This window comes from Bacillus sp. LH1, from assembly GCF_057924895.1.
In genome coordinates, this window is sequence record NZ_CM175007.1 from 595,172 (window position 1) to 710,514 (window position 115,343).

Here is a 115,343-nt window from a genome sequence, read left to right on the forward strand (position 1 = left end):
GGAAGAAGAATTAATTCAAGAAGCTGCGAAACATAGTATCAAAATATATCCTGTGTCTACGTACTATAAAGACGGTACGGCGCCTGAGAATGTAGTTTTACTTGGGTTTGCGATATTATCAGAGGAAGAAATTGCGAAAGCGATTCAATTATTACACACGGCATGGTTTACAAGAAAGTAAAAAACATCCTCCAAACATGAGGATGTTTTTTATTATTTATTTTCATCTAAGAATAAGACCATATGCTCTTCGTCCCAATATTGTCCGTTATATTTTAATGAACGTTCTTGTACACCGAATGTTTTAAAACCTAATGATTCATAAAGTTTTTTCGCTCCATCGTTGCCAACAACAACATCAAGCATAACTTGTTCTACTTCTAAAGATTTAGCAAGCTCAAGACATTCTTTAATAAGTGCTTTTCCTGCTCCAAGTCCGCGCGCTTTTGGAGATACATATACAGAACCGATTTTAGCTTTATGTTCTTGTTTTACATATGGTTTCGTTTCCAGTGTTGCAACCCCGATTAATTTTCCATCTTTAAATGCACCTAGCGTATAGTTTTCATCTTGTGCTAATTTTTGTGCTTTATATTCAATCGCACACTCTTTATTAATAATATCTTCATAAGAAGAGCTGAATGCTTCAGGGTTTTGCTTTAATCCTTCTACGCGAAGTTCTAAGTAAATTTCTGCTTCGTCTTTTGTTAATACATGGATATCCAATTATATCACCCTCCAAATCTTTGCAAATGTACCTTTATTTTATATTGAAATAAGAATAATTTCAAAAGCTTAGCTTATATGAGCTGTTTTTATGAACAAAATAACACCAGTAGTGTTTACTGCTACTGGTGTTTTCACACGCATATTATTCAAAAGGTAGCTCGATTATAAAGTTTGTTCCCGCTCCTAATTGGCTTGTTACTAGAATAGAACCGTTATGCAATTCTACAATTTCCTTTGCAACAGCTAGCCCGATACCTTTTCCGCCTGTAGCTCGTGTTCTAGATTTATCGACACGATAAAAACGGTCAAATATATGCGGGATATCTTCTTCAGGAATACCTTCACCTTCATCTTGTACACTTATTGTAAAAGAATCTGTTTCCATGAGTACACGTATCGTAATGGCTGTGTTTTCTGGCGAATGTTGATAAGCGTTGTGTAATAAATTTAACATAACTTGTTCCATACGTCTTTCGTCTATACAAACTTCTAAATCATCTTTGCAATATACATGAAGTTGCATTTGCTTATTTGTTAATGTTGTTTTTGTTTTTTCTACCATTCGTTCTAAAAATGGCTGAAGAAGCACTTTTTGTTTTTTTATAACAAATTGGTGTTGTTCTAATTGTACAAGCATAAATAAATCTTGGACGAGATCGGTTACACTATCCGTTTCATCCTCAATAATTTGTAAGTATTCTTCTCGCTCCTCTTTTGTTAAAGAGTCTCTCTTTGCTACCTTCGCATAACCTTTCATATAGGTCAATGGAGTTAATAGTTCATGAGCGACACTAGCGAGAAATTCATTGCGCTCTTTTTTCATATACGTAAGTTCACTCGATAAATCTTCAATTGTTTTTGCTAAACTTCCGAGTTCATCATTTCGTTTAATACCTAATTGAATTGGCTTGTTTAATTTTGACATTTTTTCTGTAGCTCTCTTCATTTTTACAAGTGGTTCTGTAATAACGCGTGAAAAAACAAAGACAGAAATTGTTGTTAAAATAATTGTTAAAACGCTAATGATAAGAAATTGGTTCATGAGTTTAAGTAACATATTTTCTAGGAAAGATGTTTTTAATAACATATATAGCTTTCCTTGAAACTTTGTTGTGTTAAGTGGGCTTACTGTTGTGATGAACTTTGATTTTTTCCAGTTCCTTTCAACGACCAATCCGCCGTCTGGGACAGTTTCTGTTTTACAAGTAAGTTGTTTTTGCATATCTTTTGTTACGGGTTCTGAGGTGGAAATAATTTTGCCGTTATGGTCAGTAATAATGATAGCTATATCGGAGTTAGAAATTGATTCCGATTCAACTAAGTGTGCAGCCTCATTCGTAATATCGAACTCAGGGTACACAGGACGTTTAGGATTTTTATTATGTTCAGCGTGTTTCATTTCTTTATAATATTCATCCCGTCTCTCGCGGCTTTTAATTTTTTTACTATAGCGATTACCTTTCTCTAAAAGAGCATCTGTTTCCTCTACAATACGCATTTTTGAAAGGCTTTTATAAAAAGATACGAAAGCAATTGTTTCAATACATAAAGCTAATATTAAAAAGTATGTCCCAATTTTAAGGGAAAGTTTACTCATTTTTTCACCATACCTTATTCATAATAAAGAGTCAGTGGTATACGATTTCCCACTGACCGAAGTAATTATTCACTTTTCCATTTATATCCGACTTTATAGACCGTTTCTAGGTAATCTTCAATAGGAAATCCTTTTTTGCGTAGTTTATCACGGATATTACGAATGTGTGAATCAATTGTTCTATATTCGATATCTGTTTCATAGCCCCAAATTTTTTCGATTAAATCATCTCGGCTATAAGCACGGTTTGTATTTTGTAAAAATAGTCCGAGTAACGAAAATTCGATAGGAGTTAATGAGATTTTTTCATCATAAACTGTGACAGTATGTTTCGTTTTATCCCACTCAATACCATTGAAACTAACAAAGCCATCTTTTTTTGTACGGCGTAATATAGCCTCGATTCGTGCGACTAATACATGCTCATCAAATGGTTTTGTAATATAATCATCTGCGCCCATCGTGAGGCCTTTCACCATATCGTAGTTTTGGTTGCGAGCTGTTAACATAATGATAGGAACGTTGGAAATTTGACGAATTTGATAGCAAGTATCCCATCCATCCATACTTGGCATCATAACATCTAATAAAATAATATCGAATTCTTTTTGTTCGATTAATTTTAGTGCTTCAAGGCCAGAGGTAGCTTTCATACAAAAATAGCCGCGAGGGCTTAAGAACAGATCTAATAATCGTAACATACGTTCTTCATCGTCTACTAATAAAATTTTTACCATAATCTTGTGCACCCCAAACTGTTCATTCTACTTGTATAGTTTACATGAAAATAATAAAAAACTCTTTTTATGTGATTGAATGGAGGGCTGATTTTTTCGCTCAGAGTAATTGACATAAAAAATGCACTAGTTTTGCACAACTATTTTTTATAATAGAAAACGTAGCGACACAAAATACCCTATGTTGCGACATAACGTCATGTCATTTTATTTATAAAATGACAATTCCATTCTATTGTGTATGTGAGATAGAGAGGGTTTTCGTATTCACCTCGCATCGGATAAGAAAAATTTCCTATCTCACACTTTTTTTAAAAGGAGATCATACACATGAATTCAAAAGAAGAAATTTCAAAAAAAGAAAAGCAAGATCGTAATACGGTTGTCATGTGCGTTGCCGTATCTATGGTTATTATTATAAGTTGCGTAAATAAAATTTTGGGGATTTTATAATATAAAAAAAGCTGATTGCTTCTTAAGAAGCAATCAGCTTTTTTCATTGTTAGGGGGAGTGTTCATATAATAAACCAAGGTAAAATTGCTAATCCAGAAGTTACAATTGCTGTAGTAAATATTAAAAGCATAGCTCGTTTGTTTTGTTTCATGTCACATTCTCCTCTACATATCAAGTACATGCGATCAGCGTGGGATGTAGTTCCCCACTGAGTAAAGTTTCACTTTATATTTTTAGTATAATGAATGGAAAGGTTTGGTACGATCGATAAAGGTGACATGAAGATTACATTGTTGTAATGAAAAAAGCATCTTTCTTAATAAAAAGATGCTTTTGGAAAACTATATTGAAGTATTAATCATTTAAGAACAGAACCATATGTTCCTCGTCCCAATATTGACCGTTATGTTTTAATGAACGCTCTTGTACGCCGTAAGTTTGGAAACCTAATGATTCATATAATTTTTTGGCACCAGCGTTACCAACTACAACATCGAGCATAAGTTGTTCTACATGTAATTTATCGGCATTTTCAATAATTGCTTTAATAAGAGCTCGTCCTGCTCCAAGGCCACGCGCTTTTGGGGAAACGAAAACGGAACCGATTTTTGCTTTATGTTCTTGTTTAATAAAAGGCTTTGTTTCTAAAGTAGCAATGCCGATTAAATCATCATCTTTGAAGACCCCTAGAGTATACTTATCCGGATTGCTTAATCGTTTTGCCATAGCAGCTACAGGATCCTCATGTTTCAAAACATCTTCATAGGAAGAGCTAAAAGCTTCCGGGTTCTTCGTTAAACCTTCCATACAAACTTTTAAATATATTTCTGCGTCCTCTGTCGTTAATAAGCGAATTTCCATAGTTGTAACCTCCTTGGTCGATTTCAAATAAAATAAATCCATTACTTTTATAAGAGTGTGTATGTGTTTTGTTAGCAGTCTCTTTTAATTTGTAAAAGAATGAAAAGATATATGCTACAATGTTTTGTTTTTTAATATGTAATGAAATTATATATTAACTTTATTAACTATTCAAGTCTTTAATATATTACATTTTCATAACTAAAATAACTCCTCAATTGAGGAGTTATTTTAGTTATTCGATTGATAACCATCAATTCGATGTGGATGTGTGTAAATATTGCAGGATTCATTTCTGATAAATCCTACGACTGTAATGCCTAAATCGTGAGCGAGTTGCAATGCTAGTTTTGTTGGGGCAGATTTAGATAGAACAATTTCACATCCGATTTTTGAAACTTTGAGTAAAATTTCAGATGAAATACGTCCGCTAAATGCGATAATTTTTCCTTTAACAGATATATCGTTGCGTAAACAATGACCATATATTTTATCTAATGCATTATGTCTGCCAATATCCATTCTTGATAGGAGGATTTTGTTTCGATCACAGAGCGCGGTATTGTGAACACCGCCGGTTTGGCGAAAGGTAGTGGAAGATTGTTGTAACGTATTCATTAAGTAAAAACATTCTTCAGGAGTAATTTTTACATGTATATCATGTAAGTCTTTTGCTTTTGCTGCATCGTTTACGAAAATAAAACCTTGTCTACCTTTTCCGCAGCAAGAAGTGACGTATCGTTTATTATATAAAGTTTGATAGAGCGGATTCACTTTTGATGATTTTACATGGACAATTCCGTTATCTTTTTGAACCCATAGTTCTTCAACATCGTTATAGGAAGAAATAATCCCCTCAGAAATTAAAAAACCAATTACCATATCTTCAATATAATTTGGTGTGCATACGACTGTTACATATTCTTCACCATTCAATTTAATAGTAATAGGAGATTCTGTAACAATCTCATCCAGTTGTTTTGAAAATGTACCAGATTGATAACGTACAATTGTATAAGTCTCTTGCGTAGGCCCCATATTTAATTCCCCTTTTATATGTATTTCTCTCCCACATTTATCATAAAACAATGGGAAAAATAAAAACACCTATTAACAAGAAGATCACAGATTATTTTGGTTATTATTGTATATGTACGATATAATAGAACTGTAGAATAGTGATATTTTCAAGCTTTCGTAGTTATACCTTATAACATCTAGAATCGACTTCATAAGAAAGTATTTGGGTAGAGCGTTTCAAAAATATGTACAGTAATGCGATTTTGAAAACGGATTCATGATTGTGTTGTACAGTTGGTTGTAAGGAGAGGGGAAACTATGGCAGAACAGACAGTCCGTGTAACCGTCGATGGTAAAGAATTTTCTGCATCAGGTGAAAAGACGATACTACAATTATTTAACGAGAGTAATTTGGAACATCCTCAAATTTGTCATGTACCAGAAGTAGATCCAATTCAAACTTGTGATACGTGTATTGTAGAAGTAAATGGAAAGTTATTGCGTGCTTGTTCAACGAAATTAGAGAACGGTATGCATATCGAAAGACAGTCCCAGCGTGCAAAAGAGGCACAGACTGAGGCAATGGATCGAATATTAGAGAATCATCTACTGTATTGTACCGTTTGTGATAACAATAATGGTAACTGTAAAGTCCACAATACAGTACATATGATGGGAATTGAGGAACAGAAATATCCGTATGAGCCAAAAGTAAGTGCGTGTGAAGTGGATATGTCACATCCGTTTTATCGATATGATCCAAATCAATGTATTGCTTGTGGACAGTGTGTAGAAGTATGTCAAAACTTACAAGTGAATGAAACTATATCGATAGACTGGAGCTTAGACCGTCCACGTGTTATATGGGACAATGGTGTAAGTATAAATGACTCATCTTGTGTAAGTTGCGGGCAATGTGTAACAGTATGTCCATGTAATGCGTTGATGGAGAAATCAATGTTAGGTGAAGCTGGATTCATGACAGGATTGAAACCGGATGTGTTAGATCCGATGATTGATTTTGTAAAGGATGTAGAGCCGGGATATAGTAGTATTTTAGCAGTTTCAGAAGTAGAGGCTGCGATGCGTAAGACGAAAGTGAATAAAACAAAAACAGTTTGTACATTTTGTGGTGTAGGTTGTTCATTTGAAGTATGGACGAAAGACCGCCACATTTTGAAAGTGCAGCCTGTTTCAGATGCGCCGGTTAACGGTATTTCAACATGTGTAAAAGGCAAATTTGGATGGGATTTTGTAAACAGTGAAGATCGTATTACAAAGCCATTAATTCGCCAAGGGGATATGTTTGTTGAAGCTTCATGGGAAGAGGCTCTTGAAGTTGTTGCATCCAATATGCAGCATATTAAATCAGAATATGGAAGTGATGCATTTGGGTTTATTTCTTCTTCGAAAGTAACGAATGAAGAAAATTATCTTATGCAAAAACTAGCCCGTCAAATATATGGAACGAATAATGTAGACAACTGTTCCCGTTATTGTCAATCTCCAGCAACAGACGGTTTATTTAAAACTGTCGGTATGGGCGGGGACGCTGGAACAGTGAAAGATATTGCGGAAGCAGGCCTTGTCATTATCGTTGGAGCAAATCCGACAGAAGGACATCCTGTACTTGCAACGCGTGTAAAACGTGCTCATAAATTACATGACCAAAAATTAATTGTGGCGGACCTTCGTAAACATGAAATGGCAGAGCGTGCGGATTTATTCATTCATCCGCGCCAAGGAACTGATTATGTATGGCTCGCTGGTATTACGAAATATATTATTGATCAAGATTGGCACGATAAAAAGTTCATAGCTGAAAATGTGAAGAATTTTGATGAATATAGCAAAATGGTAGAAAAGTATACGCTTGATTATACAGAAGAAATTACGGGGATTTCGAAAGGAAATCTGAAAGAAATGGCTCGTATGGTATATGAAGCAGATGGTACTTGTGTACTTTGGGGAATGGGTGTAACGCAAAATACTGGAGGAAGTACAACTTCAGCAGCAATTTCAAATCTATTGCTTGTTACAGGTAACTATCGTCGTCCTGGTGCAGGAGCATACCCATTACGCGGACATAATAACGTACAAGGCGCTTGTGATATGGCAACATTACCAAACTGGCTTCCAGGTTACCAAGCGGTTTCAGATGATGCGCTCCGTGCGAAATTTGAAAAAGCATACGGTACTACAATTCCGAAAGCACCAGGCTTAAATAATATTGCAATGTTACTTGCGGCAGATGAAGGAAAACTGCGTGGTATGTATGTTATGGGTGAAGAAATGGCTTTAGTAGATTCGAATGCCAACCATGTACAACATATTTTAGCAAATTTAGATTTCCTTGTTGTTCAAGATATGTTCTTATCGAAAACAGCTCGTTTTGCTGATGTTATTTTACCGGCAGCACCAAGCTTAGAAAAAGAGGGAACATTTACGAATACAGAGCGCCGTATTCAAAGATTATATGAAGTATTGAAGCCGCTTGGTGATTCAAAGCCAGACTGGTGGATTTTACAAAAAGTAGCTCGTGCGCTTGGCGGGGACTGGAATTATGAAAGTCCAAGTGAAATCATGGATGAAATTGCATCGCTTGCACCTTTATATTCTCAGGCAACATACGATCGTTTAGAAGGATGGAATAGTTTATGTTGGGGTAGCCATGATGGTAGCGATACACCGCTATTATATGTGGACGGATTTAACTTCCCGGATAAACTAGCTCGTCTATCATTAGATGAATGGGTACCACCAGTTGTAGCGCCAGATGAGTATGATTTACTTTTAAATAATGGTCGTATGTTAGAACATTTCCACGAAGGGAATATGACGAATAAATCGGCTGGTATTTTATCTAAAGTATCTGAAGTGTTCGTTGAAATCTCGCCTGAACTTGCCCTAGAGCGCAATGTGAAAGATGGTGGTCTTGTAGAATTAGCATCACCATTTGGGAAAATTAAAGTACAGGCACTTGTTACAGATCGTGTAACGGGGAAAGAGCTATATTTACCGATGCATGCAACGGTAAATGAAGAGGCAATCAATATTTTAACTGGAACGGCGACAGATCTTTATACGTGTACACCAGCGTACAAACAAACGATGGTAAAGATGCGTGTACTACGTGAAAAAGGGAATCGTCCGTTACCATCTTCAAACCCGAGAGATAAAAAGCGTAATCCGCAAAACGGTGTTGAAATCCAGCAAAAATGGCAAAGAAAACAATACGTATCACTTGTGGACTAGGGGGCGGAGATAGTGGCGAAAGAAATTACTGTAATTAAAAAGAAAGTTGTAACAGAGGAAGAACAGAAACAGCAAGTAGCAGATGAACTTCTAAATGAGCTATCTAATAATCGTGAAGCAGTAGAAGAAACGATGCAGCTTTTAGCACAGTTGCAGAAGGCTGGTATATTAGATGCGGCAATTAGTTTACTTGCTGCGAAGGAAGATGTTTCAAAAATCGCTGTGGAGCAATTAAATCGTGAACCCGTTAAAAATGCGTTAAACAATATGATGGGGGCAGGAGAAGCGTTATCTTCAGTTGACCCAGAAATAACGAAGCAAATTACGTCAAGTTTAGTTACAGGATTGCAATTTGCAACAGATGAATTAAATAGTGGTAAAAAAACAAAAGTGATGGATTTCTTTAAAGTATTAAAAGATCCAGATATCAATAGAGCTATTACATTCGGTTTTAGCTTCTTGAAAGCATTTGGACAAGGGCTAGAGAAAAAATAGAATAAATGAAAAAGTGATGGGAAGTAGCCATCACTTTTTTCATTATATGTATAAGTGTGTTCATGTTAAGCGGAATATATTATTATTAAAAAGATGGATTAGAACTGGAAATATGGAATCCATCTCAAATACCGTTTTAGAATTTGGAGGAATATATGCAACACCGTAAAAAACTATCTATACCAGGAGTAATGAGACATTCCTTTCAAACAGTTAAATTTGCCTTTTGGAATGTATTAACTTTTCAACTTGCTTATAAATTATTAGCAGCGATTGTGTTTGTTCCACTATTTGGGATTATTTTTAATAAGTTATTGTATTTTGGTGGTTATGCAAATGCGACAAATGATGAATTATTAGCATTTTTAAAGACGCCTTATGGCATCTTAGCAATCGTAATTTTATCATTGTTAGCACTGTTTCTTATCTTTACAGAATTTGCGGTGCTTATTATTATTTCGTATTTCGCTCATAAAAGACAGAAGGTGAAATTACGTCCGATTTTATATAAAACGGTAACGTATTTACCTACTCTTTTCACATATTGCTTACCAGGATTTATTTTATATGCTGTCGTATTGTTGCCTCTTTTAAATATGGGATATGAAACGGCATTAATCCCGCAAATTCAAATTCCTAACTTTATTACAGGAGAACTGTTTAAGACAACGATGGGACAAGTTGGTTATTACACGTTCTTTGCTGTAGTCGCGTATTTGAATCTTCGATGGATTTTCGTTCTACCTATTGTTGTTTTAGAGCAAAAACCATTTCGCGTGGCAGCACGTAAAAGTGCAACTTTAGTAAAGGAAAGCTTTTTTAAAGTACTATTCTTTTTAGTAGGATTTTTTATCTCAATTGGAATTGTATATGTCGTGTTTTTAGGAATGTATTTATTGTGCCTATGGGGTGTTTATGAATTTACAAACCCGAAAGGAACATTTGCATTATTAGCTGAATCAACGATTTCTGTATTTTTAACGAGTACATTGTATTTATTCAGCTTTATCGTGACGCCATTTTATATTATGGCGATTACGCGATTATACTTACAAAAGGTTCCAGTTGAGGATGTTTTATTAGAAGAAGGATTAGATTATTCGAAAACGAAAGCAGATAAATGTTTCTTCCAAAAACATCGTTGGAAATTCATTGGCGTATACATTGTAGGAATTATTACTGCGGGAATGGTCGTTGCCTTCATTGTAACGTTTATTTCAAATTCGTATAAAGAACCGATTATTATGGCGCACCGCGGGTATATATCAAAAGGCGTAGAAAATACGAAAGAAGCTGTGCAAGGTGCTATTGATGCAAAAGCAGACTACGCTGAAATAGATGTATTACAAACGAAAGACGGTGAGCTAGCGGTTATACATGATTTGAAGCTGAAACGTCTCGCAAATGCCAATGTACATGTGTCAGATTTAACGATGGCTGAGTTAAGGCAGCTTACCCTTAGTCAAGATGGACTTTCAGGACAAATAAGTACACTTGATGAAATCATTAAGCTAGCAAATGGCAAAATCAAACTTAATATAGAAGTGAAGCTTCATGGGGGCGAAAAAGATTTTGTAAACAAAGTCTTAAAAACGATTAAAGATAATGAATTTGAGAAGCAATGTGTAATTCAAACGTTACACTATCCACTTATTAAAGAGTTTAAGCGTGCAAATCCAGATATAAAAGTAGGGTATATACTGTATGCAAGTAGAGCTAACTTAAAGAATGTGAAGGCTGACTTTTACGTAGCAGAAGAATATATGTTAAATAAGAAATTAGTAAAAGAAGCAAGGAAGTTAAACAAACCAATTTACGTATGGACAGTAAATGATATGGAAAATTTAAAGGCATATTATAAGTTAAACGTAGATGGTATCATAACCGATTACCCTGAAGATGCACGTGAAACAATTAAGATGTTAAAAGAGCAAGAAGCGGAAGAAAGTGATCTGTTTGATAAAATTACTGAAACGACAGATGATTTATTTTCTAAGTTATTTATAAGTTACCCAGCTGCTAGCTAAATGCTAGCAGCTGTTTTTGTGTGAAAAGAATATATCTCTAAAGTATTGAGTAAAGTAATAACTGTATATGTATACGTTATCGCTTAGGTTTCTTACATTGTTAAATTATTGTCAAATAATAAATGATTGCTGTTTATTTTGAAGCAGTATAATAAAAATAGAGTGAAAGATAATGGAATGACACGAAATCCCTAATAGAATCAATGTTTTTTATATTTACACTATTCTAAATATAAAAACTTTAGGAAAATGATATGTTAGCGTTTTCATAACTTTTAAGTTATGCTAGAATAAGGACATAAGTTATTAATTATTACAAAAAGAAAAAAGAATCTCTTTTTTCTGTTAATTATAAGGGGGCATTTCATTATGCGTATTGGGGTACCAGCACATGCCCATCAACTTAAGAACGAAAACAAAATGAACTTTCGTTCAAACAAACTAAAAAACACGTAATGTACTTTTGGTATTGAAAAGTACACACACCAAATAAACTCTAACGAGTTTCATTTTAAAAATTATGCAGCTTTCTTTTGTTTTCCAAACCCATTATACTCATAGACAACACCCATAATATCAAAGATAGTTTTCTTCTCATATCGATGAGATTTCCGTCCATTCTTCTGTAGGAGGTCGAACAAACGGATTAAAATCTTTGTTAGATTTTGGGTGTTTCTCTGTATCGCTTGATATAACAGCGATACATGATCTTGAATCATCCCAATGGCTTTATATTCACTTAATTCTCTTTTGTTCTTTTGCAAAAGAAGTTTACGCATCTTAAACATCGTAGAAGAACAGATAAAGATGGCAATAAGTCTTCCATACACATGACATTCTAATCGCTCTTTTTTGATAGTTTGCCAATGATGAATTTGAAATAAGGATTTCCACGTTTTAAAAATAATTTCTATTTGCCAGCGAAGGGAGTAAAAGTCATGTATTTGTTCCATCGGAACAACTCCTTCAGGCGTATTTGAGACATATATGTTGATACCCGTTAATCGTTTACTCTTTTCTGAAAATGTAATACCCTTTTTACTTTCAGTGTAACTTTGTTTTTTTCTACGTTCCTGTATCTGTTTGTCTGTTAAACGATAGATAATTACACGTGTGAATAGTTTTTGATTCTTTCCAATGTAAGCTTCTTTTATTTCGTATGTTTGACCGGGTTTTAAATTGTTCATAATATGTTCTAAATCAACTTGGATATACTGTGATTGCTTTTTTACGGTTCCGTTTCGAAAGTATTCTGGAAACGGATTTTTTACATACACGGTATGGTTTAATTTTAATCTGGATATATAATAAGCACCTCGTTGATCCATTTGATCTAAGTCTTCTAATGAAAAATAACCTAAATCACGGATACATAAATCGCTTGGACGTAATGTGTCTAAGCATTCTGTTCCAAAGGTCTTATCATTATTTTTTCCTGGACCTATCTGAAAGTTTAGAAACTGTCCGCTATGTAAGTCATATTCTAATTGAATCTTGATACCCGCTGTTTGTGCACAACCACCTGATCCAGGATATACATGGGCTAAATGTTTTGGTACTTGGAAAATCGTCGCATCTAAAATACGAATTCGTTGAAAATACGTGAGCGCCGCGCTTGAAATGGCCGATGTTTCACAGATTTTACTTTTCCATAATGCCGAAAAAATATATTTCAAAAATTCAACCGCTTTTTTATCAAAGCGTTTATTGAGTCCTTCTGGACTCATAAGAGTGCCTGTGGCCGCATGTAATTGACTGCATAGTCGAACAAGCGAGTCACTCGCTGTACGTTGACTTACCCAAATACATATGGTAGCTAATTCATTTCCAGAAAACTTTCGTTTTCTTTTTACAAAACCTAATTCTTTTGCGAGTTCTTCCAAAAGAGAAGGGGTTAAATGACGATACAGTTCTTCAGAAAATAGTTGTAATTCATCTTGAATCGAAAGATTCATAAAAAATGTCACCCTTTCTAGCTAGCTTTTTAGAAAGAATAACGTTTTTTGTCACTTGGGGGTAGTGAAAATTCTTAAGTTGATGGGCATGGGGTACCAGCAGAAATTAAAAACAACGAAAACCGTGTGGCAATGACACCAGCAGGTGTTGTACATTTAATTCGTAACAATCACGAAGTATTCATTCAAAAGGGTGCAGGTTTAGGGTCTGGTTTCACAGATGCTCAGTATGTTGAAGCGGGAGCAAAAATTGTTGATACAGCTGAAGAAGCTTGGAATATGGAAATGGTTATGAAAGTTAAGGAACCAATTGAAAGCGAATACAAACACTTCAGTGAAGGCTTAATCTTGTTCACATACTTACACTTAGCTCCGGAGCCAGAATTAACAAAAGCTTTAATCGAGAAAAAAGTTGTTTCTATCGCATATGAAACAGTACAATTAGAAAACCGTTCATTACCATTACTTGCACCTATGAGTGAAGTAGCTGGTCGTATGGCTGCACAAATTGGTGCACAATTCCTTGAGAAAAACAAAGGCGGTAAAGGTATCTTACTTGCAGGTGTTCCAGGGGTTAAACGTGGTAAAGTAACAATCATCGGTGGTGGACAAGCTGGTACAAATGCTGCTAAAATTGCAGTTGGACTAGGTGCGGATGTAACAATCATCGACTTAAGTGCAGAACGTCTTCGTCAATTAGATGACATTTTCGGAAACCAAGTAAAAACTTTAATGTCTAATCCTTACAATATTGCAGAAGCTGTTAAAGAGTCTGATCTTGTAATCGGTGCAGTATTAATCCCAGGTGCAAAAGCTCCAAAACTTGTAACAGAAGAAATGATTAAATCAATGGAACCAGGTTCTGTTGTTGTAGATATCGCGATTGACCAAGGTGGTATTTTCGAAACAACTGACCGTATTACAACTCATGATAACCCAACTTACGAAAAACACGGCGTTGTTCATTATGCAGTTGCAAACATGCCAGGTGCGGTTCCACGTACATCAACTCTTGCATTAACAAACGTAACAGTACCATATGCAGTACAAATTGCTAACAAAGGCTACAAAGAAGCTTGCCTAGGCAACTCTGCATTACTAAAAGGTATTAACACATTAGATGGCTATGTAACATTCGAAGCAGTTGCAGAAGCTCACGGTGTAGAGTACAAAGGTGCTAAAGAATTATTAGAAGCAGAAACAGTATCTTGCTAATAGAAGCATTATACAAAACAAAATCGAACAATATATAAAACAACATGATAAGAGCTAAGAGTGAAGATCTCTTAGCTCTTCTTGGCAAAAGGGGGCATACATCGTGGCCAACCTATTTAAAAAGAAATCCGTTACGCAATTGTTAGGGGAAAGTAAAAGTAAAACTTTGACGAAAACGCTAGGGGCATTTGACCTAACAATGCTAGGGATTGGTGCGATAATTGGTACAGGAGTTCTAGTATTAACTGGATTAGTAGCAGCAAGAGATGCTGGTCCAGCAGTTATTTTTTCATTCATGATTGCAGCCATCGTTTGTGGATTTGCAGCATTATGTTACGCAGAGGTGGCTTCTACACTTCCTGTTTCAGGTAGTGTGTACACATACTCATATGCAACAATTGGTGAGTTTGTAGCTCATTTAATGGGATGGACATTACTATCCGTATATGTTGTAACGACTGCCGCAGTAGCTGGCGGATGGACTGGTTACTTCCATAACTTAGTGAGTGGATTAGGGCTTGAAATTCCAAAAGCACTGCTAACGATTCCGTCTCAAGGTGGTATGGTGAATTTACCAGCAGTTATCGTTACATTAGTTATAACTTGGTTATTATCAAGAGGTACGAAAGAAAGTAAACGCGTGAATAACATAATGGTATTAATTAAAATTGGTATCGTTGTTTTATTCATTGCAGTTGGTGTATTCTACGTGAAACCAGAAAACTGGATACCATTTGCACCGTACGGTTTAAGTGGAGTTTTCGCGGGGGGAGCAGCAGTATTCTTTGCTTTCTTAGGATTTGATGCATTAGCAACTTCTGCTGAAGAGGTAAAAAATCCGCAACGTGATCTACCGATTGGTATTATCGCTTCGTTAGTCATTTGTACAATCATTTATGTTGTAGTTTGTCTCGTTATGACGGGTATGGTTTCTTATAAAGAATTAGATGTACCAGAAGCTATGGCATATGTGTTAGAAGTTGTAGGACAAGATAAAGTAGCAGGTGTAATCGCAATTGGAGCTGTAATTGGTATTATGGCAGTAATTTTTGCTTACATTTATGCAACGACACGTGTATTCTTTGCGATGAGCCGTGACGGTTTATTGCCAGAATCTTTCGCGAAAATTAATAAAAAGACAGAAGCGCCAACATTTACAGTTTGGTTAACAGGAATTGGTAGTGCTTTAATTGCTGGATTTATCGATTTAAAAGAATTGTCGAATTTAGCGAATATTGGAGCGTTGTTAACATTTGCGATGGTTGGTGTGTCAGTTATTATTCTTCGTAAAACACATCCAAAATTACAACGTGGATTTATGGTACCACTTGTACCGATCTTGCCGATTATTTCGATTGCATGTTGTCTATTCTTAATGGTAAATCTACCATTAAAAACATGGATGTACTTCGGTGCTTGGTTAGCAATTGGAGTAGTTGTATACTTTGTTTATTCGAAAAAACATAGTCATTTAAAAGACGATGGAAGTTCGCAGGATAATTTAGAACAAGCTAATTAAAAGCTTAATTAAAAGGGATATAAGTATAGTAAGCCTTGTGCGTCTAGGGAGCGCGCAAGGCTTTTTCTTTTCTTGAAATAAAGGGAATGTATATTACTTTGTTGAATTTTTATGTCGGAATATGAAAAAGGGTGTGCGAATTGTGCATCCTTTTTTGTATGAGAATATAGAGGGTGCGGAAAATATGTATACGACTTATTAAAATGTGAACGGAATGTTCATAAAAAAAATTCAGATTTCATTGACACATATGAGTAGGCGCTCATATAATAAGAGTATAAGATATATGAATGATTGTTCATATGTTCAATTAAAGAGGTGAGCTATAATGGCTGGAAATAAAGTAGAAACACCACAAGAGACATGTTCTCAAACGATAATTCATGAAGAAGTTGTAGAGCAAGTAAAACAAACAATTCCAACTGATGAAAGTTTAAGTAAAGTAGCAGAACTATTTAAAGTATTAGGTGACCGTACACGTACGAGAATATTACATGCGCTATTTGAAGCTGAAATGTGCGTTTGTGATTTAGCTTATTTATTAGGAATGACACAATCATCTATTTCGCATCAGCTTCGTGTGTTAAAGCAAGCGAAACTTGTGAAGAATCGTAAAGAAGGAAAGGTTGTTTATTATTCGTTAGCTGACCAGCACGTAATTCATATCTTCGAGCAAGCGTTTGAACACGTAAACGAAGAAGAATAAAAAGAACGCGAGGAGGGAGAACGATGGCTGAAGCGTTAGTGAAAAAGAAACTGATGTTAGAAGGTTTAGATTGTGCAAACTGTGCAATGAAAATTGAAAAAGGTGTTGGGAGTATAGAAGGAGTAAATTCTTGCTCTGTAAACTTTGCAACAAAGACAATGATTTTAGAAACGGCACAAAATAAAGAAAACGAAGTTGTTACGGAAGCAAAACAACTCGTTACAAAATTAGAACCGCATATTAAAGTGCAAGAAGAACAAAAAAATAAAATTGCTAAAGAAGTATTTATATTAGAAGGTTTAGATTGCGCGAACTGTGCAATGAAAATTGAAAATAAAGTTAAGGAAATGCCAGCTGTCTCAGAAGCAACTGTTGATTTCGTATCGAAGAAACTACGAGTAGAAGTTGCGAATAAAAGAGAACTAGAAGCGACTGTAGCAAATATAACAAATGTCGTTCAAAAGTTAGAGCCAGACGTGAAAGTTGTTCGTGAAGAGAAGAACGGTCATGACCACGGGCATAGTCATGATCATGGTGAAGCAAATGTGAAAAAGATGGTAGGGAGATTAGTGGTCGGCGGAATTTTGACAGCAATTGCTGCATTAGCGGGCTTACCACAAATGGTAACAATTCCGTTATTCGTCCTTGCTTATTTATTAATAGGTGGAGATATCGTTTGGAGAGCGGTAAGAAACATAACTCGTGGCCAAGTATTTGATGAAAACTTCTTAATGGCAATTGCAACTGTAGGAGCTTTTGCAATTCAACAATACTCAGAAGCTGTAGCAGTAATGCTATTTTATCAAGTAGGAGAACTATTCCAAAGCATTGCGGTAAACCGCTCTCGAAAATCAATTACTTCATTAATGGATATTCGTCCTGATTATGCGAATGTAAAGGTTGGAAATGAAACGAAACAAGTATCACCAGAAGATGTACAAATTGGCGATTATATTATCGTTAAGCCAGGTGAGAAAGTGCCGTTAGACGGAAAAGTAATTGAAGGAACATCGATGGTAGATACTTCAGCATTAACAGGTGAATCTGTACCACGTGAAGTTGAAGTTGGAAATGATGTATTAAGTGGCTTTGTGAACCAAAACGGTGTGTTGACAATTGAAGTTACAAAAGAATTCGGTGAATCAACTGTATCGAAAATTTTAGATTTAGTTCAAAATGCAAGCAGTAAAAAAGCACCAACGGAAAACTTTATTACGAAGTTTGCACGTTACTACACTCCAGTTGTAGTTATTACAGCGGCAATCATGGCGTTTATTCCACCACTTATTTTAGAAGGAGCTACATTCTCTGAGTGGATTTATAGAGCTTTAGTGTTCTTAGTAATCTCTTGTCCATGTGCGTTAGTTGTATCCATTCCTCTTGGATTCTTTGGAGGTATTGGTGGTGCATCTAAAAGTGGTGTGTTAGTAAAAGGTAGTAACTATTTAGAAGCTTTAAATGATGTGAAATATATTGTTTTTGACAAAACAGGAACATTAACAAAAGGTGTTTTCAAAGTTACAAAAATGGAACCGAGCGAAGGCACTACAAGTGAAGAGTTATTAGAGTATGCGGCATTTGCTGAAGTATATTCTAACCATCCAATTGCCCAATCTATTCGAAAGGCATATGGAAAATCAATTGATGAAAAAATAATCGATGATTATAACGAAATTTCTGGTCACGGTACAGTCGTAAAAGTACAAGGAAAAGAAATTTTTGCAGGTAATGCAAAATTAATGAGAAAAGAAAATATTGAATTTAAGCAACCAGAAACAGTAGGTACATTAGTTCACGTTGCTGTAGATGGAAGGTATGCAGGTTATATTGTTATCTCTGATGAGGTAAAAGAGGATTCGAAACAAGCGATTCAAAAGTTAAAAGAACTAGGTATTAAAAAGACAGTAATGTTAACTGGTGATGCAAAACCAGTTGGTGAAGCTGTTGGTAAAGAATTAGGCTTAGATGAAGTTCATGCGGAATTACTACCGCAACAAAAAGTAGAAGAGATTGAAAAAATTGATGCAGCGAAGCACGGAAAAGAAAAAATTGCCTTCGTTGGTGACGGTATTAACGATACACCAGTATTAGCCCGTGCAGACGTTGGTATTGCGATGGGTGGTTTAGGGTCAGATGCAGCAATTGAAGCGGCAGACATCGTTATTATGACTGATGAGCCTTCAAAAATTGCGACAGCTGTAAAAATTGCAAAACGCACAAGAAGTATAGTGTGGCAAAATATCATCTTTGCTCTAGGTGTAAAAGGGATCGTTTTATTACTTGGTGCCTTTGGTATTGCAACAATGTGGGAAGCTGTTTTCTCAGATGTTGGTGTGACACTACTTGCAGTGTTAAATGCAATGCGTGTATTACGAGTGAAAGATTTATAAAAAAGAGGACGCGAACCGCGTCCTCTTTTTTATTGGTGATTTTGTTGAAATTGACTCAATAAAATAATATCAAATATTATTTGACTTTAAAATAGTATAATATTAAAATTTACAAATAAAACACATTCGTCTTATTATTTTAATATATTTTTTACAAATATCCATATAGTATTGAAAAAACAGAGAAGGGGAAACTTCTCTGTTTACTTTTGTATGTTTTTTTCAACTTGTTCTCGAACTGTTTGAATGTAATTCATTTTATGATCCCAGCACTCTTGGCTTAAATCGACAGGGTATTCTTCAGGGTTTAAAGTTCGCATATATTCTTCCCAAAATAGAGAGAGGCTCTGTTCATTATATTTTTGAATATCTAATATACTTGGTAGTTCATATGTTCTTTCACCGTTAACGAAAATGTCTTTATGCAGTTCACGGGCTTCAAAGTTTGTTACGAATTTACTTATATATGTGTGAACTGGATGGAACATTTTTAAGCGCTCTTCTTTTCCTGGTTCTTCAGAATCTAACGCAATATAATCGCCTTCTGCATGATCGTTAACCCGATTGATAATACGATAAATTCGTTTCAGTCCTGGAGTGGTAATTTTTTCAGGGTTAGATGAAATTTTAATTGTATCATTTAATTTTCCGTCAGTATCTTCAATCGCAACGAGTTTGTAAACAGCCCCCAATGCAGGTTGCTCAAAGGACGTAATTAATTTCGTTCCAACGCCCCATACGTCAATTTTTGCTCCTTGAGATTTAAGGTGCATAATTGTGTATTCATCTAAATCGCTAGAAGCGATAATTTTTGTATTTGTAAACCCTGCTTCATCTAGTAGTTTTCGTGCCTTTTTCGATAAATAAGCCATATCACCACTATCAAGACGTATGCCATAGAAATCAATACGATCCCCAAATTCTTTTGCAACACGAATCGCATTTGGAACACCAGATTTCAATGTGTCATATGTATCAACGAGAAAGACGCACTTTTTATGAGTTTCAGCGTATTTTTTAAACGCGACGTATTCATCGCGATATGCTTGAACGAAAGAGTGAGCGTGTGTGCCAGCTACAGGAATCCCAAAGCGTTTCCCAGCACGAACGTTGCTTGTAGAGGAGAAACCACCAATAAAGGCAGCACGCGTCCCCCAAAGGGCAGCATCGAACTCATGGGCACGTCTTGTGCCGAACTCTAAAAGCTCATCATTACTTGCAGCATGTTTCATACGTGCTGCTTTTGTGGCAATTAATGTTTGGTAATTCACAATATTTAAGAGGGCAGTCTCAATAATTTGTGCTTCACCAAGTGGTGCATCAACACGTAATAAAGGCTCGTTATTAAATACAACTTCACCTTCTTGCATACTGCGAATCGTCCCAGTGAATTTCATATTTTGTAAATAATGAAGGAATTCTTCTTCGAATTGTAATTCTGCTAAGTAAGCGATATCGCTTTCAGTAAAACTGAAATTTTCTATGTACTCTACAATTTTCTCAAGGCCAGCAAAAACAGCGTAGCCGTTCTCAAATGGAAGCTTTCGAAAATATAAATCAAAAACAGAACGGCGATTATGAATACCATCTTTCCAATATGTATAAGCCATGTTGATTTGATATAGGTCTGTATGTAAGGCATAACTATCGTCTTTATAATGAGTCATCGCAAGAACACCTCCATAATTTGGTTATAGTATACCAATTTTTCACCATTCGTAGCAAAGAAGAGATATTGATGTGAAGTCAAGAGAGAAAAAAATGAAATTATGCATATTTTTTAGAAAATTTATATTTATCAATTTATATTTCTCCAAATTTTATGTATTATTAGAGTAATGGGGGTAATGAGAATGGAGGAGGACAATGCAACAAACATTAGAAAAAATAGGCAAACAAGTCTTTTATAAACGGCTCCAGCAAAAAATGACACAAGAAGAATTATGTCAGGGCATTTGTTCTGTCTCATACTTAAGTAAGATCGAAAATGGAAAGATCGAAGCATCAGAAGAAATTCTACAATTGCTCTGCACAAGACTAGAAATTGCTGTGACGGATTTGAGAGATGTAGAAGAAGATGTGAAGGGGAAGCTAGATGAATGGTTAAATGCACTAGTTCATTTAGACAAGCAACAAGTAGAACGTATATATGAAGAGTTGCAAGGTGAAATGAAGCATGTGTTGGATTTTGAAATTATAAATTATTATAAGTTACTTTATACGCGGTATTTAATGATGAAGCGAGATTTACCTGCTGTAGAGGAAGAATTGGATAAGTTGAAAAAGGTATATAAGAAATACTCACCTTTTCAGAAGATGTTATATACGTATAATAAGGCGTTGTTATATTCTGTGCAGTACAAATATACACAAGCATTAGAATACTTGTTAAAGACAGAAGCGATGGCGAAAGAGTTAGGTTATTATGAAACAGGAATATATTATAATTTAGCGCTAACTTATAGTCAGATGGAAATAGACCACATGACATTATACTTTGCTAACGTGGCATTAGAAGGCTTTAAAAGTGAATATAAATTTAGAAATATAATTAATTGCAAGTTTTTAATTGCTTTTAGTTACACTAGAAAAAAACAATATAACGAAGCTATGGAAATTTATAATCATATCATAAGGGAAGCGACTTCTTTTGCTGATAAAGATAATATTCTATCTATTGCTTTGAATAATATTGGTTACCTGTATTATCGTCAAAAAAATTATACCAAGGCAAAAGAGTATTATATAGAATGTTTAAAGTATAAAAAAGAAGAGGATATGAACTATATTGATGCTATGTATGAGCTTTCGTTACAGTGTATTCAATTAGGAGAAATCGAGGAAGCGGCTAAATGGATTGAAAAAGGCATCATTGCCGCAAGGAAAGATGATAGATATAAAGGGATGCTATATTTATTATTAAGTTTACGATATAAGTATTTTGAAGAAAGAGATGTTTATAAAAAATTTCTAGAAATAGAAGTAGTTCCTTTCTTTAAAGCAGAGGAAAATATAAAAGATTTAAAGAAAATATACTTAGAACTAGCTGAATACTTAGAAGAATGTTCAGATTTTAAAGAAAGTAATCGCTACTATAAGTTAGCGATAAACTTATTAGAAGAATAAGGAGGAGAAATAGTATGAAAAAGTTAATTGCAGGAACATTTGTAGTTATGGCGATTGCGGCGGTGGTATTGGATATTCAGTATGCGTGGAAGCCAGATACTCTTGGCCAAGAAGCTAAAACAGTTCAACAAATTAATTCATAATTGAAACCCCTTTCCAACCGGAAAGGGGTTTTTCAATATTTGTTCCTCAAAATTCTACAAAACTTGAGAAAATAATTATTTGAATTTTTAGTATATTAATAGTGGAAACATAATGCTAATATAAAACTACTCTTTTTCAAAAAAATTTTTTATTAGGGGGAAGGTTCATGAAAAAGAAAAGTTTAGCGTTAGTGTTAGCGACAGGAATGGCAGTTACAACATTTGGAGGGACAGGCTCTGCATTTGCGGATTCTAAAAATGTACTCTCTACGAAGAAGTACAATGAGACAGTACAGTCACCTGAGTTTATTTCTGGTGATCTAACTGGAGCGACTGGTAAGAAAGCGGAATCTGTTGTGTTTGATTACTTAAATGCAGCAAAAGGTGATTACAAGCTAGGGGAAAAGAGTGCGCAAGATTCTTTCAAAGTGAAACAAGTGAAGAAAGATGCTGTAACTGATTCAACAGTAGTACGTATGCAACAAGTTTACGAAGGAGTACCTGTATGGGGTTCTACTCAAGTAGCTCACGTAAGTAAAGACGGTTCTTTAAAAGTATTGTCTGGAACAGTTGCACCTGATTTAGACAAGAAGGAAAAGTTGAAAAATAAAAATAAGATTGAAGGCGCAAAAGCGATTGAAATCGCGCAGCAAGATTTAGGGGTAACACCGAAATATGAGGTAGAACCAAAAGCGGACTTATATGTATATCAAAATGGTGAAGAAACAACATATGCATACGTTGTAAATCTAAACTTCTTAGATCCAAGTCCAGGAAACTACTACTATTTCATTGAAGCAGACAGCGGTAAAGTATTAAATAAATATAATAAATTGGATCATGTAACAAATGAAGATAAATCACCAGTTAAGCAAGAGGCTCCTAAACAGGATGCGAAAGCAGTAGTAAAACCTGTAACAGGAACAAATAAAGTAGGAACTGGTAAAGGTGTATTAGGAGATACAAAATCACTTAATACAACGTTATCTGGTTCATCTTACTACTTGCAAGATAATACGCGCGGGGCAACAATTTTCACATATGATGCGAAAAATCGTACTACATTGCCAGGAACTTTATGGGTAGATGCAGATAATGTTTTCAATGCAGCGTATGATGCAGCAGCAGTAGATGCTCATTACTATGCAGGTAGAACATATGATTATTATAAAGCTACATTTAACAGAAACTCTATTAATGATGCAGGAGCTCCGTTAAAATCGACAGTTCATTACGGAAGTAAGTATAATAATGCATTCTGGAATGGCTCACAAATGGTATACGGAGATGGTGATGGTGTAACATTCACTTCATTATCTGGTGGAATTGATGTAATTGGTCACGAATTAACGCATGCTGTTACTGAAAATAGCTCGGACTTAATTTATCAAAATGAATCAGGAGCGCTAAATGAAGCAATTTCTGATATTTTTGGTACTTTAGTAGAATTCTATGATAACCGTAACCCGGATTGGGAGATTGGTGAAGATATTTATACGCCTGGTAAAGCAGGAGATGCGCTTCGCTCTATGAGTGATCCAGCGAAATACGGTGATCCAGACCATTATTCTAAGCGTTACACTGGTACTAGTGATAACGGTGGGGTTCATACAAACAGTGGTATCATTAACAAACAAGCTTATTTATTAGCAAATGGTGGTACGCATTCGGGTGTAACTGTAACGGGCATTGGTAAAGATAAGTTAGGTGCAATTTATTACCGTGCAAATACACAATATTTCACGCAATCTACTACATTTAGCCAAGCTCGTGCTGGTGCAGTACAAGCTGCAGCTGATTTATATGGTGCGACTTCTGCGGAAGTAGCAGCAGTTAAGCAATCATTTAGTGCTGTTGGTATTAACTAAGGATTTAAAGGATAGCTATTAATAAAATACCTCAAAAATAAAGAAGGAGCCTATGCTCCTTCTTTATTTTTTTCTCCATTTTTTCCACAAATAATATAATCCGATACAACCTGCAATTGTCACAATCCACTTTGCTTCATTTGTTCCGTTCATGACATGATAGGCAGAATATACTTCGATTAACAATGCCGGTATTTTCCCTATTGTGCTGGCAATACTGAAGGAGAGTAATGACATCTTACCTAGAGCCGCAAATAAAGTCACGATACTTGATGGGATGAAAGGTATCAAGCGAAACGATAGAACGAGTAGAAAGGCCTCTCTACCTTCTACATAAAGAAGACGCTCTACCTTTGGATATTTATTTACTTTATCGTGAGTGAACTTTTGAAGGCCCATGCGGTAAATATAAAACGAGATAATAGCCCCTAATGCTTCGCCTACGATCGAAATAACAGTACCATTTGTTACGCCAAAGAGCTGTATATTAATGGCGGTTAAAAAAATACTAGGGATAAAACCTAAAAGACTAATGATGATGTTAATTAAGATACTAAGTGGAATTGCGATTGAATAGTATTCTGTTAAGAAATTTTGAATCGTTTCAGCCATTGTTTAAAATCCTTTATCTTTTTTTGCATTACACCACATTTCGTTTGTATAGGCAAGGGTAAATTTACATAATGTAGAAAAACGTTGATAAGAAGGGTGTTTTATACCTTATATGGGTATTGGGTATATAAAAATAGGGGTATTTTAAAATATTTTTAAAAATACTATAAAAACCTTTGTATAAAAGAGTTTTATAGTTACGTTATCGGTGATTTTATCTGGGAAATAACCGAAAAATAGAGGGGGTATATATTATAAAAGGCGAAAAATAGAGGGCTGATGAAATTGCTGGAGTAAATATGGAAAAATAGATAAAAAAATGAAAACTGATAGATTTTTTCGTTGTGAAATTGACTTTTAGTGAAGTTGCGATAATAATCATGGAAGAGGTGATATGATGAAACGAATAAGTAGTCTTTTCTTCAGTAGTTTATTGGCATTAATGCTGATCTTAAGCGGATGTGCAGGAAAAGAACAAAAAACAGAGAAACAGACAGGGAATCAAGCTACATCGGTAGAAAAAATTAGTGATAATATTTTAGATGAAATGGAAGGACCACCTAAAAATGGTCATACGATTGAAAGACATGTAGGCAAGTCAGAAGAGGATTTGAAGAATCGCTTGAAGACAGATAAAGTGTCAGCCGCAAGTACATACTATGATAAAGAAACAGCGACGAAAGCTGTAAAAGATAGCTTGAAGCAACATGACAAGGAAATTCAAGATTGGTTAAAAAATTCTAAAGAGGCTCGTCTCGTATTAAATACAACTCATTCATTTCCTGTTGGAAAAACGGTAATAAAGAAAAATATGAGTGTAAAAGACAAGTTAGTAAAAACTGTTACTGTTTTAGCAAGAGATAAGTCAGGAGAATTAGGGTTTAAGATTATTACTTCTTATCCATCTGATAAATAAGAAGGGGGAGTACATTATGTATACGACATTACAATACTTTCTTAAATCGTACTGTACGTTAAGTATTCATGAGGATGAAATAGTAAGCGTGATGGAAGAGTTTATTGAACAAGAAGACGAAGAAATTGTTTTGAAATTACGTGATGAATTAATAAATATGAAGAAAAAGAACGCGTGGGAAGAGGCGTGTGTATTAGCTGCGAAGCAAGGAAATCGTATGTGGTCTTTAGAAGAAACGAAAGACCATCTTGAAACTTTTTTACTATTACTGCAAAAGAAAAAGGCGTGATTAAATCACGCCTTTTTCTTTATGCTATTCGGTTGATATTATCTATTCTTTTGGAGCGCTTTTATATACGCTTTTTGAAATTTGTCCATTTGATATTACTTCCCCGTTTTGTGTTACTTTTTTATACGTAACCGCGGTGATTTTATCACTAGTTCTACTAATTACTTGAGAAGAAACTTCAACATTTTTACCAGTATTTGTACCGAAAATGCGTGTAGTAATACTACCTCCATTTGAAAATGCTTGAATATAAATATGATTGCCTGTATTATTTTTAAATTTTAAATCTGGACCATAATCTGCTACTGCTGCATCTTGTCCAAGTGGTAAATAATTTACTGGCATAGAATGATTGCTTCGAGAAACAATGCCTAAATCTGCCCTTAAAGCTGCACTGTATAATGTACTACTGACTTGGCAAACTCCTCCGCCTGCACTTTGTATTACTTTACCTTGTGAATATACTGCTGCAGATTTATAACCATGTGCAGCATCAGTTACGCCAACGCGACCGTTAAAACTAAATGTTTCATCAGGTGCGACAATAACCCCACTTAAAGTATTAGCTGACTTATTTACGTTAAATGATTGATTTCCGTTACGGCCAGCCATTGGAGTAGAATATTCAGCAATGACTTCTTTAATACCCATTTTCTGTATGTCTTCTGTAGAACGTTCTGGTTTTATGAATGTAACTGGTAATGTAACATCTGATTTACCAGTAGTAATAGCTTCATTTGTTAAACCGCTTAGTTTCCCTTTATCAATTTTTTCTCCGTTTTGGCTTTGACTAATATTTACTGTTGAGCCTTCAATACTTAATTCTGCGTTAACAGGATTTTTTAATGTTTCATTATATTTATCTTTTATAAAGGTTTCATAAGCTGTTGCATTTAATTGTGGTGTTAATTTATAGTCACGTTTTAATTCACCGTTTTCAGCTTGCTTACGCATTTTGTAACGATTCATTACGTTTCCTTCTTGTTCTTTGAAGATTTTGTCAATAATATCTTTCTCTTTATAATTTATCCCTAAATCTTTCCATGTGTAAGTTTGTTTATCGTTTTGGAATATGTAGGTAAGGGATTTTTGATCTAACTCAGTTACCTTTTGATTAATAATTGCTTGAATATCCTTCTTATTTTTTCCGTCGAGAGAAATACCTTCAAATGTAGTATTTGGTAATGCAGTAGTATCTAATTGATTATTTAATTTGGATACATATTGATATCCCCCAACACCGCCTACACAAAGTAATATGCCCCCAGCAATTGCAGAACCAATCAGTATTTTACTTAGCTTCATTTATTTCCCCCCAGAAATTTATGTATAAATATATGTATTACATTTTTTGTATAAAAATGATGAAAATAACATTATGTACGTACTAGTATACTATTATTTTCACTGTGTGTGTAATGTTTTCATAAAAAATGTTACACCGCTGTAATAATTGTCACTTCTTGTCACAATGTGTATGAAAAATATGTTGAAAAATATAATAAAAAGGCTGTCTAGAAAGATCTAGCAGCCTTTTTATTATAATTTTTTATGTTCATTTTTATTCGTAACACCGAGATGTTTTTGAAGGGTAGTTGAAATAGTATCGACGCTTTTTTCATTTGGAACGTAATAATAAATACCACCTATATATTTATCTGTACCCTCTACTTGCATTTTTTCCATTTTTAAATTTGAATCCATTGAATTTTTTGTAATTGTCATCATATCATCAAAAGTTAAATTAGTTTTTAAATCTTTATCGACAGCGTCTAGTAGGCCACCGATTTTATTAATGGAATTAAGAGATAGTGCCTTTTCAGCAATGGCCTCTAATACAAGCTGTTGACGTTGACCACGCATATAATCACTATCGATATGACGAGTTCTAGCTAGTGCCAGTGCCTCTTCTCCATTTAAATGTTGACGTCCTTTTTTTAGATGAATGGCATCTGCTTCATCTTTACTATTTTGCTCTGTGAACTCAACTGGAACGTCTACAGTAATACCACCAAGAGAATCAACAATTTTAATAAAGGATTTAAAATTGAATTTTACATAGTAGTCAACTGGAACATCTAAAAAGTTCTCTACCGTATCAATTGTGCTGTCTACACCACCGAATACGTGCGCATGTGTGATTTTATCGTATTTATCACGTGATTTAATGTAGACGCGTGAGTCACGTGGAATGCTTACAAGTTTAACGGATTTATCGTTTTTATTAATTGTTGCAAGTAATAACGCATCTGTTCGAGTTGCTTTTCCATAACCTTTTTCCCTAATATCACTTTCATCAACACCCATAATTAGTACGGAAATATTGTCGGTCATAGGTTTAACAGCTTTTTCACGTTTACTGGACTTATCTCCTCGACCTAGTTCAGCATAAGCGTTATTTAAGACGGACTTTGCTTTACTGTATATATGGAAGGAGTAGCCTCCTGCTCCAAGTGCTACAATTAGTAATGGAATAAGAAGGAACCAAAGTAGGCGTTTTTTCTTTGAGCGTCCTTTTTTGGCTCGCGTATTGTTGTTCGTGTCGGATTTCATCATTTTTTCTCCTTTAAAACTATCAAAGTGTATACATTTAGAAGTGTATTCAAACACATAAAAAATATTTTACGCTAAATAAAAGCGATTGTACATGTATAAAAAATAGATGTCTTGATTATTTATAAGACACCTATTCGTTATTGTATACAAAAGATAGGGATAAGAAAATGATAAAATTTTACCTAATTACAACATAATGCTTACGATAATTGCAGATAAAATACTAACGAGAGTAGCTCCATATAGTAATTTAAGGCCAAACCTCGCAACAACGTTTCCTTGTTCTTCGTTTAGTCCTTTTACCGCACCTGAAATAATACCAATGGAAGAAAAATTGGCAAAAGATACAAGGAAAACAGAAATAATACCAACTGTACGGGGAGAAAGGCTATTAGAAATTTTACTAAGGTCCATCATTGCGACAAATTCATTCGTTACAAGCTTCGTTGCCATAATGCTGCCAGCCGCGACAATTTCAGAACTGGGTACACCGATAAGGAATGCGATAGGTGCAAATACATAGCCGATTAATTGTTGGAACGTAATACCGAATATAATGAGGAACAGGTCATTAATACAACTAATTAATGCGACGAATCCGATGAGCATAGCGCCGACAACAATGGCTACACGAAAACCATCAAGAATGTATTCTCCAAGCATTTCAAAAAAGCTTTGTTTTTCACCTTTGATTTCTAAAATATCTTCGTCATCTTTAACGTCGTAAGGGTTAATGATGAGTATGATAATAAAACCGCTAAATAAATTGAGAACGAGTGCAGTTACTACATATTTAGGTTCAATCATTGTCATATAGGCACCTACGATAGACATAGATACGGTTGACATAGCAGAGGCACAAAGTGTATAAAGACGGTGTTTTGGAATTTGAGCTAATTGTTTTTTCACTGTAATAAAAACTTCTGATTGGCCGACAATGGCAGAGGCGATAGCGTTGTAAGATTCTAATTTACCAAGACCATTTATTTTACTAAGAAAGTACCCGATCCAACGAATAAAAAATGGTAATATTTTGAAATGTTGTAATATACCAATTAAAACAGAAATAAAGACGATTGGTAATAATACAGTAAGGAAAAATGGCATTTCACCTTTATTTGCAAGACCACCAAATACGAAATTTATTCCATCAGCAGCATACTCGAGTAGCTTGGTAAACAAACTGGAAATGATTCTAATAAGTATGAGGCCGATTTCTGTATTTAATAGTAAATAGGTTAAAATTAACTGTATAATAAGCATGATAAAAATTGGTTTAAATTTAATATGCTTCTTATTATTGCTAGCAATATAAGCGAGCAAGAAAACAACAATTAGTCCGACGAAAAAAGTAATGAATTTCATGGTAAGCCCCCCTAAAAGAGATATTCTGCTATATATGTTTTTCATTTCAAGGGAGAATATGCATCTTTGGTAAAGAAAGGAATAGAGAGAGCATGAATATATGTAGAGTGCATCACGTTGCAATTATTTGTTCGAATTATGAGACGTCAAAGGATTTTTATACTAGGATATTAGGGTTTAAAGAGATAAATGAAGTATATAGAAAGGAACGAGATTCTTATAAATTAGATTTATGTGTAGGAGAAGAGTATCAAATCGAATTATTTTCATTTCCAAATCCGCCTGAGCGTAAAAGTTTTCCAGAAGCAGCCGGTCTTAGACATTTAGCATTTGCTGTTACAAATATAGAAGAAGCTGTGAAGCATTTAAACCAATGTGGTGTTGAGACGGAACCGATCCGTATTGATGAAATAACGGGGAAGAAATTCGTCTTTTTCCAAGATCCTGATGGTTTACCTTTAGAATTGTATGAGGTTTGAAAATTGGTGGATTTTATATAGAGTTGCTTTCCAATAATTGAAGAAACTAAAGTGAAACTTCTTTTTAAAAGGAGGTGTAACTTTAGCTAAGAAAGCTAAAGAGCATATGTGGATATTTTAAAATTATTGATGGTAGTCATTCTTATTGGGTTAACAGCATTTTTTGTGGCTGTTGAATTTGCAATTATTAAGGTACGTAGCAGTCGTATTGATCAACTCGTTAGCGAAAAAAGACGAGGTGCACTGGCAGCTAAAAAGGTAACTTCAAATTTAGATGAATATTTATCGGCCTGTCAGCTAGGTATTACAATTACTGCTTTAGGGCTTGGGTGGTTAGGGGAACCAACCATTAAACATTTACTCGAGCCGTTGTTTTTAAAATTAAAATTCTCACCTGCAATTTCCAGTACAGTTTCATTTATTATTGCCTTTGCAGTAATTACATTTTTACATGTTGTCATTGGGGAACTTGCTCCAAAGACATTTGCTATACAAAAAGCAGAACAAGTTAGCTTATTGTTATCGAAACCACTTATTTATTTTTACCGAGTTATGTATCCGTTTATTTGGGCTTTGAATGGTTCAGCGAGGGTTGTAACTGGTTTATTCGGATTACATCCAGCTTCTGAACATGAAGTAGCTCATTCAGAAGAAGAATTAAGGTTAATCTTATCTGAGAGCTATGAGAGCGGAGAGATTAACCAAAGGGAATTTAAATATGTAAATAATATTTTTGAATTTGATAATAGAGTAGCAAAAGAAATTATGGTACCTCGTACGGAAGTTGTAGGCTTATATGAGGACGAACCATTTGAAACACATATTAAAGTAATCGCGCAAGAAAAGTATACGAGATATCCTGTATTTGGTGAAGATAAAGATGAAATTATTGGGATGGTTAATGTAAAAGATTTATTTATTCGTTATATGGATGGTAATCGGGATGAAGAGTGCTCAATTATGCCATATACAAGGCCAGTTATTGAAGTGCTAGAAAATATTCCAATTCATGATTTACTATTACAAATGCAAAGAAAACACATTCCATTAGCTGTATTGTATGATGAATATGGTGGTACAGCTGGGATTGTTACACTAGAAGATATTTTAGAAGAAATTGTTGGAGAAATTCGAGATGAATACGATGAAGATGAGAATCCTCCTATAGAGCATATAAGTGAAGGTTATAAAATCGTAGAGGGAAAAGTGCTTATTAGTGAAGTAAATGATTTGCTTGGCATACATTTAATTGCTGATGATGTAGATACAATTGGTGGCTGGATTATGGTACAAAAACAAATCGTTGCTGAAGGAGATATTATTGAGAAACACGGTTTTTATTTTAAAGTCCTTGAAAAGGATATGCATCAAATTAAACGAGTGGAAATAAGGAAAGTAGAAGAATGATTTTCTATAAACTTTAATAAAAAGGATATACAGAAAAATAAATGTTTGCGCTTTCAAAAAAGGTGCTATATAGTGAAGGTGGATACTGAAAAATTCTTCTGAATGATACTCGTGTTTTTAGAGGGCGGATTTTTTGGATAAGGATTTAGAATGAAAAAGTATAGGTGATAAAAATGATAGCAACGAAGGATATACGTATAGAAAAAGATTTTTTAGGTGAAAAAGAAGTACCAAGTGTAGCTTATTATGGTGTACAAACATTACGTGCCGTAGAAAACTTCCCAATTACAGGATATCGCATTCATCCATCACTCATTACAGCAATGGCAATTGTGAAAAAAGCGGCGGCGCTTGCGAATATAGATACTGGTTACTTAGCTAAAGACATTGGACATGAAATTGCAGAAGCAGCGCAAGAAATTGTTGATGGAAAGTTTCATGATCAATTTATCGTGGACCCTATTCAAGGTGGAGCCGGAACTTCTATTAATATGAATACAAATGAAGTAATTGCGAATAGAGCGTTAGAACGTATGGGATATGAAAAAGGGGCGTATGCGAAAATTAGCCCAAACACTCATGTGAACATGGCCCAATCAACGAACGATGCGTTTCCAACAGGGATTCATATTGCAACTCTTATGATGTTAGAAAAGCTTCTTATTACAATGGAAGAACTTCATTCTGCTTTTCGTAAAAAAGCAAAAGAGTTTGATCATGTTATTAAAATGGGACGCACACATTTACAAGATGCAGTTCCAATTCGCCTTGGACAAGAATTTGAAGCGTATAGCCGAGTGCTTGCGCGTGATATAAAAAGAATTAAACAGTCTCGTCAACATTTATATGAAGTGAATATGGGCGCGACAGCTGTTGGTACAGGATTAAATGCAAATCCTATGTATATTGAACAAGTGGTAAAACATTTAAGAACGTTTAGTGGATTCCCACTTGTTGGTGCAGAGCATTTAGTTGATGCAACGCAAAATACAGATGCATACACAGAGGTATCTGCAGCACTTAAAGTATGTATGATGAACATGTCTAAAATTGCAAACGATCTTCGTATTATGGCGTCTGGTCCACGTGTTGGGTTAGCTGAAATTCAATTGCCAGCACGTCAGCCAGGTTCATCGATTATGCCAGGAAAAGTAAATCCAGTTATGGCAGAAGTGATTAACCAAGTCGCATTCCAAGTAATCGGAAACGATCATACAATTTGCTTAGCATCAGAAGCAGGACAATTAGAGTTAAACGTAATGGAGCCTGTGCTTGTATTTAATTTAATTCAATCTATTAGTATTATGAATAATGGATTCCGTGTATTCCGTGAATATTGTATTGAAGGAATTACGGCAAATGAAGAATTGCTGAAGCAATATGTTGAGAAAAGTGTTGGAATTATTACAGCAGTTAATCCTCATATTGGTTATGAAGTAGCATCTCGTATTGCACGTGAAGCAATTGAAACAGGGAAATCTGTTAGGGAGTTATGTTTAGAACATGGTGTACTGACAGAAGAGGAATTGGATATTATTTTAGATCCATTCGAAATGACTCACCCTGAAATTGCTGGAGCTTCTTTATTAAAAAATAAAAAAATGTAATGTGAAAAACACCGATCCACTTGGATCGGTGTTTTATTTTTAAAAGATATTAAATACAGCGTTTAATTGAAGTAAGCTAATAACAGCTAAGAAGATTAAACTGTATTTCATTGCTGTCTTAAATAGAGCAGATTCTTTACCAACTAGTCCAACTGCGGCACAAGCAACTGCTACAGATTGTGGTGAAACCATTTTTGCCATTGTACCACCTACTACGTTTAAGGCAACGAGTGTAGAAGGAACGATGTTTAACTGGTCTGCTGTTACTGCTTGAAGTGGTGCGAATAAAGAACCACTTGAAACTACTGAACCTGTAATGAATACGCCAATCCATCCTAAGATTGGAGAAAGAACTGGGAATGCATTACCAGTAGAAGAGAATGCAAGTCCAAGTGTAGATGACATACCAGAGTAGTTTTCTACGTAAGCTAAAGCGATAACGCTACAAATTGTATATACTGGAGCTTTTAATTCTTTCATTGTTTCAATCATTAATTCTTTAACCATTTTACCTTTTACGCGGTAAACGATAAGTGAAACGATAATTGCTAGTACAATCGCAGTAGTTGTAGAAGAGAATACATCAAATTTGAAAACAGCTGCGAAAGGTGTATCAGCTTTTGTAATTGGTGTAGTTTTCATAACAGCATTATGAAGACCAGGGAACTGAATGTTAAATACTAAGTTTGCTAACGCACCATCTGGAGCAAATAAAGCTTTAATCGGTTTTAAGTTAAAGATTGTTACAAATGCAGTTAAGAATACGAATGGAGACCAAGCGTATAAAATTTGATTGAATGTATGTGATGCTTTAGTTTCTTGTTTTTCTTCTTTAGTAGAAGATTTTGGTTGCCAAACACGTAAGAATAATGCAAGAGCAATCATACTTACAACTGCTGCGAAAATATTAGTAAGTTCTGCACCTAAGAAGTAAGTCACAGCGAATTGAGTAATAGCGAAAGAAACACCACTTACAAGAATACCTTGCCAAGTTTCTTTAATACCTTTAATTCCATCGACCATTGAAACAAGTAAGAAAGGTAAAATAATACTAATGAAAGGTAAAATAAGAACAGTTTGACGACCAATAGTTAATGCGTCAAGTTGAGTTAATTGTGCTGGCACTGTAACTGGAATACCCATAGCACCCATAGCACCACCAGCAATATTAGCTACTAAACAAATACCTGCTGCTTTTAATGGATTAAAGCCCATACCTACAAGTAGTGCGGCTGTAATAGCAACTGGAACCCCTAGACCAGCTGCACCTTCTAAGAAAGCACCGAAAGAATAAGCGATTAATAATACTTGTAAACGTTGATCATTTGTAATGCTTGAAATACTATCGCGAATAATATTGAATTGCTCTGTTTTAACAGTTAATTTGTAAAGGAAAATTGCGGCGATAACGATAGTACAAATTGGATAAAATCCAGATAAAACACCGAATCCAGCAGATGCTACAGCTACTGTTGCTGGCATTTTATAAACAAATATTGCAAGGATAATAGCGACAATCACACTATAAAGACCAGCCATGTAACTTTTCATTTTGAATCCCATTAAACAAATGATGAAACAAAAGATTGGAAGTGCTGCGATTAGTGCAGATAACCAAATATTGTTTAATGGGTCATAAATTTGTGTCCAAGTACTCATAATAATGACAACTCCTATCTATTATATGTGAAGAAATTCACATTATTTGTGAAACTATTCACAATCAACTTACATGCTTAGTATATTCTCCTTCAACACTATTGTCAACGTAAAAAAGTATAATTATTCCATAATAGTGTTAAAAGAAAAGCTTTGTTCATAAAGTAGACAAAAAACACACTCAAATGAATTTAAGTGTGCTGTATAAACTATTTGCATATTATTTTGCTTATTCAGATGGCGTGTTTCCTATAAGTGTATATTAGATGCCGTCTTTTATATCGAGTATAAATTTTAATATATGCACCTATCTGTCCTATTTGATCTAGTGTGAGGGAGGATTGGTGAGTGGATTTAAATAGGAAGTTTTGCACAACAGTCCAACCGCTTGCAATACGAATAAAAAATTAGAAACAAACTTTTAATATCACATCATCTCTTTTTACTGAAAATTCCTTTTAGCGTAACAAAGAGGTTAATTATAGTTCAACTACATTACGATAGGTTATCAATTATAGACGATATTTTACAATACCGTTACTGTACGTTTCAATGAGGTGAAAATATAACAAAAAGCTTGATAAAACAACGTTTGCAAGCAAAGTATTCGTAGGCCATTATTTTGCTTTTTCGTTATATCATATAGTATAATATTCAAAATCAGCAAGGATTTTTTCCTGAATTTTTGCTGATAAAGATGGAAAAATTTTTCGGCTTTATAGGTTGATAAAGTTATGTCGTAACAGGAAATATAAGAACAGATATATAAATAAATAAAAAGAACATAAAAACGCAAATAAAAACGAAAATGAGGGGAACTTTATGAGCCAAAATCAATTCGAATGTCGTATTTCAGAAGAAGATGTACAAATGTTAAGAGCGTTAGCTCACCCACTTCGTCTACGTCTAGTAATGGAACTTATGCAAAGAGGAACATGTAATGTAACACAACTACAGGAAGTATTAGAAATTCCGCAATCAACGGTTTCACAACATTTAACGAAGTTAAAGCAAAATAAAGTAGTGCGCTTTGAAAGACGAGGATTAGAAGTGTATTATCAAATCCATAATGATAAAGTAAGTGCGGTAGTAAAAACATTATTTTCTTAAAATTTGAATATTATGGAAAAAGACGTATGGAATATACGTCTTTTTTTATTTGTCAGAAAGGTAGTGAGAGAGTAAATATTAGCATGTGAGGAAGAAATGACTATCAATCAACATGCTGCCTTACGGAATATATTCTAAAAGGAAAAGAAAAAATAGAAAGGAGTGTAGTAAGCAAAAGGAGGGATAGTAGTATGGATGTGAAACGTGTGAAACAAATTTTATCTTCTTCAAGTAGAATTGACGTTACATATGAGGGCGTACCAGTATGGATTGAGAGCTGTGATGAGCAGAAGGGGAGTGCTCAAGTGTATGATGTATCTAATCCTGGTGAGAGCGTTCATGTGGACGTGACAGCTTTAGAGGAGAAATAATAAAAAAGACGCTTCTCAATTGAGAAGCGTCTTTTTGTTATTCCATCATATGTGCAATTTTCTTAGAGAACATAAGAAGTACTAATCCCAGTACAATTACGATAATACCGATACTTGCGAATACTTCTAAATATCCTAAAGATTGAGTGAAAGCAGCTAATTGTCCTGCTAATAAGTTTGCGAAGCCAGTACCAGCTAACCATACACCCATTAATAATGATGCTAATTTAACAGGAGCAATTGCACTTACCATAGATAATCCGATTGGTGATAAGAATAACTCACCGATTGTGTGGAACATGTAAGTGAATACAATGAATAGTAAGTTTGCTTTCATTGTAATGTTACCTTCATCGCTACCAGTTTTTAAAACAGCTAAAGTTAGAACTAAATATCCAATCCCTAGTAAAATCATGCCTAATGCCATTTTTGTTGGGATTTTCAAATCGCCATTTTTTGTTTTTGAAAGCTTAATCCATAACGCAGAAACAGGTAATGCTAGTAAGATAATGAATAGTGGGTTTACAGATTGGAACCAAGGTGTTGGAATTGTAAATCCACCAATTGTACGATCGACGAACTTATCTGTGTAAAGTGTTAAAGAACTACCAGCTTGCTCAAATCCTGCCCAGAAGAATACTACGAAACAAGTTAAAATTAAAATTGCAGCAGTACGTTTTTTCTCTTGTGTTGTTAAAGGTTTTTTCTCAATTGCTTTTGCATTTTTTTCTTTAGATTGTTTACCTACAACAGTTGTTCCGATAGACCCTAAGTAACGAGGTGCTAAGAAATTAAAGGCAAGCTGCCCAATAATCATACCGATACAAGCTGTTAAGAAACCGTATCTATAATCTGCAAAGTAACCGCAAATGAATGGAGCGATAAGAGCTCCTAAGTTAATCCCCATGTAGAAGATAGTGAAGGCACTATCACGACGAGAATCATTTTCGCTATATAATTGACCTAATAAAGTCGAAATATTTGGTTTGAAGAATCCGTTACCAATAACCAATAATCCTAATCCTAAGAAAAGTCCAGTTTTTGTGTTCATTGAGAATAATACAAAGTTACCAATTGCCATGATGATACCACCAATAGTAATGGCATGTCGCTTCGTAATGAAATGGTCAGTTAACCAACCACCAATAATAGGTGTGAAGTATACTAACATTGTGAAAATACCGTAAATTTGAACTGCAACTGCTTTATCAAATCCTAAACCGCCGCTTACTAAGCTCGTTGTTAAATAAAGAACTAATAAGCCACGCATTCCGTAATAACTAAATCTTTCCCATGCCTCTGTAAAGAACAACAAGTATAACCCTGGTGGATGTTTTTTTGGTGATTGTTGCTCTCCAGCTTTGTCTAATTTTAAAGCTGCATCCATTTTTGTTTCCCCCTAATCCTGTATAACGGATATTTATGTAATCATTTTAGTTTACAAAATATTTAGAAGTCAATAGAATTATATGGAAATAGAAAGAAAATTTCTAAAAAAGTTCTATTTTTCTTCGACCGTTACTGTATTTTGCCCTGAAAACGAGATGATAAGCGTTTTCAAATGTAATAATTGAATTCTAAAAGAAAATAAAATAGTGATTAATCAGAAAATTTAGATTAAAATATTTATTCTGATATAGAGAAAATATATTCTATTTACTTTTATAATATAACATATTGGGAATAAAAATACAAAATGAAATAATGTGACACTTCAGTGAAATAGAAAATAGTCAGCACCATAGGAGGGTGCTGACTAGAGGTGTATTATTTAACAAAGCGCTTTTCGATGTCATCTAGTAATAGGTTAGCAGCAATTACACCGCCAGCTGTATTCCAAATAACATCGTCGACTTTGTATGCTTTACCATTCTTTACGGCATTTAAATTTTTAAATAGAGGATCGTTTATATATTCTTTTTCTAGTTCAGATCCTTTTTTCTCATTTCCTTTATCGAATGTGAAGTAGAATAATACGTCACCATCCATAGCAGAAATACGCTCTTTAGATACGTTACGCTCTGCAAAATCATCTTTGTTTTGATCTCCAGGACGTTTAAATCCAAGTTCTTTTAAAATAACACCAGAGAATGTATCGCCATGATAAATACGAACATCACCAGGCATGAAACGAACCATAGAGATTTCTTGATTTACTTTATCGCCAAGTTTGCCTTTTAAATCTTTCATACGTGATTCGTAATCAGCTACAACTTTTTGACCTTCTTTTTCTTTATTTAATGCTTTTGCATAAAATTTGAAGTTATCTTTCCATTCACCACGTAATGTTTCTGAGAACACAGTAGGTGCAATTGCTTTTAATTGTTCGTACACTTTTTCGTGGCGCATTTTGTTACCGATAATTAAGTCTGGTTTTAAAGAAGCGATTGTTTCAACGTTAACTTGTCCTTCATCACCAACAACTTTTACATCTTTCATTTTATCCTTAATATGTGGATACCATGGGTCACCAGTCCAAGACTTTACAGCACCAACTGGTTTCACACCTAATTCAAGTAAAGCTTCAGTTCCTTCATTTGTTAAGATAACTACACGTTTTGGATTAGCAGGAACTTCTGTTTTACCCATTGCATGTTCTACAGTAACCACTTCTTTTTTATTATCTTCTTTTGTAGATTCTTCTTTGTTATTTGATTTTCCACAAGCGCTTAAAAGCATTGAAAATGCTAGTAAAAATACAAATACTGTAAACGATTTCTTCCGCATGAAATTCATTATGTACCCCCTATATGTTGAGAATATTTTTCAATAGCAAGCATGATATTAAGCCTTTATCTTTTGATTGTCAATACATATGGGTGAAAATAATTCTCATTTCCGTTGACAATGAGAATTAAGTTGAAATACACTAACAACGTATCATTATACATTGAAGGGGAAACGCTGCATGTTATTAAAAACAAATCGAGCAAAATGGATTGGATTATTTGTTGGAATCATTGCAGTCGTTATTTGTATTTGGGGAAGTATTATTTTCGGATATACAAATACGAGTTGGAAACTAGCATTGGATGCTTTTTTCCATTTTAACGGTTCCAATGAACATATTATTATTCAAAATGTACGTCTGCCTAGGGCGTTAATTGCAGCTAGTGTTGGTGCTAGTTTAGCCATTGCTGGTTGTCTTATGCAAACTTTAACTAAGAATCCACTTGCTTCTCCAGATTTTATTGGATTAAATTCAGGTGCTGCGTTCTTTATAGTTGTAGCAATTGTAATCTTTTCAGTAACATCATTATCAGCTTTCACATGGATTGCCTTTTTAGGAGCGGCGGTTGCAGCTGTACTTGTATTTGCTTCTAGTTCTTTAGGAAAAGAAGGGACTACTCCTCTTAAGTTAACGTTAGCAGGGGTCGCAATTAGTGCATTATTTTCATCATTAACACAAGGATTACTTGTGTTAAATGAAAAAGCACTTGAAGAGGTATTATTTTGGCTTGCTGGATCTGTGCAAGGGAGAAAGTTAGAAATTTTACAATCTGTATTCCCATATTTATTAATAGGATGGATTGCATCTCTTATGATGGCAGGGAAAGTAAATACATTGATGATGGGAGAAGACGTCGCGAAAGGACTTGGACAACGAACAATTTTAATGAAATCATTCGTGTTACTTATTATTGTACTGTTGTCTGGTGGTTCAGTTGCGGTTGCTGGCCCAATTGGATTTATTGGAATTATTACTCCGCATTTTGCGAGATTTCTTGTTGGAGTTGACCACAGATGGAGAGTGCCTTATAGCGGATTGTTAGGTGCAATACTACTAATATTGGCTGATATAGCAGCAAGATATGTCATTATGCCACAAGAAGTACCAGTAGGAGTTATGACAGCATTTATTGGAGCTCCATTCTTTATTTATATTGCACGTAAGAGAGGGCTTAGCAAATGAAGAAATATATTCCGTTTCGTATAGGAAAAGGTGAGCTCTCGTTTTTAATGTATAAACGAGCTTGTCTCGTCTTGTTAAGTTTACTAGTTGTTTTAGTAGGATTATTCTTTGCGAGCGCAGGTATGGGGGACATGAAAATTGCTCCTTATGACGTATGGCAAGCAATTACTGGAAATGGCGATGCGATGTCAAATATGGTTGTAAATAAGTTTCGTATGCCACGTATTTTAATTGCTATCCTCGTAGGAATTGCGCTTGCAGTAGCGGGCTGTATTTTACAAGGGCTCGTTCGAAATCCACTTGCTTCTCCTGATATCATCGGGATTACGGGCGGGGCAAGTGTTGCAGTTGTATTATTTTTAGCGCTATTTAGTGATAAAAATAATGCGCTAACTGTAAGCATTCATTATATGCCGTTAGCAGCTTTTGCAGGAGCAACGATTGTAGCGGTTTTTGTATACTTATTTGCATGGAAAAATGATGGATTATCACCAATTATTCTCGTTTTAATTGGTGTTGGATTTTGGGCATTAACGAAGGCGGCAACAACATTATTTATGTTGTTAGCACCAATTTATCAAGCGAGCCAAGCGAATGTATGGATTACGGGTACCGTTTATGGCTCTTCTTGGCAAAATGTTATGGTACTTGCACCGTGGGTTCTCATTTTAACGGTAATATCATTTATAGCTGCTAGACATTTAAATGCGCAAGAGCTAGGGGATGATATTGCGGTAGGACTTGGTGTTCCTTTAACGAAGTCACGCGTATTCATGTTATTACTTAGTACGGCTTTAATTGGGGGAGCAGTTGCCTTCGCCGGAGGGATTGGATTTGTCGGTTTAATGGCACCTCATATTTCACGAAGGCTAGTTGGTTCTTTATACGGTGCATTGCTCCCAGTTGCAGCTATTGTCGGTGCAATTCTAGTACTTGCTGCAGATTTAATAGGGCGTACAATTTTCACACCACTTGAAATTCCAGCAGGGGTATTTACATCAGCAATTGGTGCACCTTATTTTATTTATTTACTTTATAAAAGTCGGAATTCATAAAGGGAGATGAATATGCAAAAAGCATTGGAGACGAAACGCTTGACGTTGTCTTATGGTGAAACAATTATTATTGATGAGTTGAATTTAGAAATTCCAAAAGGTGAAATTACAATCTTTATCGGTTCCAACGGTTGCGGGAAATCAACTTTATTACGTTCACTAGCTAGATTATTAAAGCCAACAACTGGTGACATTTTGTTAGATAATCAAGCTATTCAAAGTATGCAAACGAAGCAAATTGCTCGTCAAATGGCAATTTTACCGCAAGGACCGCAAGCACCAGAAGGGCTTACAGTATTGCAACTTGTAAAACAAGGACGCTATCCATATCAAACATGGCTGAAACAGTGGTCAGAAAAAGATGAGGAAATGGTACAGAAGGCACTTGCAGCAACAGGTATGACAGAATTTGCTGAGCGTGATGTGCATGCTCTTTCAGGTGGGCAGCGTCAACGTGCTTGGATCGCAATGACACTTGCACAAGATACAGATATCATTTTACTGGATGAGCCAACTACATACTTAGATATGACTCACCAAATTGAAGTGCTAGATTTATTATTCGAATTAAATGAAACAGAACAAAGAACAATTGTTATGGTATTACATGATCTGAATTTAGCATGCCGCTATGCAGATAACATTGTAGCAATTCAAGATAAACAAATATATGCACAAGGTAAACCTGAAGAAGTGGTAGATGAGAAACTAGTACGTGATGTATTCCGAATGGAGTGTCAAATTAGTACGGATCCGTTGTTTGGAACACCGCTTTGTATCCCTCACGGAAGAGGAAGACGTGTAGTTAAAGAAGTTGCTCAGGCAATGAGATAAAAAAACGATGAGTGATTCATCGTTTTTTTTATTTGGTACAAGAAAATAAGAGGAAGAGAGGAATACGTAAGTGACGTTTATACTCTTCTTCATCTTGAAAATAGGTTGGATTTGGTGTAGCTTCTTTTAATGATGTAATGGTAAATCCGGCTTGCTGTAATAATGTGAAATACTCTTCTGTTGTACGATGATATTTAATAACTTCTTGCTCAATCCATGGTTCAACCCGTTTGCCTAGTTTAAAATAATCATCGACGAGCCAACTCGTTCTTTTACCACTTGTTTGTAAGCTTTCAAATGAAGAAGTAATAACGGGATGTTGAACGCTAAAGGTAAAGGTGCCATTTGTTTTTAAAGTTTGAAATACATTTTTAAAAATAGTATCAAGATGTTCAATATAATGTAAGGCGAGTCTAGATGTTACTAAATCAAAAGTGGAAGAGGGGTAGGTATAATCTTTGAGGTTTAAAAAATGAACAGATCCATTTTTATTTTCTAGTTGTTTTTTAGCTTTTTCATACATAAGTTCGGAGCCTTCAATGCCGGTGTAAGAGTAGCATCCCTTCTCTAATAATTCCGCGCCAAACTTAGCATCACCACAGCCTAAATCGAGAATTTGTTTTCCTTGCACATGACCAATGAGCTGAAAGAATACTGGTTTTTCAATGGATTCATTTGGGCTATTTTCTCGGTATCTTCGTTTCATATATTGTTCGAAAAATGCTGTGTTATTGTATACATCAGATTCTGTAAATGCCATGTTTGAAACCTCCCGAAATATTTTTTTAATTCTATCAAATATGAAAAGTAAATGATAGATTTATTGTAATGAATCATATATAATCTAAAAATGTAAGCGGTTACTTTAAACTATTTTTCTATAATAAATTCTGAAAACGTGTTAAGCTAGTAGAGGGATTATTAGAACTATTAAGACAATAATCCGCTTACATGAACGATGGGAGGCTTCACGATGTCTAGTAAAACACTTGCGAAATTTTTAGAAGAAAATTTAGAGGATTTAAAATCAAAGGGGCTTTATAACGTAATTGATCCGCTTGAGAGTTCAAATGGACCGATCATTACAATTGGCGGAAAAGAATATATTAACTTATCTTCAAACAACTATCTGGGATTAGCAACAGATAGCCGTTTGCAAGAAGCAGCAATTGGTGCTATTCATAAGTACGGTGTTGGGGCAGGGGCTGTTCGTACAATTAACGGTACTTTAGATTTGCATATTAAGTTAGAAGAAACAATTGCAAAGTTTAAACATACAGAAGCAGCAATTGCTTATCAATCAGGATTTAACTGTAATATGGCAGCGATTTCAGCTGTTATGGATAAAAATGATGCGATTCTTTCAGACGAATTAAATCATGCATCTATTATTGACGGTAGTCGTCTATCAAAAGCAAAAATTATTGTTTATAAACATTCTGATATGGAAGATTTACGCCAAAAAGCAATCGCGGCGAAAGAATCAGGTCTTTACAATAAATTAATGGTAATTACAGACGGTGTCTTTTCGATGGATGGAGATGTTGCAAAACTACCAGAAATTGTTGAGATTGCAGAAGAGTTAGATTTAATGACATACGTAGATGATGCACACGGTTCAGGTGTACTTGGAAAAGGTGCAGGAACTGTAAAGCACTTCGGTCTTTCTGATAAAGTTGATTTCCAAATTGGTACATTATCAAAAGCAATTGGGGTAATTGGTGGATATGTAGCAGGGAAACAAAACTTAATTGACTGGTTAAAAGTTCGTTCACGTCCATTCTTATTCTCTACAGCATTAACACCAGCTGATGCAGCAGCTTGCATGAGATCAATTGAAATCTTAATGGAAAGCACAGAGTTACACGATCGCTTATGGGAAAATGGCCGCTACTTGAAACAAGGATTAAAAGAACTTGGCTTTAACATTGGGGAAAGTGAAACGCCAATTACACCTTGTATTATTGGGGACGAAGTATTAACACAAGAATTTAGTAAACGTCTAAATGAAGAAGGTGTATACGCAAAATCTATCGTGTTCCCAACTGTAGCAAAAGGAACAGGGCGCGTTCGTAATATGCCTACAGCAGCTCATACGAAAGAAATGTTAGATGAAGCAATTCTTAAGTATGAAAAAGTAGGAAAAGAAATGGGCATCATTTAAGTAACGACATCTTTTGAATAGCTTGCAAATGAGGAGTGGGGAAAATGAAAAAAATTCTAGTAACCGGTTCTTTAGGGCAAATTGGTTCTGAACTAGTAATGAAACTTCGTGATGTATACGGCGCATCAAATGTTATTGCAACAGATATTCGTGAAACAGATAGTGAAGTAGTAACGTCTGGTCCATTTGAAACGTTAGATGTAACAGATGGACAAAAACTACATGATATCGCAAAGCGTAATGAAGTAGATACAATTATTCATTTAGCAGCTTTACTTTCAGCAACAGCAGAAAAAAATCCGTTATTTGCATGGAATTTAAATATGGGTGGACTTGTAAATGCTCTAGAAGCAGCTCGTGAATTAAACTGTAAGTTCTTCACGCCAAGTTCTATCGGTGCATTTGGTCCATCAACGCCAAAAGATAATACACCGCAAGATACAATTCAGCGTCCTACTACGATGTATGGGGTAAACAAAGTGGCAGGAGAATTACTGTGTGATTATTATCATCAAAAATTTGGCGTAGATACGCGCGGTGTCCGTTTCCCAGGTTTAATTTCTTACGTAGCGCCTCCAGGAGGCGGAACGACTGATTATGCAGTTGAAATTTATTATGAGGCGATTAAAAAAGGTGCATACACCTCATACATTGCTGAAGGAACATATATGGACATGATGTATATGCCTGATGCTTTACAAGCGATCATTTCATTAATGGAAGCTGATCCAAGTAAGCTAGTGCATAGAAATGCATTTAACATTACAGCAATGAGCTTCGAGCCAGAGCAAATTGCAGCGTCAATTCGTAAACACATTCCGACGTTTACAATGGATTATGCAGTAGATCCAGCTCGTCAAACAATCGCTGATAGCTGGCCAAACTCTATTGATGCAACAGCAGCAATGAAAGAGTGGGGCTTTAAAGCAGAATACGATTTAGACAAAATGACAACTGACATGCTGGCTAAGTTAAAAAAAAAGCTCACAGCTGAGTTAGTGATGAATTAATAGGAAGAGTCGATTCTTAGGAATCGGCTCTTCCTCATTTTTGGAAGGAGAGAAGTCTTATGCAAAGAGTTGATGTCGTATATGCACTAATACATGACGAAGAAACAGATAAAATATTAATGGTACATAATGTAGAACAAAACGTTTGGTCATTGCCAGGTGGGGCTGTGGAAAAAGGTGAAATATTAGAGGAAGCACTAATAAGAGAAGTGAAAGAAGAGACAGGTTTAACTGCTACGTTAGGTGGACTTGTTGCGATCAATGAAAAATTCTTTGAAGAATCAGGGAATCATGCGCTATTTTTTACATTCCGAGCGAATGTAGAAAAAGGTGAACTTATTGCGGAAGATGAAGGTGAAATTTCTGCAGTAGAGTGGGTGGATCGAACAATTGCGAATGAGCGCTTCCCATACTATGACGGAGGATTTGAATATTTGTTAGAAGTAGCCATTCCATACAAGTTTCAACCAGAAACAAAGTAATTGAACGAAAAAACAGGAGCCACAAGGCTCCTATTTTCTATTCAATCGTCTTCAGTAATAATTTTTTCAGTAATGGTTTAATCTTCAGTCGTAAATCTTCAGCGTGATTTGCAACTAAGAAGTGATGGTTATAAATGTTTTTCATCAATTGATAAGTTGCTTCTTTCGCTTCGCCTTCTTCGATGAAGATACCGATTACTTCCATACCACTTTTACGCGCGAGTTTAACAGCTTCATGCGTATCTAAAATTCCGTCTTGTTGATAGTCTAGCGCAGAAGGCTCACCGTCTGTGAAGACTAGTAAGAATTTATGTTTCTCAGGTCTTTTGGCAAGCTTTTCAGAAACGATACGAATAATATATCCGTCGCGGTTATCTTCTTCTTCACGAAGTTGCATAATTTCTGGACCAACGTTTGGTAACGTTGAGTTTTTATAATTTACAACTTCATGGATAACGTTCGGCTTATCTTCAGGTTTAGCGCTAGAGGCATCTTCCCAAAATCCGCTAATAGCGTGCGGGATTTTTAAAGATTTTAAAGCTTCATGGAATAGTACAACACTCTTCTTCGTTTCTTCCATTTTGTTATACATAGAACCAGAACAGTCAACTAACAGTTGGAATGCAACGTCGAGCTCTTGTGATTCTTGCCCTTTTTTATAAAACATGCGAGGCTGCTTTTCAGTATAAATACGAAGGAATTTCTTACGAAGTCTTCCGTAATATTTATCACTATTTGCATTCGTTTTATTTTCAATCGTTTTTTCGATAATTTTCTTTAATTCTTTTACATCTTTATTAACGACTGATTTGATAGCTTGGTAATCCTTTTTCTCATCAGGATTTGGTTTACGTGCTTCTTTAAATGTATGAGAAGCGCCAGTGTTATATTTACCATATGCACCATCATTTTGACTAGAAGCGTGTGAAGCCCTTGCTTCTTCTGTATCAGCGCCATCAAAGTTGGATTGTGTACTTTTTTGAGAAGTACCTTGTACAGAACCAAGTGCTTGGTCGCCATCTTCTGATTCACGAGCAGTATCGCCCATCATGTTTGTTTTTGTTCCGCTTTCTAATTCAAAGCGTAAAAAGTTCTCGTTTTCGTTATTTTTATTTTCACGATGCCATGTGGAGAAACTTTCATCCATTTTGTTTTTATTTTCATCGTCATCTATAAGCTGCGTATCATCATTTGCTAAATCTTCGACGCGACAGTTCTTTTCGTCTGCAAGAACAGATAAATAAAGCGGTGCATGTCCGAAATAGTTGTTAAGCATATCACTTTCAAGAAGCTCCTCTAAGCGGTAGCGAATTTTCTCGACGATATACATAATATCTTCCGTATTACGAGCTTGGAATGTTTCATGCAAAATAGCTTCAATTTGTTCGAAATATTCATTATTAAACATTTCATATTTATCGCTCGTTAATGAAAGATAGCATAGGCAAAATAGACGATCACCGTGATAGTTACGAACGCGATTGATTTCATTTTGTGAGCTAAAGTAATTGCGATACATTTCTTTTCTTCTTTTAAAAACATGCTTCGTGCCAGGACGTAAGTTCTTTACAATTTCCTCAACGCGTAAATCTTCTAATAGAACAAATAATTGTGTTAAAAACTTTTTTAGGGGCGATTCTTGCAATTCAATCGCATAAGAACGAATTAAAGTCATGTCCGAGTAATGTTTATTACCAAGTGCTTTTAAGAACACTTCGCTTTTTAATCCGATTACTGTATCTTCTTCTTTTCGATCATCCCAAAAGTGACTAATGACAACTTTCTTTTCAATTTCGTCGTAGTATGCTTTATAGCCATATTCAAGATAGGCATCGTCTTCTTTTAGAAGGGCATACATTAAGTTTTCCATTTGTAGAAACAGCGACGCATCAATTTTTTTGTCACTAAAAATTTGTCTCATAAATTATCCCTCAAAGAAATAACTTTCTGCTAATTCACGGACAGTCATTTGTTCTGTTTCATCATTAAGTTTTGCAATTATGCTTCGTTCAATCGCTCGCATAACAGGAATATATACACCTAAATCACATGCGTCGATAATGCCACGAATACTTGCCGCTTCTTCACTTACACGTCCATCGCGAGCTAAAGGCATAAGGTCGCTTGCAAAGGCAACGAACTTTTCAATTGTTGCAACATCTTTTAATTTTGATTCTGCTAATAATAATTCTTTTAATGTATCACCTTGAATGTAAGGAACTTCAATAATAACAAAACGGTTTTTTAACGCTTCGTTTAGTTCACTTGTTCCAACGTAACCTTCGTTAATCGCAGCAATTACACGGTATTCGTCATCACCGTATACAACCTCTTGTGTAAATGGGTTTGTAATCATTTTACGGTAATCTAATGCGCCGTGAAGAAGTGGTAACGTTTCAGGTTTTGCCATATTGATTTCGTCAATATATAGGAAGTGACCGTTCTTCATTGCTTTCATAAGAGGACCGTTAACGAATGAAACTTCAGATGCACCATCTTTCGTTTGTAGTGTGTTGTATCCTAAAATACCCTCTACATCTAAGTCGACAGAGCAGTTAATGCTATGCATTGGTTTTTGGAATAAAGAAGAAAGAGTTTCCGCTAGTACTGTTTTACCACTACCAGTCGGTCCTTTTAATAGAATGTTCTTGCCAAGAAGAAGTGCTGTAATCGCATCTTCAATAATGCTATTATCAGACGCTTTATATATTTTCGTTCCGATTAAATGTGCGTTTTCACCAGCTTCTTGCTTATTCTTTTCATGAATCGTAGAAAGCTGTTGTTTTAAATCAGCATGTATATGAAATTGTTCTAACATGTATTTCCCACCTAACATTATTTTCATAAAGTAATACATCTTATGATAACTTGTTTTAATATGGTATGCAAAGAAAAGGAAGGAGGATAAAGGGAAAAGAAAAAGCAATCAAGATGAAGTTGATTGCCTACAGTAAAGGAGAAATGAGCCTCATGAAAGACTCCAATATGCGTTTTTTTATACTTCTTTTTTGGAAAGAGTTCCATTTAATTTCAGTTGAATGTTTAAAATCTTCTTCAAAATCACGTTTAATATCGTGAACTGTTTTTGATTCATAAAGTACACTAATAATTTCGTAATTCAATTCAAAGCTACGTACATCCATGTTCGCTGTTCCAATAGTTGCAATTGTATCATCAACGAGTACAATTTTTGCATGCATAAAACCATCTTTATAACTGTAAATAGAAGCACCAGCTTTTAAAAGCGGAGTGAAATAGGATTGAGATGCTTGATCACTAATGATGCTATCACTTTTACCTGGATATAAAATCCGTACATCTATTCCGGCAATTGCACTTAAGCGTAATAATGTTAAAGTTTCTTGATCTGGAATAAAGTAGGGTGTAGCGATCCAAATGGATTTTTTTGCAGAGCCCATAACAGCTAATAATGTATTACGAATACTTTTATCATCGGAGCTTGGTCCGCTTGCTACGATTTGAACAGCACCTTCTGCATTTGAAATCTCTTTACCTGGGAAGTATTGTCTATTCATGAATTGATCCCAGGAATAAGTATTTAAACCACTAGAGGCATAGAGCCAGTCTTCTAGAAAGATTGCTTGTAATTTATATAATGCTTTTCCTTCTATTTTTAAATGACTATCACGCCAAACAGGAAATTTCTTGGAACGGCCAAGATATTCATCACCGACATTGAGTCCTCCGGTAAAACCAATTTCGCCATCTACAATAACAATTTTTCGATGGTTACGATAATTGACAGTTTCAAGTAACCAAGCTGAAAAAATAGGGTCAAATTCTACAATTTCAATCCCAGCTTCTTTCATAGGTTGCAAAAATCGTCGTCTTAACGTATTACTTCCAAGGCCATCATAAAGGAAGCGTACAATAACACCATCTTTTGCTTTTTGTATTAAAGCATCTCGAACTTTTGTACCAATTTCATCAGATTTATAAATGTAGTATTGAATATGTATATGATGTTTTGCTTGCTCTATAGCTCGCAAAATTTCTGAAAATGTTTGATCTCCGTTTGTTAAAAGTTTTGTAGTTGTTTTATCTGCAGCAGGACCGCCTCCAAATTTTTGTATGACTTCTGTTAAATGTATGGAACGTTCATTTAGTGGGACTGTGAGTAATAACTCTAGTCTTCTTCCTTCTAATATTTCACGGAATAATTTTCTTTGTTCTTCTGAACGATGGAGATGTTTTTTTCTTCTCCAGCGGCTGCGCCCGAAAATAGCGTATAATAGCACACCTATAATAGGAAGAAGTGCTAATACTAAAAACCATGCTAATGTACTTTGTGGAGATCTATTTTCTATAAAAATAACGAATGAAATTCCTACGATTGTGATGGACCATAGAGCACCGACAAATGTATATAACGAGATATACGATGTATTTAATAGGAACAGAACGATAGATACAATTGTAAATATTAATAGTAATTGAACGATAGGCTTCTTCATTTCTATATAATTCCCCTAATCTTTTTTCAATATAGACTTCTTAAATAGAAGATGTAATATGACATCTTTATTATAAGGTGTTTTGCTTTTTTTACAAAATATAGACATTTCACCTATACTTTCCGCATTTGTCCTACATACAGTGTACTATCCCATTTTTTATCCCACTCTTAACGCATATGAAAATGAAAAAATCGAAAAGGAGCGGAGAAACATGAATTATATAGAAAATAATGGATTGTATTATCGAAATCATCATGGAGGACACAATCATGGTGGGCACAATCATAACGGTGGACATCATCACCATGGAGGACACAATCACTATGATCACCATCATCATCACGGAGGCGGATGGGGCTGGGGTGGTGGTAGTTCATGGGGAGGCGGATTTTTCCCTGGAAGCTTTGCAGGAGGAGTGTTAGGCGGACTAACAGCTGGTGCATTAACAGGTGCAACAAGTGGAGGGTATTATCCGGCTCCATATCCAGTAGCTTATCCGTCGCCATACCCTGTAACGTATCCAATGCCATACCCAGGTTATCAGCAAATACCATATTCGTATTAAACTAAAAAAGAGGCTATCCTCTTTTTTAGTTTAATACGGTATTTATTTATAAAATACTTCCAAAATTAAGGTGAAAATATGTTAATATTTTGTTATTGTAATTCAAAAACATATACATTGATGTAGAGTTTTATATTATTATTCGTGAATAGTTATGTAGTATGTTCTAATTTCTATTTCGTTATTAAAAACAAAGAGATCAGATGTGAGTGGTATTAGTTGGAAACAAGGCTTGCATAGAGCCACTTAAAGGGATTGCAGTATAATAAGGTACGAAATAATTAGGGAGATGAGAAGCTACTATTTATAATTAGAACGGTATAATATTGCTTTTTATTACAAATAATATTATGTTATTTTAATCGGTCTATTCAAAAAGATAATTTATGTAATGGGCTAGTATTAGAAAATGAAATATCTCTATTTCTATGAAGAGAAACAGGTTGTGTTTTAGTCAGATAGAAGCAAGGAGAGATGCGCATGCTAGAACAGAGAGGTCATGCATTATATGACTCTTCATTGCGAGATTTAAAGTTAGCATTAGATGAGTCTTCAATTGTTGCAATTACAGATCGAAAAGGTCTTATTACATATGTAAATGATAAATTTTGTGAAATCTCTAAATACAAAAGAGAAGAATTAATTGGAAAAGATCACCGTATTTTAAATTCAGGACATCATCCAAAAACCTTTTTTCAAGACTTATGGAAGCGTATTTTGAATGGGAAAGTATGGACAGGTGAGATTCGGAATCGAGCAAAAGATGGTACATATTATTGGGTCAAAACAACAATTGTTCCATTTTTAAATGAAAAAGGAGAGCCATACCAGTTTATCGCAATTCGAAATGATATTAGTAGTAGAAAAGAAGCGGAACATAGATTGCGGCTAAGTGAAAGTCGTTATAGGGAACTTGCCTATCATGATGCTTTAACGAGTTTGCCTAACCGTTTACAATTAATAACGACCGTTAACGAATTGATTGCAGATAAAAAAGAATTTGGTATGATTTACTTTGATTTGGACCGTTTTAAATTAGTAAATGATACATTAGGTCATATGATAGGGGATTTACTTTTAAGTGAAGTTGCTTCAAGGTTGCATTATGTACTAGGAGAGAAAGATGTTCTGGCTAGGCTAGGTGGCGACGAATTTGTGCTGTTAACAAAAAATCATAGACAAGATGATATGAGTCAGTTAGCGACATCTGTGTTGTCATGTTTTCAGGCACCATTTATGCTGGAAGGCCATGAAGTATACATTTCAGCTAGTCTAGGACTTTGTTCTTATCCACAAGACGGACAAGATGTGGAAACGTTATTGAAAAACTCTGACTTAGCTATGTATAGTGCAAAAGAACAGGGGAGAAACGCTGCGTGTTTCTTTACAGATGAGCTACGCGCGAAAATAAATCGTAGAATGAAAGTTGAGTTTGCTTTGCAAAAGGCAATTCGTGATGAAGAGTTAGATGTAGCATTGCAGCCTATTATTGATTTGAAAACGAAGAGATATTCTGGTATAGAAGCTCTAGTACGTTGTATGACAGAAGACGGACCTATTTCACCAAGCGAATTTATCCCTGTAGCTGAAGAGTCTGGACTTATTATAAAACTAGGAGACTGGGTATTAGAAAAATCATGTCGCTTGTTTAAAACATTGCCGAATTATCAAGAAGGACTAAAGTTATCTGTGAATTTATCTATACAACAATTAATGCAGAAACGTTTTATTTTATCAGTACGTAGCATTTTAAAGAGAACTGGTTTTCCTCCGAACCGTTTAATATTAGAAATAACGGAAAGTATTGCAGTTCGCCATTTTGATTATATTATTGCTACATTACAAGAATTAAGAAATATGGGTGTTTTAATTGCTTTGGATGATTTCGGAACTGGCTATTCTTCCTTATATTATTTAAAACAACTACCACTGGATATTGTAAAAATTGATCGTAATTTTATTCGTGAATTTCATTATGATCACGCACAACCAGAACGAACGATTGTAAAATCCGTTATTGAAATTGCTCATAGTTTAAATTTAGCAGTAGTTGCTGAAGGAGTAGAAACAGTAGAGCAAGAGAGTTTGTTACAATCAATGAGCTGTGATTATGTACAGGGATTTTATTATGCGAAACCTTTATCTGTAGGAGAGCTAAAAGAAAAGTTAATTACAGATTTTTAATAAAAAAGAGAAGCCAGCAGCTTCTCTTTATTTAATCCGTTTTTTGTGAGTCTTTCATTAGTACTGGATAAAGAATAAGACCTAATACGAACAATCCAATTCCTAAGAAGAACGTTTTTAAATCAGCAGTTCCCGTTTTGATAACCCAAATGGAGTATACCAACGCCAATGTAGTAATGATTCCATCTTTTACTCGAGATCCTGGCAGTATATCATACGTTTCTCCTGTAATAACTAATTTTAATTGGTACAAGGTAGAAACAAGGTATGGAATTAAATAGGCTAATGTTGCTACGACGATAGCGAAACTATACGCTTCTGAAACAGTACCAGAAATCGTTGAAAATAAGAAAATTTGCGTCATTACATTTGTAATCAATAATGATTTTGCAGGACTACCTTTTTTATTTGTTTTCCCGAAAAACTTAGGGAAAAGTCCATTTTTTGCTGCCTGGTAAGGTACCTCTGAACTAACAACAATCCAGCCAACTGTAGATCCAAATAAAGATATAAGAGCGAGTAAAGCCATTATATATGCACCTTTATTTCCAATTGCTAAATTTAATGCGTCTACTAATGGTTTTTGAGACTCTTTTAAAGCATCTTGCGGAAGAGCTCCCATTGTAAGTAAAGTAATTGACATGTAAATAAGAAGAGCGATAATTAATCCGAAAATCGTAGCTTTTTTTACATCGCGCTGTGATTTTGCACGATTAGAAAGCATAACTGCTGATTCAATACCGATAAATGCCCAGAGTGTTGCAATAGCAGCTGAATTGATTTGTCCACCTAATGAGATTGATTGTCCTGCTTCATTCATAAAGGTTTGACCGTCTCCGAAATTAGATGCGTTGAAAATGAATAATGTAATTACAATAAACATTGTAAATCCAATAATTTTTGCAATGGTAGCAAGTAGATTCATGTTTCCAGCTCGATCAATATTTTGAGAAAGAATATATTGAATTCCCCAAAGCATAAGGCTACATACGAGGAAAGTTAATCCTTTTCCGAGTTCCAGTGAAAATCCATTTATTGAAAAAAGAATTTGCTTACTTTGTAAAACTGGAAAGAATGTTGATAAATATCCAGCAAAGGAAATAATAACAGATGCTGTTGCAGCCCAGTTAGCAGCCCAATATCCCCATGCCATACTATATCCTGCAACTTTACCAGCTTTTTTTGAAGGAAACATCGCTTGAGCATAGCTTTGTGGTCCAGCTTTTAATTCTGGTTTCCGAATCGCTAAATTTCCAAATACAAGTGCAATCATAAATACGCCAAGGCCTGTAATACTCCATGCGAGTGTAGAACCCATTGGCCCTGATACTTGTGCTAAATTTGCTGGAAGCATAAATACGCCACCGCCAACCATATTCCCGATAACAAATGCTGTTAAAACCCATAATCCCCATTTTTTCGTTTCCATTTTTGTTAACTCCTTTGTAGTAAGTTTTGCTTAAACATCATTTTTTACTAGCTTTTTGACAATAAAAAAAGAGCCATGTAGATAAAAAAATACCTACATGGCTCTTTCGCCAAAGCGTAGGTACAACGGGAATAACCCTTGTACCTACGCGTAATTTTTCCGCTAGGTTTCAAGGGTTACGTATGATGATGATGTTTTTGTGCAAATGTAACTACAGTTGTTGTATAAGTAAGCATAGTTCTTTGCTCCCTTTCTCCTCTGATTTTGAAGTTAGTATACTACATGTTTTTTTGAATGAAAAGAAAAATATAAAAATTTTTATAAAAATACGTTTTAAAGATTAAATATTTACCTATATTTTTCTTGTACTGGAAAATAAGTGAGAGATTGGCAGAAGAGTGAAGCATGTTATAATACATATAGAATTAGAAGGTGACAAGGGGCTATTGTAGATGATGAGTAAGTATGAACAAATTTATACAGAAATCAGTAAATCTATTGATAATAAACAATTAAAAGAGGGATGCAAAATCCCATCAGAAACAGAATTAATGAAGCAGTATGAGGCAAGCCGAGGCACGGTAAGAAAAGCTGTAGATTTACTGCAAGAGCGTGGATATGTGCAAAAAATTCATGGAAAAGGTGTTTTTGTTTTAAAGCGAAAAAATATTGAATTTAATTTTGGCGGTATTGTAAGTTTCCAAGAAGAAAATGAACGTTTAGGACGTCATTGTATTACGGAAGTTGTGGAAATGGACAAAGAAAAAGCCACAAAAGACATTGCGAAATTATTAAATGTAAAAGAAAAAACAGAGATTGACCATATTAAACGTGTACGAAATATTGATGGAGAAAAAGTAATTTTAGATATAAATCATTTTGTATCTGAGTTTATTCCAGGATTAACGAAAGAAATTGCAACTGCATCGATTTATAAATACATCGAGAAAGAGCTTGGGCTACATATTAGTTATTCGCAGAGGGTAATAGAAGTACAGCCATGTACAGAGGATGACAGAAAGTATTTAGATTTAAATGGAACAGACTATGTTGTCGTTGTGAAAAACTTTACACATTTGTATGATGGAAGTCAGTTTGAATATACAGAATCACGCCACCGTTTAGATATTTTTCACTTTTCGGATGTGGCACGCAGGAAGTAAAGAGGTGGAACAAAATATTGTTTCATCTCTTTTTTTATAAAAAAAACACAAACTCGTATATACGAGTATTGACTAACTTATATATACGAGTTAATATGTAATTGTAAACGGTATCAAAAAAAGAAAAGAGGGACGGGAATATGGGGAAAGACTATCGTAAAACAGCAGAGGAAGTGTTGCAGTATATTGGTGGGAAAGACAATATTGAACAAGCTGCACATTGTGTGACGAGGCTCCGTATCGCTTTAAAAGATGAAAGTAAAATAGATAATGATAAATTACAGTCTGTTTCATTAGTGAAAGGAGCGTTTCATAACGCTGGTATATTTCAAGTTGTAATTGGTCCAGGGGATGTAGATCGTGTTTACGCTGAATTGATAACGCTTGCAGGTATGAAAGAATCGACTGTAGCGGACGTAAAAGACTCTGGAAATCAGAAGTTAAATCCAGCTCAAAAGTTTGTAAAAATATTTTCGGATGTATTTATGCCGATATTACCAGCGATCGTAACAGCTGGTTTACTAATGGGTATTAACAATCTATTAGGCGCAAAGGACTTATTTTTTGATGGGAAAAATTTATTAGATGTTTATCCGAACTTAGGCGGGCTTTGGGATTTAATTAATATGATGGCCAATACAGCATTCGTATTCTTACCAGCACTTGTCGGTTGGTCAGCAACGAAGCGTTTTGGTGGTAGTCCAATACTAGGGATTGTTATGGGATTAATGCTTGTGCACCCGGCCTTATTAAACGCTTGGGACTATGGAAAAGCAGCGACTGGTTTAGAGGGTCAAAAGATTGAGTACTTCAATATTTTAGGACTATTCCAAATTGAGAAGGTAGGATATCAAGGACAAATTTTACCTGTTTTAGTAGCAGCATTTGTATTAAGTAAAGTGGAAATTTTCTTAAAGAAACATGTACCAAATGCAATTCAATTATTAGTTGTACCAATTACAACAATCGTTGTGACAGGTGTGTTAGCACTAGGAATTATCGGTCCGGTTACACGTCATATTGGAGATTTATTAACAGTAGGATTAGTAGGTGTATATGAAACAGTACCAGTAGTTGGAGCAGTATTATTTGGAGCGTTATATGCACCGCTTGTAATTACAGGTATGCATCATATGTTTATTGCAATTGATTTACAATTGATTGCACAACATGGCGGGACATTTATTTGGCCGATGATCGCTCTTTCTAACATTGCGCAAGGTAGTGCGGCACTTGCGATGTTCTGGATTTCTAAAAATCAAAATGATAAAAGTATGGCATCAACATCAGCCATTTCAGCATACTTCGGTATTACAGAACCAGCGATGTTTGGGGTGAATTTACGAAATAAGTTCCCGTTCTATGCAGCGATTATAGGATCTGCTGTGGCAGCGATATTCATTACATTAAATGGTGTATTAGCGCCTGCTATCGGAATTGGCGGATTGCCAGCATTTATTTCTATCATTCCGAAATCGATTCCAATGTTTATTGTAGGAATGATTATTGCAGTTGTAATCCCGTTTACTTTAACATGGTTATTTGCAAAAAGAGTCAAACAGAAATAGGAGGAAGTTAAACATGAAGGATTGGCATAAAAGTGTAGTCTATCAAATTTATCCGAAGAGCTTTAATAGTTATTACAATAGAGAAACCGGGGATATAAAAGGTGTTACAGAGAAACTAGATTATTTAAAAGAACTCGGAGTGGATTATATATGGTTAACACCGATATACCAATCACCACAAAATGATAATGGATATGATGTAAGTGATTACTACAGCATTGATCCATCTTACGGAACGATGGAAGAGTTTGAAGAACTTTTAGCAGAAGCGAAAGTACGTAACATTGAGATTATGCTTGATATTGTTGTAAATCATAGTTCGACTGAACATAAGTGGTTTAAAGAAGCGAAGGAAGATAAAAATAGTCCATATCGTAATTACTATATTTGGCGTGATGAAAAAAATAATTGGCAGTCTAAGTTTGGTGGATCTGCTTGGAAATATGATGAGAAGACGGAGCAATATTATTTACATTTATTTGATGAAACACAAGCTGATTTAAATTGGGAAAATGAAAAACTTCGTGAAGAAGTATATGATATGATGCGTTTTTGGCTGGATAAAGGAGTAACAGGATTCCGATTAGATGTCATTAACTTAATTTCAAAAGACCAATATTTCTTAAACGATGAAGGTAGTACTGCGACAAGTGATGGACGCAAGTATTATACAGATGGTCCGCGTGTTCATGAATATTTACAAGAGATGAACCGAAATGTTTTTGCAGGAAAAGATGTAATTACAGTTGGAGAAATGTCATCTACGACAATTGATCATTGTATTAAATATTCTAATCCTGAGCGTAATGAATTAAGCATGACGTTTAGTTTCCATCATTTAAAAGTAGATTATCCGAATGGTGATAAGTGGACGAAAGCAGAGTTTGATTTTATTAAATTAAAAGAGATTATGTCTAGCTGGCAAATTGAAATGCAAAAAGGCGGAGGATGGAATGCGTTATTTTGGTGTAATCATGACCAGCCTCGCATCGTGTCACGCTTTGGTGATGATGGAAAGTACCGAAACGAATCTGCAAAAATGTTAGCGACAGCCATGCACATGCTGCAAGGAACGCCTTATATTTATCAAGGGGAAGAAATCGGTATGACGAATCCTAAATTTGAGTCCATCGAGCAATATCGTGATGTGGAATCGTTAAATATATACGATATAAAGCTAAAAGAAGGGCTATCAAAAGAAGAGATTATCGGGATTTTAAAGCAAAAATCTCGTGACAACTCTCGCACTCCGATGCAGTGGAATGAAGAGATGAACAGTGGTTTTACAACAAGTACACCTTGGATTTCAGCGGCTGAAAACTTTAAAGAAATAAACGTAGAGAAGGCATTAGAAGATAAAGAGTCCGTATTTTATCATTATAAAAAGTTAATAGAACTTAGAAAAACATATGATGTAATTACAGAAGGAGAATATGCTATTTTGGATAAAAATGACCCTAAAATTTGGGCATATACTCGTACTACAGAAAGTGAAGTACTACTTGTTATAAATAACTTCTATGGAGAAGAAATAACGTACTCTGTACCAGCGCACGTTCAATTAGATGGAATGAAACAAGAAGTACTACTGTCGAATTATAAAGATGCTAGCAAGGATATTACAAAACTTAGCTTAAGACCATATGAATCAATTGTGTATCGATATACGAAATAAAAGGTTGTATGCCGCATGGGCATACAACCTTTTATTTTAGGACACCACTGTACAAAATGTTTACCTCTACCTCAGGTTTGAATTTTACTTTTGCATAATCTTTATTCCAATTTTTCTTCTTCCATAAGTCAGGGTGATAGGCGATAAGGTGTCTGCCGATACCGAAAGCATCACAGTTTGCTTTTTGTAACTTTTTCGTTATCTTTTTAGCTTCTTTCGTAAGTTGTGTAGACAATTCTTTATTTAGTTTTTTTCTTTCATCCATTTTGTAAAGATTATCTCTCGGAGCTTCAAGCGCTATAACTTTTAATTGGAGCTTAATGTGAGCATAAACATTTCCTTTTTTATCTGTTGTTATTTTTAAGTCGCGTTTTAACTTTCGATTGCTAATTTCCATTGTTAAATAATCAGATGTTTTCTCTGATTCATCGCTAGTAAGCTTTTGGGTTATACGGGCACTTGTTCCCATTTTTCCAGTTAATAATACGAATAAAACAGATTGTTTCAAAGGTAAATGCCCAGTTAATTTATCATTATTAAATAAAGCTAGACCGTTTGTAATCACTTCTTTTCCTTTTATTTTTATAGAAGGGAGGGTAAAGTCTTTACCGGGATCTAACATTTTTGTAGCAGCTGTTTCTAAAGTTTCTTTTGGAAACACACTCATATCTTCTAAACTTTTCACTTTTTTCTTTAGAAAATCTCCAATTAGTAAATTTCCTACTTTCTTTTTTTCTAGTATCTCGGATGTTTCACCATCTACTGCAATAAGTTTTACTAAAGCAGTTGGGTTTGTTGGGTCCCGAAAGCTGACATCTAAATAAGGTAATATACCTTTTTTTAGGATTTTGGTTCCGAGTAATTGAACGCCATATTTAAAATAGCGAATATTCCCAGTCACATTTTTTTTTAGGGCATCGCTTGTATCCCTTATGTTATGCCCGTTTGCTGAATGTATTTCATTTTCGAATGAAGATTGCTCGCCGCTTGAACTTTTTACGAGTTCAAGCGTTTGCTGAAGTTTATTCTCTTCCGTAATATCATAACCAATGCTATAAGCTAATCTGGCTTCTCTTAATGGCTCTTGATCCCAACAGCCAGAAAGGAGGGAACTAGTACATAATATAAAAAGTAATTTAACTCTTTTTTGGAACATACTGTTCTCCTTTCTTATTTCTTATTACTGAATAAAGTAGAAATAAAAGAGGGAGGACAACGATGAAAATATACGTGAACTTATCAGTGAAAGTTGAAATTACTTTTAATTCTTCAGGTGTATCTATAAATAAGGCTACACTAAAAGCAATAATACCGACGATTGGAACAGCTTTTTTATGATTAGCAAGATTGAATATATGCCCAACTCCGATTGAAGCAGCGCAATAATAACTAGCAATAGAAGCCACAACTGTTATCATCCATATTGGTATGAATAGTAAATCCGTCCGGTCTATAATCCCGATATGTAAGGAGCGTAATAAGTAAGCAACTGGTTCTGGAATAAGCTCGATTTGTTTTGGGCTAAATACGATATAGCAAATCCAAACAGTAAAAGTATAAAAAAGAGTTACAAATCCGTTAGCGATAGAAATTGCCTTCAGTTTTGCCACAGAACTCCCGTTTACTTTTGGGAAAGCGATAAGAATGATTTCAAAACCATACATGGCTGTAATTGTTTCCTTGGATGCTTGAATTATATTCCACCAGCCGGCTTCTGTAATGGGAAAAATATAAGAGAAATCAGCTCGAGAAAGCCCTAGGGCAATTAAAAGAGCCATGGGCAAAATGAGAATAGAAGCCATGACATAAAATCGTACGATGACTTTAAATGTATTATAGGCTATATAGCAGCAAGCTATCGTAAATAGTAAGAGAATTGCGTACCAAGGGGTCGCTTGTAAAACCCACACTTTAATGACATTACAAGCATTTAACATAACTGTCATACCGATAAGAGTAAAATAAAAAACATAAGCAAAGCCTAATAGTTTTCCAAACTTATTACCAAATAGCATACAAACACTTTCATACATATCTGCATCAGGGAATCGTTTTAAGAAAAGCCACATTAGTAAAATAATAAGCTGAATCGCAAGCCCGGCGATGAGCGCGGAAATCCATCCACCACCTTTTGCTATTGGGTGAAGACGGTTAGGCAGGGAAAGTATACCCACTCCAATTTGGCATTGAATAACGAAAAAGGTAAATTGAACGAGCGAAATTTTACTTTGCGTGTTTGTCACCGTCCTCATCCTCTCTCGTTACATGTTGGCGCTGCATTTTTTTCGGTTTTGGATCATGTGGTCGTTCCCAAAATGACCAAATTGGTAGTCTTACAAAAGAATCTTTCATATCTTTAATCCGCATTGGTGCAACAGGAGAAAGATATGGTGTATGAAAAGAATGAAGCTGACATAGGTGAACGAAAGTTATAATTAGACCGAATGATATTCCGACGTATCCGAATATAGCAGCAAGAATCATTAATGGAAAACGAAGAATTCGAACTGCTGAACTCATATCGTTTGATGGAACGAGAAAAGATGAGATGGCAGTTAAAGCTACAACGATAATCATTGTGTAAGAAACGAGTCCAGCTTTTACAATCGCATCACCAATTACTAAACCACCTACAATACCGATTGTTTGTCCAACTCGGCTTGGCAAGCGAATACCAGCTTCCCGTAATAACTCGAAAATTAGCTCCATTAAGAGAGCTTCAAAAATAGGAGGAAGTGGTACTTTCTCTAATGAAGCTTTAATTGTATACACAAGTTCAAGCGGCAATACATCAGGATGAAAGGCTACGGTTGCGATATATATAGCTGGTAAGAGAAAAGCAATTAAGAAACTCACTAAGCGAATCATTCGGACGAAAGATCCAACAATCCAGCGGTTATTATAATCATCTGGTGATTGATAGAAAGCGAATAACGTAACAGGAACGATAAGTGCTGTTGGATCTCCGTCAGATAAAATAGCAACTCGGCCTTCCATTAAATTAGCGACAGTTCTATCTGGTCGCTCTGTATTTAATTGTTGTGGAAATGGTGAGAAAGACGTATCCTCTATAAATTCTTGTATATATCCCGGAGGCATAAGTGCATCTGTCTTAATCGTTTCTAACCTTCTTTTTACTTCTGTAACTAAATCGTCATTCGCTATGTTTTGCATATAAGCAATTGCCACTTTCGTATGCATTTCTTCACCAAGTGTGAAATATTTAACGACGATATTTGGACTTTTTATGAGCTTACGAATCGAAGCTAAATTAGTTGCTAGATCCTCTACAAAACCAGTATGTGGACCGCGCACAATCCCTTCATTATCAGGCTCTGCTATATCTCGCTTTAAAGATAAAGCTGTTTCGAAAATAAAAAAACTGTCGACGTGTTCATGAAAATATAAGGATTTACCTTGTAATAAAAGCTGCACACCATAATTTAAATTCGTTTCTTTTTTCATATTTAATGTAGAAAAAGCTTTATCTAAAGATAAATCCGATCGCGTTAATAATGGCTCAAGAGCTAATTGATGAATTAGATTTGGGTCTGCTAAAGATTCGATATATAAGATTGTTCCTTTTCCGTTTTGAAATGGGACATCTAATTTTTTTATATCATCAGAATGAGAAAGTTTATTTTCAATGTAATTAATGTTCTCAGGGAGTGATGGAAACATATGCTTTTGGCCCGTACTCTCTTGTTGTTCTTTTTTCTCTGTCATAATTTCCACCTCTTTTAGATAAAGTTACTTCTGTTAATTTTTGCTTTTTGTGAGAAATTTATGCTTGGATTATTTTTGACAAAGTAGCTTGAAAGTTACGTTACGTCATCTTTTATACTATAGAAAATAGGGTATAGGGGATGATATAAATGACTTTGAGGGATATGTGGGGATGGAAAGAAATTTTATATTTATTTATGTTTGTATTTGTTATTGTTCTAGTAACTGTTGAATCTCTTTTTTATAAATATATTTTAGAAATAATAGGTAACTCACTATATGCTGGAGTATTAATGGGCTTTATAATGGCAGTGATATTTACTACTGTAGTTTATCTTTTTTGTATCAAAAGATATAAACTCTCGTGGAAAGATATTGGAATTCGGAAGCTTTCATGGAAAGATCTTTTATGGACAGTTGGAGCGGTTATTTTCTTAATTGTAGCTAGTATTGCTGTATTAGTGATAATGGAGAAAATGGGTATTTCCTTTGAAAATAGTAAGACGGAGACGGTCCAAAATGATAAATCAATCTATTCATTCTGTATCGTGGTAATTGGAGCAGCAATTATATCACCAATCTATGAAGAGATTTTATATCGAGGTGTTTTTTATACATTTTTTCGTGATAGATATGGCATGTGGGGCGGTATGTTTATTAGTTCCATAATATTTACCGTTGTCCATATCCCTACATATAACACATTACTGGTGAATTTTTTGAGTGGGGTAGTATTTGCATGGTTATATGAGAAAACAAATTCTATTTTATCAGCTATGATTGCCCACGCATTATTCAATTTCATAGCAGTACTTCTAACATTTGTGTCGAATTAAGAAGATATATAGGAGGGATATATATGGAAATAGCTGTAGAACGTGTTTTTACGAAAGAGATTTTAAAAAGAGCAGTGAATTTGTTTCATGTAACAGTAGAAGAAAAGCCACTTGGAGATTTTGAGAATTATATTTTTAAGGCGAAGGGTGATAATGATGAAGATTATGTATTACGTTTAACACATTCTTCTCATCGTTCTAAACAAGAGGTAGAGGCTGAACTAGATTTTTTACGATATGTTGCGGAGAATGGGGCAAAGGTAGCAGGACCTCTTTATTCAACGTCTCGAAATCTCGTAGAAGAAATCGTAGCAGAGGATGGGACTTTCTTTTTCGCTTCTTTATTTATATATGCAAAAGGTGAGCAAGTAAAAGGAGCAGAATCGCCTTATTGGGGAGATGCTTATTTTGAAGCGTGGGGAAAAGCGATTGGGCAACTGCATCGCCTTACAATGGATTATCCTAAAACAGACTACCGTGATACGTGGGAAGAAGACGAAAGTGGAATTGTTAATGAATTAGAAGATGGTCAAGTGAAAGAGATTGCAGCAGTATTAATGGATGAAATTAAGGCTCTTCCAGTTGAAAGAGAAACGTTCGGTCTTATGCACGGTGATATTCATCAAGGTAATTTTCATTATGATGGTAAAGAGCTAACAATCTTTGATTTTGATGATGCTGCTTATAATTACTTTATACATGATTTAGCGATGGTTTTATACTACTCTGTTCTATTTACACCGTGGACAGCAGAAGAGAAGACAGATTTTGCTCGTAAACAGTTACAAGTGTTACGAAAAGGATATGAGTATGAGCACAGGCTGGCGGATAGTTGGTATGAATCGTTACCACTATTTTTACGTTTACGTGATATAGGTTTATATGGAACGCTTCAAAAGAAGTTTAAAGGGAAAGATATGCCTGATAACTTCTTGAAATTATCAGAAGAGCTATACGAAAGAATTATTAAAAGAGAAGCAATTGTGAATATATAATACATTTAGTTCAAAACAAAGTATATAAAACAAATATATACTTTGTTTTTTTATACAAAAATATGTTTACTTTATTAAAATAATATTGTCCTAGATTCGGTATACACTTATAATTTTATATATATTCTGAATATTCTTTATAAAAAAGGAGGGGGAATGTTGGAAGCTTTCGTAAATTGGTTAAATAATATTGTTTGGAGTCCAGCACTTGTTTATTTATGTTTAGGAGTAGGTTTATATTTTTCTATTCGAACGAAGTTTTTACAAGTAAGACATGTAGGAGAAATGGTGAAGCTGACATTTCAAGGGGAAAAATCAGAAGCTGGTGTTTCTTCATTCCAAGCGTTAGCACTTTCGTTATCAGGACGTGTTGGAACAGGGAATATCGCTGGGGTAGCAACAGCGGTTGCATTCGGTGGACCAGGAGCTGTATTTTGGATGTGGGCAGTAGCCTTTTTAGGGGCAGGATCAGCTTATGTAGAATCAACACTCGCGCAAATATATAAGACGAAACATCAAGGGCAGTTTCGTGGTGGACCTGCTTATTACATCGAAAAAGGTCTAGGTGTGAAATGGTATGCTTTAGTATTCGTTGCAGCGACAATTCTTGCAACTGGGCTTTTATTACCGGGCGTGCAAGCAAATAGTATTGCTGTAAGTTTAGAAACGGCTTTTGGTATTAATACTACCGTATCAGGGGCTATATTAGTTGTCGTATTAGCTCTTATCATTTTCGGTGGAGTAAAGCGAATTGTTAACGTAGCGCAAGTTGTCGTACCGTTTATGGCAATAGGCTATATTTTAGTAGCTTGCGTCATTGTTGCTATGAATATTGAAAAATTGCCAGAAGCATTTATGTTAATTATAAGAAGTGCATTTGCATTAGAAGCTGCTTTCGGTGGTATTATCGGTTTAGCAATCTCTTGGGGGGTAAAACGTGGTATTTATTCCAATGAAGCAGGACAAGGGACTGGACCACACGCAGCAGCTGCAGCCGAAGTATCACATCCAGCTAAGCAAGGGTTAGTACAAGCATTTTCCGTTTACATTGATACATTATTTGTTTGTTCAGCAACAGCATTTATGATGATTATTACAGGCATGTATAACGTATTTGATGCAAGCGGAAAAAATTTTATCGTTAATAAACTAAACGGCGCTCAGCCAGGACCAGGATATACACAGGCGGCGGTAGAATCTGTTTTCCCTGGATTTGGAAATGGTTTCGTTGCAATCTCGTTATTATTCTTCGCGTTTACAACAATTATGGCGTATTACTACATTGCAGAAACGAATATCGCGTACTTAAATCGTGATAAAGACCGTCCTTGGATGTCTATGGTATTAAAATTTGTATTTTTAGGAGCTGTATTCTACGGTTGTATAAAAACAGCAGCAACGGCTTGGGCTTTAGGCGACATTGGGGTAGGAATTATGGCATGGGTAAATATCATTGCGATTTTATTGTTACAAAAACCTGCATTAGTCGCATTAAAGGATTATGAAAAACAGAAAAAAGAAGGAAAAGATCCAGTATTCGATCCAGGGCCATTAGGAATTAAAAATGCTGATTTTTGGGAGCATGAATACGGGAAAGATAAGAAAGAAGAAGTATCTTAATCGAATAAAAATGAAGAAGCAAAGGGGAAACCCTTTGCTTTTTTTATGGACAAATTGAAGCTAAAAGTTATTTTTGGGACTATTTTTGAATATAAAAAGAATGTACATGCATTGTTAGGGGAAGGGGGAGTATGTTGATAGAATTTCGTAATGTAAATAAATATTATGGTAACTTTCAAGTTTTGAAAAATATTAATGTGCAAGTGAAAAAAGGTGAAGTAGTAGTTGTTGTCGGGCCTTCAGGATCAGGAAAAAGTACATTGCTTCGATGTATAAATCAATTAGAGGCAATTACAGATGGAGAATTAATTGTACAAAATACAGAGGTACACAATAAAAAAACGGACATGAATGACTTGCGGCGAAATATTGGAATGGTCTTTCAACATTTTTATTTATATCCACATAAAACTGTTCTTCAAAATATTACACTAGCACCTATTAAAGTAAATAAAATTTCAAAAGAGGAAGCTGAGAAAACGGCGATGTTTTATTTAGAGAAAGTAGGAATCCCTGAAAAGGCCAGTGTATATCCACATCAATTATCTGGTGGACAACAGCAACGGGTGGCAATTGCTAGAGGACTTGCGATGCAGCCGGAAATTATGCTATTCGATGAGCCTACGTCTGCTCTTGATCCAGAGATGATCGGGGAAGTACTTGATGTTATGAAAACGCTAGCTAAAGAAGGGATGACGATGGTCGTTGTCACGCATGAAATGGGATTTGCTAGAGAGGTAGCAGATAGGATCTTATTTATGGATGATGGCCAAATTATTGAAGATACAACACCGGCGAACTTTTTTGCAAACCCTGAACAAGAAAGAGCCCGTTTATTTTTAAGTCGGGTACTAAATCATTAGAGGAGGAATTTCATGCTTAAAATGAAAAAGTTATTTACTTTAATCGTATTTTCATGTTTATTCGTGCTTGTTGTTGCTGGATGCGGAAGTAAAAAAGATGAGGCGAAAGAAACGAATACGAAGCAAGGCGGGGCCGTTGAGCAAATTAAGAAGCGCGGGAAACTAGTAGTTGGGGTGAAGAATGATACGAACTTATTTGGATTGAAAAACCCTTCCACAGGGCAGGTAGAAGGATTTGATGTTGATGTTGCAAAGGCGCTTGCCAAAAAAATTCTCGGAGATGAAAAGAAGCTAGAGCTGAAAGAAGTAACGTCTAAAACGCGTATTCCACTACTGAAAAATGGTGACATTGATGCAATTATCGCAACAATGACAATTACGGAAGAACGTAAAAAAGAGGTCGATTTTTCAGATGTATATTTTAAAGCAGGGCAATCGTTACTCGTGAAAAAAGGGAGCGAAATTAAAAGTATTGATGATGTGAAAAAGGGTGTGAAGGTGTTAGCCGTAAAAGGTTCAACATCGACAAATAATATTCGTCAAAAGTCACCGGAAGCGACTGTATTAGAATTTGAAAATTACAGTGAGGCATTTACAGCGTTAAAGGCAGGTAAAGGTGATGTGTTAACGACAGATAATGCGATCCTTTACGGAATGGCAAAACAAGATTCTAATTATGAAGTAGTAGGAAAAATTTTCACAGATGAACCGTATGGAATTGCAGTGCAAAAAGGGGCAGATGATTTAACGAAAGAGATTAATACTTTAATTAAAGACATGAAAGCAAGCGGGGAGTATGACAAATTATATGAGAAGTGGATTGGACAAAAACCAGAAAAGTAGATAGTAAAAGTGAGAGGATGAGAGTACTCATCCTCTTCTTGTAAAGAAAGAGGGGAGAATATGTGCCTGATTTTTCTATATTAACGAATAACATTGATATGTATTTAGAAGGGTTTAAATATACAGTTATGTCTAGTGTAATTGCATTGATAGGTAGTTTTATTTTAGGAGTAATTTTGGCAGTAATGCGTATTGCACCTATTCGCATTTTAAATTGGATAGGATCAGCTTTTGTGGAGTTTGTAAGAAATATTCCACTTGTATTAATTGCATTTATATTCTATTTTGCTTTACCTGTAATAGGAATTACTTTAAATGGTTTTGTAGCAGGAACAGTTACGCTTACGGTATATACGGCAGCTTTTATTGCAGAAGTAATTCGCGCTGGTATTTTATCCGTTGCAAAAGGTCAAATGGAAGCAGCACGTTCCTCAGGATTAACGTATGTACAGGGAATGTATTATATTGTTTTACCCCAGGCGATGAAAATCGTAATCCCTCCTTTAGGAAATCAATTTCTCAATTTAGTAAAAAACTCTTCCATACTCGGAATTATCGCTGGTATGGATTTAATGTATCAAGGAGATTTAATTTCAACGAAGACATTTGTTACGTTCGATGTCTATATATTTGTCGGAATGTTTTATTTAATATTAACAATTCCGCTCAGTATGCTAGTGCGTTATTTAGAAAAACGCTTAGCAAAGGAGGCGGTGTAAATGGATTTCAAGGGAGCAATTACAGGAGATCATATTCTATTTTTATTAAAAGGATTACTTATAACATTAGAGGTAGCGCTCATAGCAATTGTACTTAGTTTTATTATTGGAAGTGTAATCGGTATATTGCGCTACACGAAAATACCTTTCGTCTCACAAGTATTAGGAGTTATAGTTGAAGTGATTCGAAACTTACCACTACTGTTAATTATATTTTTCACGTATTTTGCACTTCCAGAAGCAGGCTTGAAATTAGAAATTATAACAGCTGCAATTGTTGCTTTAACAATATTTGAGGCAGCAATGATATCTGAAATTGTTAGAAGTGGTCTATTGTCTATTGAAAAAGGGCAGGTTGAAGCGGCAAGATCTTCGGGATTAACGTATGTTCAAGCGCTTTGGCATATTATTTTGCCACAAGCATTAAGGAGAATGGTTCCGCCGCTTGTCAGTCAATTTATTTCATTGCTGAAGGATACGTCGCTAGCGGTTGTTATATCACTCCCTGAGCTTATGCATAATGCTCAAATTATTAGCGGACAAAATGTGAATTACATGATTCCGACGTTTATAGTAGTAGCTTGTATGTACTTTATCGTAAATTATAGTTTATCAATTTTATCGAGAAGATTAGAACTCCGTTGACTCTTACAATATATGTAAGGGTTTTTTCCTTGTTTCTCCTTATTTTCCTCTAAATAGAATCTAAATCTTGCAATAATTCGATTTTTATATTGTTTTATCAGAAAAGTTTTAATTTTATATAGAAAATGTAATCGCTTTCGTGTATATTTTTATTATCAGAAAATTTTAACAGGATATAGGGGTATGGTAGGGGGAGGATTTAGATGCAGCAACCAACGAATGAGAAATTACATCGTACGATGAAGAGTAGACATTTATTTATGATCGCACTTGGTGGTGTAATCGGAACTGGTTTCTTCTTAGGTTCAGGTTACACCATTAATCAGGCTGGACCAGGGGGAGCCATCCTTTCATATTTAGTAGGCGGATTTATTATGTATTTAACAATGCTTTGTCTTGGAGAGTTAACGGTAGCGATGCCGGTTTCAGGATCTTTCCAAAAGTATGCGACGAAGTTTATTGGACCAGGAACGGGCTTTATGATTGGCTGGTTATACTGGCTCGGCTGGGCAGTAACAGTGGGTCTAGAATTAACGTCAATCGGTTTAATGATGAAAAGATGGTTTCCAAATGTTGATGTTTGGGTATGGTGCCTTGTATTCGGCGTTATTTTATATGCTTCAAACGCAATTTCGGCGAAAAGTTATGCTGAATTAGAATTTTGGTTCTCTAGTATTAAAGTAATTACAATTCTTGCATTTGTTGTGCTTGGTGGTAGTGCATTATTAGGATTTATATCATATGACGGAAAAGAAGCAGCACCTCTTTTCTCTAACTTTGTAAGCGATGGTGGACTTTTCCCGAATGGACTAGCTGCCGTATTACTTACAATGATTACAGTTAACTTCTCGTTCCAAGGAACAGAGTTAATCGGAATTGCAGCGGGAGAAAGTGAAAATCCAGAAAAAACAATTCCACGTGCGATTCGTAATACAGTATGGCGCATTATGTTATTCTTCATTTTAACAATGACGATTTTAGTAGGATTAATTTCTTGGAAAGAAGCAGGCGTAATTGAAAGTCCATTCGTAGTCGTATTTGATAAAATTGGTATTCCATACGCAGCTGATATTATGAACTTCGTTATTATTACTGCGTTATTATCTGTAGCGAACTCTGGATTATATGCAGCGACGCGTATACTATGGTCACTTGCAAATGAGGGAATGGCACCAACTTCCTTCCAGAAAGTAAATAAGCGTGGTATTCCAATTACAGCGCTAGTCGTAACGATTGCGGTAGCTGGATTATCTCTATTCACAAGTTTCCTTGCAGAAGATACAGTATACATGTATTTATTATCGATAGCTGGTTTATCGGCTGTTTCAAGTTGGATCATTATTGCTCTATCGCAACTTCGCTTTAGAAGTCAGTATATAAAAGGCGGAGGAAAGTTAGAGGACTTAAAGTATAGAACACCACTATACCCAATTGTCCCGATTTTAGCCTTAATTACAAATAGCATTGTTGTTATTAGTTTAGCGTTTATTCCTGAACAAAGAATGGCGTTATACTGTGGTATTCCATTTATCATTTTCTGCTATATATATTATTATATTAGTAAGAAACGGCAGAAACCGATGAAAGTGGAGATGGAAAAAACAAATGAAACTAACAATCAAACACGATGATATAGAAGCAGATTTATCGTATGGTCAATTAGCGATTGGAAAAGAAAACGGGTATTCACCGTTACAATTACTCATTTCTTCTATCGCAGGATGTAGTGCAATTGTCTTTCGAACAATTTTAGAAAAGAAACGTATTACATATGATACGTTTACAATCGAAACTGAAATTGGTAGAAGTGAAGCTTTATCGAAGCCAGTTGAAAGTGTTCATTTGCACTATAAAATTAAAGCAGAAAACATTACAGAAGAGCAGCTGGACAAGGCGCTGCAACTTGCAGTGAAAAATTGTACGATTGTTCAATCTGTAAAAGATAGTATAAAGGTTACGGAAACAATTGAACTAATAAAATGAAACATAAAAACGTGAGAATACGGCTCTCACGTTTTTATGTTTTTAATAAAGGGAGAAAGTATGATGGAATGTTTAGGTTGTAAATTAGCAAATGAAGAGGAAAAAATATATAAAATATATGAAGATGACTATGTAACATGTTTTTTAGATCATGAACCTTTCTATACAGGACATACTTTAATTGTGCCAAAGCAACATGTTGTAGAAGTAGACGAATTAGATGATGTTGTAGCAAAATCCATTATGGATGCTTCTAAGCTGATTGCAAAAGCGATTAAGGTATTATATAAACCTGACGGAATTACGATTTGTCAAAATGGTGGAATCTTTAATGAACTTACGCACTATCATATGCATGTTGTACCGAGATATAAAGAGCGTTCATTTGCTGAGTTTTATACGGTACAATCGGGAGAAAAGAAGAATCATAATTTGGAAGAAATAAAGACGTTGTTAAAAGAAGAGATAGAGCAAGTGTTGCTGACTGAAAAGGCATAAGAGGAATGTTCTTTATGAAACAGTCAGGAAAATTCGAATAAACAAAAGCCCGATTTCTTAGTTAAAATAGAGAAATTGGGCTTTTGTTTATTCTATTATTAAATTTTATCTATAAAAAGATTTTGCAGTGTCACAAAGTTACAGTGCTCATTCGTTATATAGAGTGAGAGGAGGAATTATATGAAAGTTACAAACAAAGATTATGAAAAGATGGAAGAGCTATATGAGTTGTATGAACAAAAAATTTATTATGTAGCTTATTCTATTTTAAATAATATTCAACAGGCTGAAGATGCGGTTCAAGAGACGTTTATTACTCTTTATAAGAACTTGGAAAAGCTCCATAGCTTGAGCACTGAAGAGCTTAAACGCTATATTTTGAGGGTCGCGAAAAACAAGGCGATTGATAGTTACCGGAAAAATAAACGACATGAAACATTTTTAGAAGAATATGAAAGAGAATCAATAGAAGCAGTAGATGAAAATATTGAAGAGTGGGAAAAACGTAAAATGTCTGAGGTTCAAATTGATACATTGCTAAAAGAGTTAAATGAATCTAACAGACAGGTGTTTAAGTACAAAGTCTTCTATAACTTAACGTATCAAGAAATTTCAAGTGTAATGGGGATTACGGAGGCTAATGTCCGCAAGCAGTTTGAACGCGCTCGAAAACGAGTCCAAAATATGATAGGAGGTATACAACATGACGAATTCAAAGAACTCCAAAGAAATATATGAACTTGCTGAAAAAATTGCTTTAGATGATTTTGATAAATCCGAAGAACAACATGAATTTTCACATACATATACGCGCAAAAAGAAATTGTTTATGGAAGAAATGAAGCTGAGAGGCGAGCGACCACAGAAAAAGCGTAAAAGACATCGTATGTTAATCGCTGCTGCCTGTTTATTAATTGGTATGCCAACAACTGTTTTTGGTGCAGTGAAAGTCTATAATATGATTGTTCAAAAACAAAATTACGAAGTAAATGTTTCCTTAACAAATAAGGATTCGAAAAAGAGTAATCAGTGGTATAAGTTGAAGATTGGTAAATTGCCAGAAAATATGGAAGCAATTGATGATAGTGCTATGAAATATTCATTTAAAGATAACGACGCAATGGGCGGGTTTTCATTTGTTCTTTCGAGAGTGGGAGAAAATGCGGATTTTCAAACTTTATATTCAAAAAGTTATGAAGAAAAAGAGATAAATGGCAGGAAAGCAGTAATTGTCCATAAAGAAACTGGAAACAACAACGTAATGTTTGACAGAAAGGTCTTTCTCTTTTTTGAGAAAGAAGGGATTATGTTAGAAAGTTATATTGGATCCGATGTAAACGAAGAACAAATGATAGATGTGTTAGGGAGTATTTCACTTGAGCCTACGTCAAAAGAAAAGGCATCATATATAGCAGATTATGATGAAAATCGCTTTACCAAAGCAGCTGAACCGAAAGAAAATAAGGTGATTCCATTGAAAAAAGATAGTAAACGACTATTTCATATAGGACAAAAGGTTCCAGTAACGATATCTATGGATAACAGCCAAATTGAATATGTGATAGAAAAAGTTGAAGTCTTTGATTCAATTAAAGATTTTAAACAAGAGAATTTTAATGAACTTGGCCTAGAGATATTAAGCAAGAATAAGGCTTTAGATCAGATGGGAAAATTACTATCGTACAGACGAGATGAATATAAATTAGGGAATGGTAAAGATTCAATTGATACATTAGTAGATTCGAAATTAGTTAATGTTAAATTTGTCTATTTAACAACAACAGTGAAAAATATTGGTAAAAAGTCGACAGAAGAAATCTATATGCATCCATCCATAAAACAGCTTAAATTTGAAGGGAATGCATGGAACTACGCTAAAGAAGAGGGAATGGACGCAACGCGTATTATGACGGGTGAAGTTGATTACTTGGAACCTCACGGAGACGGGAAAAGCTTTTATAATATTGGCAGTATCACACCAGGACAAACGGTGAAGGTTAACTTAGGTTATTTTGTAGATGAGGATAAACTAGATTCAATCTTTTTGGATGCTTTCCATTACAGAGGGAATGGTGGCACTGAAAATATGAATGCGGAATATCGTTGGTGGATTGATATTCGTCAATAGTAACAAAGAGACTAAAAAGCTGCTTACATCTAGCAGCTTTTTTCGTCTTCATACATATGTAAAATTTCTTTCGCACGTATACGTAAACTATCTATCAATTCTTTCGGTTCTAACACTTTTGCATCTTTTCCAAGTCTATAAAATAAAGGAGTAATAAAGTTAATCTCACCTTTATCAATTGTTGAGTGTATATATCCTGTCCCATCCTCGTTTACTATAACGAATTCCTCAAGATAAGGAACGCTTTTACATTGGCGTACGCCTTCTGTTGTCAGTAAAACATGTAACTGAGTAGGGATGTGTACTACGTTAGAGTTAGAGGCAAACCACTCTTCTAAATTCATGAATGTATCCTCATTTTCTTCCGTTGATAATATGGAAAGAATACGATCGATGCGATACAGTAATACTTTTTTTCTACCGAAGTCATAGGACGGTAAGTACCATAACCCGTCGTGAGCATATACACCAATCGGATGAACATGTTTTGTTTTTATCCCTGATTTAGATTCGTATTGAAAGTGTAAATTTTTATTTTCAATAGCCGCTGTTAACACTTCGTTTAAAAGTGGGGTCTCAATTGTTCTCTTCGGATTCCAAAAGGCGATATAAGAACGTATTTTATCAACTTTCACTTTCGCATCATGTTGTAGGGAGCTATACAGTTTATGTGTAACGGAATTGATTTCTGTGTTAAAAGGTAAGTCGCGATAGTAACTTAAAGATTGAAAAGCAAAAAAGATAGAGACTGCTTCTTCTTCCGTAAATAAAATAGGCGGAATTACTCTATTCGTTAATACTTTATAGCCGCCGTTACGACCTTGTTCTGCGTAAATGGGCAACCCCATATCACTTAAATCTAAAATGTATCTATGGACAGTACGAACGGAGATATTAAATTCATCAGCTATTTCTTGCGCTGTAAATGTCTTTTTGGCAGAAGCAAATATAAGAATATCTAATAAGCGTTTAGCTTTTGACAAATGTATCACCTTTTCTTTTTAACGTGACATAAATTGTCATGTTTTATTGTTAGTATATTGTTTACATCATATGTTATCAAGATGAGATACAAGGAGGAAAAGATATGTCACGTGAAATAGTTTTATTTATTGCGGCGAGCTTAGATGGATATATTGCGAAAGAAAATGATGATTTAGAGTGGTTAATGGAAACGGAAGGAGAGGGAGATAACGGTTATACAGAAATGTACGAAACGATTGATACAATAATTATGGGAAAGAAAACGTACGATTATGTAGTAGAGCATACGGAAACATTCCCGTACTTAGATAAAGCATGTTATGTTTTTTCTCGTTCAGAAAAAGGTTCAGACGGAAACATGGAATTTGTAAATGAAGATGTAGTGGAGTTTACAAAAAGGTTAAAAGCACAAGAAGGGTCTAAAATATGGATGGTTGGTGGAGGAGAGCTACTGAGAGAATTCTTTAAGAATAATCTAATTGATGAATATGTTGTTACGATTACACCGCATATATTAGGTTCTGGAGTTCCGTTATTTCAAGACAAGAACCCAGAAATTAATTTAACTTTGATGGATACGAAACGTTTTGGGCAATTTGTAAATTTATATTATAAAGTAAAGTGATAAAAAAACACGACTATTGATGATAGTCGTGTTTTTTTATGGATGGTAATGAAATTATAAAGCAAGACCCGTAATCGACTTCGCTCGTTACAGTAATATTTCCGCCGTGTAGTTCTACAATTTCTTTTACGATAGATAGCCCTAAACCAGTTCCGCCTGTAGATCGTGTTCTTGCTTTATCGACACGGTAAAAGCGGTCAAAAATGTGAGGGAGGTCTTCAGGTGGAATACCTTCGCCTTCATCTTCAATTGTAATGGAGATACGTTTATGTTCTTCTGTAATAGAAATGTTTATATTAGAATGTTCTTTTGAATGTCTATAAGCGTTATTTAAAATGTTTACTATAACTTGTTCAAATCGCTGTTCATCTAAGTTTACTAGCAGTGTAGGAGGACAAGAGAAAGAAACTTTAATATATCTTTCTTTATACATGGCGTTTACTTTTTCAGCTATGCGAGTAAAGAAGGTGTGTAAATGCACTTCCTTTACTTGAATAGAAAAGTTATGTTGTTCCATTTGTGCAAGTGAAAATAAATCTTGAACTAAGTTCGTAATGTAATCAGACTCGTCTTTTATAATTGATAAATATCGCAAACGTTGTTCAGGAGGGGTACTTTCTTTTAAAGCAATGTCAGCATAACCTCTTACGTATGTTAATGGTGTTCGTAATTCGTGAGCAACACTTGCTAGAAATTCACTTCGCTCTGTTTTCATATAATGCAAATCATTTGCGAGCGTTTGAATAGATGATGCCAGTTCACCAATTTCATCATTACGAGTAGTCGTTAACGAAACGGACAAATCGCCTTTACTCATTTTTTCAGTTGCATGTTTCATGTGTAACAATGGTTTTGTTAATAAACGTGATAATAGGAAAATTGTGATGACTGTGAGTAGAAATGTGATGGCACCAGCAATAATGAATTGTTTTGTTAATCCATTAACTAACTTTTCAATTGATTCTGTTCCAAGAAACATGTACACATAGCCTTCATGTTTTCCATCTACTACAATGGGGCTAACTGTACATATATAATTAGATGTTTTCCAATGATTTTCTATAATCGCTCCATTATGGTCTGTTCGAGTTTGCATTTTACTAATATGATCGTTTATAGTCGTGTTTATTTCGTTAGATTTAGCTAGTATTTCTTTATTTGCATTTGTAATAACGACAGTTGTTTCAGCTTCAGATTCCATTAATGCTACGTGAGAGATGGTTTGCTCATCGTAATATTTTTCAAGTACATCTCGATGACTATTTCCTCGCTTTAATAAAGCTGTCATTTCTTCATTTACTCTAGTGTTTACAAGACTATAATAGAGCAAAATAAAGAGAACACTTTCAATTAAAAGTGTAACAATTAAAAAATAAAATCCGAATTGAATTGAAATTCGTTTCATCGTTTTGCCCCTTACTGTTCAGTATCAATCCATCGATAACCTATTCCATACACGGTTTTTAAATGATGATCAATAGGGAAATTTGCTTTTCGCAATTTATCACGTAAATTACGAATATGTGAATCGACTGTGCGATCTTCTGTATTTGTGTTTAACCCCCAAATTCGTTCGATGAGCTGATCACGGTTTAATACGTAGTTCACATGGCGTAAAAATAATCCGAGTAAAGAAAATTCAATTGGTGTGAGAAGGAGTTCTTCATTATGGACAGAAACGAAGTGTTTTGTTTCATCCCATACAATACCGTGATATTGGATTTGTTTATGTTCATTTGTACGTCTTAAAACGGCTTCAATTCTTGCGAAAAGTTCTTCTTCATGGAAAGGTTTCGTTACGTAATCATCGGCTCCAATTTTTAATCCTTGAACGACATCTACTGTTTGATCACGAGCTGTAACCATAATAATAGGAATGTTACTAAAAGATCGGATTTTTTTGCACGTTTCCCATCCGTCCATCTTTGGCATCATAATATCGAGTAAAACAAATTTAAAGTTTCGATTTTCTATATGTAAAATAGCTTCTTCTCCTGAAGTCGCACATACGCAGTTATATCCAATTGGTGTAAGATAAAGCGTTAATAATTCAAGCATTCTCGGTTCATCGTCTACGAGCAGTATATCAATCATAGAGAGCCCCCCATATTTATAATCGTTACTTAAAGTGTAATGCAAAATCATGAAGAAATGGTGCAGATTATGATGTGTCTGCATAATTTCTTCAGAATTGCTTGTTATTGTGGAGTTGAAATTACATTTTAGGTAATCATATTGGCTCAAAAATGATTAATACGGAGGCGGTATAGTGAAAAAAATGACCCGAATTTTTGGGATAACAATAATTACAGTAGTTGGTCTTGCTGCATGCGGACAAACGAATACAGACCATAAAAACCATGAATCTACAAAAGAGAAGAAAACAGAGCAAAAGGAAATGAAAATGAATCAGGAGGTAACGGCGCCAAAAGAAATGAACCAAGGTGCATCTAATGATTTATTAACGACAAGTTTAAAAAATGTAACGAGATTAAACACAAACGACCCTTTGCAAATGGCAGTATTAACTTCACAAACGATATGGCCAGCAACTCATAAGGAGAACCAGCCAGGTGCTGTTATTTTAGTACCAGCAAGCGAGTGGCAATTAGGTATTGCGAGTGCAGACCTTATTCATCATCCGAATAACGGGCCGATTTTATTTATAGAAAAAGAAAAGATACCGGAAATGACGTTAAAAGAAATAAAACGATTAAATCCAATCGGAACGAAAGATGGAACACAAATTATGGTGATGGGGGATGTAGGTACTAGCGCGCTTGAGCAATTAAAAGGTTATAAAGTAAAACAAATAAAAGAAACAGATCCAGCTATATTTGCGAAGGATGTTGATAAGGAGTATGCCGATATAACAGGAAGCTACCCAAATAGTGTTATTATTGGTTCGTCTGAAGAAGAAGGACGTTTATATACAACACCAGCTGTAAACTGGATTTCTCATATGCCAGAACCGCTTTTATATACAGAAAAAGATAAGGTGCCAGAAGCGACAATAGAGGCATTAAAAATGAGAAAAGATAAAGCAAATATATATGTATTAGGGCCAGAAAAAATTGTTTCAAAAGAAGTAGAAAAAGAGCTAAGCAAATACGGGAAAGTAACGCGTATTAGTGGAGAGACCCCTACAGAAAACTCGATTGCGTTCGCTAAGTTTAAAGATGAAAAAACAAAATTTGGCTGGGGATTCACAAAACCTGGTCACGGTTTATCATTTGTTTCAAGCAAAACACCAGATTTAGCAGTTGCTGGGGCACCTTTTTCACATATGGGTAAACACGCACCTGCTGTATTATTAGAAGAAGGTAAAGCTTCACAACCAGTGTATGACTTCCTTGCAAGCATTCAGCCGAAGTTTAAAGATGATCCAACACTTGGACCATATAATCACGGTTTCTTATTAGGAAGTACGAGTGATATTTCATTTGAAACACAAGGAATACTAGATGAGAGGTTAGAAATTGTTCAGGAAAGTGGTCAAGGACACGGTGGACATTAATGAAATGAGAAAAGATGCTACTGATATAGCGTCTTTTTTTATTTTCCTCGACAAAATATGACAAAAAAGTTGTAACTGTTTCTGTTATGATAGTTTCGAAAATCTTACATTTTACATAATCGGAGGAAAAAGAATGTATAAAAAATTGGGTACTATTGCTTTAACAGGTGCACTTGCTTTTAGTTTATCTGCTTGTGGTGAAACTGAAGTTAAAGAAGTGAGTAAAAACGATGCTCCTAAACAGGTTGAAAAGAAAGATAAAAAGGAAAAAGCTGAAAGCAAGATTTATAAAATTGGAGATACTGTAGAAGTTAATGGTCTACAACTTACTTTCAGTTCAGCTAAATTCGTTGAGCCTAACGAATACGTAAAAGCTGAAAAAGGGAAAGTACTAGAAATCGCTTTTAACGCTAAAAATAATGGCAAAAAAGATATATATTTTGGAACTTCTGAATTAAAAATTGCTGATACTAACGGCAACCAATTCAAAGAGTACTTTGGTGGGGAAAATACGTTTATAAATGAAAATATTGCGCCAGGTAACCAAATTACAAACAAAATGTTATTTGATGTACCAGAAGGCGATAAGTTTGTTGGTACATTTAAACCTACATTTACATTTGACGAGAAATCAGTGAAATTTGAATTTGAAGTTGCTAAATAAGGAGAGATTGAAATGAAAAGAACAGCTGAATTTGTATTAGGTCTTATTGGAGGTATTTTTGGTATTATTTGTGCATTTGTTGCTTTATTGATCGGCGGTATGGGAGCTGCTTTTGAAGCTGATGGAGCAAATACTGTTATTGGTTTAGGTTGGGGAGCTGTGGCTCTATCAATCTTAGGAATTGTTGGATCTGTTATGGTAAGAAGTAAAGCGAAGGTTGGCGGTATTATGATGACTGTGGCTGCTATCGGTGGATTTATTTGTATTTCTATAATTTACTTATTACCAGGCGTATTACTATTAATCGGTGGGTTAATGGGTATATTCCGTAAGGATAAAGCAACTGTATCTGCATAAAATGAGCACTCGAAAGAGTGCTCTTACTATTTTCATTAAATTAGTATAAACTCCTCTAACCCTAAACTATCCAAACTAAACCTCATATATGAAGTGGAAATATCTATAGAACTTTAAATGAACTAAATTACATGTGCATTTTTCATCCATCCAAACAAAGTTTTCTTCATTTGACATACTGTAGAATCCGAAATCATTGTACGTTAAATCAACAATAGGTGATAGTATATTTAAAGTTTCCTAAAAAAGAAGCTACGAAGGTAATATCATTTTTAGGAAACTTTTACATAGCAAAAAATCTTCTACTCGTTATATAATAGCTTTCGTGCAGTCGGCTAGATTTTCTTATGGAGAAAATCAAATTATAAAGGAGTAGAGGAGTGATATTTTGTTTCAAACGATAAAAAATGACTGGTTTTCTAATGTGAAAGGGGACGTGTTATCAGGAATTGTCGTTGCTTTAGCGTTAATCCCTGAAGCGATAGCCTTCTCTGTTATTGCAGGCGTGGATCCGACAGTTGGACTATACGCAGCCTTTTGTATTGCAGTTACCATTTCATTTGTTGGCGGAAGAACTGGAATGATTTCAGCTGCAACAGGTGCAATGGCATTATTAATGGTAACGCTTGTTAAAGATCATGGTTTGCAATATTTATTTGCTACAACAATATTAACAGGTATTGTCCAGATTATTTTTGGCGTGTTCAAACTGAGCTCATTTATGAAGTTTGTTCCGAAATCTGTTATGAGTGGTTTTTTAAATTCACTTGGAATTTTAGTTTTTACAGCGCAATTGCCACATTTTAAAAATGCAACTTGGCAAATGTATGCACTCGTTGTATTAGGACTTGCAATTATATATTTATTTCCACGTATTACAACGGCTGTACCTTCTACGCTTATTTCAATTATTATTGTGACGAGTATTGCACTTATGAGCGGATTACAGTTGAAAACAGTAGGAGATATGGGAAGCCTGCCGAAAGAATTACCGTTCTTTAGTATTCCTGACGTGCCTTTTACACTTGAGACATTAGGGATTATTTTACCTTATGCAGTTATGCTTGCAATTATCGGTTTACTAGAATCATTATTAACAGCTTCAGTTTTAGATGATATGACGCATACGGAAAGTAATAAGCATAAAGAGGCACGTGGACAAGGGATCGCAAACATTGTTGCTGGTTTCTTCGGAGGAATGGCAGGTTGTGCAATGATCGGTCAATCTGTTATTAATATTAAATCAGGTGGACGAGGTCGCCTATCAACATTTGTAGCGGGCGGATTTTTAATCGTATTACTATTCGTTTTAGGAGATTATGTCGTTCATATTCCGATGGCAGCTTTAGTTGCAGTTATGATTATGGTTTCAATCGGAACGTTTGATTGGAACTCTGTAGCAACGATTCATAAAGTGCCAAAAGGGAACGCATTCGTCATGATCGTAACAGTCGTGGTCGTTCTTATCACTCATAATTTGGGATTAGGTGTAATTATCGGAACAGTAATTAGTGCGGTTTTATTTGTATTCAATATGGCAAAGATTCACGTGAAACATTTATATATTGAAAATAAGAAAATATACGAAATTCACGGTCAACTCTTCTTTGCATCTACAGCAGATTTTATAAATGCTTTTTCATTGGATGAAGATATAAAAGAAATCGAAATGAACTTTACTCATGCGCACGTATGGGATGATTCGGCAGTGGCATCAATTGATAAAGTTATTATGAAATATGAACAAAGTGGCGTGAAAGTAAGTATAACAGGATTAAATGAACGTAGCTCAAAACTTGTTGCAAATTTAGCTACTTATAATAAAAGAATTGCTAGTTAAAAGCCTCCTTTTTAGGGGGCTTTATTATATAATACGAGTAGGATAACGAAAAGGGGATTCAGCATATGTACAAACAAATTATATTAGCATGTGACGGTTCTGAACATGCACTTCGAGCAGCGGAACATGCAACATATATTGCAAAATGTAGCGAAGAAACAAATGTTGAAGTTGTGTACGTAGTAGATAATAGAACGGCAAAATCAGATATTATACAAGGTCAAACAGATTTAGAAACAATATCAGCTAGTCGAAAAGATAAATTAAAAGAGATTGAAGGTTTATTAAAGAAAGAGAACATTTCTTATACAATTACGATATTACATGGTGATCCTGGAGATACAATTGTTCAATATGTGAATACAGGAGATATAGATCTTGTCATTGCTGGAAGTAGAGGGCTCAATACACTGCAAGAAATGGTGCTGGGAAGTGTAAGTCATAAAATAGCAAAGCGTGTGAAATGTCCAGTGATGATTGTAAAATGAAATAGAATGTAACGAAGACCTTAGTATAACTGAGGTCTTTTTTTATGTATAAATGACTCTTATTTGTGGAAATACTAGATATATAAGTTGAAAAGATGTTAACTTACAAATTTGTAAGTTAGTTGTTAGAGAAATCGATGTTATGAAATTTTTCCCATTGGTAAAATAAAAGTATCAAAGGGGAGATAGGGAGGATGGAAGTAATGAAATCATTTCAAAATTTGTCATATAGCCAAGGTGTCAGTCTTATTTGTTTAGGGGGATTTGCTGCATCTGTTACGTTAGCCGTTTTAATAAAGGTGTTTCATCAAATCTTTTAATCTTATAGTAGGGAAGGAATGGGTTGTTATCATTAGTAGGAACAGCAATGAAAATAAAAAATAGCTCTTAGCATGTATGTAAATGCTAAGAGCTATTTTTATGCTTGTTATATATTATTTAAGCTTGTTTTGATTTTACTGACCCTGTATTTAAAGTAAGAGCAAGGAAGAACATTGCAAGTACGCAAGATGCAAGTAATAAGATGAATCCGCCATCCCATCCGAATGCATCTACGATAAAGCCCATAGCTGCACTAGCGAAAGCTGCTCCGCCTAAGTAACCGAAGAATCCAGTTAAGCCTGCTGCAGTTCCAGCAGCTTTCTTTGGTGCTAAATCTAGAGCGTGTAGACCAATTAACATAACCGGTCCGTAAATTAAAAATCCAATTGCGACAAGTGCGATACTATCAACCATTGGATTACCAGGAGGGTTTAACCAGTAAACAAGAACTGCGATAAATACACCAACCATAAATAGAATACCAGCAGGTGCACGACGTCCTTTAAATAGTTTATCACTCATCCATCCGCAAAGAAGTGTACCTGGAATACCAGCCCATTCATATAGAGCGTAAGCAGTACGTGAGCTACTATGAGTAAAGCTTTTTTCTTCTACTAAATAAGTAGGAGCCCAGTCTACAACGCCGTAACGTACGAAATATACGAAAACGTTCGCAATAGCGATGTACCATAAAAACTTATTGTTTAATACGTATTTAAATAAAATTTCCTTTACTGAAAGTTCGCGTTCGCGATCTTTTACTTTTTCATCTGGTGGATATTCCCCAGTATGTTCTTCAATAGAAGGTAGTCCACAAGATTGAGGTGTATCTTTCATCGTAATTAATACATAAATACCAACTAAAATTGAAAGAATACCTGGGAAGTAAAAAATACTTTTCCAGTCATCTGCGAAGAAGTATAAGCCTAATGTTACAAGGGAAGGCATAAGCGCTCCGCCAACATTATGAGCGACGTTCCAAATAGACATTTTTGTACCACGTTCGCTAATAGAGAACCAGTGAACCATCGTACGACCACAAGGAGGCCATCCCATACCTTGTACCCATCCATTTAAAAACTGAAGTACAAACATAAGTATAATGCTCGTTGTAATGAAAGAAAATGAGCCGAAAATAATATTAATGATACCTGATAAAAATAGCCCAGCTGCTAAAAAGTAGCGAGGATTACAACGATCGGATACGATACCCATAAGAAATTTACTTAATCCGTAAGCAATAGAAACTGCTGAAAGGATAACCCCAAGTTCCCCTTTACTAAAGCCTTGCTCGATTAAGTATGGCATTGCTAGTGAAAAGTTTTTTCGAACAAAGTAGTAGCCTGCATAACCGATGAAGATACCTAAGAATACTTGTAAACGTAATTTACGGTATTCGCTATCAACGCGATCAGCTGGTAAGCGTTCCGCGTGGGGCGCAGGTTTAAATAATTGTGTGAAAAACATAAAATGAAAATCCTCCCCTAATTAATTCGAAGCGTTTTAAGACAGAGAATATAAAAAGGCCATGAAATATAAAAAAGTTTCCTTTTTTATGATTCATAGCCGTGTACTCCGTTTCTCCGTGACTGTCAATATTAACTTCGTCGAAAATTATACAACTTTGTGACAAAAATGTAAACGTTTTTATGAATAAAAGTATTGACGGATTTTGTTCGCGGGATTAATATTTAAATACGTTAAATATTTTATTGTTTAAATAAGAGGTGGATAACATGCCAAATGATATGACGCATATCGATAAAATTCAAGCTCTTGCCTTTTCGATTGGAAAGAAAATGCAGACGGAGTTATTAGAACAAATGCAAGCAACAGGACTTACACCACCGCAGTTTTATATTTTAAAGATTTTAGATCATTATGGGGCTTCAAGAGCGACAACATTAGCAAAAAAGATGTATGTGAAGCCTAGCGCAATTACAGTGATGATTGATCGTCTAATCGATCAAGAACTTGTAGAACGCTATCACGACAAAGATGACCGTCGTGTTGTCATCATCGAGTTAACGAAAAAGGGGAAAGCTAGAGTAGAAGAGGCAATGACAGCTCGCAACGAGCATATTGCAAAATACTTTTCACATTTAGAGTTGCAAGAAAGAGAAGATTTATTACGTCTCTTTGAGAAGTTAGAAACCATTATTTGCGGGACACAAGAGAAAAAAGAGAATAACTAAGAGGAATTGAGGAGATTACATGGAGCAACAAGAAAATCAAAATAGAAAGTTGTTGTTAATCGGTTTAGTAATCGCGATGCTATTTGCTGCATTAGATGGAACAATTGTTGGTACAGCAATGCCACGTATCGTCGGTGACCTAGGCGGATTAAGTTTAATGACATGGTTAACGACAGCTTATATGTTAACATCAACGACAGTTGTACCAATTGCAGGTAAATTAGCGGATTTACTTGGTCGTCGTAACGTATATATAACAGGGCTAGTTATTTTCATGATTGGTTCGGCGTTATGTGGTATGGCGAATGGTATGACAGAATTAATTATTTTCCGTGGTATTCAAGGTCTTGGTGGCGGTATTATGATGCCAATGGCTATGATTATTATTGGAGATATGTTCACGGGAAAAGAACGTGCGAAATGGCAAGGTATTTTTGGTGCGTTATACGGTCTTGCTTCTGTAATTGGACCGCAAGTTGGTGGTTGGATTGTAGATGCAGTGAACTGGAGATGGGTATTCTACATTAACTTACCGGTTGGTATTTTAGCAACAATCTTTATTGCAATGGGATTAAAATCACATAAACAAACAGGACCAATTAAAATTGATATCGCTGGAATCTTTACGATGATTCTAGGTGTTGTAAGTTTATTACTTGCGCTAACGTTTGGCGGAAAAGATTATGCATGGGATTCTTGGCAAATTATCGGTTTATTCGCACTAGCTGTAATTGGTATCGTTAGCTTTGTTATTGTTGAAACGAAAGCTGAAGAGCCGATTTTACCAATGCATTTCTTTAAAAATCGCACATTTACAATACTGAATGCGATTGGATTCTTTATGAGTATTGGAATGTTCGGCGCGATTATGTTCGTACCATTCTTCATGCAAGGTATTGTAGGAGTAAGTGCTGCTGAATCAGGAACAATTATGACTCCAATGATGATTACAATGATTGTAATGAGTATTATCGGTGGGCAACTTGTATTAAAAGTTGGTGTAAAACCACAAATTATCGCAGGTATGCTTATTATGGCCGGTGGTTTTTGGTTATTAACAACGATGGATATGCACACAACGAAGCTTACAGCTACTTCTTATATGATGGTTATCGGTTTAGGAATGGGTCTTGTAATGCCGACATTAACATTAGCGTTACAAGAAAGCTTCCCGAAAAAAGACCTTGGTGTCGTAACGTCATCAAGTCAGTTCTTCCGTCAAATTGGTGGAACATTTGGTATTACAATTTTAGGATCAATTATGAATAACACTTCAGGTACAACGTTAACAAATAAATTAGTACCTGTATTAGATACATTCCCGAAAGAAGCGGGACAAATGGTAACGAAATTTAAAGATATGATTCACACAGATCCACAAGGTTTATATTCGATGCTATTTAGCCCAGAGGCATTAAAACAAATGCCAGAAGCGTTTGCTAACAGCATTGTACCTATTTTGAAAAACTCTTTAGTAGACTCGCTTCATACTGTATTCTTAACAGGATTAGTATTTATCGTAGTAGGTGCCATCTTTACGATTTTCTTACAAAAAATTAAACTATCAGATCGTAAAAAAGATGCTGAAGAGCCTGCTGTTGAAGAAAAAGAAAAAACTGTATCATACTCGTAATGAAGAAGCATCGCCTTATGGCGGTGCTTTTTTGAGTATAACCTTAAAAGCTTTTTAGTGAGAAATGATTGACGTATTTTTAGAAATACGTTATATTATTTTCTGTAAACGGTTACATGAAATGAGGAGAAAAGAGAATGAGTACGATTAAAGACGTTGCGAAATTAGCGGGAGTATCTGTTGCGACCGTTTCCAGAGTTCTAAATAAAAATGGATATGTTCATGAAGATACATTAAAAAAGGTAGAGCGTGCAATAGAGATGTTAGATTATAAGCCTAGTACAGTAGCGCGTTCACTGTATAATAAAAAGTCTCGTTTAATTGGCTTAGTTGTTCCGAATATCGTGAATCCGTTCTTTCCAGAAGTTGCACGTGCCGTAGAAGATGTAGCACATAAACAAGGTTACACAGTTGTTCTTTGTAACTCTGATGAAAGTTTAGAAAAAGAGAAACAATACATTGATGTACTTAGACAAAATAATGTAGATGGATTTATTGTAGCAACGAATCCACAAAATAGTGTTAATTACATGAATTTATCTGTTCCGGTTGTTGCGATTGACCGTATGTTTAATGAGCGTATTCCTACTGTATATGCAGATAACTATGCAGGAAGTCAGGCTGCGACAAAGTTGTTACTAGATAAAGGATGTAAACATATTGCACATATTCGCGGACCACGTGATGTGAGTACTGCAAATGAACGTTTTGAAGGTTTTGTAGACGTTATTACGCAAAATAATCTTTCGTATATGATTGCGGAGAGTACGTTTGAGCCAGCAAATAGTGAGCGTGTAGCGATGGAATTATTAGAAGAATACCCGCATATTGATGGTATTGTTGCTGGGAATGATTTAATTGCGATTGGTATTGTAAAGGCTGCACTTCAAAAGGGGATTGCCATTCCAGATGATTTACAAATTATCGGATTTGATGGCATTTCTTTAACGGAAATGATGTATCCATCTATTACAACAGTTGCACAACCGATATATGAAATGGGGAAAATTGCAACAGAGTTGTTGTTAGAGCAAATGGAAGGAAATACATTAGAAGAGAAACACTATCGTTTGCCAATTGAAATTATAGAACGAAATACAACGAAGTAAGGAGATGAAACAGATGCCAAATATTGCAGTAGTAGGAAGCATTTCAATGGACTTAGTGGCTGTTTCAAAAAAACGGCCGAAAGCAGGAGAAACAGTAATTGGTGAAGCGTTTCATACAATCCCAGGAGGGAAAGGGGCAAACCAAGCAGTTGCTGCAGCTAGGTTAGGAGCAAATGTAGCAATGGTTGGAGCGGTAGGAAATGATGATTATGGAACAGTAGTTAGAAAAAATTTAGAGAACGAACGCATTTTTATCGATTATGTGGTACCGGTTACAGATAGAACGACAGGAATTGCTCATATCGTTTTAGCAGAAGAAGATAACAGTATTGTTGTCGTACAAGGGGCAAATGCTCTTGTAAATAAGTCAGTTGTAGATCGCTCCAAAGACCTTCTTGTAAAAGCGGATATGGTTGTTCTTCAACTAGAAATTCCACTTGAAACAGTAAAATATGTATTGGCTATTTGTGAGGAACATAATATTCCTGTTATGTTGAATCCAGCGCCAGCACAAGTTTTATCAGAAGAAATTTTAGAAAAAGCAACTTATATTACGCCAAATGAACATGAGTGCCGCATCGTATTAGATGATTTTACATCACCAATTGAAGATTTATTGGCGAAGTATCCAAATAAATTATTGATGACAGAAGGTTCTAACGGTGTTCGTTTCCATAATGGAACAGAGATTGTACATGTTCCTAGCATTGCTGTTGATGTAGTGGATACAACTGGAGCTGGTGATACATTTAATGGTGCGTTAGCAGTTGCACTTTCTGAAGGGAAGACACTTCAAAAAGCAATTCGTTTCGCGAATATTGCCGGTGGTCTTTCTGTAACGAAACTTGGGGCACAGGGCGGTATGCCAACGAGAGATCGAGTGCGTGAAGTGCAGGTGATTGTTGGATGAAAAAGCATGGTGTATTAAACAGTGAAATCGCGGCAGTCCTTGCTTCACTTGGGCATACAGATACGGTTGTAATTGCTGATTGCGGTTTACCAATTCCTGACGGAGTAAAACGAATTGATTTAGCTGTTGAGATTGGAAAACCGAGTTTTTTAGAGGTGTTACAAGTTGTAGCTGATGATATGGCAATCGAAAAAGTGACGTTAGCAGAAGAAGTCATTATAAATAATGCGGAAGTAAATAAAGAGATCGAACGGAAATTAATAGAGCCAGCATTTGAGTATGTATCTCATGAACAATTTAAAGAGCATACAAAGAAAGCGAAGGCAATTATTCGTACAGGCGAGGCTACGCCTTATGCAAATGTAATTTTACATGCAGGCGTGATTTTTTAATAAAGGGAAGTGATGGGAATGCATATTGAAATGAAAAACATTTCAAAGGCGTTCAATGGCAATCCTGTTTTGAAGAATGCACAGTTTATGATTGAAACAGGAGAAGTCCATGCATTGATGGGGGAAAATGGAGCGGGTAAATCAACGCTCATGAAGATTTTAACAGGTGTATACAAAAAAGATGGTGGGACAATCAAGATTGATGGGCAAGAGCGCACCTTTAAAAATGCGAAAGAAGCTGAAGAGTACGGCATCGCATTTATACATCAAGAACTAAACATATTGCCGAATTTAACAGTAGCTGAAAATATGTTTCTCGGTAAAGAGTTAATGTATGGGAAAACAGGTATTTTACGCACTCGACAAATGAACGCGATTGCGCAGCAGCAACTAGCAGAGCTAGGGCTGCATGTAAGAGGCGCTATGTTAGCAGAGGAATTATCGGTTGGACAACAGCAAATTATCGAAATTGCGAAAGCATTAATGACAAACGCGAGCGTTATTATTATGGATGAACCTACTGCGGCACTGACGGATCGTGAAATCGAAACGCTCTTTACAGTAATCAATAAGTTACGTAAAGAAGGTGTTTCATTCGTGTACATTTCGCATCGTATGGAAGAGATTTTCTCAATATGTGATGCTATTACGATTTTGCGTGATGGAGAATACGTGGGAAAGAGATTAATTCCAGAAACATCATTTGATGAAGTAGTGAGTATGATGGTGGGGCGCAGCATTGGTGAACGTTACCCAGAGCGAAATAGTCAAATTGGTGATGTCATTTTTGAAATGCGTAATGGAACGAAGAAAGGGAAATTTGAAAATGTTTCGTTTCAAGTGAGGAAAGGTGAAATCCTTGGTGTAGCTGGTTTGATGGGGGCTGGTCGCACTGATATTATGAAAGCGATATTTGGTTATGAACCTTTAGACTCTGGACAAATTTTTATAAATGGACAAGAAGTAAAGATTGATAGTCCAATAGATGCAATTAGACAAAGAATTGCTTTCATTACAGAAGATAGAAAGTCTGAAGGATTAGTGTTAGATTTTTCAATTCGAGAAAATTTAGCTTTACCGAATTTAGAAAATCTTTCAAAGGGAAGTGTTCTAAGCAATGAGCTAGAACAACAGTTTACAGAGGATATGATGAAGCTTCTTAATGTGAAAGCATCTAGCGGAGAGCAGGCAGTGAAATCTCTTTCTGGTGGAAATCAGCAAAAGATTGTAATCGCAAAATGGCTAGGCATTCATCCGCAATTACTCATTTTAGATGAGCCAACAAGAGGTGTCGATGTTGGAGCGAAAAAAGAAATTTACTCTATTATGAATAAGCTTACAGAGCAAGGCGATGCCGTTATTATGGTATCATCTGAGCTTCCGGAAGTTTTAGGGATGAGTGATCGAGTTCTTGTTATTCATGAAGGAAAAGTCGGCGGAATTTTAGGGAAAGATGAGGCATCACAAGAGTCTATTATGGCACTAGCTACAGGGGGAGAGTAAGGATGGCTAAGAAGGGGAATGTATTACAACAACTCGGTTCTTTAATCGGTTTAGTATTAATTATCGTCGTAATTACAGCTTTAAATCCAGCGTTCATTGAAATTCCAAATTTATTTAATATACTGCGTCAAGTATCGATTAATGCGCTTATTGCATTTGGAATGACCTTCGTAATTTTAACAGGGGGTATTGACTTATCGGTAGGTTCTATTTTAGCATTATCAAGTGCACTTGTTGCTGGAATGATGGCAAGTGGCATGGATCCGTTCCTTGCAATGGTAGTTGGACTATTAGCAGGCCTTGTAATGGGAATTGTAAACGGTATCATCATTGCGAAAGGAAAAGTAGCTCCATTTATTGCAACTTTAGCAACAATGACTATTTTTCGTGGGTTGACGCTTGTTTATATGGACGGACGTCCGATCACTGGTCTTGGTGATCATTTAATGTTCCAAATGTTTGGCCGCGGTTATTTTCTTGGTATTCCGGTACCCGCTGTTACAATGATGATCGCTTTCGCAGTACTGTACTTCATTTTGAAGAAAACGACATTTGGTCGCCGTACATTTGCAATTGGTGGAAATGAAGAAGCAGCAGCACTATCAGGTATTAATGTTACGAGAATTAAAGTAATGATTTACGGTCTTTCCGGAATTTTGGCAGCGCTTGCAGGTATTGTCTTAACATCGCGATTAGATTCTGCACAGCCGACTGCAGGTACTTCTTATGAATTAGATGCAATTGCAGCAGTTGTATTAGGTGGAACAAGTCTTTCTGGGGGAAGAGGATGGATTGTTGGTACATTCATCGGTGTACTTATTATCGGTGTACTAAATAACGGTTTAAATTTATTAGGTGTATCTTCTTTCTTCCAACAAGTTGTAAAAGGACTTGTAATCTTATTAGCTGTATTAATTGATCGTAGAAAAGAAGCGTAATGGAGGGACAGTTCATGAAGAAATGGTTACTTATACTCGTTGCATGTATTATGGTCATTACTGCTGGTTGTTCAATGGAACCGCCAGAATGGGCAAAGGATTCTAGCGATAAAGGTCGAAATAAAACTATTAAAGTTGGATTCTCTGTTTCAACTTTAAATAATCCCTTCTTTGTAACTTTGAAAAAGGGGGCAGAAAAGAAAGCGAAAGATAGTGGCATCGAATTGATTGCTGTTGATGCGCAAAATGATGCAGCAAAGCAAACGAACGATGTTGAAGATTTAATTCAAAAGGGTGTCGATGTAGTTGTTATTAATCCGACCGATTCAGATGCTGTTGCTTCAGCAGTAAGTGCAGCAAACGCAGCAAATGTTCCTGTTATTACAGTAGACCGCGTTGCGAATTCAGGTAAGGTTGTTTCTCACATTGCATCTAATAATATCGAAGGTGGTCAAATGGCTAGTGATTACATTCGTGAATTAGTCGGCGAAGGAGCAAACGTTGCTGAGTTAGAAGGAATCCCTGGATCGTCTGCTGCTCGTGAACGTGGGAAAGGATTCCATAACGTAGCCGATAAGTCTTTAAAAGTAGTTGCCAAACAAGCGGCTGATTTTGATAGAGCGAAAGGATTATCTGTTATGGAAAACATTTTGCAAGCAAATAGCGATATTAAAGCCGTGTTTGCTCATAACGACGAGATGGCATTAGGTGCACTTGAAGCATTGAAGTCTGCTGGAAAAACAGATGTAGTAGTTGTTGGATTTGATGCAACAGAAGATGCTGTGAAAGCGGTTAACGATGGGCGTATGGCTGCAACAGTCGCTCAAAAACCAGAATTAATCGGAGAGAAGGCGATGCAAACAGCAAAAGAGATAACACAAGGTAAAAAAGTGGACAAATCTATTCCGATTGAATTAGAGCTTATTAAGAAAAATAAATAAATATAAAATGAAAATTAGGAAGGAAGAACAACAAATGAAATTCTTTATTGATACAGCAAACATTAACGAAATTAAAGAGGCAAATGAATTAGGCGTATTAGCTGGAGTAACGACAAATCCATCACTTGTAGCAAAAGAAGGCGTAGATTTCCACGAGCGCATTCGTGAAATTTGCAACGTTGTAGAAGGACCTGTAAGTGCAGAAGTAATTAGCTTAGAAGCTGATAAAATGATTGAAGAAGGAAAAGAATTAGCGAAGATTGCTCCAAACGTTGTTGTAAAAGTTCCAATGACAACAGAAGGTTTAAAAGCAGTAAAAGCGTTCTCTGATTTAGGAATTCGTACAAACGTTACATTAGTATTCTCAGCAGTTCAAGCATTACTTGCTGCTCGTGCTGGTGCAACGTACGTTTCACCATTCTTAGGTCGTTTAGATGATATCGGTCATAACGGTATGGATTTAATTCGTCAAATCGCAGAAATCTTTGCAATTCATGGTATCGAAACAGAAATCATCGCAGCATCTGTACGTCACAGCGTTCACGTAACTGACGCAGCATTAAACGGTGCACATATTGCAACAATCCCAGCAAACGTAATTGCTTCATTAGTGAAGCACCCATTAACAGATCAAGGAATTGAGAAATTCTTAGCTGATTGGGAAAAAACACAAGAGAAATAATAGAAAAGCAAGAATCCTAGTTTAATTGACTAGGATTCTTTTTTATTTAAAAGAATTTTCATGCAATTTTGCATATTGTCTTTTAAATTTGTTATATAAGATATTTAATATATATCACATAACTCTTTATTTTTAATATTTCGACATAAAGTGAAACTTTAATCAGTGGGGGCTTTGTTCATCCCCCCACTGATTATTAATTGAACCAAGAGATAAAAAGATAGAGGGTCTGACCAGAAAACTGGAGGGCATGATTCTATAACAAAAAGCTTAATGTTTATAGAATTATGTCTTTTTATATAGGGAGGGTAGTAAACAGAGATTTGGACAAAAATGCACCGATTTATCTGAATTTTAAGTTTTATAAAGGGGAGAAATGGAATGAGAAGAAAAGCACCATTTAAAGTGTTGTCATCATTAGCAATTGCGGCAATTATCGGATGTACATCTGTAATGAGTGCTCCGTTAGCATATGCAGAAACGGTAGCAAAAGAGAAAGATAGTGTATCTACAACACCAATTGATTACAATTTAATTCAAGAAGATCGTTTAGCGGAAGCTCTGAAAGAAAGAGGAACAATTAATCCAGCATCTTCTAAAGAAGAGACGAAAAAAGCTGTTGAGCAATATATTGAAAAGAAACAAGGAGATCAGGCGAATAAAGAAATTCTTCCAGATGCTCACTCACAAGAAACATCTGATTTCACAAAAAAAGTAAAAGAGAAAAAGATGGAAGAAAAGGAAAATGTAAAAAAGGCTGAAAAAAATGTTAGCCTTGAGCAAAAGCCAGAACCAAATAAAAAGCAATTGAATGGGCAAGTTCCAACTTCAAAAGCAAAGCAAGCTCCATATAAGGGATCTGTTCGATCGGATAAAGTATTAGTGTTACTCGTTGAATTTAGTGATTATAAACATAATAATATTGATCAAACACCAGGTTATATGTATTCGGAAGACTTTAGTAGAGAACATTATCAAAAGATGTTGTTCGGTAATGAGCCGTATACTTTATTTGATGGTTCAAAAGTAAAAACGTTTAAACAATACTATGAAGAGCAGTCTGGTGGTAGTTATACGACAGATGGATATGTAACGGAGTGGCTAACTGTTCCAGGAAAAGCATCTGATTATGGAGCTGATGGTAGCAGTGGTCACGATAATAAAGGTCCAAAGGGTGCACGTGATTTAGTGAAAGAAGCTTTGCATGCAGCTGCTGAGAAAGGACTAGATTTATCTCAGTTTGATCAATTTGATAGATATGATACAAACGGGGACGGGAATCAAAATGAACCTGACGGTGTAATTGATCATTTAATGGTAATCCATGCTGGTGTTGGGCAAGAAGCTGGTGGCGGTAAATTAGGTGATGATGCGATCTGGTCACATCGTTCAAAATTAGCAGTAGATCCAGTAGCGATTGAAGGTACGAAATCAAAGGTAGATTACTTTGGTGGTAAAGTAGCAGCACATGATTACACAATTGAACCAGAAGATGGAGCTGTAGGTGTGTTTGCACATGAATTTGGACATGATCTTGGATTACCAGATGAATATGACACGAAATATACTGGAAATGGTTCACCAGTCGAAGCTTGGTCATTAATGAGTGGAGGTAGTTGGACAGGGAAAATCGCAGGAACAGAGCCGACTAGTTTTTCACCACAAAATAAAGACTTCTTACAAAAGAATATGGGTGGTAACTGGGCAAAAATATTAGAAGTAGATTACGATAAAATTAAGAGTGGTGTGGGAGTTCCTACCTATATTGATCAAAGTGTTACGAAATCAAATCGTCCAGGCGTTGTACGTGTTAACTTACCAGGTAAAAGTGTTGAAACGATTAAACCGGAGTTTGGAAAGCATGCATATTATAGTACAAGAGGCGATGATATGCATACAACGTTAGAGACACCATTCTTTGATTTAACAAAGGGAACAAATGCAAAATTCGATTATAAAGCAAATTATGAGTTAGAAGCAGAGTGCGATTTCGTCGAAGTACATGTAGTAACAGAAGATGGAACGAAAACATTAATTGATAGACTTGGGGAAAAAGTAGTCCAAGGAGATAAAGATACAACAGATGGGAAATGGATTGATAAATCATATGATTTAAGTCAATTTAAAGGCAAAAAAGTGAAACTACAATTCGACTATATTACAGATCCGGCTGTAACATATAAAGGTTTTGCGATAGACAATGTAAATGTAACTGTTGATGGACAAGTTGTATTTTTTGATGATGCAGAAGGACAGTCTAAAATGAATTTAAATGGTTTTGTTGTTTCTGATGGGACAGAGAAGAAAGCTCATTATTACTACTTAGAGTGGAGAAATTATGCGGGATCAGATAATGGTTTAAAAGCAGGAAAAGGTCCAGTGTATAATACAGGTCTTGTCGTTTGGTATGCAGATGATAGTTTCAAAGATAACTGGGTTGGGGTGCATCCAGGTGAAGGATTCCTTGGTGTTGTAGATTCTCATCCAGAAGCGCTAGTTGGTAATTTAAACGGAAAACCAGCATACGGTAATACAGGCATGCAAATTGCAGATGCAGCATTTTCATTTGATAAAACACCAGCATGGAGTGTAAATTCATTAACACGTGGTCAGTTTAACTATTCTGGATTACAAGGTGTTACAACTTTTGATGATTCAAAAGTATATAGTAACAAGCAAATTGCAGACGCAGGAAGAAAAGTTCCAAACCTTGGACTTAAATTCCAAGTTGTTGGACAGGCAGAAGATAAATCGGCAGGCGCTGTTTGGATTAAACGTTAATAACATAAAAGCACATTCTTCATATGAAGAGTGTGCTTTTTAATTTGTACAGTAAGTTATTATTTTAGTTTATCCCGCATTAACGGTCAGTAAGATCCCCACCTCAAAATTCAGTGGAAGTAAAGAAGTTAGTTGGGAGATCAACTGCCCGTAAAAGCCCGATTGGTTCAACTAATAATCAGTGGGGAGGAACAAAACCCCCACTGATTAAAGTTTCACTTTATGTAATACAAGTGTTTATTCATGTGTACTGTATCAAATTATGTGGGGAAAGGAAATATTTCCGAGGAAATTGTCGAAGTATCGTCAGTATTTATAAACTTTCTGTTTAAAAGAAGAGATGTATTATTGCCTTTACGGCTCAATTTATTTACATTGTTATTTGGTTATACACAAAAGTAATATATTGGGCAAAAAGAGTTCTATTCGATAGGGCTCTTTGGTTTTGTATTTGATATACAAATATTAACCTCGATTGTTTGGAAATGTATCTTCTTGTTTAGCGTCAGTTGGACTTTAACTGCAGTTTTTGTTTTTCGTTTATATGAAGAGCGAGATGAGCCATTACCTTTTATATTTAAATTAATTGGCATTATTCCAACGCTTCCATTGTATTATGGATTATATAAATATGCAAAGTAAAAAAGACAACGATGGATTATCCCATCATTGTCTTTTTTACTTTGCTTCTTACATAAATCATCCCAGCAAATGTTAATAAAAATGCTGTCCCGATAATGAAGCTGATGCTAGGTGATGCTCCGATTGCGCCGACTGTAAAGGAGCCAGCAACAACTCCTAATGAGAAGAAGGCATAAAATAATCCGAATGCCTTTCCGCGATTATCGTCTGTAGTATTTTCAACAAGTAAAGCGTTAATAGACGGAAAGAGGATTGCGAATCCAATTCCATAAATCATCATTACGATAAAGAGCATACCTTTTGTAGCAAATAATCCGAGTAAAGATAATGCGAATGCCATAACTGCAATTCCGATTAGCATTAGTTTCGAACGATTAAATCGATCATAAATACGATTTGTTGGAAGCAAGAAGAAGAGGATAGCAGTTATACCAAATACACTTAACATCATGCCTGTTGTAGATGCTTTAAGCGCTAATGCCTCAACTTTTACTGGTAACATATAAGTGACAATTCCTTGTGAAAACATTAATGTGAAAGCACCAATATATGCTTGTAATAACGGTTCTGATTTTAAAAGTTCAACCATATCTTCTTTGTTCATCATTTGTGTTCTTGATGTATCTTTTCTTGATACGTTATTTGGTAAGAAGAATAGAGATACGATCGTACCAAGAGCCATTAAAATAGAAATAGTAATGAAGACCCACTCTACGCCAGCTGTTGCTTTCATAATACCGCTGAAAGCAGGTCCTACGATTGCGGCTGTTCCAACAGCAGCACCAGATAGAGCCATTGCTTTTCCTTGTCTTTTTGCATTTGTTTGTTTTGATAAAAATGTAAAGGCAGCAGGAATTAAAAAGCCATCACTAAATCCATGCATAAAGCGCACAACTAATAGTTGTTCACCACTTTGAACAACGGTGTATAACAAGACTATGAAACTCGTAATTCCCATGCTTATATAAAGGATTTTTTTTGCACCAAATTTATCGACAGCGGCTCCAGCAATAATATTACCGATCATATTAGCGAATGAGTACATACCGACAACTAGCCCGATAATAAGAGGAGTTCCTCCAAGGCTTTGAGCGAAAGTACTCATAATAGGTAATTGTGAAAATGTATCTAAAAATGCCACGATAACGATAAAGTAAATAAAATATTTCAAGCGATATTCACCTCTCCTATGCTATTATGGCACAATGCTAATTTCACCTGCAATGAAATTGAATTAACAGATGTGGAAAAAAGTACAAAGTGACAAAATATTGAACGTTATTTGTAAAAAATTAGTGGGGATGTGATTGTTTTTTTGAAATATATGGATAGAAGTATTATAATAGAATTGTAAACTTCACCAGGTTAAGTATATACATAGAGAGGGATGTATAAAATGAAAGCACTACTTTGGCATAATCAACGTGATGTACGAGTAGAAGAAGTACCAGAACCAACAGTAAAACCAGGAACAGTGAAAATCAAAGTTAAATGGTGTGGTATTTGTGGGACAGACTTGCATGAATATTTAGCAGGGCCTATTTTTATTCCAACAGAAGAACATCCATTAACACATGTGAAAGCACCTGTTATTTTAGGTCATGAGTTTAGTGGTGAGGTAATAGAGATTGGTGAAGGAGTTACATCTCATAAAGTGGGAGACCGCGTTGTTGTAGAGCCAATTTATTCTTGTGGTAAATGTGAAGCTTGTAAACATGGACATTACAATGTTTGTGAACAACTTGTTTTCCACGGTCTTGGCGGAGAAGGCGGCGGTTTCTCTGAATATACAGTAGTACCAGAAGATATGGTTCATCACATTCCAGATGAAATGACGTATGAACAAGGTGCGCTTGTAGAACCAGCAGCAGTAGCAGTTCATGCAGTACGTCAAAGTAAATTAAAAGAAGGGGAAGCTGTAGCTGTATTTGGTTGCGGTCCAATTGGACTTCTTGTTATCCAAGCAGCTAAAGCAGCAGGAGCAACTCCTGTTATTGCAGTTGAACTTTCTAAAGAACGTCAAGAGTTAGCGAAATTAGCAGGTGCGGATTATGTATTAAATCCAGCAACTCAAGATGTGTTAGCTGAAATTCGTAACTTAACAAATGGTTTAGGTGTAAATGTTAGCTTTGAAGTAACAGGTGTTGAAGTTGTACTACGCCAAGCGATTGAAAGTACAAGCTTCGAAGGACAAACTGTAATTGTTAGTGTATGGGAAAAAGACGCAACAATTACTCCAAATAATTTAGTATTAAAAGAAAAAGAAGTTATTGGTATTTTAGGATACCGTCACATCTTCCCAGCCGTTATTAAATTAATTAGCTCTGGTCAAATTCAAGCAGAGAAATTAATTACGAAAAAAATTACAGTCGATCAAGTTGTTGAAGAAGGATTTGAAGCACTTGTAAAAGATAAAACACAAGTGAAAATTCTTGTTTCACCTAAATAAGATAGAATCGAATAGAGTAGCCCTTTTCTAGAAATAGAAGAGGGCTACTTTTTTTCTATACTGAAAGGTGATAGACTTTCCTTTGACTCAATGTATTTTTGTTTGGAAGGGAGAATCTAATGCTTTCATTTTTGTTAACTTTAAAGCGAATGTTAAGAGCCTGTTTACGAGCGTGGAAAGATAAAGAATTTCAAGTATTATTTGTATTAACAATTTTGACTTTAATATCGGGTACGATTTTTTATAGTACAGTTGAAGGATTACGTCCTATTGACGCTTTATATTTTAGTGTGGTCACGTTGACGACTGTCGGTGATGGGAATTTTAGTCCGCAAACTGATTTCGGAAAGATATTTACAATCTTATACATATTTATTGGGATTGGACTAGTGTTTGGATTTATTCATAAGTTAGCAGTTAATGTACAATTGCCAAGTATATTATCGAATAGAAAAAAAGAGTAAAGCATTCAGATGCTTTACTTTTTTTTTACATTAGTTTAGACAAGCCTTAATAATAGTTTATTAAAATGAAAGTGTATTCATTCATTATATTCACTGTGTATAAAGTTATAATGATATGAACATTTGCATATTTTAATTTATTGATAGAAATTTCATGAAAGGTGGGATATTCTAGTCATAGGTTAACCGGACGACATCATAGGATCCTAACAAAATGTTTACAATAATTCAATTATAAAATGGAGGATTTTATATGAAAAAGAAAGTACTTGCTTTAGCGGCAGCTATTACATTAGTTGCTCCATTACAAAGTGTTGCATTTGCTCATGAAAATGATGGGGGACAGAGATTTGGAGTTATTCCGCGCTGGTCTGCTGAAGATAAACATAAAGAAGGCGTGAATTCTCATTTATGGATTGTAAACCGTGCAATTGATATTATGTCTCGTAATACAACACTTGTAAAACAAGATCGAGTTGCACTATTAAATGAATGGCGTACTGAGTTAGAGAACGGTATTTATGCTGCTGACTATGAAAATCCTTATTATGATAATAGCACATTTGCTTCACATTTCTATGACCCTGACAATGGGAAAACTTATATTCCGTATGCAAAGCAAGCAAAGGAAACAGGAGCTAAATATTTTAAATTAGCTGGTGAGTCTTATAAAAATAAAGATATGAAACAAGCGTTCTTCTATTTAGGATTATCTCTTCATTATTTAGGGGATGTAAACCAACCGATGCATGCGGCAAACTTTACGAATCTATCGTATCCACAAGGATTCCATTCTAAATATGAAAACTTTGTAGATACGATAAAAGATAATTATAAAGTAACGGATGGAAATGGATATTGGAACTGGAAAGGTACGAATCCAGAAGATTGGATTCATGGAGCGGCAGTAGTTGCGAAACAAGATTACGCTGGCATTGTAAATGATAATACGAAAGATTGGTTCGTGAGAGCTGCTGTATCACAAGAATATGCAGATAAATGGCGCGCTGAAGTTACACCAATGACAGGTAAGCGTTTAATGGATGCACAACGTGTTACTGCTGGATATATTCAGCTTTGGTTTGATACGTACGGAAATCGTTAAGTATTTAAAAAAGGTCAAATCTCAGAATAGAGTATTTGGCCTTTTTATCACTATACAATACATGGAGGTATGAAACGTGAAAGGTAAATTGCTAAAAGGTGTACTTAGCTTAGGTGTTGGTTTAGGAGCTTTATATAGCGGAACGTCAGCTCAAGCAGAAGTGTCTACAAATCAAAATGATACATTAAAAGTGATGACGCATAATGTATATATGCTATCAACAAACTTATATCCGAACTGGGGACAAACTGAGCGTGCTGATTTAATCGGGGCGGCAGATTATATAAAGAATCAAGATGTAGTTATATTAAATGAAGTGTTTGATAATAGCGCTTCAGATCGTTTATTAGGGAATTTGAAGAAAGAATATCCAAATCAAACAGCAGTATTAGGTCGTAGTAGTGGAAGTGAATGGGATAAAACGTTAGGAAACTATTCATCTTCAACTCCTGAAGATGGTGGCGTTGCGATTGTGAGCAAATGGCCAATCGCTGAAAAGATTCAATATGTATTTGCAAAAGGATGCGGGCCAGATAATTTATCGAATAAAGGATTTGTATACACGAAAATTAAGAAAAATGATCGTTTCGTTCACGTGATTGGGACGCATTTGCAGGCTGAAGATAGTATGTGCGGAAAAACTTCACCAGCATCTGTACGTACGAACCAATTAAAAGAAATTCAAGATTTTATTAAAAATAAAAATATACCAAATAATGAGTATGTGTTAATTGGTGGTGATATGAACGTAAATAAGATAAATGCAGAGAACAATAATGATTCAGAGTATGCATCTATGTTTAAAACATTGAACGCTTCTGTACCATCTTATACTGGACATACAGCGACTTGGGATGCAACGACAAACAGTATTGCAAAATATAATTTCCCTGATAGTACTGCCGAATATTTAGATTATATTATTGCAAGCAAAGACCATGCGAACCCATCGTATATAGAGAATAAGGTGTTACAGCCGAAATCTCCACAATGGACTGTTACATCATGGTTCCAAAAATATACGTATAATGATTACTCTGATCATTATCCAGTAGAGGCGACTATTTCTATGAAGTAGTTTCAAAAAGTTTCTTCGTAAAGAAGAAACTTTTTTTATTTGCAAACAGGAAAATCATACTTTCTTTCCAATATGTATAAGACATATTGAAAAGAGGAGAGAAAAATGTGGATCGAGGAATTTTTAAAGAAGTTCCATTACCGTGTGCATTTTTGGATGAAGTGGCTTTAGATAGAAATATTCAATCGATTATAGAGTTAAGTGGAAATAAGAAGATTCGTATAGCGAGTAAATCGTTACGTTCTGTTCCGATTATGCAAAAGATTTTAGCTGCAAATGATCGATTTCAAGGTATTATGTGCTTTTCACCTAGAGAGGTTTTATTTTTAATAGAACAAGGATTTAATGATTTATTGCTCGGATATCCTGCTTATGATGAAAGAGCTTTGTGTGAAATTAGTTTGCTAACAAAGAAAGGTTTCATTATAACTTGTATGGTGGATTGTGAAGAGCATATTGTGTATTTAGAAAAAATTGCTGAGAAATCTAAAGGATGTTTTCGTGTTTGTTTGGATATTGATATGAGTAGTCGTTTCTTTCAATTTCATTTTGGTGTACAAAGATCCCCAGTAAAAAATGTGCAGGATGCGTTGAAAGTAGTAGAAAAGGTGAGAAGGTCATCATATTTAATGTTAGATGGTGTGATGGGTTATGAAGCTCAAATTGCTGGGGTGGGAGACCATATACCGAATCAATGGCTGAAAAGTAAAGTGATTTCGTATTTAAAGCAGAAATCAGTGCTAGAAGTGAAAGAAAGAAGAGAATATATTGTAAAAGCAATACAAAAACTTGGTATTGAGCTAAGGTTTGTAAATGGAGGCGGAACAGGAAGCATAAAAACAACTGAGAAAGATAATTCAGTTTCAGAGATTACAATAGGTTCTGCTTTTTATTCTCCGAAGCTGTTTGATTATTATAAAGAGGTGAAATTTCATCCAGCGGTCGGATTTGCTTTACCAGTTGTGCGTAAACCAGTCCCGTTTATTTACACTTGCCTAGGTGGTGGATATATTGCTTCAGGAGCAGTTGGAAAAGATAAAGAGCCTGAAGTTTGGAGACCGAAGGGTGCAAAACTATTAGCTTTAGAAGGTGCTGGCGAGGTACAAACGCCAATTTTTTATAGCGGCGAGGAACGAGTGGATATAGGAGAGTCCATTTTGTTTCGTCATAGTAAGGCTGGTGAATTATGTGAGCGCTTTCCTTTTTTGTATCGTGTCAAAAAAGGAGAGATTGTTGGGGAGTATTCAACATATCGGGGGGATGGCCAATGCTTTCTATAAAGGGACAAAAGTGGAGGAATTGGACAGGGAATGTAGAAGGAACGCCGCATTATACGATGTATCCAGAAAGTATACAAGATGTAGTAGAAGTAGTGGGGCTTGCACGAAAAAAGGGGCGGAAAATTCGTGTTGTTGGTTCAGGACACTCGTTTACACCCCTTGTGCAAACCGAAGAAGTTTTAGTTTCTTTAGATGAATTGAAGGGCATTGTGAATATTGATGAAGAGAAGATGGTCGCTGAAGTGTGGGCAGGAACAAAGTTATATGATTTAGGGAAGTTACTTGAGGAAAAAGGTTATGCGCAAGAAAATTTAGGGGATATTGATTCACAATCTATTGCAGGAGCGATTAGTACGGGGACTCATGGAACGGGTATTACCTTTGGGAGTTTATCAACACAAGTTATAGAGATTACGGCCGTTTTATCTAATGGTGAGAGTATAGTTTGTTCGGAAGCTGAGAACGTAGAATATTGGAGAGCGTTTCAGTTGTCACTTGGAATGTTAGGTATCATTGTAAAGATAAAATTGAAGGTTATTCCAGCGTATTCACTCGTTTATGAAAGTGAAAAACAGTCATTATCTACTGTAATGAATAAACTAGAAGAGTATAAGAAGCATCGTCACTTTGAATTTTTTGTTTTTCCTTATTCTGATGAAGTACAAGTAAAACTTACGAACGAAACAACGCATACAGGCAGTGATTTGAAATGGCATAAACTAAAGGTGGAGTTACTTGAAAATAGGATGTTCTCTTTGCTATCTAAAGGGTGTAAATGGTTTCCTTCTATAAGTAAAGGAGTGAGTCGATTATCAGCTAAGGCTGTACCAAACACAAAAATAATTGGACCGAGCTATGAAGTATTTGCTACATCACGTACGGTACCATTTTATGAAATGGAGTATAGCATTCCTTCAAAGTATATGAGGACGGTTGTAGAAGAAATCTCAAATCTTATTGAAAAGAAAAAGTATAAGGTGCACTTCCCGATCGAATGCCGCTATGTGAAAGGTGATGATATATGGCTTAGTCCAGCCTATGGAAGAGATTCAGCGTATATCGCTGTTCATATGTATAAAGGTATGAAATATGCTGCTTACTTTGGCGAAGTGGAAAAAATTTTTCTGAAGTATGAAGGGCGTCCGCATTGGGGGAAAATGCATACATTATCGTATGAGCAATTACAAGATATATATCCAGAATTTCATTCGTTTTTACAGGCGAGGAAGTCTCTAGATGAACTTGGAATGTTTTTTAATCCTTATGCAGAAAAGTTATTTATCCCGCTATTTGCTGGGCAGTAAGACCCCCACTGATTAAAGTTTCACATTATGTATATAAAAAAGCTGACAAATAATTATTTGTCAGCTTTTTTTAGTGTAATTGCATTTCTTGTATGACTAATATGTTCATAAAATAGTAGTTTATCACGGCTAAATACATGCAGTAAAACATGAATAATGAATAGGCCGTTAATGATAAATAGGAATAACAATGTAACGAGTAATACTAAAGGTTCTGTATGATTTAACATAGAGCTACTAGAAAGAATATAATTGATTCCGCCTAACGCAAAATAAAATATACCGTAGCGAATAAATAGTTCTTTTAATGTAATACGATCTGATTTTCCTTTCAGATGAATGCGAAGCAATGCTTTCCCAATTGTTTTTCCATTTGTAAAGTATGGAATAAGAATAAAATAAATAAGGATTGAACACGTAATGAAAATGAGTTCATACATATTCGTGTAAGATTGCATATTAGAAACGAAGAAAGAATTTCCTTTGTTTTTAACGACAGGTACGACGATAGATAAGAAAATCCAATCAATTTGCATCGCGATAAGGCGACGAATGAATCCGACTGGTTTCGTTTCCAAATCAATATGACTATCTAACTCGTTTGTCTTCGGAAGGAAGTACGTAAATATTGGTGCAATGATAAAACCAATTACGCCACCTAATGTATTTAAAAACAAATCATCGATATCAAATAATCGGTATGCACAATTGTATATACCGTATAATCCAGTCACTTGTGTTAGCTCGAAAAATAGTGAAAGGAAAAAGGAAATGCAAATTGTTTGTAAGAAACTACGTCGGAAATAATAACGTAAGTAAATACCGAATGGAACAGTTAATAGAACATTAAATGCAACTTGTAAAAACGCAGACTCTTTTAATAAGTAGAAATAAGTAGCTGGTTTCGTTAAAACTGCCGATGTATGACTACTAATCTCTTGTATGAAATAAAATGGTGAGAGTTGCATGTGTTGTGTATTAGCTGGTTGTAGGCTACAAGTATCAAACGTTTGTGGTAACGGCAAAATAACAAGAAAATAGGCATTTAATAAGTAAAGTAATAATGAGTATAAAATAAATGAGCGCCATTTATTTAAATAACCGTATTTTCGATAATTAAATATTAAAAAAGGGATTAAAAGAAACATTGCTAAAAAGGGGAATAAAATAAATGCTGTTTTTACTGGAAATAAATATGCAGTCAAAGTAAAACTCCTTTCAATGAAAATTCGTTTATCATTATAGCGCTAAAAATATTTAAATACAAAGTTAAAATCTTTCGAAATAGAAATAATTACTAATTTTATAGGAATTAAGTTATAATAAATTTAATATGAGGATATTATGATTATGTAAGTTGAGAGAGGGTACAAGAGATGCGATATGAACTTTTTTCTGTAAGTGGGGATCATATTACGACTTTTGAAAGTGCATGGCGTTTTCAGGAGGGAGAACAGATTTTTGTTCATGATGATCAAACAAAAAGAAACTTTATTATTATTCGTCTGACGCATGATGTATTTCAACAAAATAAACATGTTATTCGTTTGTATTGTCAAGAGAAGAAAGTGTATGCATAAGAGAAGCCCTCTTACAGTATGAAAAGTAAGAGGGCTCTTTATCCCGCTATTTGTGGGAAGCACAATTGGTGAGGATTAAAGTTTCACTTTATCATTTTGCCCCTCGTAAGGAATAAAAAGAGAAGGGTTAATGCACATAGGTAGCATTTGATTTGGAAGAAAGTATATAGCCTTGTATTTTGTGCTTCAAAGTTACATGGCCTTCTCTTTGAGAAAGCCATGTATGGTAATCTTGTTGTGTTTTCCATAACAGACGAATCATATATTCTGCCTTATCATTTGTACGATGAACATGTGAAAACTCTATGTTAATACAACCGTTCGTTCCAGGGGAAGGATAATATTGTTTAAGCCCATAAAGTAGCTCATTTTCATATTCGTACTTAATGTGAATGAGTTTAGTAACTATAAACATATAAACACCTCTTTTACGATAATAGTAGGAAAGATAGAATTACTGTAATAGTAAACTTAAATAATATTATACTATTCAGAAAATTCTAAGTAAATAATAGATTTTAACTTAATAGAGGTATAAAAAAGCGAGTCATTCTATTACACTAGATGACTCGCTTTCAATTTGTAAGTTTTACTTTATAAGAAAATAAGAGTAAGTACACCTACGATAATACAATAGAAAGAGAAATATTTTAAATTTCCTTTTGCCATAATGTTCATAAACCATTTTAGTGAAATATACGTCATGATAAATGTTGCGATGAATGCAACGACATATGGTACGAATAATGTGTCTAGATTTGGATCATTTGCAATGTCTGTAATGCTTAACAATAAGCCACCTAAGCTAACAGGAATGTATAGTAAGAATGAGAAGCGAAGTGCTGTTTCTTGCTTCATACCAAGTAACATTGCTGCTACGATTGTGGCACCAGATCGGCTTATTCCGGGAATCAGTGCGCAAGCTTGTGCTAATCCGACGATGATTGCATCTTTCATAGAAAGGTCGCCATCATTTTTACGACCGCGTAAATTTCTAATAATCCAAAGGCCGACAGCAGTAATAAGAAGGGAAATCCCAACCATCTTCACACCTTTTAAGTACTGATCGATGTAATCTTTAAATAAAACACCAATAACACCTGCTGGAATGGTTGCAATAACAAGATAAATAATAAAGAAGAAATCTGATTTTGCGTCTTCTGCTCTTGTAAATATATAAGAGAGACCATTCTTCGTTAGACGAATTAAATCATTTCTATAAATAAGTAATACAGCTAATAATGAAGCTGAATTAACAAGTAGTTCGAAGCTAAACCCTTCTATTTTTAGTCCTAGCAAATGTTGTGCTAAAACGAGATGACCACTTGAAGAAATCGGAATTGGTTCTGTTAGTCCTTGGAACAGACCGAGAATTAAATATTTTAAAACGTAGTAAAATTGTTCCATAATAACCTCCTTGTTTATTAGTTGAAAGAAACAACTTTTCCATTATAACAAAGATATGGATGAATATTGAAAAGAAATAAATATTCAAAATAAAATAAAAATCCCTTATAGCAGTATAAGGGATTTTTATTTTTAATTAAGAAGTTACTGTTTCTTGAAGACTTTTAGACAATTGAACATCGACTTTTTCAGCATCATGAATATGATTCATAATAGTAGTATTTAATTTTTGGAACATTTGTTGTGTGTTAGCGAATTCTCGTAATATGTCATCATTACAAGACTTTTGGTTTTCGATAGCCTTAATAACATTTGTAGCACCATTTTGTAACGTTTGAATCATAACTAAAATATTTTCAATTCTAGCATTTGTATCGGCGCTCATTTCTACACCTTCATCAACTAAATGTAAATTATCTTTTGTGTTATCATATGCTTTTTCAATTTCTTCTTGAATTTTTTTCGTTAAGTTGCCTATGTTTTTTGTACTTTCTGCTGTACTTTCTGCTAGTTTTCTTACTTCATTGGCAACGACAGCGAATCCTTTACCGTGTTCTCCAGCACGTGCGGCTTCAATACTCGCATTTAAAGCAAGTAAATTTGTTTGTGCTGCAATGTTTTGAATGACTTCTACAATTTGCTCGATTTCCTTTGAGCGTTCGCTTAGATGATTCATACTATTAGACGTGCGTTGGGATTGTTCACCTAATTTATTAATTACAATAAGTAAGCGGTGAACGGATTCTTTTCCTTCATTAGAGCAGTCAATAATTTCTGCAATAGACTGAATTAAGCTTTGTTCCTTTTGCAACATTTCATTATTTAACTCATTGGAATGTGTCGTACGTGTTGAAACATTTTCGAAACATGAACTTAATTGTTGAACTAAATTTTGAAGTGTATTGTGTTGGTTATTTACAAGTTGATGCTCTTGGACAACGCTTTGTACACGATCGTGGATAGTAGAAATAGTCTCTTGTTTTTCAATATCTTTTTGTTTTAATTCTGCTTCTAATTCTTGTATACGCTCTTCTAATTGAGCAATTGTATGTTGGAGTGATTTTTTTTGAGTAAACATGTATTTATTTCAACCGCCTTCGAAAGTTATATTTTCTCTATATTTGGATTTTAGCATCTTTTGTATTTTTTAAATATAGGAATTGTTAAATATTTAAGAATCTATTACATTTTATTCATAATTCTCTTTTTTTCGTCACGAAAAATAAACTGTATTTAATCGTTTTGTAAACAAACTGTAAAATAAATCATGTATAACTGTATAAGAAGGGAGTCGGATTATGAACTATTTTAAGCGAATCAGCTGTCTAGTATTAGCAGGAATTATTGGTCTTTCTAGTACAGTCGCTGTTAAAGCAGAGTCAAACGACGAGAAACTTAACAACATGCAACAGCAATTGCAACAAAACGATGCAGAAATGCAAAAGAAAGAGCAAGAGAAGCAAGCTGTTAGTAAAGAAATTAAAGGTATCGAAAACGAACTACATAATTTAAATAATACAATTGCAAAAAATAAAGAGGATCAAGCTGCTATTCAACGTAAAATCGATGAAACACATAAGCAGATTGAACAAAAAAAGGAAGAAATTGTCGTTTTAGAGGATAAAGTCCTTGCTCGTAAAGATATTATGAGAAAACGTATGGTTTCTGTTCAAAACAGCTCAAATACAAGTTTAGTAGTAGAAGTTGTAGTAGAGTCAAAAAACTTTGCAGACTTCTTACAACGTATGAACGCAGTTTCTACTATTCTAGAAGCTGATAAAGAAATTTTACGTCTACAAGAACAAGATCTTCGTCAAATTGAAGAAGATAAGAAAACAATTGACGAAAAAGAAGCATCTTTAGTAGTAGACAAACAAAAATTAGCAAAAGCGCAAGCTGAACTGCAAGATAACTTGAAAAAACGTCAAGATAACTTACAAACAGTTCAAGCTAAATATAATGAGGTTGCAAGTCAACTTAATTTAGCAGCGGAAGAAAAAGCTAAAATTGAATCAAATATGAAGGCAGTACAAGAAACAATTGCTCGTGAACAAGAAGCAGCAAGAATTGCGGCGGAAGAGCGTGCAAAAGCAGAAGCGGCTGCAAAAGCAGAGCAAGAAGCTTTAGCGAAAGCACAAGCGGAAATTGCTGAAAAGCAAAAGCAAGAAAAAGCTAATAAACCAGCTGAACCAGTTGCTAATAATAATTCGAAGGTAGAACCTGCAAAACCTGCACAACCTGAACCATCTTCTAAGCCAACTGCTGGTGGGAAAGAACTTTATGTACATGCAACAGCTTATACAGCAGATCCAGGTGAAAATGGCTATGCACCAGGTCAACAAGTATATTCTGCATGGGGAGGCTATAATCTAACTGCAAACCCAGGAATGAAGTTGATTGCGGTGGACCCATCTGTTATCCCATTAGGTTCTCGTGTATATGTTGAAGGATACGGAGAAGCAATTGCAGCAGATACTGGTGGCGCGATTAAAGGTCACAAAATTGATGTTTTAATGCCAGATAAAGCTTCATCTAGTAAGTGGGGCAGAAAAAATGTTAAGCTTACAATTTTAAACTAAAACGTAATCCAACTTTACAATACGTAAAGTTGGATTTTTTTGTAAGAATAATGTTAGGTTGAGTTTACATTTTGTTAAGGGTAGCATACAATAACGGTGAGAGGTGGTAAATTTGACTATTTTAAACAGAGTAAAAGAATTAAGAGCTCGTTTTAATTTTTCACAAAGTGTATTAGCAGAAAAGGTTGGAGTGACGAGACAAACAATTGCAGCAATTGAAAAAGGGGATTACGTTCCTTCATTGTTACTAGCATTGACGATTTGTGATGTATTCCAGTTAAAGATGGAAGACGTGTTTGTTTTAAATAAGGAGGGGGAAGAGGATGAATAGAATTGGTTTTTCTTATATTATAAATGTACTCTATACTGCACTAGCATGCTGGACATTTGTTGAATTTTATAGTGTTATTACAGAGTTAGCAGATATAATTAAAAACGAGAAATTCCCATTTGAAGTATGGTTTAATGGAGTACCATTCATTTTATTATTTATTGGAGCAATTATAGTTACAATTTTTTATAGAATTCAAAAGAAAAAATATAAGAATTTATCTTTTTGGATGTATCCATTATTATTTCCACTAGAAGATGAACGTGAAAAAGCGATTACGGATAAAGCTTGCCGAACAACATTTGTATCGTTATGGTTTGTGTTACCTTGTGCAGTTGGATTTTTAACTTTTTCGCCTATTATTAATGAATATCTTCCTGGATACCCATTATATATTATATTTTCGATTTTCTTTATTCAAATGACAGTATTTCACGTATCACTATACAGAAATAAATTAGCTTAAAAAGAAACCTTCTTGCACCGGCAAGAAGGTTTCTTTTTAGCTAATACTTGTACATATGGCGATATTATTTTATCATTTTATATAGAGTAAGATTTTGTAAGGGAAAGGAATTGTATATGAATAAGCAAAGAATTTATAGTATAGTAGCAATCCTTCTATTTGTTGTAGGTGGCGTGTTAATTGGAAAGCCATTTTATGATGGATATCAGGCTGAAAAGAAACAGACTGAAAATGTGCAGGCTGTTCAAAAGATGGATTATGAAAAGCATGAGACGGAATTTGTAGATGCTTCCAAAATTAATCAACCAGACTTGGCGGAAGTAGCGAATGCATCATTAGATAAGAAACAAGTAATTGGTCGTATTTCGATTCCAAGTGTTTCAGTAGAACTGCCTGTTTTGAAAGCTTCTACTGAAAAAAACTTATTATCAGGTGCAGCGACAGTAAAAGAGAATCAAGTTATGGGAAAAGGGAATTACGCACTAGCAGGACATAACATGTCTAAAAAAGGTGTTTTATTTAGTGATATAGCTTCTTTGAAAAAAGGCGATAAAATTTATTTGTATGACAATGAAAATGAATATGAGTATGCGGTTACTGGTGTATCTGAAGTAACTCCTGATAAGTGGGAAGTTGTAGAGGATCATGGGAAAGATGAGATAACACTTATTACATGTGTATCTGTAAAGGATAATTCTAAGCGTTATGTTGTTGCTGGTGATTTAGTAGGAACGAAGGCGAAGAAGTAAAAAAAGAAGGTGAACTCTTTAAAGAGTTCACCTTCTTTTTTACTAATGTTGAGAAATAATAGAATATTTTGGTTTGTATTTAAATATTCTTCTATTTATGTATAATAAAGTTAGAATTCTATATTTTGGGAGGGACAAGAGTGAGACAACAGGTGAAGAAACTTCTTTTAACAACGAGTATAGCGTTATTGGTAACTCCAATTTCAGCTTATGCGCATCCAGGGCGTACAGATGCTAATGGCGGACATACGTGTCGTACAAATTGTGAGAAATGGGGATTACAGTACGGGGAATATCATTATCACAATAAACCAGCTTCTAGTAGTGGTGCAACGAGCCCAGCTCCTAGCCAGAATAATAATAGTGCTGTAGAAGCTGAGAGACAAGCAGAAGCACAGCGCAATACTGAGGTTGAAAAACAACGTGCTGCAGAAGCACAGCGTAACGCTGAGGCTGAGGCTGAAAAACAACGTAATGCAGAAGCACAGCGTAAAGCTGAAGAGGCACGTAAACAAGAGGAAGCGCAGCGCCAAGCTGATATTGAAAAAGGTCAACTTGAAGGTCAAAAGAATGGAGAAACTGATTTTAAAGCAGGAAAAAATGATGCAGAAGTGCATGTAGCTGGAAAATCTGATGCATATAAACAAGCGTTTAAAGCGACTTATGCAGCCGCATGGTCTTTAGAAGAGCAGAAGAAAACGCATTTTGAAAAAGGAAAAGAACAAGGTTTAGCGCAAGAGACGATGGACGATAGTCAAGTTGCTCCAGAGTTTAAGGTAAACTTTGCAGACGGGTTCAAAGTAGGGAATAAAGAAAGAGTAGAAAAAATTGAAAAAGAGCAAGCTGAATTAGGGGAAAAGACAGGGAAAGAATTAGTTGAAAAGAATCCTGGAAATAGAGAGAAAGAAGTATACGTGAAGGCATATGAAACAGCGTATGAAAAAGGCTATAAATCTACAAAAAAGGCAGTAGAAAAAGCTGGCTATAAGTATGCATTTGAAAACTATGATTTAAAAGTTCCTGCTAAGTATGAAAGAAAGGAACTGTTAAAGAAATGGTTTACTGAAGGATTTAAATCGAATAAAAAAGCAGCGGAAATTCGAGAAGAAGGGTATAAAAAGGGAGACAGCTGGTTCTCATTCTTCTATAAGAGTTTCGTACCAAGTGAATATAAAGAACATAAAGAGCTGTACGAACAAGCAATCGAAAAAGGTAAAACAGCATAAAAAAAGATGAGGAGAAATTCCTCATCTTTTTTAATCCATCCATTTCACTAATTTCTTAGAAATTAATAATAAAACACAACCTAATACAATTGCCACAGCGCCAATAACTGTGAATACTTCAGCGTATCCAAGTGAAGTTGTGAAGCTTGCAAGTTGTCCGCCTAAAATGTTGGCGATACCTGAACTTGCTAGCCATACACCCATTAGTAAAGATGCTAATTTTACCGGAGCAAGCGCACTAACCATTGATAGTCCGACAGGTGATAAGAATAGCTCACCTAACGTATGGAAAAGATACGTAAAGACGATAAATAGTAAGTTTGCTTTTTCTGTAATGTTATGTTCATCACTACCTGTTTTTAATGTAGCGATAACGAGAATGATATAACCGATACCGAGCAAGATCATCCCAAGTCCCATTTTAGTTGGGATTTTTAAATCACCGCGCTTGCGAGTTGCAAGTTTTGCCCATAATGCAGAAATGACTGGAGCAAGCAAAATAATAAATAATGGATTGACCGATTGGAACCAAGATGTTGGAACTTCCCATCCGAACACAGAGCGGTCTACAAATTTGTTTGTATATAATGTTAATGAGCTACCAGCTTGTTCAAAGCCAGCCCAGAAGAAGACAACGAAGCATGTTAAAATGACGATAACTGCGGTACGTTGTTTTTCTTTTTTTGTTAATGGTGTATCTCCTACTGATGGTTGTCCAGCAGCTGTTTGTAAATCGCGAGTTGGTTTTTTACCGATATTACCAAGGAAGCGATTTGATAGTGTTGTAAATAAAATTTGTCCAATAATCATTCCGATTGAAGCGGCTAAGAAACCGTAACGGAATCCGTAATGTACAACGCCATCAACTGTTGTTTTGAATAAATTTTCTGATAAAAATCCGCAAACGAGTGGAGCTAAAAATGACCCGACGTTAATACCCATATAGAAAATGGTAAATGCACTATCACGTTTTGGATCGTTCTCTTCGTATAATTCCCCAACCAGTGTAGAGATGTTCGGTTTGAAGAATCCGTTACCGATAATAATAAGCGCTAATCCGAGGTATAGGCCTAATTGGTTTTGCAAGGCAAATAGTGTAAGGTTACCGATTGCCATTGTTATACCACCAATTGTGATCGCTTTTCGTCTACCTAGAAAACGATCTGTTAAGTATCCACCAATCATTGGTGTGAAATAACAGGCTCCAGTGTAAAATCCGTAAATAGAGAGTGCCCATGCGGGACTAAACCCAAGACCACCGCTTACTAAAGCTGTCGTTAAATATAATGTTAATAATCCTCGTAATCCATAGTAACTAAATCTTTCCCACATTTCTGTAAAGAAGAGTAAGTATAAACCTGGAGGATGTTTCTTTTTTCTTTGTTGTTCTCTTTCTAGTTGTATCGCTGATTCCATGTTATTTTCCTCCTGACACAAACAAAAACAAAGTTAATAATTTTGTACATTTAATATTTTACCTTATTAACTATTATAAGTCAATAAAGGTTGATTTTTCAGAAGAAATTGGAAAAAGGGAATAGCTATAGAAGGGGTGTTTCTTTTGTGATAGACTATGGACTATGTTTTCTTTGTAAGGAAGCGGGTTATTGTACTTTTTTTATATGTGGAATTGATTTCATAAGAGATGAAATTAAAGAAGGAGAAAGAAATGAAATTGTTACAGAAAAAAGAAATTTTACTTATTAGTCTTATGTTATTTTCGATGTTCTTTGGAGCAGGGAATCTTATATTCCCACCTTTTCTTGGATATGAAGCAGGAGAACATGTGTGGATTTCATTAGTAGGATTTATTATATCAGCAACAGGTCTTCCTATATTAGGTGTTATCTCTATTGCAAAAGCAGGAAGTTTTCAAACGTTAGCGGGTAGAGTTCATTCTTCATTTGCAATTATTTTTCCATGTATCGTGTATGTATTTATTGGACCTGGGCTTGGTATACCACGTGCGGGAAGTTTAGCCTTTGAAATGGGGCCAGGTCAGTTATTCCCTGAAGCAGGAAGCGGAGTATTATTGTTTTACACAGTTATTTTCTTTAGTATTGTTTACTGGTTAAGTTTATCACCATCTAAACTAATGGGGTTGTTTGGAAAAGTCTTGACGCCGTTATTATTATGTATGATTGCACTTATTTTTATAAAGAGTATGTTTACAACAGTAGGAGATATGAAAGAACCAATAGGGAACTATGGCCAAGCTCCTATGTTTCAAGGGTTTTTAGATGGATATTTAACAATGGATGCGTTAGCTGCTTTAATCTTTGGAATTGTTATTGCAAATGCATTACGTACAAAGGGTATTGAAGATGATAAAGGTTTAGCGAAATATATGAGTATTGCTGGAATTGGGGCAGGACTATTATTATCTATTATTTATGTCATCCTTGGATATGTGGGGGCAATTAGTGGCTCATTAGGAACATTTGATAACGGTGCGAAAGTGTTAGCACAAGTTATGATTACATTATTTGGACAGGGCGGAGTCGTTTTATTAGGTCTTATTTTTACTATCGCTTGTTTATGTGTTTCAATTGGACTTGTTACGTCTTGTAGTCAATTTTTTGCGAGTGCATTTCCGAAAGTATCTTATAAAGTGTGGGCATTTATAGTAAGCGTTGTTAGTATGATCTTAGCTAATTTAGGATTAACGCAAATTTTAAAAGTATCAGTACCAATTCTTGGATTTATTTATCCAATTGCATTAACGCTTATTATTCTAGGGTTATTCCATCAGTATATTGGGAAGTATGCATACGTATATGCAGTAACTGTTTGGTTTGTAGCAATATTTAGTGCAATTGATATTTTAAATAAAAATGTAATGATGAATCAGTGGACGTCAGTATTAAAATACATTCCATTTTATACAGAAGGTGTTGGGTGGATAGTTCCAGCTATTATAGGCGTGTGTGTTGGTGTCGTCGTTAGCATTGTTCTAAAT

103 protein-coding genes and 2 pseudogenes (2 of these 105 running past the window's edge) are annotated in these 115,343 nt (G+C 35.1%); 73 read left to right on the top strand and 32 right to left on the bottom strand.

Features of this window, described 5'->3' with window-relative positions:
- Positions 1 to 181: the 3' end of a MocR-like pyridoxine biosynthesis transcription factor PdxR gene (gene pdxR, locus ACX9TM_RS03070; protein ID WP_033696475.1), read on the top strand. It extends 1,220 nt beyond the left edge of the window; only the last 181 of its 1,401 coding nucleotides appear in the window; the start codon falls outside the window, past its left edge; its stop codon occupies positions 179 to 181.
- A gap of 32 nt (positions 182 to 213) precedes the next feature.
- On the opposite strand, the gene ACX9TM_RS03075 is transcribed toward pdxR, so the two are convergent.
- The 3 genes from ACX9TM_RS03075 to ACX9TM_RS03085 all read right to left on the bottom strand — a co-directional run bounded on the left by ACX9TM_RS03075 (position 214) and on the right by ACX9TM_RS03085 (position 3,063).
- Entirely contained in the window at positions 214 to 726 is a 513-nt protein-coding gene (locus ACX9TM_RS03075) for a GNAT family N-acetyltransferase (protein ID WP_000351212.1), read from the bottom strand.
- Between the two features lie 145 nt (positions 727 to 871).
- Positions 872 to 2,326: a HAMP domain-containing sensor histidine kinase gene (locus ACX9TM_RS03080; protein ID WP_000041022.1), complete on the bottom strand. Its 1,455-nt coding sequence runs from the start codon at positions 2,324 to 2,326 to the stop codon at positions 872 to 874.
- 65 nt (positions 2,327 to 2,391) lie between these two features.
- Positions 2,392 to 3,063 (bottom strand): response regulator transcription factor, encoded by a 672-nt coding sequence (locus ACX9TM_RS03085; protein ID WP_000238957.1) that lies wholly within the window; start codon positions 3,061 to 3,063, stop codon positions 2,392 to 2,394.
- Between the two features lie 330 nt (positions 3,064 to 3,393).
- On the opposite strand from ACX9TM_RS03085, the gene ACX9TM_RS03090 reads away from it, so the two are divergent.
- A complete protein-coding gene (locus tag ACX9TM_RS03090) occupies positions 3,394 to 3,516 on the top strand; it encodes a hypothetical protein (protein ID WP_001085006.1) in 123 nt (40 codons plus the stop codon).
- Between the two features lie 355 nt (positions 3,517 to 3,871).
- Here ACX9TM_RS03090 and ACX9TM_RS03095 read toward each other — a convergent pair whose 3' ends face one another.
- Both ACX9TM_RS03095 and fdhD read right to left on the bottom strand, forming a co-directional pair.
- Entirely contained in the window at positions 3,872 to 4,378 is a 507-nt protein-coding gene (locus ACX9TM_RS03095) for a GNAT family N-acetyltransferase (RefSeq protein WP_000405868.1), read from the bottom strand.
- A 231-nt stretch (positions 4,379 to 4,609) separates the two neighbouring features.
- Entirely contained in the window at positions 4,610 to 5,416 is an 807-nt protein-coding gene (fdhD, locus tag ACX9TM_RS03100; RefSeq protein ID WP_000529239.1) for a formate dehydrogenase accessory sulfurtransferase FdhD, read from the bottom strand.
- Between the two features lie 300 nt (positions 5,417 to 5,716).
- Between fdhD and fdhF the strand changes: the two genes are divergently transcribed.
- From fdhF to ACX9TM_RS03115, 3 genes are all read left to right on the top strand, one after another.
- Positions 5,717 to 8,653, top strand: coding sequence for a formate dehydrogenase subunit alpha (gene fdhF, locus ACX9TM_RS03105; protein WP_065381806.1), 2,937 nt, complete (start codon positions 5,717 to 5,719; stop codon positions 8,651 to 8,653).
- Positions 8,654 to 8,665: 12 nt separating this feature from the next.
- Entirely contained in the window at positions 8,666 to 9,148 is a 483-nt protein-coding gene (locus ACX9TM_RS03110; protein ID WP_001040540.1) for a helical membrane plugin domain-containing protein, read from the top strand.
- A 155-nt stretch (positions 9,149 to 9,303) separates the two neighbouring features.
- Positions 9,304 to 11,175 (top strand): glycerophosphodiester phosphodiesterase, encoded by a 1,872-nt coding sequence (locus tag ACX9TM_RS03115; RefSeq protein ID WP_001164717.1) that lies wholly within the window; start codon positions 9,304 to 9,306, stop codon positions 11,173 to 11,175.
- 518 nt (positions 11,176 to 11,693) lie between these two features.
- Here ACX9TM_RS03115 and ACX9TM_RS03120 read toward each other — a convergent pair.
- Entirely contained in the window at positions 11,694 to 13,130 is a 1,437-nt protein-coding gene (locus ACX9TM_RS03120) for an IS4 family transposase (RefSeq protein WP_001053964.1), read from the bottom strand.
- Between the two features lie 90 nt (positions 13,131 to 13,220).
- On the opposite strand from ACX9TM_RS03120, the pseudogene ald reads away from it, so the two are divergent.
- The 4 genes and pseudogenes from ald to ACX9TM_RS03140 form a co-directional block, all read left to right on the top strand.
- Positions 13,221 to 14,345 (top strand): annotated as a pseudogene (gene ald, locus ACX9TM_RS03125) (alanine dehydrogenase); the annotation flags it as partial.
- A gap of 103 nt (positions 14,346 to 14,448) precedes the next feature.
- A complete protein-coding gene (locus tag ACX9TM_RS03130) occupies positions 14,449 to 15,864 on the top strand; it encodes an amino acid permease (protein WP_001284893.1) in 1,416 nt (471 codons plus the stop codon).
- Between the two features lie 328 nt (positions 15,865 to 16,192).
- On the top strand, positions 16,193 to 16,570 hold the full coding sequence (locus ACX9TM_RS03135) for an ArsR/SmtB family transcription factor (protein WP_000918378.1): 378 nt from the start codon (positions 16,193 to 16,195) through the stop codon (positions 16,568 to 16,570).
- Between the two features lie 23 nt (positions 16,571 to 16,593).
- A complete protein-coding gene (locus ACX9TM_RS03140; RefSeq protein ID WP_065381807.1) occupies positions 16,594 to 18,960 on the top strand; it encodes a heavy metal translocating P-type ATPase in 2,367 nt (788 codons plus the stop codon).
- A gap of 203 nt (positions 18,961 to 19,163) precedes the next feature.
- Here ACX9TM_RS03140 and ACX9TM_RS03145 read toward each other — a convergent pair whose 3' ends face one another.
- Positions 19,164 to 20,627: a nicotinate phosphoribosyltransferase gene (locus ACX9TM_RS03145; protein WP_000150184.1), complete on the bottom strand. Its 1,464-nt coding sequence runs from the start codon at positions 20,625 to 20,627 to the stop codon at positions 19,164 to 19,166.
- Positions 20,628 to 20,826: 199 nt separating this feature from the next.
- On the opposite strand from ACX9TM_RS03145, the gene ACX9TM_RS03150 reads away from it, so the two are divergent.
- The 3 genes from ACX9TM_RS03150 (at position 20,827) to ACX9TM_RS03160 (ending at position 24,097) form a co-directional block, all read left to right on the top strand.
- Positions 20,827 to 22,086 carry a tetratricopeptide repeat protein gene (locus ACX9TM_RS03150; protein ID WP_001187963.1) on the top strand — a complete coding sequence of 420 codons (1,260 nt, stop codon included), beginning with the start codon at positions 20,827 to 20,829 and terminating at the stop codon, positions 22,084 to 22,086.
- A 14-nt stretch (positions 22,087 to 22,100) separates the two neighbouring features.
- On the top strand, positions 22,101 to 22,229 hold the full coding sequence (locus ACX9TM_RS03155) for an NprX family peptide pheromone (protein ID WP_000733137.1): 129 nt from the start codon (positions 22,101 to 22,103) through the stop codon (positions 22,227 to 22,229).
- Between the two features lie 167 nt (positions 22,230 to 22,396).
- The gene (locus ACX9TM_RS03160) at positions 22,397 to 24,097 is read left to right on the top strand and encodes a M4 family metallopeptidase (protein ID WP_000730383.1); all 1,701 of its coding nucleotides are present in this window, start codon (positions 22,397 to 22,399) and stop codon (positions 24,095 to 24,097) included.
- Positions 24,098 to 24,160: 63 nt separating this feature from the next.
- Here ACX9TM_RS03160 and ACX9TM_RS03165 read toward each other — a convergent pair whose 3' ends face one another.
- Positions 24,161 to 24,709, bottom strand: a complete 549-nt coding sequence (locus tag ACX9TM_RS03165) for a TVP38/TMEM64 family protein (RefSeq protein ID WP_000852226.1) — start codon at positions 24,707 to 24,709, stop codon at positions 24,161 to 24,163.
- Between the two features lie 397 nt (positions 24,710 to 25,106).
- Here ACX9TM_RS03165 and ACX9TM_RS03170 point away from each other — a divergent pair, with 397 nt between their 5' ends.
- Both ACX9TM_RS03170 and ACX9TM_RS03175 read left to right on the top strand, forming a co-directional pair.
- Positions 25,107 to 25,625, top strand: coding sequence for an RNase A-like domain-containing lipoprotein (locus ACX9TM_RS03170; RefSeq protein WP_000822694.1), 519 nt, complete (start codon positions 25,107 to 25,109; stop codon positions 25,623 to 25,625).
- Between the two features lie 16 nt (positions 25,626 to 25,641).
- On the top strand, positions 25,642 to 25,914 hold the full coding sequence (locus tag ACX9TM_RS03175; RefSeq protein WP_000288803.1) for a hypothetical protein: 273 nt from the start codon (positions 25,642 to 25,644) through the stop codon (positions 25,912 to 25,914).
- Between the two features lie 42 nt (positions 25,915 to 25,956).
- Here the strand turns inward: ACX9TM_RS03175 and ACX9TM_RS03180 are convergent, their stop codons facing one another.
- The 3 genes from ACX9TM_RS03180 to ACX9TM_RS03190 all read right to left on the bottom strand — a co-directional run bounded on the left by ACX9TM_RS03180 (position 25,957) and on the right by ACX9TM_RS03190 (position 29,835).
- Complete coding sequence (locus ACX9TM_RS03180) at positions 25,957 to 27,219, bottom strand: VanW family protein (RefSeq protein WP_000777355.1); 1,263 nt, start codon at positions 27,217 to 27,219, stop codon at positions 25,957 to 25,959.
- Positions 27,220 to 27,453: 234 nt separating this feature from the next.
- Entirely contained in the window at positions 27,454 to 28,470 is a 1,017-nt protein-coding gene (locus ACX9TM_RS03185) for an LCP family protein (protein ID WP_002163841.1), read from the bottom strand.
- Between the two features lie 186 nt (positions 28,471 to 28,656).
- Complete coding sequence (locus tag ACX9TM_RS03190) at positions 28,657 to 29,835, bottom strand: NupC/NupG family nucleoside CNT transporter (RefSeq protein ID WP_000668866.1); 1,179 nt, start codon at positions 29,833 to 29,835, stop codon at positions 28,657 to 28,659.
- Between the two features lie 92 nt (positions 29,836 to 29,927).
- Between ACX9TM_RS03190 and gloA2 the strand changes: the two genes are divergently transcribed.
- The 3 genes from gloA2 to aspA all read left to right on the top strand — a co-directional run bounded on the left by gloA2 (position 29,928) and on the right by aspA (position 33,328).
- A complete protein-coding gene (gene gloA2, locus ACX9TM_RS03195) occupies positions 29,928 to 30,314 on the top strand; it encodes an SMU1112c/YaeR family gloxylase I-like metalloprotein (RefSeq protein ID WP_001017675.1) in 387 nt (128 codons plus the stop codon).
- Positions 30,315 to 30,422: 108 nt separating this feature from the next.
- The gene (locus ACX9TM_RS03200; RefSeq protein WP_000353313.1) at positions 30,423 to 31,721 is read left to right on the top strand and encodes a hemolysin family protein; all 1,299 of its coding nucleotides are present in this window, start codon (positions 30,423 to 30,425) and stop codon (positions 31,719 to 31,721) included.
- Between the two features lie 173 nt (positions 31,722 to 31,894).
- On the top strand, positions 31,895 to 33,328 hold the full coding sequence (gene aspA / locus ACX9TM_RS03205; RefSeq protein ID WP_000562156.1) for an aspartate ammonia-lyase: 1,434 nt from the start codon (positions 31,895 to 31,897) through the stop codon (positions 33,326 to 33,328).
- Positions 33,329 to 33,367: 39 nt separating this feature from the next.
- Here the strand turns inward: aspA and ACX9TM_RS03210 are convergent, their stop codons facing one another.
- Positions 33,368 to 34,987: an L-lactate permease gene (locus tag ACX9TM_RS03210; protein WP_017673740.1), complete on the bottom strand. Its 1,620-nt coding sequence runs from the start codon at positions 34,985 to 34,987 to the stop codon at positions 33,368 to 33,370.
- Between the two features lie 822 nt (positions 34,988 to 35,809).
- On the opposite strand from ACX9TM_RS03210, the gene ACX9TM_RS03215 reads away from it, so the two are divergent.
- Positions 35,810 to 36,097, top strand: a complete 288-nt coding sequence (locus ACX9TM_RS03215) for an ArsR/SmtB family transcription factor (RefSeq protein ID WP_000081428.1) — start codon at positions 35,810 to 35,812, stop codon at positions 36,095 to 36,097.
- 191 nt (positions 36,098 to 36,288) lie between these two features.
- Positions 36,289 to 36,468, top strand: a complete 180-nt coding sequence (locus tag ACX9TM_RS03220) for an acid-soluble spore protein H (RefSeq protein WP_000382679.1) — start codon at positions 36,289 to 36,291, stop codon at positions 36,466 to 36,468.
- Positions 36,469 to 36,505: 37 nt separating this feature from the next.
- Here the strand turns inward: ACX9TM_RS03220 and ACX9TM_RS03225 are convergent, their stop codons facing one another.
- Together ACX9TM_RS03225 and ACX9TM_RS03230 are read right to left on the bottom strand one after the other, a co-directional pair.
- On the bottom strand, positions 36,506 to 37,855 hold the full coding sequence (locus tag ACX9TM_RS03225) for a peptide MFS transporter (protein WP_000338314.1): 1,350 nt from the start codon (positions 37,853 to 37,855) through the stop codon (positions 36,506 to 36,508).
- A 380-nt stretch (positions 37,856 to 38,235) separates the two neighbouring features.
- Complete coding sequence (locus tag ACX9TM_RS03230; protein WP_001010276.1) at positions 38,236 to 39,204, bottom strand: ABC transporter substrate-binding protein; 969 nt, start codon at positions 39,202 to 39,204, stop codon at positions 38,236 to 38,238.
- A gap of 172 nt (positions 39,205 to 39,376) precedes the next feature.
- Between ACX9TM_RS03230 and ACX9TM_RS03235 the strand changes: the two genes are divergently transcribed.
- Genes ACX9TM_RS03235 through ACX9TM_RS03245 form a run of 3 tightly spaced genes read left to right on the top strand, consistent with a single transcriptional unit; the run spans position 39,377 to position 42,270 of the window.
- Entirely contained in the window at positions 39,377 to 40,381 is a 1,005-nt protein-coding gene (locus tag ACX9TM_RS03235) for a FecCD family ABC transporter permease (protein WP_000925232.1), read from the top strand.
- Entirely contained in the window at positions 40,378 to 41,436 is a 1,059-nt protein-coding gene (locus ACX9TM_RS03240) for a FecCD family ABC transporter permease (protein WP_000760060.1), read from the top strand. Before ACX9TM_RS03235 ends, ACX9TM_RS03240 begins: the two co-directional genes overlap by 4 nt.
- Before the next feature lie 12 nt (positions 41,437 to 41,448).
- Positions 41,449 to 42,270, top strand: a complete 822-nt coding sequence (locus ACX9TM_RS03245; protein WP_001167962.1) for an ABC transporter ATP-binding protein — start codon at positions 41,449 to 41,451, stop codon at positions 42,268 to 42,270.
- 28 nt (positions 42,271 to 42,298) lie between these two features.
- Here ACX9TM_RS03245 and ACX9TM_RS03250 read toward each other — a convergent pair whose 3' ends face one another.
- A complete protein-coding gene (locus ACX9TM_RS03250; protein WP_065381808.1) occupies positions 42,299 to 43,030 on the bottom strand; it encodes a class I SAM-dependent DNA methyltransferase in 732 nt (243 codons plus the stop codon).
- Positions 43,031 to 43,243: 213 nt separating this feature from the next.
- Between ACX9TM_RS03250 and ACX9TM_RS03255 the strand changes: the two genes are divergently transcribed.
- From ACX9TM_RS03255 to ACX9TM_RS03265, 3 genes are read left to right on the top strand one after another with little or no spacing between them, the layout of a single operon-like run.
- A complete protein-coding gene (locus ACX9TM_RS03255) occupies positions 43,244 to 44,434 on the top strand; it encodes a glycine C-acetyltransferase (RefSeq protein WP_000095905.1) in 1,191 nt (396 codons plus the stop codon).
- Between the two features lie 44 nt (positions 44,435 to 44,478).
- On the top strand, positions 44,479 to 45,444 hold the full coding sequence (locus tag ACX9TM_RS03260; protein ID WP_000723125.1) for an L-threonine 3-dehydrogenase: 966 nt from the start codon (positions 44,479 to 44,481) through the stop codon (positions 45,442 to 45,444).
- Positions 45,445 to 45,503: 59 nt separating this feature from the next.
- The gene (locus tag ACX9TM_RS03265) at positions 45,504 to 45,926 is read left to right on the top strand and encodes an NUDIX hydrolase (protein WP_001189941.1); all 423 of its coding nucleotides are present in this window, start codon (positions 45,504 to 45,506) and stop codon (positions 45,924 to 45,926) included.
- A gap of 37 nt (positions 45,927 to 45,963) precedes the next feature.
- Here ACX9TM_RS03265 and ACX9TM_RS03270 read toward each other — a convergent pair whose 3' ends face one another.
- The 3 genes from ACX9TM_RS03270 to ACX9TM_RS03280 form a co-directional block, all read right to left on the bottom strand.
- Positions 45,964 to 47,847 carry a vWA domain-containing protein gene (locus ACX9TM_RS03270; protein ID WP_001248875.1) on the bottom strand — a complete coding sequence of 628 codons (1,884 nt, stop codon included), beginning with the start codon at positions 47,845 to 47,847 and terminating at the stop codon, positions 45,964 to 45,966.
- Positions 47,848 to 47,850: 3 nt separating this feature from the next.
- Positions 47,851 to 48,744 carry an ATP-binding protein gene (locus tag ACX9TM_RS03275; protein WP_000892971.1) on the bottom strand — a complete coding sequence of 298 codons (894 nt, stop codon included), beginning with the start codon at positions 48,742 to 48,744 and terminating at the stop codon, positions 47,851 to 47,853.
- 127 nt (positions 48,745 to 48,871) lie between these two features.
- A complete protein-coding gene (locus tag ACX9TM_RS03280; RefSeq protein WP_000743030.1) occupies positions 48,872 to 50,401 on the bottom strand; it encodes a cardiolipin synthase in 1,530 nt (509 codons plus the stop codon).
- A gap of 214 nt (positions 50,402 to 50,615) precedes the next feature.
- On the opposite strand from ACX9TM_RS03280, the gene ACX9TM_RS03285 reads away from it, so the two are divergent.
- The gene (locus ACX9TM_RS03285; protein ID WP_001106379.1) at positions 50,616 to 50,969 is read left to right on the top strand and encodes a hypothetical protein; all 354 of its coding nucleotides are present in this window, start codon (positions 50,616 to 50,618) and stop codon (positions 50,967 to 50,969) included.
- A 480-nt stretch (positions 50,970 to 51,449) separates the two neighbouring features.
- A complete protein-coding gene (locus tag ACX9TM_RS03290) occupies positions 51,450 to 53,153 on the top strand; it encodes a putative bifunctional diguanylate cyclase/phosphodiesterase (protein WP_000893345.1) in 1,704 nt (567 codons plus the stop codon).
- 31 nt (positions 53,154 to 53,184) lie between these two features.
- Here ACX9TM_RS03290 and ACX9TM_RS03295 read toward each other — a convergent pair whose 3' ends face one another.
- Positions 53,185 to 54,582, bottom strand: a complete 1,398-nt coding sequence (locus tag ACX9TM_RS03295) for an amino acid permease (protein ID WP_000448441.1) — start codon at positions 54,580 to 54,582, stop codon at positions 53,185 to 53,187.
- Positions 54,583 to 55,034: 452 nt separating this feature from the next.
- On the opposite strand from ACX9TM_RS03295, the gene treR reads away from it, so the two are divergent.
- The 3 genes from treR to treC all read left to right on the top strand — a co-directional run bounded on the left by treR (position 55,035) and on the right by treC (position 58,988).
- The gene (treR, locus tag ACX9TM_RS03300) at positions 55,035 to 55,745 is read left to right on the top strand and encodes a trehalose operon repressor (RefSeq protein ID WP_000987240.1); all 711 of its coding nucleotides are present in this window, start codon (positions 55,035 to 55,037) and stop codon (positions 55,743 to 55,745) included.
- A 140-nt stretch (positions 55,746 to 55,885) separates the two neighbouring features.
- On the top strand, positions 55,886 to 57,313 hold the full coding sequence (treP, locus tag ACX9TM_RS03305; RefSeq protein ID WP_000513942.1) for a PTS system trehalose-specific EIIBC component: 1,428 nt from the start codon (positions 55,886 to 55,888) through the stop codon (positions 57,311 to 57,313).
- Between the two features lie 13 nt (positions 57,314 to 57,326).
- Positions 57,327 to 58,988 (top strand): alpha,alpha-phosphotrehalase, encoded by a 1,662-nt coding sequence (gene treC, locus ACX9TM_RS03310; protein ID WP_063225514.1) that lies wholly within the window; start codon positions 57,327 to 57,329, stop codon positions 58,986 to 58,988.
- A 31-nt stretch (positions 58,989 to 59,019) separates the two neighbouring features.
- On the opposite strand, the gene gerKC is transcribed toward treC, so the two are convergent.
- From gerKC to gerKA, 3 genes are read right to left on the bottom strand one after another with little or no spacing between them, the layout of a single operon-like run.
- A complete protein-coding gene (gerKC, locus tag ACX9TM_RS03315; RefSeq protein WP_000486848.1) occupies positions 59,020 to 60,144 on the bottom strand; it encodes a spore germination protein GerKC in 1,125 nt (374 codons plus the stop codon).
- Positions 60,125 to 61,231 carry a GerAB/ArcD/ProY family transporter gene (locus ACX9TM_RS03320; protein WP_000185789.1) on the bottom strand — a complete coding sequence of 369 codons (1,107 nt, stop codon included), beginning with the start codon at positions 61,229 to 61,231 and terminating at the stop codon, positions 60,125 to 60,127. Before ACX9TM_RS03320 ends, gerKC begins: the two co-directional genes overlap by 20 nt.
- Positions 61,212 to 62,714: a spore germination protein GerKA gene (gene gerKA, locus ACX9TM_RS03325; protein WP_065381809.1), complete on the bottom strand. Its 1,503-nt coding sequence runs from the start codon at positions 62,712 to 62,714 to the stop codon at positions 61,212 to 61,214. The genes ACX9TM_RS03320 and gerKA overlap by 20 nt, the downstream gene beginning before the upstream one ends.
- 149 nt (positions 62,715 to 62,863) lie before the next feature.
- On the opposite strand from gerKA, the gene ACX9TM_RS03330 reads away from it, so the two are divergent.
- The 12 genes from ACX9TM_RS03330 (at position 62,864) to ACX9TM_RS03385 (ending at position 73,844) form a co-directional block, all read left to right on the top strand.
- Positions 62,864 to 63,550 (top strand): CPBP family intramembrane glutamic endopeptidase, encoded by a 687-nt coding sequence (locus ACX9TM_RS03330; protein WP_065381810.1) that lies wholly within the window; start codon positions 62,864 to 62,866, stop codon positions 63,548 to 63,550.
- Between the two features lie 23 nt (positions 63,551 to 63,573).
- Positions 63,574 to 64,545: a phosphotransferase enzyme family protein gene (locus ACX9TM_RS03335; RefSeq protein ID WP_000401659.1), complete on the top strand. Its 972-nt coding sequence runs from the start codon at positions 63,574 to 63,576 to the stop codon at positions 64,543 to 64,545.
- Between the two features lie 159 nt (positions 64,546 to 64,704).
- Positions 64,705 to 66,165 (top strand): alanine/glycine:cation symporter family protein, encoded by a 1,461-nt coding sequence (locus ACX9TM_RS03340; RefSeq protein ID WP_000387160.1) that lies wholly within the window; start codon positions 64,705 to 64,707, stop codon positions 66,163 to 66,165.
- Between the two features lie 134 nt (positions 66,166 to 66,299).
- A complete protein-coding gene (locus tag ACX9TM_RS03345) occupies positions 66,300 to 67,028 on the top strand; it encodes an amino acid ABC transporter ATP-binding protein (protein WP_016125464.1) in 729 nt (242 codons plus the stop codon).
- A 12-nt stretch (positions 67,029 to 67,040) separates the two neighbouring features.
- Positions 67,041 to 67,871 carry a glutamine ABC transporter substrate-binding protein GlnH gene (glnH, locus tag ACX9TM_RS03350; RefSeq protein WP_065381811.1) on the top strand — a complete coding sequence of 277 codons (831 nt, stop codon included), beginning with the start codon at positions 67,041 to 67,043 and terminating at the stop codon, positions 67,869 to 67,871.
- Between the two features lie 62 nt (positions 67,872 to 67,933).
- Positions 67,934 to 68,590: an amino acid ABC transporter permease gene (locus ACX9TM_RS03355; protein ID WP_001112671.1), complete on the top strand. Its 657-nt coding sequence runs from the start codon at positions 67,934 to 67,936 to the stop codon at positions 68,588 to 68,590.
- Positions 68,591 to 69,235 carry an amino acid ABC transporter permease gene (locus ACX9TM_RS03360; RefSeq protein ID WP_065211579.1) on the top strand — a complete coding sequence of 215 codons (645 nt, stop codon included), beginning with the start codon at positions 68,591 to 68,593 and terminating at the stop codon, positions 69,233 to 69,235.
- 203 nt (positions 69,236 to 69,438) lie between these two features.
- A complete protein-coding gene (locus ACX9TM_RS03365) occupies positions 69,439 to 70,866 on the top strand; it encodes an amino acid permease (protein ID WP_001187097.1) in 1,428 nt (475 codons plus the stop codon).
- Positions 70,841 to 71,218 (top strand): OsmC family protein, encoded by a 378-nt coding sequence (locus ACX9TM_RS03370; RefSeq protein ID WP_000778831.1) that lies wholly within the window; start codon positions 70,841 to 70,843, stop codon positions 71,216 to 71,218. The genes ACX9TM_RS03365 and ACX9TM_RS03370 overlap by 26 nt, the downstream gene beginning before the upstream one ends.
- 36 nt (positions 71,219 to 71,254) lie before the next feature.
- Positions 71,255 to 71,716, top strand: coding sequence for an HIT family protein (locus ACX9TM_RS03375; protein WP_171287438.1), 462 nt, complete (start codon positions 71,255 to 71,257; stop codon positions 71,714 to 71,716).
- Between the two features lie 180 nt (positions 71,717 to 71,896).
- Positions 71,897 to 72,454, top strand: coding sequence for an RNA polymerase sigma factor (locus ACX9TM_RS03380; RefSeq protein ID WP_000869257.1), 558 nt, complete (start codon positions 71,897 to 71,899; stop codon positions 72,452 to 72,454).
- Positions 72,420 to 73,844, top strand: coding sequence for a DUF4367 domain-containing protein (locus tag ACX9TM_RS03385; protein WP_000185137.1), 1,425 nt, complete (start codon positions 72,420 to 72,422; stop codon positions 73,842 to 73,844). Before ACX9TM_RS03380 ends, ACX9TM_RS03385 begins: the two co-directional genes overlap by 35 nt.
- 29 nt (positions 73,845 to 73,873) lie before the next feature.
- Here ACX9TM_RS03385 and ACX9TM_RS03390 read toward each other — a convergent pair whose 3' ends face one another.
- Entirely contained in the window at positions 73,874 to 74,836 is a 963-nt protein-coding gene (locus tag ACX9TM_RS03390; RefSeq protein WP_139256957.1) for a helix-turn-helix transcriptional regulator, read from the bottom strand.
- 95 nt (positions 74,837 to 74,931) lie between these two features.
- Here ACX9TM_RS03390 and ACX9TM_RS03395 point away from each other — a divergent pair, with 95 nt between their 5' ends.
- Positions 74,932 to 75,453, top strand: coding sequence for a dihydrofolate reductase family protein (locus ACX9TM_RS03395; RefSeq protein WP_065381813.1), 522 nt, complete (start codon positions 74,932 to 74,934; stop codon positions 75,451 to 75,453).
- Positions 75,454 to 75,466: 13 nt separating this feature from the next.
- Here the strand turns inward: ACX9TM_RS03395 and ACX9TM_RS03400 are convergent, their stop codons facing one another.
- Together ACX9TM_RS03400 and ACX9TM_RS03405 are read right to left on the bottom strand one after the other, a co-directional pair.
- Positions 75,467 to 76,858, bottom strand: coding sequence for a sensor histidine kinase (locus tag ACX9TM_RS03400; RefSeq protein WP_072770181.1), 1,392 nt, complete (start codon positions 76,856 to 76,858; stop codon positions 75,467 to 75,469).
- Between the two features lie 11 nt (positions 76,859 to 76,869).
- Positions 76,870 to 77,547 (bottom strand): response regulator transcription factor, encoded by a 678-nt coding sequence (locus ACX9TM_RS03405; RefSeq protein WP_006918011.1) that lies wholly within the window; start codon positions 77,545 to 77,547, stop codon positions 76,870 to 76,872.
- Positions 77,548 to 77,722: 175 nt separating this feature from the next.
- Here ACX9TM_RS03405 and ACX9TM_RS03410 point away from each other — a divergent pair, with 175 nt between their 5' ends.
- The 6 genes from ACX9TM_RS03410 (at position 77,723) to ACX9TM_RS03435 (ending at position 82,639) form a co-directional block, all read left to right on the top strand.
- On the top strand, positions 77,723 to 78,970 hold the full coding sequence (locus ACX9TM_RS03410) for a cell wall-binding repeat-containing protein (protein ID WP_065382252.1): 1,248 nt from the start codon (positions 77,723 to 77,725) through the stop codon (positions 78,968 to 78,970).
- A 133-nt stretch (positions 78,971 to 79,103) separates the two neighbouring features.
- The gene (locus tag ACX9TM_RS03415; protein ID WP_065382253.1) at positions 79,104 to 79,634 is read left to right on the top strand and encodes a DUF4352 domain-containing protein; all 531 of its coding nucleotides are present in this window, start codon (positions 79,104 to 79,106) and stop codon (positions 79,632 to 79,634) included.
- A 12-nt stretch (positions 79,635 to 79,646) separates the two neighbouring features.
- Positions 79,647 to 79,991 (top strand): DUF4064 domain-containing protein, encoded by a 345-nt coding sequence (locus ACX9TM_RS03420; RefSeq protein ID WP_000831286.1) that lies wholly within the window; start codon positions 79,647 to 79,649, stop codon positions 79,989 to 79,991.
- A gap of 388 nt (positions 79,992 to 80,379) precedes the next feature.
- The gene (locus ACX9TM_RS03425; protein WP_065382254.1) at positions 80,380 to 81,831 is read left to right on the top strand and encodes a SulP family inorganic anion transporter; all 1,452 of its coding nucleotides are present in this window, start codon (positions 80,380 to 80,382) and stop codon (positions 81,829 to 81,831) included.
- A 65-nt stretch (positions 81,832 to 81,896) separates the two neighbouring features.
- Positions 81,897 to 82,319: a universal stress protein gene (locus ACX9TM_RS03430; RefSeq protein WP_000277999.1), complete on the top strand. Its 423-nt coding sequence runs from the start codon at positions 81,897 to 81,899 to the stop codon at positions 82,317 to 82,319.
- A 203-nt stretch (positions 82,320 to 82,522) separates the two neighbouring features.
- Positions 82,523 to 82,639 (top strand): DUF4027 family protein, encoded by a 117-nt coding sequence (locus tag ACX9TM_RS03435; RefSeq protein ID WP_000834733.1) that lies wholly within the window; start codon positions 82,523 to 82,525, stop codon positions 82,637 to 82,639.
- Positions 82,640 to 82,757: 118 nt separating this feature from the next.
- Here the strand turns inward: ACX9TM_RS03435 and glpT are convergent, their stop codons facing one another.
- Positions 82,758 to 84,107, bottom strand: a complete 1,350-nt coding sequence (gene glpT / locus ACX9TM_RS03440) for a glycerol-3-phosphate transporter (protein WP_000466385.1) — start codon at positions 84,105 to 84,107, stop codon at positions 82,758 to 82,760.
- Between the two features lie 269 nt (positions 84,108 to 84,376).
- Here glpT and ACX9TM_RS03445 point away from each other — a divergent pair, with 269 nt between their 5' ends.
- The 11 genes and pseudogenes from ACX9TM_RS03445 to ACX9TM_RS03495 all read left to right on the top strand — a co-directional run.
- Positions 84,377 to 84,835 (top strand): MarR family winged helix-turn-helix transcriptional regulator, encoded by a 459-nt coding sequence (locus ACX9TM_RS03445; RefSeq protein ID WP_001132365.1) that lies wholly within the window; start codon positions 84,377 to 84,379, stop codon positions 84,833 to 84,835.
- A gap of 19 nt (positions 84,836 to 84,854) precedes the next feature.
- Positions 84,855 to 86,468 carry an MDR family MFS transporter gene (locus ACX9TM_RS03450; protein WP_000437647.1) on the top strand — a complete coding sequence of 538 codons (1,614 nt, stop codon included), beginning with the start codon at positions 84,855 to 84,857 and terminating at the stop codon, positions 86,466 to 86,468.
- 137 nt (positions 86,469 to 86,605) lie between these two features.
- Positions 86,606 to 87,577, top strand: coding sequence for a ribose operon transcriptional repressor RbsR (gene rbsR / locus ACX9TM_RS03455; protein WP_000104051.1), 972 nt, complete (start codon positions 86,606 to 86,608; stop codon positions 87,575 to 87,577).
- Positions 87,578 to 87,590: 13 nt separating this feature from the next.
- Positions 87,591 to 88,487 (top strand): ribokinase, encoded by an 897-nt coding sequence (rbsK, locus tag ACX9TM_RS03460; RefSeq protein ID WP_065382255.1) that lies wholly within the window; start codon positions 87,591 to 87,593, stop codon positions 88,485 to 88,487.
- On the top strand, positions 88,484 to 88,879 hold the full coding sequence (rbsD, locus tag ACX9TM_RS03465) for a D-ribose pyranase (protein WP_000716152.1): 396 nt from the start codon (positions 88,484 to 88,486) through the stop codon (positions 88,877 to 88,879). The genes rbsK and rbsD overlap by 4 nt, the downstream gene beginning before the upstream one ends.
- A gap of 18 nt (positions 88,880 to 88,897) precedes the next feature.
- On the top strand, positions 88,898 to 90,382 hold the full coding sequence (gene rbsA, locus ACX9TM_RS03470) for a ribose ABC transporter ATP-binding protein RbsA (protein ID WP_000546778.1): 1,485 nt from the start codon (positions 88,898 to 88,900) through the stop codon (positions 90,380 to 90,382).
- 2 nt (positions 90,383 to 90,384) lie between these two features.
- On the top strand, positions 90,385 to 91,320 hold the full coding sequence (locus ACX9TM_RS03475) for an ABC transporter permease subunit (RefSeq protein WP_001074646.1): 936 nt from the start codon (positions 90,385 to 90,387) through the stop codon (positions 91,318 to 91,320).
- Positions 91,321 to 91,334: 14 nt separating this feature from the next.
- Complete coding sequence (gene rbsB / locus ACX9TM_RS03480; RefSeq protein WP_000758976.1) at positions 91,335 to 92,261, top strand: ribose ABC transporter substrate-binding protein RbsB; 927 nt, start codon at positions 91,335 to 91,337, stop codon at positions 92,259 to 92,261.
- 34 nt (positions 92,262 to 92,295) lie between these two features.
- Positions 92,296 to 92,943: a fructose-6-phosphate aldolase gene (gene fsa / locus ACX9TM_RS03485; protein ID WP_000667670.1), complete on the top strand. Its 648-nt coding sequence runs from the start codon at positions 92,296 to 92,298 to the stop codon at positions 92,941 to 92,943.
- A 381-nt stretch (positions 92,944 to 93,324) separates the two neighbouring features.
- Positions 93,325 to 95,724 (top strand): M6 family metalloprotease immune inhibitor InhA2, encoded by a 2,400-nt coding sequence (gene inhA2 / locus ACX9TM_RS03490; RefSeq protein WP_072770180.1) that lies wholly within the window; start codon positions 93,325 to 93,327, stop codon positions 95,722 to 95,724.
- Positions 95,725 to 96,153: 429 nt separating this feature from the next.
- A pseudogene (locus tag ACX9TM_RS03495) lies at positions 96,154 to 96,366 on the top strand (hypothetical protein); the annotation flags it as partial.
- A gap of 16 nt (positions 96,367 to 96,382) precedes the next feature.
- On the opposite strand, the gene ACX9TM_RS03500 reads toward ACX9TM_RS03495, so the two are convergent.
- A complete protein-coding gene (locus ACX9TM_RS03500) occupies positions 96,383 to 97,537 on the bottom strand; it encodes an MFS transporter (RefSeq protein WP_000873271.1) in 1,155 nt (384 codons plus the stop codon).
- 225 nt (positions 97,538 to 97,762) lie between these two features.
- On the opposite strand from ACX9TM_RS03500, the gene bdhA reads away from it, so the two are divergent.
- From bdhA to ACX9TM_RS03530, 6 genes are all read left to right on the top strand, one after another.
- Complete coding sequence (gene bdhA, locus ACX9TM_RS03505; protein ID WP_000645827.1) at positions 97,763 to 98,815, top strand: (R,R)-butanediol dehydrogenase; 1,053 nt, start codon at positions 97,763 to 97,765, stop codon at positions 98,813 to 98,815.
- Positions 98,816 to 98,934: 119 nt separating this feature from the next.
- Positions 98,935 to 99,279: a potassium channel family protein gene (locus ACX9TM_RS03510; RefSeq protein ID WP_000948210.1), complete on the top strand. Its 345-nt coding sequence runs from the start codon at positions 98,935 to 98,937 to the stop codon at positions 99,277 to 99,279.
- Between the two features lie 253 nt (positions 99,280 to 99,532).
- Entirely contained in the window at positions 99,533 to 100,384 is an 852-nt protein-coding gene (gene cerA / locus ACX9TM_RS03515) for a phospholipase CerA (protein ID WP_000730997.1), read from the top strand.
- A gap of 76 nt (positions 100,385 to 100,460) precedes the next feature.
- Positions 100,461 to 101,462, top strand: coding sequence for a sphingomyelinase C (gene sph, locus ACX9TM_RS03520; RefSeq protein WP_065382380.1), 1,002 nt, complete (start codon positions 100,461 to 100,463; stop codon positions 101,460 to 101,462).
- A gap of 107 nt (positions 101,463 to 101,569) precedes the next feature.
- On the top strand, positions 101,570 to 102,742 hold the full coding sequence (locus ACX9TM_RS03525; RefSeq protein WP_000373756.1) for an amino acid deaminase/aldolase: 1,173 nt from the start codon (positions 101,570 to 101,572) through the stop codon (positions 102,740 to 102,742).
- Entirely contained in the window at positions 102,730 to 104,046 is a 1,317-nt protein-coding gene (locus tag ACX9TM_RS03530; RefSeq protein WP_000948958.1) for a D-arabinono-1,4-lactone oxidase, read from the top strand. The genes ACX9TM_RS03525 and ACX9TM_RS03530 overlap by 13 nt, the downstream gene beginning before the upstream one ends.
- A 53-nt stretch (positions 104,047 to 104,099) precedes the next feature.
- Here the strand turns inward: ACX9TM_RS03530 and ACX9TM_RS03535 are convergent, their stop codons facing one another.
- Positions 104,100 to 105,251, bottom strand: coding sequence for a VanZ family protein (locus ACX9TM_RS03535; protein WP_000128025.1), 1,152 nt, complete (start codon positions 105,249 to 105,251; stop codon positions 104,100 to 104,102).
- 171 nt (positions 105,252 to 105,422) lie between these two features.
- On the opposite strand from ACX9TM_RS03535, the gene ACX9TM_RS03540 reads away from it, so the two are divergent.
- The gene (locus tag ACX9TM_RS03540; RefSeq protein WP_001268332.1) at positions 105,423 to 105,626 is read left to right on the top strand and encodes a hypothetical protein; all 204 of its coding nucleotides are present in this window, start codon (positions 105,423 to 105,425) and stop codon (positions 105,624 to 105,626) included.
- Positions 105,627 to 105,753: 127 nt separating this feature from the next.
- On the opposite strand, the gene ACX9TM_RS03545 is transcribed toward ACX9TM_RS03540, so the two are convergent.
- The 3 genes from ACX9TM_RS03545 to ACX9TM_RS03555 form a co-directional block, all read right to left on the bottom strand.
- Positions 105,754 to 106,041, bottom strand: coding sequence for a hypothetical protein (locus tag ACX9TM_RS03545; protein ID WP_000471238.1), 288 nt, complete (start codon positions 106,039 to 106,041; stop codon positions 105,754 to 105,756).
- A 179-nt stretch (positions 106,042 to 106,220) separates the two neighbouring features.
- Positions 106,221 to 107,033, bottom strand: coding sequence for an undecaprenyl-diphosphate phosphatase (locus tag ACX9TM_RS03550; protein ID WP_000434794.1), 813 nt, complete (start codon positions 107,031 to 107,033; stop codon positions 106,221 to 106,223).
- Positions 107,034 to 107,169: 136 nt separating this feature from the next.
- Positions 107,170 to 108,111, bottom strand: coding sequence for a methyl-accepting chemotaxis protein (locus ACX9TM_RS03555; RefSeq protein ID WP_000495031.1), 942 nt, complete (start codon positions 108,109 to 108,111; stop codon positions 107,170 to 107,172).
- 220 nt (positions 108,112 to 108,331) lie between these two features.
- Between ACX9TM_RS03555 and ACX9TM_RS03560 the strand changes: the two genes are divergently transcribed.
- The 5 genes from ACX9TM_RS03560 (at position 108,332) to ACX9TM_RS03580 (ending at position 112,384) form a co-directional block, all read left to right on the top strand.
- On the top strand, positions 108,332 to 109,612 hold the full coding sequence (locus ACX9TM_RS03560) for a 3D domain-containing protein (protein ID WP_059304140.1): 1,281 nt from the start codon (positions 108,332 to 108,334) through the stop codon (positions 109,610 to 109,612).
- Between the two features lie 112 nt (positions 109,613 to 109,724).
- A complete protein-coding gene (locus tag ACX9TM_RS03565) occupies positions 109,725 to 109,943 on the top strand; it encodes a helix-turn-helix transcriptional regulator (protein WP_000154011.1) in 219 nt (72 codons plus the stop codon).
- The gene (locus ACX9TM_RS03570; protein ID WP_059304139.1) at positions 109,936 to 110,409 is read left to right on the top strand and encodes a DUF2178 domain-containing protein; all 474 of its coding nucleotides are present in this window, start codon (positions 109,936 to 109,938) and stop codon (positions 110,407 to 110,409) included. The genes ACX9TM_RS03565 and ACX9TM_RS03570 overlap by 8 nt, the downstream gene beginning before the upstream one ends.
- A gap of 116 nt (positions 110,410 to 110,525) precedes the next feature.
- Positions 110,526 to 111,158 carry a class A sortase gene (locus tag ACX9TM_RS03575; protein WP_001041724.1) on the top strand — a complete coding sequence of 211 codons (633 nt, stop codon included), beginning with the start codon at positions 110,526 to 110,528 and terminating at the stop codon, positions 111,156 to 111,158.
- A gap of 140 nt (positions 111,159 to 111,298) precedes the next feature.
- Positions 111,299 to 112,384, top strand: a complete 1,086-nt coding sequence (locus ACX9TM_RS03580; protein WP_065382210.1) for a YHYH domain-containing protein — start codon at positions 111,299 to 111,301, stop codon at positions 112,382 to 112,384.
- Between the two features lie 30 nt (positions 112,385 to 112,414).
- Here the strand turns inward: ACX9TM_RS03580 and ACX9TM_RS03585 are convergent, their stop codons facing one another.
- On the bottom strand, positions 112,415 to 113,800 hold the full coding sequence (locus tag ACX9TM_RS03585; RefSeq protein WP_000443144.1) for a peptide MFS transporter: 1,386 nt from the start codon (positions 113,798 to 113,800) through the stop codon (positions 112,415 to 112,417).
- A 253-nt stretch (positions 113,801 to 114,053) separates the two neighbouring features.
- Here ACX9TM_RS03585 and brnQ1 point away from each other — a divergent pair, with 253 nt between their 5' ends.
- Positions 114,054 to 115,343, top strand: partial view of a branched-chain amino acid transport system II carrier protein BrnQ1 gene (brnQ1, locus tag ACX9TM_RS03590; RefSeq protein ID WP_065382209.1) — the 5' portion only. The gene runs 12 nt beyond the window's last position; the window shows 1,290 of its 1,302 coding nt (coding positions 1–1,290); the start codon lies at positions 114,054 to 114,056; the stop codon falls past the right edge of the window.

Bases quoted from the DNA above. Each gene is read 5' to 3' on its own strand.
- ACX9TM_RS03080 (WP_000041022.1), bottom strand. From the start codon at position 2,326: ATGAGTAAACTTTCCCTTAAAATTGGGACATACTTTTTAATATTAGCT.
- ACX9TM_RS03085 (WP_000238957.1), bottom strand. From the start codon at position 3,063: ATGGTAAAAATTTTATTAGTAGACGATGAAGAACGTATGTTACGATTA.
- ACX9TM_RS03090 (WP_001085006.1), top strand. From the start codon at position 3,394: ATGAATTCAAAAGAAGAAATTTCAAAAAAAGAAAAGCAAGATCGTAAT.
- ACX9TM_RS03095 (WP_000405868.1), bottom strand. From the start codon at position 4,378: ATGGAAATTCGCTTATTAACGACAGAGGACGCAGAAATATATTTAAAA.
- fdhD (WP_000529239.1), bottom strand. From the start codon at position 5,416: ATGGGGCCTACGCAAGAGACTTATACAATTGTACGTTATCAATCTGGT.
- fdhF (WP_065381806.1), top strand. From the start codon at position 5,717: ATGGCAGAACAGACAGTCCGTGTAACCGTCGATGGTAAAGAATTTTCT.
- ACX9TM_RS03115 (WP_001164717.1), top strand. From the start codon at position 9,304: ATGCAACACCGTAAAAAACTATCTATACCAGGAGTAATGAGACATTCC.
- ACX9TM_RS03120 (WP_001053964.1), bottom strand. From the start codon at position 13,130: ATGAATCTTTCGATTCAAGATGAATTACAACTATTTTCTGAAGAACTG.
- ACX9TM_RS03135 (WP_000918378.1), top strand. From the start codon at position 16,193: ATGGCTGGAAATAAAGTAGAAACACCACAAGAGACATGTTCTCAAACG.
- ACX9TM_RS03140 (WP_065381807.1), top strand. From the start codon at position 16,594: ATGGCTGAAGCGTTAGTGAAAAAGAAACTGATGTTAGAAGGTTTAGAT.
- ACX9TM_RS03145 (WP_000150184.1), bottom strand. From the start codon at position 20,627: ATGACTCATTATAAAGACGATAGTTATGCCTTACATACAGACCTATAT.
- ACX9TM_RS03150 (WP_001187963.1), top strand. From the start codon at position 20,827: ATGCAACAAACATTAGAAAAAATAGGCAAACAAGTCTTTTATAAACGG.
- ACX9TM_RS03155 (WP_000733137.1), top strand. From the start codon at position 22,101: ATGAAAAAGTTAATTGCAGGAACATTTGTAGTTATGGCGATTGCGGCG.
- ACX9TM_RS03160 (WP_000730383.1), top strand. From the start codon at position 22,397: ATGAAAAAGAAAAGTTTAGCGTTAGTGTTAGCGACAGGAATGGCAGTT.
- ACX9TM_RS03165 (WP_000852226.1), bottom strand. From the start codon at position 24,709: ATGGCTGAAACGATTCAAAATTTCTTAACAGAATACTATTCAATCGCA.
- ACX9TM_RS03170 (WP_000822694.1), top strand. From the start codon at position 25,107: ATGAAACGAATAAGTAGTCTTTTCTTCAGTAGTTTATTGGCATTAATG.
- ACX9TM_RS03175 (WP_000288803.1), top strand. From the start codon at position 25,642: ATGTATACGACATTACAATACTTTCTTAAATCGTACTGTACGTTAAGT.
- ACX9TM_RS03180 (WP_000777355.1), bottom strand. From the start codon at position 27,219: ATGAAGCTAAGTAAAATACTGATTGGTTCTGCAATTGCTGGGGGCATA.
- ACX9TM_RS03185 (WP_002163841.1), bottom strand. From the start codon at position 28,470: ATGATGAAATCCGACACGAACAACAATACGCGAGCCAAAAAAGGACGC.
- ACX9TM_RS03190 (WP_000668866.1), bottom strand. From the start codon at position 29,835: ATGAAATTCATTACTTTTTTCGTCGGACTAATTGTTGTTTTCTTGCTC.
- gloA2 (WP_001017675.1), top strand. From the start codon at position 29,928: ATGAATATATGTAGAGTGCATCACGTTGCAATTATTTGTTCGAATTAT.
- aspA (WP_000562156.1), top strand. From the start codon at position 31,895: ATGATAGCAACGAAGGATATACGTATAGAAAAAGATTTTTTAGGTGAA.
- ACX9TM_RS03210 (WP_017673740.1), bottom strand. From the start codon at position 34,987: ATGAGTACTTGGACACAAATTTATGACCCATTAAACAATATTTGGTTA.
- ACX9TM_RS03215 (WP_000081428.1), top strand. From the start codon at position 35,810: ATGAGCCAAAATCAATTCGAATGTCGTATTTCAGAAGAAGATGTACAA.
- ACX9TM_RS03220 (WP_000382679.1), top strand. From the start codon at position 36,289: ATGGATGTGAAACGTGTGAAACAAATTTTATCTTCTTCAAGTAGAATT.
- ACX9TM_RS03225 (WP_000338314.1), bottom strand. From the start codon at position 37,855: ATGGATGCAGCTTTAAAATTAGACAAAGCTGGAGAGCAACAATCACCA.
- ACX9TM_RS03230 (WP_001010276.1), bottom strand. From the start codon at position 39,204: ATGAATTTCATGCGGAAGAAATCGTTTACAGTATTTGTATTTTTACTA.
- ACX9TM_RS03235 (WP_000925232.1), top strand. From the start codon at position 39,377: ATGTTATTAAAAACAAATCGAGCAAAATGGATTGGATTATTTGTTGGA.
- ACX9TM_RS03240 (WP_000760060.1), top strand. From the start codon at position 40,378: ATGAAGAAATATATTCCGTTTCGTATAGGAAAAGGTGAGCTCTCGTTT.
- ACX9TM_RS03245 (WP_001167962.1), top strand. From the start codon at position 41,449: ATGCAAAAAGCATTGGAGACGAAACGCTTGACGTTGTCTTATGGTGAA.
- ACX9TM_RS03250 (WP_065381808.1), bottom strand. From the start codon at position 43,030: ATGGCATTTACAGAATCTGATGTATACAATAACACAGCATTTTTCGAA.
- ACX9TM_RS03255 (WP_000095905.1), top strand. From the start codon at position 43,244: ATGTCTAGTAAAACACTTGCGAAATTTTTAGAAGAAAATTTAGAGGAT.
- ACX9TM_RS03260 (WP_000723125.1), top strand. From the start codon at position 44,479: ATGAAAAAAATTCTAGTAACCGGTTCTTTAGGGCAAATTGGTTCTGAA.
- ACX9TM_RS03265 (WP_001189941.1), top strand. From the start codon at position 45,504: ATGCAAAGAGTTGATGTCGTATATGCACTAATACATGACGAAGAAACA.
- ACX9TM_RS03270 (WP_001248875.1), bottom strand. From the start codon at position 47,847: ATGAGACAAATTTTTAGTGACAAAAAAATTGATGCGTCGCTGTTTCTA.
- ACX9TM_RS03275 (WP_000892971.1), bottom strand. From the start codon at position 48,744: ATGTTAGAACAATTTCATATACATGCTGATTTAAAACAACAGCTTTCT.
- ACX9TM_RS03280 (WP_000743030.1), bottom strand. From the start codon at position 50,401: ATGAAGAAGCCTATCGTTCAATTACTATTAATATTTACAATTGTATCT.
- ACX9TM_RS03285 (WP_001106379.1), top strand. From the start codon at position 50,616: ATGAATTATATAGAAAATAATGGATTGTATTATCGAAATCATCATGGA.
- ACX9TM_RS03290 (WP_000893345.1), top strand. From the start codon at position 51,450: ATGCTAGAACAGAGAGGTCATGCATTATATGACTCTTCATTGCGAGAT.
- ACX9TM_RS03295 (WP_000448441.1), bottom strand. From the start codon at position 54,582: ATGGAAACGAAAAAATGGGGATTATGGGTTTTAACAGCATTTGTTATC.
- treR (WP_000987240.1), top strand. From the start codon at position 55,035: ATGATGAGTAAGTATGAACAAATTTATACAGAAATCAGTAAATCTATT.
- treP (WP_000513942.1), top strand. From the start codon at position 55,886: ATGGGGAAAGACTATCGTAAAACAGCAGAGGAAGTGTTGCAGTATATT.
- treC (WP_063225514.1), top strand. From the start codon at position 57,327: ATGAAGGATTGGCATAAAAGTGTAGTCTATCAAATTTATCCGAAGAGC.
- gerKC (WP_000486848.1), bottom strand. From the start codon at position 60,144: ATGTTCCAAAAAAGAGTTAAATTACTTTTTATATTATGTACTAGTTCC.
- gerKA (WP_065381809.1), bottom strand. From the start codon at position 62,714: ATGACAGAGAAAAAAGAACAACAAGAGAGTACGGGCCAAAAGCATATG.
- ACX9TM_RS03330 (WP_065381810.1), top strand. From the start codon at position 62,864: ATGACTTTGAGGGATATGTGGGGATGGAAAGAAATTTTATATTTATTT.
- ACX9TM_RS03335 (WP_000401659.1), top strand. From the start codon at position 63,574: ATGGAAATAGCTGTAGAACGTGTTTTTACGAAAGAGATTTTAAAAAGA.
- glnH (WP_065381811.1), top strand. From the start codon at position 67,041: ATGCTTAAAATGAAAAAGTTATTTACTTTAATCGTATTTTCATGTTTA.
- ACX9TM_RS03360 (WP_065211579.1), top strand. From the start codon at position 68,591: ATGGATTTCAAGGGAGCAATTACAGGAGATCATATTCTATTTTTATTA.
- ACX9TM_RS03365 (WP_001187097.1), top strand. From the start codon at position 69,439: ATGCAGCAACCAACGAATGAGAAATTACATCGTACGATGAAGAGTAGA.
- ACX9TM_RS03370 (WP_000778831.1), top strand. From the start codon at position 70,841: ATGAAACTAACAATCAAACACGATGATATAGAAGCAGATTTATCGTAT.
- ACX9TM_RS03375 (WP_171287438.1), top strand. From the start codon at position 71,255: ATGTTTTTAATAAAGGGAGAAAGTATGATGGAATGTTTAGGTTGTAAA.
- ACX9TM_RS03380 (WP_000869257.1), top strand. From the start codon at position 71,897: ATGAAAGTTACAAACAAAGATTATGAAAAGATGGAAGAGCTATATGAG.
- ACX9TM_RS03385 (WP_000185137.1), top strand. From the start codon at position 72,420: ATGACGAATTCAAAGAACTCCAAAGAAATATATGAACTTGCTGAAAAA.
- ACX9TM_RS03395 (WP_065381813.1), top strand. From the start codon at position 74,932: ATGTCACGTGAAATAGTTTTATTTATTGCGGCGAGCTTAGATGGATAT.
- ACX9TM_RS03400 (WP_072770181.1), bottom strand. From the start codon at position 76,858: ATGAAACGAATTTCAATTCAATTCGGATTTTATTTTTTAATTGTTACA.
- ACX9TM_RS03405 (WP_006918011.1), bottom strand. From the start codon at position 77,547: ATGATTGATATACTGCTCGTAGACGATGAACCGAGAATGCTTGAATTA.
- ACX9TM_RS03415 (WP_065382253.1), top strand. From the start codon at position 79,104: ATGTATAAAAAATTGGGTACTATTGCTTTAACAGGTGCACTTGCTTTT.
- ACX9TM_RS03420 (WP_000831286.1), top strand. From the start codon at position 79,647: ATGAAAAGAACAGCTGAATTTGTATTAGGTCTTATTGGAGGTATTTTT.
- ACX9TM_RS03430 (WP_000277999.1), top strand. From the start codon at position 81,897: ATGTACAAACAAATTATATTAGCATGTGACGGTTCTGAACATGCACTT.
- ACX9TM_RS03435 (WP_000834733.1), top strand. From the start codon at position 82,523: ATGAAATCATTTCAAAATTTGTCATATAGCCAAGGTGTCAGTCTTATT.
- glpT (WP_000466385.1), bottom strand. From the start codon at position 84,107: ATGTTTTTCACACAATTATTTAAACCTGCGCCCCACGCGGAACGCTTA.
- ACX9TM_RS03445 (WP_001132365.1), top strand. From the start codon at position 84,377: ATGCCAAATGATATGACGCATATCGATAAAATTCAAGCTCTTGCCTTT.
- ACX9TM_RS03450 (WP_000437647.1), top strand. From the start codon at position 84,855: ATGGAGCAACAAGAAAATCAAAATAGAAAGTTGTTGTTAATCGGTTTA.
- rbsR (WP_000104051.1), top strand. From the start codon at position 86,606: ATGAGTACGATTAAAGACGTTGCGAAATTAGCGGGAGTATCTGTTGCG.
- rbsK (WP_065382255.1), top strand. From the start codon at position 87,591: ATGCCAAATATTGCAGTAGTAGGAAGCATTTCAATGGACTTAGTGGCT.
- rbsD (WP_000716152.1), top strand. From the start codon at position 88,484: ATGAAAAAGCATGGTGTATTAAACAGTGAAATCGCGGCAGTCCTTGCT.
- rbsA (WP_000546778.1), top strand. From the start codon at position 88,898: ATGCATATTGAAATGAAAAACATTTCAAAGGCGTTCAATGGCAATCCT.
- ACX9TM_RS03475 (WP_001074646.1), top strand. From the start codon at position 90,385: ATGGCTAAGAAGGGGAATGTATTACAACAACTCGGTTCTTTAATCGGT.
- rbsB (WP_000758976.1), top strand. From the start codon at position 91,335: ATGAAGAAATGGTTACTTATACTCGTTGCATGTATTATGGTCATTACT.
- fsa (WP_000667670.1), top strand. From the start codon at position 92,296: ATGAAATTCTTTATTGATACAGCAAACATTAACGAAATTAAAGAGGCA.
- inhA2 (WP_072770180.1), top strand. From the start codon at position 93,325: ATGAGAAGAAAAGCACCATTTAAAGTGTTGTCATCATTAGCAATTGCG.
- bdhA (WP_000645827.1), top strand. From the start codon at position 97,763: ATGAAAGCACTACTTTGGCATAATCAACGTGATGTACGAGTAGAAGAA.
- ACX9TM_RS03510 (WP_000948210.1), top strand. From the start codon at position 98,935: ATGCTTTCATTTTTGTTAACTTTAAAGCGAATGTTAAGAGCCTGTTTA.
- cerA (WP_000730997.1), top strand. From the start codon at position 99,533: ATGAAAAAGAAAGTACTTGCTTTAGCGGCAGCTATTACATTAGTTGCT.
- ACX9TM_RS03530 (WP_000948958.1), top strand. From the start codon at position 102,730: ATGCTTTCTATAAAGGGACAAAAGTGGAGGAATTGGACAGGGAATGTA.
- ACX9TM_RS03540 (WP_001268332.1), top strand. From the start codon at position 105,423: ATGCGATATGAACTTTTTTCTGTAAGTGGGGATCATATTACGACTTTT.
- ACX9TM_RS03545 (WP_000471238.1), bottom strand. From the start codon at position 106,041: ATGTTTATAGTTACTAAACTCATTCACATTAAGTACGAATATGAAAAT.
- ACX9TM_RS03550 (WP_000434794.1), bottom strand. From the start codon at position 107,033: ATGGAACAATTTTACTACGTTTTAAAATATTTAATTCTCGGTCTGTTC.
- ACX9TM_RS03555 (WP_000495031.1), bottom strand. From the start codon at position 108,111: ATGTTTACTCAAAAAAAATCACTCCAACATACAATTGCTCAATTAGAA.
- ACX9TM_RS03560 (WP_059304140.1), top strand. From the start codon at position 108,332: ATGAACTATTTTAAGCGAATCAGCTGTCTAGTATTAGCAGGAATTATT.
- ACX9TM_RS03570 (WP_059304139.1), top strand. From the start codon at position 109,936: ATGAATAGAATTGGTTTTTCTTATATTATAAATGTACTCTATACTGCA.
- ACX9TM_RS03575 (WP_001041724.1), top strand. From the start codon at position 110,526: ATGAATAAGCAAAGAATTTATAGTATAGTAGCAATCCTTCTATTTGTT.
- ACX9TM_RS03585 (WP_000443144.1), bottom strand. From the start codon at position 113,800: ATGGAATCAGCGATACAACTAGAAAGAGAACAACAAAGAAAAAAGAAA.